The organism is Chloroflexaceae bacterium (assembly GCA_025057155.1).
Classification (GTDB): domain Bacteria; phylum Chloroflexota; class Chloroflexia; order Chloroflexales; family Chloroflexaceae; genus JACAEO01.
Genome location: JANWYD010000018.1, coordinates 1 through 107,958, shown reverse-complemented (window position 1 = coordinate 107,958; position 107,958 = coordinate 1). Strand labels below are relative to the sequence as shown.

Here is a 107,958-nt window from a genome sequence, read left to right as displayed (position 1 = left end):
ACGCAGAGTTTGATCCTGGCTCAGGACGAACGCTGGCGGCGTGCCTAATGCATGCAAGTCGAACGCAGGGCGCTTGCGCCGCTGCGTGGCGCACGGCTGAGGAACACGTGGGCATCTGCCCCGGAGTGGGGGATATCGCCGCGAAAGCGGTGGCAATCCCGCATACGCTCGGCGACGAGGAAAGACTGCGGTCGCTCCGGGATGAGCCTGCGGCCCATCAGGTAGTTGGGGGGGTAACGGCCTCCCAAGCCTTTGACGGGTCCCTGGTCTGAGAGGACGACCAGGCAGACTGGGACTGAGAGACGGCCCAGACTCCTACGGGAGGCAGCAGCAAGGAATTTTCCCCAATGGGCGCAAGCCTGAGGGAGCAACGCCGCGTGGAGGACGACGGCCTTCGGGTTGTAAACTCCTTTTGGGGGGGAAGAGGCTGACGGTACCCCCCGAATCAGCCCCGGCTAACTCCGTGCCAGCAGCCGCGGTAAGACGGAGGGGGCGAGCGTTGTCCGGAATCACTGGGCGTAAAGCGCGTGTAGGCGGTTGCGTGCGTCGGCGCTGAAAGCGCCCGGCTTAACCGGGCGAGGCGCGCCGATACGATGCGACTGGAGGCGGGCAGAGGGCGGCGGAATTCCGGGTGTAGCGGTGAAATGCGTAGAGATCCGGAGGAACGCCGGTGGGGCAGCCGGCCGCCTGGGCCCGGCCTGACGCTGAGACGCGACAGCGTGGGGAGCAAACCGGATTAGATACCCGGGTAGTCCACGCCGTAAACGCTGCCGGCTCGGTGACCGGGCGCCGCTCAACGGCGCCTGGGCGCCTTAGCTCACGCGGTAAGCCGGCCGCCTGGGGAGTACGAGCGCAAGCTTAAAACTCAAAGGAATTGACGGGGGCCCGCACAAGCAGCGGAGCGTGTGGTTTAATTCGACGCAACGCGAAGCACCTTACCCAGGCTGGACATGCCGCTGCAGGCGCGGGAAACCGCGCCGCCTGCGAGGGTGCGGCACAGGTGCTGCATGGCTGTCGTCAGCTCGTGTCGTGAGATGTTGGGTTAAGTCCCGCAACGAGCGCAACCCGCGTCGGCAGTTACCCGTGTCTGCCGAGACAGCCGCCTTGATGGGCGGAGGAAGGCGCGGATGACGTCAAGTCAGCATGGCCCTGACGCCTGGGGCCACACACACGCTACAATGGCCACGGACAGTGCGTCGCGAGCCGGCAACGGTCAGCAAATCGCCAAACCTGGCCCCAGTGCAGATCGGGGGCTGCAACTCGCCCCCGTGAAGGCGGAGTTGCTAGTAACCGCGTATCAGCCACGGCGCGGTGAATACGTTCCCGGGCCTTGTACACACCGCCCGTCACGTCATGGGAGTGGCCAATGCGTGAAGTCCGTGCGCTAACCCGTAAGGGAGGCAGCGGCCGAGCGCAGGGGCCGCGACTGGGACGAAGTCGTAACAAGGTATCCGTAGCGGAAGCTGCGGATGGATCACCTCCTTTCTAGGGAGCCAGCCCCGCCAGGGGCGGCTATTGCGGGCACGAGCCCCGCGTGACCACACTCGTCTGTGAAGGTGCGATCATTAAAAGCCGGGGCGCGGGGAAAGCCATTTTCCCCACGCCCCGGCTTTTCACATCTTCGGGGGAGGTGCGGAGGATTGCGCCTCCCTGCGTCTCGTTTTGCGCACAGAGAGCGTCGTCCCCGCTTTCCTGGCGACGCTGCCAGGCTACGACCGCATCTGCTGCTGCAGCATGCGATTGGCAGCCGAAACCAGCGCCTCCACGCGCTCAACCTCAACGCCCTCGAGTTTGAGCATGCGATTGTACAACTGGATCGCCTGGGCGTACTCCTGCCGGCGCATCAGCATGTCGCCGAGCATATAGTAGGCATCCAGGTCTTTCTGGTCAAGGCCGATGATCTGGTGCAGTTCGGCGATAGCGTTCTCGTAGTCGCGCTGCTGGGCGAAGATACGGGCGATCTGTTTCTTCTCGCGGATGGCCTCATCGCGGCGCGAGGCCAGGGTGTACATCAGGGCAAGCCACTGGCGCGCATCCACATCGTTAGGGGCGATCTGCACGATGCGGTCGTACATCTGGCGGGCCTTCTCGTGGTCGCTGAGCATCCAGTAGACATGGGCGGCCTCCTGGAGCGAGGCGACCGCGTCTTTGAGTTGCCCGGCTTTGCGTTGCAGTTCAGCGGTGCGGACCAATCCCTCGAGGCCCTTCTCAACGTAGCCGCGGCGCAACTGCATGCGGGCCAGGCGGCTGCTCACCGGAATGTGATTGGGGGCCAGCTTCAGGGCGTATTCGAGCATCTCGATGGCCCGGTCGAGTTGCTGGCGCTGCTCGTAGTGGGTCGCCAGGTCGTCGAGCTGGGCCAGAGCCTCGGCGAGCTTGCCCTGGCGGAAGTAGATGTCGGCGAGCTTGGTGTAGATCGCCCGATCGTAGGGCAACAGTTGTTTCGCCTCCAGCAAGGCGCGCTCGGCGCCCGCCAGATCATCGCTGGCGGCATAGGCTTCAGCCATGCGCCGCACCAGGTCGCCCCGGCTCAATGGCGTAGCGAAGGGGTGCTTCGAGGTGACGGCGGGCGCGCCAGGGCCTGCCGCGGCCTGGGCCCGGCGCAAATGCTCCAGAGCCTCTTCGGCCCGGCCCAGGGCGATACAGCTATCCGCAGCGGCCTGATACGCCAGCACCGGCGAGAGCAGCGGATCGACGGCATTGGCGAGCAGGGCCTGGGCCTGTTCCAGCTCCAGCAGGGCCGAGGTGTGCTGCCCGGCATGCTGCTGGATAATCGCCAGCAGGTAGTGCAAGATGGGCGCATCGGCCAGGAGCAACGCGCTGCGATACTCTGCCTGAACGGGGTTAAACTCCTGCGGCTGCTGCTTGAGCAAGTCCAGCACCGTGGCGAGGGAGTCCCACACGGCGTCGGGCTGGTCGCCCATCAGCGCCAGGGTGAGGTTCAGGCGCGCCACGGCTACGGGGTCGTTCGGCCGGCCATATTCGAGGGCCTTGCGAAACTCCGTCAGCGCGGCCTCGTAGCGTTCGAGTTTGAGCAGGGTCAGGCCGTACTGGGTATGCACGTGGGCATTGCGCGGGGCGAGCTGGATGAGGCGGCGGTATTCCTCCAGGGCCTTATTGGTCTGCCCCAGGCGCACGTAGGTATTGGCCAGAAGGATCGACTGCGTCACCGCCTCGTCGGTTCGCCCCGCGCTGCGCAGCAACTCGGCGAGACGGGCGCGGGCGTTGATAGTGTCGGGCGAGAGTTCGATAAAGCGGAAGTAGACGTCAATGGCCTTCTCAGGCTCTCCACGCACGCGGAAGGTGTCAATCAACAACTGGTACTTGGCCAGGGCCTCTTCGGGTCGCCCTTCGCGCTCGTAGATCTCGCCCATACGCAGGTGAATGGGCAGATAGTCAATGTCGAGGCGGATCACCTCCATGCAGGCGTCGAGAGCGGCATCGAGCAGGCCCTGATCGAGGTACTTGCCGCTGAGTTCGACCCAGCCTTTCACGTCCTCAGGCAGGCCAGTGGTGTCGAGGGGCGTGGCGGGGGCAAATCGCGGCGCAACCTCGGGCAGGCTCTCCAGCAACAAGAGCGGTTCGGGACGCGGCTCGGGGACAGGCGCGTCCTGTTCGTCGGCGTCAGCAGGGCGGTGCTCGCGGAGGAAATCGGTGATCGGGCGGATCTTGCCCCAGCTCTCGGCCAGGGGCGGCCCCTCAACGGGGGGCGCCTCGGGTTCCGCGGGCCGGGTCAGCACGCCGGTGCCCATTTCGCGGAGCTTGGCGAACATATTGCGATCGGCGAGATCCTTGGAGCGCTGCTTGAACTCCACGGCCCGCTCACGCCCCCAGCGCCTAGTCTCCAGGAAGCCGGCCAGGGCGCCATAGAGGGCCGCGGCGCGGGCGATGTCGCCGATCTCCTCGCAGGTTGTCGCCGCGTACTCATACATCTGGATGAGATCCTCAGACTCGGCCTTGCCGATCGATTCCAGATCCACCAGGGCGATGGTCTGCTCGAACTCCTGGGCGGCCTGCGGCAACTGGCCAAGTTCGCGGTAGCTCAGGCCCAGAGCGAAGTGGGCCGACAGCGCATATTCGGGATCGGCGACGGCCCGGACGAGCACATCCACGGCGGCGCGATGGTCGCCGCGTTCCTGGTAGATGAGGCCCAGCGAGTAGAGTACGTCGGCGCGTTGCAACCCGGCTGCCAGGGCCTGTTCGTAGAGCGCGGCGGCGGCGTCAATGTCGCCGGCCTCCTGGGCCTTCTGCCCCTGCTCAACCAGCTTTTCCACCTGGAACTGCTGCGAGCGCAACGCGCCGGTGACAACAGCGCGACCGGAACGGACCTCGGGAGCCGCCGCGACCGCGGGACCGCGGGCGCTTTCGAGGCCGGCCGCGCGGGCCATGGCGTCGCGGAGACTGACGATCAGATCCTTGGCCTCCCGGCTGGCAGGGTCGAGGCGCAGAGCAGCCTCGGCGGACTCGGCGGCCTGGTCGAGGTGATGGTCGGCGAAGCTCTGCTGGGCCAGGACGAGATGCTCGCGCGCCGCCTCCTGGCGGGCCTGCATCTCTTCGTAGAGCCGGGCGAGGCGCAGGCGCTGGTCGCGATCCTCTGGTCGCAGTTTGAGCAATTCGCGCAGAGCCTCTACCGCCTGGGCGGGCCGGCGCTGGGCCAGGTGCAGATCGGCAAGACCGCGGAAGCTCTCAACGGCGGCCGCAACGTTGCCCTGACGCTGGTGCACCTGGGCGATATAGCTCAGAAAGAAGGGGTTCTGCTGATCCGCGGCGCGCAATTCCTCGAACAGTTGCAGCGCGCGCTCGAGCTTGCCGGTATGAAAGAGAGCTACGGCCGCCGCCGTGCGCGCATCGGCGTCCTGAGGGAACTCCTGAAGAGCGCGAACTGCGGCGCGCAGCGCCTCGTCCCATTGACCCTGGCGCGCCGCCTCACGGCTCTGCTCCATCGCTCGGTCGAAGATTGCGCGGTTACCTGCCATGGCTCTGTTCTTTGCGCGTGGAAGACGATTCTCGAAAGCGGGAAACCAGGCTTCCCCCTTCTATCAGGGTGTCAGGCTCACTGACGCCAGTTGGACGGCGAGGGAACCAGATTGCTCCACACCTAACACCACTATGCTCCCAGCAACGTAAGGAGCAACGCTTTCTGTACATGCAGGCGATTCTCAGCCTGGTCAAAGACCACCGACTGCGGGCCATCAATGACCTCGGCAGTCACCTCTTCGCCGCGATGGGCGGGGAGGCAGTGCATAAACACCGCTCGCGGCGCGGCTCGGGCCATCAACTCCGAGTTCACCTGGTAAGGAGCGAAGACCGGACGGCGGCGGGCGGTTTCGTGCTCCTGGCCCATCGAGGTCCAGACATCGGTATAGACCGCATCAGCGCCGCCGACAACCTCTTCAGGGGCGGCGCTGATGTTGATGCGGGCGCCGCTGGCGCTGGCAAGGCGCTCGGCGCGTTCGAGTATCTCCACGTCGGGACGGTAATCGGGAGGACAGGCCACGGCCAGATCCAGACCGAGGGTGGCGCCCAGCAGCAACAACGAATGGCACACATTGTTGCCATCGCCCACATAGGCCAGCCGCAGGCCCTGGAGTGCGCCAAACCGTTCGCGAAGGGTGAGCATATCGGCGAGGGCCTGGCAGGGATGCTCGCGATCCGAGAGGGCATTGATGACAGGCACGGAAGCGTAGCGCGCCAGGGTCTCGACCGTGGCATGCCTGAAGACGCGGGCGGCGATAGCCTGCACCCAGCGGCTGAGGTTGCGCGCCACATCGGGCACGCTCTCGCGCCCGCCCATGTCAATATCGTTGGCCGAGAGGTACGATCCATGGCCGCCAAGCTGGGTCATGCCCGCCTCGAAGGCCACGCGGGTACGCAGGGACGGCTTTTCAAAGACGAGGGCGAGGGTCTTCCCCCGGAGGGGCAACCCGGGATGGGCCCCGCAGCCATTGGCGCGAAACTCGGCCTTGAGGCCGGCAGCGCGATCCAGCAGGGCCTCGGCCTCGGACCGGCTCAGATCCCCTGCGGACAGATAGTGCTGTAGCATCGCTCTCGCTCCCCGTCACAGCAGTGCACACGCTGCAGCGTGCATGCAAGAACCCATGATACCAGACGACTATTACGAGCATTTACGGGCCAATGCAACGCCAGCCTTGATCTGGAGCGGCCGGGCGGCCCCGCAGAGCAACGTTGCACTGGCTCTGGCGGCTACGCTGCCAGAACCAGCGCCAAAACCTGGAATTAGAGGTTTGCCCTGAAGACGAACGACGCTGCCGCGGCCCCGGACCGCCGGACGGAAGGGTTCGGGAAGCGTAAGCCCCGCTTCACCCCCCCTCCCTGGTCACACGCGCCAGCCAGGACGCCATGGGCGGCGATCAGGCGCTGCCATCGCGGCGGCCCATGCGCTGCAGATGGTGGGCTTTTTTCTGTTCAAAGCGCTGTGTGACGGGCGTGCGTCGGTAGTCATCGGCGTCAATAATGATAATCTCGTCACACAGGTCCCGATCAGTCATACGCGAGAGAATGCGCGGCTCGATATCTCTGGGTTCACGATTGCTGGTAATCACCGTGGGCAGGCGGTAGTTGTAGCGATGATTGAAGATCTGGAACAGCTTCTCACGAGCCCAGGGGGTGGCATTTTCGGTGCCCAGGTCATCGAGGATCAGCACCCCGGCGCTGCGCACCTGCTCAAAGCGCTCATCGTAGCCCACTTCGCTATGGGGGCCGAAGGTGGAGCGCAGGTGATCGAGCAGGTCAGGCACGACCGTGAAGAGCACCTCGTTGTGGTTGGCGAGGAGCCGGTTGGCGATAGCAGCGGCGAGATGGGTCTTACCGCAGCCGTAGCCGCCAAAGAGGATGAGCCACCCGACGGGATGTTCGGCGAACTTGAGCGCCCGGGCGTAGGCCCGGGCCACCCCGCGCACGCCAGCGTCAAAGTTCTCGAAGGTCTTATTGAGGAACGGTCCAAGGTTGCTCATGGCCCGCAGCATCTCGCCGCGCTGCCGGAGGCGTTCGGCTGTGCGGCAGCTACAGGGCCAGAGGCGGCCAAAATCGGGATGGCCAAAGGGCGCATCGGCCACCAGATACCCGGCGCCCTTGCAGCGGGGACAGGGGGCATCAGAGGTCGGTGTCGTCGCTGCCGCGCCGGAAGAGATCTCCGAAGGCGCCGCCGGTGTACTTTTCCACGTCAATAGGTCGTTCGGCGCGATGCGTCGCATCCTGTCTTCCATGGACTGCCCACCTCTCAAGGACCTTGCGAATATAGCGCCAGGAACGAGCATTAGCGCGGACGGCCTCGCGCATGGCTTCTTCGATCCATTCGCGGGGATAGCGTTCTTCAGCCTCGCGCAGTTCATCGACCAGCATCGGGGTGATCAGGCCGATGTTCTGCTCGTACAGGCTCATGAGCGACAGCCGCTGCGGAGCCGGTTCGGCGGCTGGCGCCAGGGCGACCTGAGCCCGGGCCAGGCGCTCGACCCAGGCCCGGTTGGCGGCCGTATGCACCAGGTACCAGTTGCCAACGCGGCCATCGGCGGGCAGGGCCACGTGCAGCAGCGTTCCTCGTCGAACGGCCGCCTCCAATCCTTCAGCCAGCAGATCTTCAAACGGGCGCAACTTCGAGACCGCACGCAACGAGCGCCGCAACGTGCGATCCGCCAGAAGCTCCTCCCAGCTCAGGCGACGAGGGGTGGCCCGCTGCCGGCTCAGGCGGTAGAAGACATGCAAGGTCACCTTAAGTTCGCTGGGGAGGGTGATCGCGGGAATGATCTCGCTGAACAACTCTGGCGGCAGGCCCACAAGCGTATCGGTTGAGAAGCCGGCAAACACCATGGGCCACCACCTCCGCGCCCGTCCACTCCTGCCCGCTATGTTACCACATCCTTGCCGCAAATGCAGCCAGGGAACCCTGACCTCCCAGGGCTGGATGCAATGTCCGCCTCCTACGGAGGCGTCCGGGCGGCTACGCCGCCGGATAGGGTCAGTTTCTCGTTAGTTTTGATGAGGAATAAGAATATAAACCGGTATTCGGCCAATAGCCCGGCGGCTGAAGCCGCGGGCTACCGATGCGAAGCCCGCCTGCGCGGGCTATACCGGATTTAATTCTTAATCTTCGAAAACCCGGGGTTTGGGGCAAGCCCCGGAGACTTCGCAACGGCCCTGCCCGGACCCGGAGAGGTCCGGGCAACATCCATCGGCCAGACCCCGGACTCCATCGCCGGAGACAGACCCGATCCTGACCTGGACGCTGGCGGGGTCAGGCGCTCAAAATCTGTGCAAAGGGTTGACAAAGTTGATTCATCGTGGTATTCTTCACAGGGAAATATTCATGAGGGCGAAGTACTGAGAGAGGCAACCTTGAAATCCAATCGCGCATCGCTGGCGTTTATTTTTCTCACCATTTTCATCGATCTGCTGGGCGTAGGCATCGTCCTGCCGCTGCTTCCTTTTTATGTCAAGCTCATTGAAGAGACGGGAACACCGTGGCTGGCGGCGAACCACGCGCTGATCGTGGGGGCGCTGACGGCCTCCTATTCGTTGTTTCAGTTTCTCTTCGCGCCGATCCTGGGCGGTCTGTCGGATCGCTTCGGGCGCCGTCCGGTGCTTTTGTTGAGCCTGCTCGGCGCAGCGTTCTCGTACCTGCTCTTCGGTCTGGCCGACGGCCTGCGCGGCTTTGGCGCTGAGGCCGTGCTGGCCGTACTGTTTGTTTCGCGGATCATCGCCGGTATTACCGGCGGCAGCATCAGCGCCGCGCAGGCCTACATCGCCGACGTGACGCCCCCGGAGGAGCGCGCCCGCGGCATGGGACTGATCGGCGCGGCCTTCGGACTGGGCTTTATGCTTGGTCCGGCCCTGGGCGGGCTGCTCAGCCTGGTCAGCCTGAGCGCGCCGGCCTTCTTCGCTGCGGCGCTGGTATTTGCCAGCGTGATCCTCGGCTACTTCCGCCTGCCCGAGTCGCTGCCCGTTGAGCGACGCGCGCAGCAGATGAGCAGCGTTAATCCGTTCAAGCGTCTGTGGGCGGTGGTTGGCCTGGAAGCGATCCGTCCGCTGTTGCTGGGCGTAGTGATGCTTAACTTCGCCTTCGCCGGGCTGCAAAGCAATTTCGCCGTGTTTGCCAATACCCGATTCGGGTTCGGGCCGACTGATATTGCTTTTGTCTTTGCCTTTATTGGTCTGATCGCGGTACTGATGCAGGGCTTGCTGCTCCGCCGGCTGGTGCAGCGCTTTGGGGAGGCGCGCCTGGCCATCAGCGGTCTGACGCTTATGGCTCTGGCCTTCGGCATGATCGCCATCATCCCCCTCGGCTGGATGCTCTATCCGGTCACCGCAGCGCTGGCGATTGGCAGTGGCATAGCCACACCTAGCCTGACCAGCCTGATCTCGCGGCGCGTCTCGCCGCAGACGCAGGGGTCGGTCCTGGGTGGTGTGCAGGCGCTCAACAGCTTGATGATGGTGGTTGGTCCGCTGTTCGCCGGCGCGGTATTCGACGCCTTCGGGCCGATGGCGCCGTATCTGTCGGGACTAGTAATGGTTGCCGGCGCCGTGGGGGTGCTGGCGCTGGCTCTGCGCCCGGACCTGGGACAGGGCGTGCCGGTGGAGCAGGGCGCGCCGGTCGAGAGCAAGCGCGTGGCTGCGGGGTGAACCGGCGGTTAACAGCAGCGCAGGGCTAACAAGATTTGTTTCGCATCGTGACGCGCTTCCGAACCCTAAGTCGGCCGGCAACGCTCGTCCAGATGCGGTAGATGGCAGCAGGGGCGGGTTTAGAACCCGCCCCTGCGTGTGTCGCATCTATCGGGAAGGGTAATTGAGACGGATCAGGTCAGGATCGGGGCGTATCGCGCAGCGGGCGACGGCGGTACACCAGAGGAGAACGGCATGTCCAGAGAGCGCCGATGCCGCACGATCTTCCGTTTCTCCGGCCCGGCCAGCGGATCGATGAGTTTGTAATCCTCCGGCCTATCGCCAGCAGCGGGGCGAGCGAGCTGTACCTGGCGCGACCGGCGGGGCGCGGGAACCGGCGAAAACACGTCGCCAGTCTGCTGGAGCGCCTGTGCGCCCTGCCCGGTCGCAGGGGCAGGGGCTTGGCCGCGCTCAAACTGGCCTATCCGGACTGCCAGGCCAACCTGCACGACGAACACGCTTACCTTTCGCGCAGCGAATTGCGGCATCCCCACCTGGTAGATCTGTACAGCCACCGCTATGGGCGTCCAGGGAGGCGGGGACCGCGTGACCTGGGCCTGGCACGACTGTCTGGCGACGGCCGCAGCGATGGGAGCACGATTCTCTACCTTGCGCTGGCCTTTGAGCCAGGGCCGACCGTGGCGCACCTGTTGCGCCAGCGGCGGGGCCGATCCCTGCACCCGACCCTGGCGGCGCACATCGCTTATCAGACCGCCCAGGTCCTGCGCCACCTGCACAGCCATGACCTTATCCATCACGATGTTAAACCCGCGAACATCATCCTGCGCCCCACGCGTGGCATCGCCGACGTCGCCCTGATCGATCTGGGATCGGCGGAGTCGCTGCGCGCTCCACGTCAGCGCAGCATCTACGGCACCCGGCGCTACCTGCCCCCGGAACGGTTAACCGGCAGCGGACCGGAGACGCTCACCCCGCACATTGACGTATACGGCCTGGGGCGCACGCTGGAGGAAATGCTCACCGGGGCGCCGGAGGACCGAGGCGGCGATCCACCACACGGGATCGCCGTCGGGCAGGTGGGACATCAAGGCATTTCCGCCGAACTCGCCCGCCTGGTGCGCGACGCGACCGCGCCCTGCCTCGCGCAACGTCAGCGCCTTGTGCCCACGATGCAGACATTTATCGAGCGGCTGGAAGCCACCCCGGAGTTTCGCTGGCGACGGGCGCGCGCGCGAGCGTGAGCCTGCCGGTGACAGGCGCGCGCCTCGATCACCCGCGAGGCTGTTCGGGCCGAGGAGCGTTCACTATCGCTTGCGCCATGCGGGCGGATAGTATACAATCATGACCATGCCAGTCATGATCAACCTTACCAGCGCCGAGCATGGCGGCGTCACCCCGTCGTGCGGCACCGGCGAACATAGCAGTTGTGGCCCTGACTGCGGTTGCGGCTGCCCGTATACGGGCATGGTGGAGCGAGGCCGCGTGGAGTTGATTGCCGAGGTGGAGTCGCGCTACCCCGGCGAGTGGCTCGCCTTTGTCATTCCCCCTGGCGAGGATGAGTACGCCCCGGAACGGGGCATGCTCGTCGTCCACAGCCACAACGACCAGGAGGTGTGGGAGGCGGTTAGCCGCGTCACCTTCAACCAGGTTGTCCACGTTTACTTCAACGGCCCGCTGGAGACGTATCTGGCGTGGATAGATACGGAGGCGCCTCAGACCTCATAGCGAGGCCTTGCCCTTCCCGCTCCTCGACGCTGCTGCCCGCAGGGTTTTCGGGGGAGTTGCACCCCTCCGAAAACTCCTGCTATGCAAAGCGTCGTCGCAGGCGCAGCGAGTTGCTCACCACAAACACCGAACTAAAGGCCATGGCGCCCGCGGCGAGGATCGGGCTGAGTTGCCAGCCGGTGAAAGGGTAGAGCGCGCCCGCAGCCACCGGTATCAGCAGCACGTTGTAGATAAAGGCCCAGAAGAGGTTCCAGCGAATGGTACGCATGGTCGCCCGGCTCAGGGCGATAGCCTGTGGAACTCCGCGCAGGTCGCCGCGCATGAGGGTGATATCGGCGGTCTCTATGGCCACATCGGCGCCGGCGCCGATGGCGATGCCCACGTTGGCGCTGGCCAGAGCCGGCGCATCATTGACGCCATCGCCGACCATGGCCACGACGCGGCCCTCTTCCTGCAAGCGATGCACTTCAGCAGCTTTGTCCTCAGGGCGCACCTCGGCCAGTACGCGGCTCACCCCGACCTGAGCGGCGATTGCGGCGGCGGTACGGGCGTTATCGCCGGTGAGCATCACAACTTCGATGCCCTGGTCGCGCAGCTCGGCGATGGCCGCCGCGGAGGTGGGCCGCACCGTATCGGCTACGGCAATCACTCCCAGGGCCACGCCGTCGGCGGCCACGACCATCGCTGTCTTGCCCATGGCCTGCAAGCGCTCTACCTCGGCGGCCAGGGCGTCCAGCGCGACGCCGCGCTCGGTCATCAGCCGGGGGGCGCCTACCAGCACTGTCTGGCCGGCCACTTTAGCCTCGATGCCTGCCCCGGCGATGGCGGTGAAACGCTCCGGGGTCGCCAGGGCCAGCCCGCGCTCACGAGCAGTCCGTGCGATCGCCTCTCCGAGCGGGTGCTCGGAACGGCTCTCCGCCGAGGCCGCCAGCCAGAGCAGGCGCTCTTCCGCACCGCCCTCGACCGCCACGTCCTCGGACTGTCCTCTGGCTGCGAACGCGGCGCCATTGCCGGCCACCGGCGACGGGAGGGCGTCCGCGACCACTTGCTGCGCCTCCAATTGCTCAGCGGATCCCGCACCGTGCGCCGCCGCCAGCGATGGGTGCAGCGGGAACTGGCGCAGGACCACCACGTCGGTCACGGCGGGACGGCCTTCGGTAATGGTGCCGGTCTTATCGAGAGCCACGGTCTGGATGTGGGCAGCCCGCTCGAGACTCTCGGCGTTCTTGATCAGGATGCCCCGTTCGGCGCCGACGCCCGTGCCAACCATGATCGCCGTGGGGGTCGCCAGGCCGAGAGCGCAGGGGCAGGCAATGACCAGCACGGCCACAGCGAAGAGCAGCGCGCGGGTAAAGCCCGCGTCGCCGATGAAGAACCAGGCGGCAAAGGTCAGCAGGGCGATGAGGATCACCACGGGCACGAACACGCTCGCCACCCGATCTACCAGCCGCTGCACCGGCGCCCGGCTGCCCTGGGCCTCCTGCACCAGGCGGATGATCTGGGCCAGGGCCGTCTCCTTGCCTACACGGGTGGCGCGCATCTGGAAACTGCCGCTGCGGTTGAGCGTGGCGCCGATCAGCGTATCGCCCGGCTGTTTCTCGACCGGCAGACTCTCGCCGGTAACCAGGCTCTCATCCACGCTGGAGGCCCCGCTCACCAGCACTCCGTCTACCGGGATCTTCTCGCCGGGGCGGACGATGAGGATCTCGCCGACCCGCACGTCGGCGACCGGCACATCAACCTCCTGGCCGCCACGCACCACCCGCGCCGTTCTGGGCTGGAGGCTCATCAGCGTTTTGATCGCCGCGCTGGTGCGGCTCTTTGCCCGGGACTCCAGATACTTGCCTACGAGAATAAGGGTGATGATCAGCGCGGCGGTCTCGAAGTAGACGTGGCCAGAGGCCCCGCGCAGCATCAGGCCGACACTGTAGAAGTACGCCGCCGAGGAACCCATAGCGACGAGGGTATCCATATTGGCGGCGCGGGCCTTGAGGGCCTTCCAGGCATTGATGTAAAAGTCGCGCCCGCTGAAGAACTGCACCGGCGTGGCGAGGATGAGGAAGATCCAGTTCCACAGGTCATAGAAGGCGGGATAGGCGTGGCCCATCTCTGTATCCGGCCCCATGACCCGTTCCATCAGTTGGCGGGCCTCAAGGGCGCGGCCAAAGAGCCACGGCTCGATCAGGCCAACATCGCGAGCCATGGACAGGACGAAGAGCGGCAACCCCAGGGCCACGCCGACAAGCAACTGTCGCTGCTTGCGGCGCACCTCGGCGGCGCGGGCAGCGGCCTCCACGTCCTCAGGGGGGACGCCGATCTCAGAGGGCGCAATCACCCCATAGCCGGCCTGTTCGACCGCGGCGCGCAACTCGGCGTAGCTCACCGAGGCTGGCGAGAAGACCACGCTGGCCCGCTCGGCGGCCAGATTGACGCTGGCGTCGAGTACGCCGGGGATGCGCTTGAGAGCCTTTTCCACCCGGGCCGAGCAGGAAGCGCAGGTCATGCCGGTGATCGGCAGCTCGATGCGTTCGGTGACCACCCCGTAGCCGGCCTGCTCCACAGCGGCCTGCAACTGTTGGGGCGCCACGCTGTCCGGGTCGAAGCGCACGCTGGCCTGCTCGGCGGCCAGGTTCACCTGCACCTCGTGCACGCCGGGCAGCTTCGCCAGGGCCTTCTCGACCCGGCGCACGCAGGAGGCGCAGGTCATGCCGGTAACGGGGAGATGGATCTGTTGTTCGGCCATAGGTTCGTTTCCGGGGTTAGCCGGAGGGGCCATGGCCCTCCCGGCCCCCTCTCAGGTGCAGGGTTTTTCAAGCGAGAAGGGGTTTTCGGCATTCCAATGCGCTTACGATCCTCACGCCCCCGCCCCCTCTCCCGCGAGCGGGAGAGGGGAGAGTCGGGCGTCCCAATGCCCCGGATAGCGCATGCGACGCAAGGATGTGCTGGAAAACCCTACCCCTGAGAGCCCGACCCCTCCTGTCTGATCCGCCGTGGCCCTAGGCAACCGGGCGAACGTCGTCGTAGCCGGCCTCTTTGATCGCGGCGATGATAGCCGCGGCGCTCACCTGGGGATCGTGCTCGACGGTCACCAGCTTGCTGCCCAGATCCACCACCACGGACGACACGCCGCTGAGCTTGCGCACCCCGGAGGTGACGGCGGCGACGCAGTGCTGGCACGACACGCCGGGAACGAGGTATTTGTCAACTTGCTGCATGGCTCCACTCCTTACACGATGCCTACAGTTATACCGCGATTGCCGCCTATCGCGCAATAACTCCGCAGAGCGGCGCAGAACCGCGCCGCGCAAACCGACAGGGGACTTCCATCTACCGAAGACGTTCTCGCTGCAAAGAGCGCGGAGAGGCGCAGAGGATTGCAACAAGCCCCTTCGCGCCCTCTGCGGTAAGCCCTGACCATTGACGTATCCCCCGCCCGGCATTAGAATAGCGCCAATTTCCGCCAATGATTGCCGGACTGCCTATGACAACGCAGGACTGGATCGGGCTGGGGGTCTCATACGCTTACGCGACCGGGTTGCTCGTTCTGGCTGAGGTGATCCGTCGCTGGCGCGGCTATCCGCAGGATTTCACCCGCAAGATCGTCCATATCGGCGCGGGCATGTGGGTCTTTGGCGTTCTGGCCCTGTTCGACACCTGGTACATCGGGATCATCCCCTTCGCCTCGTTCATTGTAATCAACTATTTCTTGTGGCGCTACAAGGTGCTGCAGGCGATGGACGCTCCCGATAGTTCGCCCGGAACGGTCTACTTCGCACTCTCGATCACCCTGCTGTTTCTGGCACTCTGGCGCACAAATTCGCCGGACGACAAGGGCTACATCGCCGCTGCCGGCACGATGGCCATGACCTGGGGCGACTCGATGGCAGCAATCATTGGCAAGCGCTTTGGCCGCCATCGCTACAACGTCGCTGGCGGCACACGCTCGTGGGAGGGATCGGCGGCGATGTTCGTCGCCGCGGCGATCTCGATGTTCCTGACGCTTGTCCTCGTGCCCGGCTCGGCCCTGGGTCCCCTGACGCCGCCGCTCACATCCGGCGCCGCCATCGCCGCCACGCTCACAGGTGCGCTGGTGGCGGCGGTCGCCGAGGCCTTCTCCCCCGCGGGCACCGATAATCTCAGCGTCCCCCTCCTCGCGGGGGCAGTGGTGTTCGGAGTCGTAACCTTGTTCGGGTAGAGCGGGAGGCTTCCCCCGCTGGCGCCGGCACGCTGAGCAGGTTTTCTGATAATTGCCGCAGAGCACGTGGAGAGCCGTAACATTCGGTTCGGGCGGCGCACCACTGCGTCTCGGCTGCGGCTGAAGGACATCACCAACGGTAACAGACGACTGACGCGCCCTCTCCTCCTCGCCAGCCCTGCTGTTTCGCTGTCGTAATGGTCCTCGAGTAGAATAGCCCTGCTGTCGGTCCGGACAATCCGACCGACCCGGCCAGGCAGCTATCACCCAGCGCAGAGATATGGCCCCCGCAGCCCGGGCCAGAGAGGATCGCGTGGAAAGTCTTCGCATTCCCATCCTGAAAATTGGCGACATCTTGATCGCTTCGATTCAGGTCAACCTGCACGACGCCTCGGCTGTCCAGTTTAAAGATGATCTGCTCCAGAAGATTCATGCTACACGCGCCAAAGGGGTGATTATTGACCTTACGGCGCTGGATCTTGTGGACAGCTTCATCGGGCGCCTGATTGCCGACATTGCCGCCATGGCCGGCTTAATGGGCAGTCGCGTCGTTATCACGGGTCTGCAGCCCGCGGTCGCCATTACGCTCGTCGAACTCGGACTCGAACTGCCACGCGTGATTACCGCCCTGAACCTCGAAAAGGGGCTGAGCGTGCTGCAGCGGCTTACCGCGGAGAGCGGCGATGGGGCAGCCTAAATCAGCGGTCATTCGCAGCGACCTCGACATCGTTATCGCCCGCACAATGGCCCGCGATATGGCCAAAGCCCTGGGCTTCAGCGCGATTGACCAGGCGCGCATCGCCACTGCGGTGAGCGAACTGGCGCGCAACATCTACCTCTACGCCGGCACCGGCAGCGTGACGGTGTACCCGGTTGAGAAGCATGGCCGCAAAGGGATCGAGATTATCTGCGAAGATCAGGGGCCCGGCATCCCTGATATTGACCTGGTAATGCAGGACGGCTACACGACCTCGCGCGGGATGGGCATGGGGCTTCCGGGCGCCAAGCGCCTGATGGACGATTTTTCCATCCACTCTCAGGTTGGCGTTGGAACGAAAATCGTCCTGCGCAAGTGGCGGAGTTGACGCCTTGCGGCGCTTCGTCCATCGGGGAGGGGGAAGGCTCTCAGGTGTAGGGTTTTTCGAGCGAGAAGCGGTTTTCGGCATTCCAATGCGCTTACGGTCCTCACCCTCCCCTGCCTCCCTCTCCCGCGCGCGGGAGAGAGGGGAGCTGGGCGTCCCAATGCCCCGGATGGCGCAAGCTCGCGTCGCAAGCGCCGGAAAACCCTACACCTGAGAAGAGGGGGAAGGGTGGCCGAGGGGTGATGGGAACAGGACGGGTGCACAATGCTATGCAGAACACGGATCGCCCTGGTTTTCACTTCCAAAGACGCGTCGGAGGCGCCATCAAAAGCGCGCACCGCCGCGTTTATTCACAAGGGGGTGTGCTCCCCGCCCTGGCCGCGAAAGGAAGCGTATGCTCAACCTGGACGATCACCCGCACCGGCGCTATAATCCGTTGATTGACGAATGGGTTGTTGTCTCGCCCCACCGCACGAAACGCCCCTGGTTAGGCCAGGTGGACCCTCCTCCCTCCGATGACCGGCCACCTTATGACCCGACATGCTACCTCTGCCCTGGCAATGCCCGCGCGGGCGGGGTCATCAACCCGGCCTACACCGGGACATTTGTTTTCAATAACGATTTCGCCGCACTAACTGTTGATGAGTTTTCTGGCGAAATCGCCACAGGTTATGCGGATGGAAGCCCCCTGCTACGGGCAGGGCCTGCGCGCGGCATCTGCCGGGTCGTATGTTATTCGCCCCGGCACGACCTGTCGCTGCCCCAACTCTCGCTTGCTGAACTGCGGGCCGTGGTTGATACGTGGACGGCCCAGTATGAGGAGCTTGGGGCGGTCCCCTGGGTGCGCCACGTGTTGATTTTCGAGAATCGCGGCGCGATGATGGGGGCCTCGAACCCGCATCCTCACGGCCAGATCTGGGGCACCGAGTTCCTGCCGGTGCAGTTCGCCCGCGAGCATGCCTCCCAGCAACGCTACTTCACCGCCCACGGGCGCGATCTGCTGGGCGATTACCTGGCGCTGGAACTCGAGCGTGAAGAACGGCTCGTCTGCCGGAATGCGCACTTTGTCGCCCTGGTGCCTTTCTGGGCAGCCTGGCCCTTCGAGACGATTGTGATTGCCCGCGATCCGTTGCCTTCCCTCGCCGCCCTCGACTCCGCCGGGCGCGACGGGCTGGCGAGCATCTTGAAGGAACTGATTACGCGCTACGACGCTCTCTTCCAGACCGCCTTCCCCTACTCGATGGGTTTCCACCAGGCGCCCACCGATGGAGAGCCGCACCCCGCCTGGCGCCTCCACGCCCACTTTCTGCCGCCGTTGCTCCGCTCGGCTACTATCCGCAAGTTTATGGTCGGCTTTGAGATGCTCGGCGAACCCCAGCGGGATCTGACCCCCGAACAGGCCGCGGCGCGCCTCCGTGCCGTGTTCTGATTTTGGATTTTGGATTTTGGATTGGGTGCGGGACGGCTGGACGTGGTCAAGTGCACCACGAAATCCAAACTCTCAAATCCAAAATCCAAAATTCACCAACACGGGGGCGCGTTGATCGCCGGGCGCGTGGGCGGGATGTCCAGGGGGGCCGCAGCGGCCCAGGCCGCGCTGACGGGCAGCGCAGTGAGACGCAGGTCGCTTAGCGAGAGGCTGAGACGCCGGCCATCGGCCACGTTCTCCGCCAGGCTCTCCAGGGTCAGCGTCGTCTGGCCGGGGGGGAGGATCAATCGCAGGGCGATGCTCCGATCATAAGGCGCTGCGGGCACAGTTAATTCGATCAGGCGCTGGTCACCCAGCCGGACCCGCACGGGACGCGGCGCGCCGTAGGCGGTTGCGCGCCAGCTCAGCATCACGACCGATCGCTCCCGCGCCAGCAGCAGCAATTCAGCGCGCTCGCCTATCCAGCGCCAGCGCCGCGCCCCTTCGCGCTCGGCTTCGTACCAGCCCGTGCCCGGCACCACTACGGGCCGGGCCGCCGCCGGGTCCACTGCGTAGATCTCGCGCATATCGCTCAGGCTGAAGCGGCTGATGCCGGGAACAGCGAGTTGCTCGCGCAGCCGCCGCTGATCCACACGCGGCAGTTGAGTGAGATCCAACACGACGAAGCGCGTGCCCAGGCTGGCCAGTTCGGCGGCGGGGTCGAGGGGCATAATGTCGGCGAGCGGCTCGGAGGCCAGCCACAAGTTGCGGGTCGCCGAGGAAGCGGCGACAATCGGGTAGAAAGGTATGCGGGCCAGGTAACCGCCCATGATCGGTCGGCCGTGGCAGATCTGGTTGAGCAGGCCTGCGCTGTCATTGAGACGGGGGGGCAGATCGAGCACCGCGCCCGGAGCGGGATCGGCGTTGAGGACCAGGCTCTCCGGGGCGGCGCGCAGGCGCATCAGCGGCCAGGGCGCCACCAGGCTCTCAATGACCACCAGCGCCGCCAGGACAGGCGCCCAGCGAACGGCGCCCCTACGCTCAGAGGTAGGGTTCTTCGAGGGAGAAGAGGTTTTAATGCGCTGATGACCCTCACCCCCCTGCTCCCCTCTCCCGTGCGCGGGAGAGGGGGGAACCGGGTTTTCTGAGGCCCCGGATGGGGAATGCAAGACAAGGATGCGCCAGAAAACCCCGGACCTGAGAGCGGCGCCCATCCTCCCGCGTTCGGTCGCCGGCGCGCGCAGGGCGGCAATGCCCAGGGCGACCAGGACCGCGACGGGGATGAGCATGAGGGCGACGAAGATCGCCGGGCGGCTGCTGTTGCGGAAGGGGCCAAAGAGGTCGAGGAGCAGAAAAGGCCCTGGCACGGCGCTTTCGGCGGCCGTGAGGCGCAGTTGCGGCCCCATCGCCAGCAGCAGCATCAGCAAGGCCAGCAGCGCCCAGGGCCAGGCCTGGCGCCAGCGTTGCCAGAGGGCCACTCCGATAAGGATCGCCACCCCCAGCCCCAACCCCGCGCCGCCCTCCGGGCCAAAGGGGTGGCGCCGGCTCAGCCACGCCTCGGCGGCGCCGCCCCAGAGGGGGTGGCGCACATTGGGGGCCAGCAGATCCACCAGCGCCACCGAGTGGTAGACCTGGCGCATGTACCAGTCCTCCAGCACCGCCGCGCCCAGCCCGCCAGCCCAGATCACCAGCGGGAGCAGCAGGGCCGCCCACAGCCCGCCAATGGCGACTCCGCCGAGGAACGTGGGCCAGCGCGCCCCGCGCGGCGCGAGCAGGGCGGCAAGAGTCACGTAGAAGACCGTGTAGACGGCCGCATAGAGGCCGTAGTACTGGCTGGCCAGGGTGGTGACGACAAGCGCCAGGGACGCGCCGGCCACGCTGGCGGGCGCGGGGCGGGCCAGGGCGCGGGCCAGCAGCAGGGCGTAGAGGGCCAGCCAGTGGGTGGCGATCAGTTCCAGCGGCCCGCTCCACACCCGCTGCACATGGTAGGGGGTGAAGACGAAGATGAAGCCCGCCGCCAGGGCCGCGAAGCGGTCGAGGGCGAAGGCGCGGGCCAGGCGATAGGTCCAGTAGCCCCCCAGGCCAAACGAGAGCAGCACGACAGTGTTGAACGCCGCCACCGGACCGGCCAGGAGCAACACCGGCAGCGCCAGAAGCGCGTTCGGCAGGCTCAGGGTCTGGTAGAGCAGGTTGAGGGTCGCCGGATGGAACAGCATCCGGGTGACGAAGGGGTTCTCGCCGGCCAGCAGCGCGCTGCGGGTCCACCAGAGGTTCCACACGCCCTGGGCGGCATCCACCGGCAGGTCGCCCTTCTGGATGACGCTATCGCCCAGGTGCAGGGCCAGGGGCCAGGTGAAGAGCACCCCCAGCAGCAGGTAGCCCAGCAGTACGCCGAGGCGCCAGCGCCACCCTTCCGGGGGCGCCACGGCGGCGAGGGAGGAGAGCCTCTCAGGTGTAGGGTTTTTCAAGCGAGAAGGGGTTTTCAGCATTCCAATGCGCTTACGGTCCTCACCCCCCCGCCCCCCTCTCTCTGAGCGGGAGAGGGGGGAGTTGGGCGTCCCAGATGGCGAATGCGACGCGAGGATGGGCCGGAAAACCCTACACCTGAGAAGGGGGGAGAGAGGGGATGAAATGGCACGTCTCAAGTTTCAGGATGCGCCTGGGCAGGAAGACGATCAAGAATGGCCTGATACACACGCCGGGCACAGTCACGAATCAGGAGTATCGGATCGTCTTGCATAGATCAATTTTCCTTCGCGCACAATTGTTGCAGGAAGCGACGCGGGCAGATGGAGACGTTCATCAAGCATCTTCCGCGTCCAAACCAGGACATCTACGGCTGTTCCGGCGCCGCGAAGGGCTTGATATGCCAGGCGGCTGCTACGGCGCTCAGGCGGCGCATTATCGTTTACAATCACCATCACATCATAATCACCGTCCGGTTTCACATCACCACGCGCCCGTGATCCAAAGAGAAAGATCTGCTCTGGCTGATAGGCATCTCCAAGGCGTCGCACTACCTCCGCAAGCACGATCATCTGGCAGAGCAAGGGGGATGTCGCGGGTCATTGCAGCACCTTGGAATGAGCGTCTAGTCCATTATAGACCTTTGTAGGGCTTTGCCGCACATTGCCGTAATGACAAAGGGTTTGCCTTTCCGCAATCCGGAGGGGTTGCGCTACCACTCTTCGGCCACCTGCCGCAACTCCCGCCGAGCAATCAGTCGATCATAGAGGGCTTCGAGATGGACGGCCAGGGTCTCGGCGCTGTAACGGGCGAAGGCTTCGGGGCGCCCGGCGGCGGCCAGGCACGCGCCGAGGGTCCGGTCGCTCAGCAGGCGGATGATCGCCGCCGCCAGCCCCTCCACGTCGCCATAGGGTACGAGCAAACCGGTGCGTTCGTGGGCGATGATCTCGTTGCCGGCGACCACATCGGTGGTGACGACCGGCGCGCCGGCGGCCAGGGCCTCGATCAGGGGGATGCCGAAGCCTTCGTAGCGACTCGGCGCGGCCATCACTGCGGCCTCGTGCAGCAGGCCAATCTTCTCCGCCTCGCTCACCGGCCCCATGATCGCCAGCCGATCGGCCACGCCACCCTCGGCGGCGATGCGGCGCAACTCGAGCTCGCCGTCACGATTGTGGCTTACGAAGACGAAGCGCGCCTCCGGCACAGCGCGGACCACCAGGGGCATGGCCCGCGCCAGCAGGTCGAAGCCCTTGCGTGGCACCAGTTGCCCGATGAACAGCACCAGCGGCGGGCGCGCGCCCACCGGCGGCGGCTCGTCCTCGTAGACGCGCAGATCCACGGCGTTGGGCAGCACGCTGACGCGCAGCGGGTCAAGCCCCAGGCGCGCCAGCAGATTCCGTTCGGCGCGCGATAGGGCCACGACGTGGTCCACCCACAGCAGCGGCGCGTGAATCAGGTAGTTCCGCGCGGCGCGGCGCGGGTGCGCGCCACGGGCGAGGCGCGCCGCCAGGCGGCCCGGCGTGGTGAGCACGTTGCGGTAGCGCAACGGCGCTTCCAGGGGCCGCTCGCGGTCGGCCACCAGGTCGCCATCGTGCAACAGGCCGTGGACGGTGAGCACAGTGGGGATGCCCAGCCGCCGCGCGGCCAGCACCGTCTGGAAGCCGAGCAGGTTGCGCAGGTGATGCAGGTGGATCACCTCGGGTCGATCCGCCCCCAGCAGGCGCAGCAGCGCCTCGGGGGCGAAAAAGCCCAGCGTCGCTGCCCGGTGCACCGGCACGTTGCCTGGCAGCCACTCGTGCCGGTGGGACTGGCCGGGGTAGCGTGGGTCGAGGTACTCGTGGGCGACAACGGCGTGCCCGCGGGCCGCCAGCGCCCGGGCCTGGAGTTGTTCGGGCCGGCTCGGGAAGGCGGGGTCGAAGCCGTAGGTGGTAACGATGAGAATACGCATGTGTTTTCTTACGTTCCCCTTCCTGGTGCGGCGCGGCGAAGTCGCGCCGCACCAGGAAGGGAAGATCTGGGCCTGCGGCCCCCGCAACCCCGCCAGCGGCAAAGTGACAAAGCAGAGCTCTGGCCCGGCGACTGAAGCCGCGGGCTACCGATGCGAAGCCCGCCTGCGCGGGCTATACCGGATTTTATTCTTAATCTACATTAGAAAAGAGGTTTTCGGAGGGGCCGCGCCCCTCCGAGCCTCCCCCGCGGCAGGGGTTCGGGGAAACCCGGTTTCCCCGCCTGTCATGGAACGGATGTTCTTGGAAGGGCCGAGCCCTCCCAGAGTCTCCTCCGCGGCAGGGGCGTAGCATCGTTGCTAAAATCCGGACACAGCCCAGGCCACTTCGGCAAGGCGGGCCTGCCCGCGCGCCGAGAGGTGGAAGTAGTCGTAGGGAGAGATGTCCGCGGCCTCCAGCGGTATATTAAACACCGCGCCGCCGTCGTGGCGACACCGGGGGTAGCGGGTGCATACCTCGGCGATCTGCTGGTTGTACTCGGCCACCCGCTGACGCACCCGTTCGCGCCGCGCCACGTCCTCTGGCGCGTCGGAGCGGGGCCGCGCCAGGGCGGTGGGGCAAACGTCGAAGAGAGTCCAGATCGCCACCGCGGAGCGATTATCGCGGAACAGCGGTACGAGCCGGGTCGGATCGGGAATGCTCAACACGAGGACGCGAGCGTCCGGAGAGCCTTCGGCCAGGCGGGCCAGGGCGGCGTCGAACTGCTGGCGGAAGGTTTGCACTGGCGTCATCGCCGCCTCGGTCGGCGCGCAGACATCGTTGCCCCCCACCAGGACAGCCACGTACTCAGCTTTGATGGCGTTGACTATGCTCATCTGCCCTGGCAGATCGCCCATGCGCGCGCCGATGCGCGCCAGGTTGTAGACCCTGCCGCTCAGGGCCGGGTTGCGCGTGGCCAGGCGCAGGGCCAGGCTGTTGACCTCCGGGCTGACGCCGGTGGCCCATGAGTAGGCGGTATTGTCGGCAAAATAGCGCGGCCCGCTGCCCACCGCGCTGGTCAGCGAGTCGCCCGCGGCGGCCATGGAAGCGGGCAGCCGCGCCTGGGCCCGCATCGGCGCGGAGCGAGTCCAGAATGTCAGGATCAGCAGGAGGATCAGGGTTCCCGCGACGATGACCCGACCGAGCGTTCGGGTGTGTGATGGCGCCATAGAACATTTCCTTGCCAGAGGCTGTCAGAGGGGTTTCGTCCTCCGACAGCCTCGCGGAGTACGTGTTCGCACTTCTCCTGGGAGCGAGGGCCTCATTAAGTATATAAACCGGTATTCGCCCTATGGTCCGGCGGCTGATTACTCTGTGAACGAAGTTTTTCGGCAACTCCGCCCCCTCCCTAACCCTCCCCCGCCGGGGGAGGAAGTCCGGCTCGTCCCCCCAACGGGGGGAGGTTGGGAGGGGGGCGGAAATGCAAGGAAACTTCGTTCACAGACTACTGATTAGTCTGTGCATTCAGTTTTCCGGTATTTCGCTCGCCCTGTCATGCTTCGCTCAGCATCTTCCGCCTCCTGGTGCGGTAGACCCCTGGCTCCACTCGGGGTGACAAACACCGGGAAACTTAGTGCACAGACTGCTGATGAAGATGACGAATAGAAACCGGTATTCGCCCTGCAGCTCGGCGGCTGAAGCCGCGGGCTATCGATGCGAAGCCCGCCTGCGCGGGCTATACTGGATTTATTTCTTAATGATCATCTTGCCCTCGAATCCCGACGAGGGCGGGACGCTCGCGCTTCCGGGTCCGGCGGGACGCCCGCGCTCCCAGGTCTGCGGGGTTATCCCAACTCTGAACACGTACCCTGCGGAGGGGCAGGGAGGTGAGGAAACTGGATTTCGCCACATCCCTCCAGACCATTCAGCAGCGCGTCCACAGTTCGCCATGGCGGCTCGCTCCGCGCGCCACTTCATCGTACACCGACTCGATGCGATCCGCCACCGCAGACCAGGCGAATTGCGCCGCCCAGGCGGGCGCGGCGGCAGCCATGGCGGCGCGGCGCTCCGGGTCGGCGAGCAGAGCGTTCAGCGCTTCGGCCAGGGCCAGTGGATCACGGGGGGGGACGAGCAGGCCGGTGCGGCTCTCGTCAACCACCTCGGGGAAACCGCCGAAGCGCGAGGCCACCACGGGCAGGCCGCACGCCTGGGCCTCAACCAGCCCGATGCCGAAGGTCTCGCTGGCGTGGCTGGTGGCCACCAGCAGATCAGCGCTGCGGTAGAGGCGCGGCAACACCTGGCGCTCCACCATTCCCAGAAAGCGCACCCGCTCTGCCAGACCCATATCGGCAGCAAGGCGCTCCAGGCGCGGGCGGGCCTCGCCGTCGCCGGCAATGGCGAACCGCGCCCCGGGCACGTGAGCCAGGGCGCGGATGGCCGTCTCGACGCCCTTCCAGGGTTGCAGGCGCCCGACGAAGAGCAGGAGCGGCGTCCGCGGGTCAGCGCCAGCGGCCGCGCGCCAGGCCGGATCGGCCGGGCCAGGGCTGAAGAGATCGGTGTCAATGCCGTTGAAAACGACCCGGGGCGCGAAGCCGTAGCGCCGGGCGACAGTCGCGGCATTAAAGCGCGAGCACGACACGGCGGCATCCACGCGGGAGGCGAGGAGGGTGTCGCCGGGGTAGAAATCTTCGCCGTGGCAGCCAAGGATCACCCTGGCCCCGCCGAGGCGCCGGGCCAGGAGCGCCGGCCCCAGGTCGTAGGGCTTCTGAATATGAATAACGTCGTAGCCCCCGCGGGCCAGTTCGGGCAGCGCGGCGACGGCCAGGCTGAGCCGTTCGAGCAGCTTGGCCTCGGCGTAGGCCCGCTGCAGCGGCGGCAGCGCCTGCCAGAAGCGTCGCGAGACGAAGGGAAAGGTCAGCACGCGCACGCCGGGGGCATGCTCGCGCCGCGGCCCCACCCCGCCGATGATTGTCACCTGGCGGCCCCGGGCGGCCAGCTCGCGCGCCAGATCCCACACGAAGCTCTCGACGCCGCCGTAGCGGGTGGTGGTGGTGAGATTGTAGAGGCAAATGTGCATACGCGGGAAAAATCAGGGTTTCCCTGGGAGGGCGAAGCCCTCCCGGAGCCTCCTATTGAGCGAGGGCATTGATCCTCACCCTCCCCCGCCTCGCTCCGCTCGGCGCCCCCTCCCTCTCCACCTACAGTGGAGAGGGAGGGGGCCTGGGAGGTGGGTGAGGACCAACTCACAACACCCTCAGCCACCAGCGTTTCAGCGGCAGGCGCAGGCGGGCGAGCTGGGCGCGGTCCTGCTCCTCGAGGCCGCCGAACAGGCGCAGGGCGACGAAAAAGGTCACCGCGCCCGCCAGAGCCAGGCCCAGCAGCCAGACCGCCTCCCGCAACCGGTCGGCCAGGGCAACCGTCTCAGGCAGCGGCGGCAGCAGTCCCCGCATGCCCAGCAGCGCCAGGGCCAGGAGCGCCGAGGCCGCCAGCACCCGCCCGGTGAAGCGCCAGGGCCAGCGCAGGCCCAGCAGGCGCACGCCGTTCCCCGTCACCCACAGCCCGGCGGCCACCCGCGCCAGGCCGAAGGCCAGGGCCACTCCCGCCAGGCCGAGGCGCGGCGGCAGCAGCCAGGCCAGCGGCGCCACCACCAGCAGGATTAGCAGCCGTGAGACGATGATAACACCCAGACGCTCGTAGACGATCAGGGCATTGTGGGCGGTGGTGAGCAGCGATTCGAGGAACAGGCATGGAACCAGCACCCACACAATCGTCGCGGCGGCCAGGTACTGCGGCCCCACCACCACCAGGGCCGGTTCGGCCAGCAGCATCAGCCCGACCCCGCCGGGGACGAACAGCAGCAGTTGCAGCCGCACCAGCGACTGGTAGGCTCCGTTGAGCGTGCCGCCCTCCCCCTGCCGCACCCGCGTGAACAGGGGCACCTGCACCCCCACCATCGGCGTGTAGAGGTAGCCCAGGGCCATGCGCGCCAGGGCCGCGCCCGCCGTCAGCACCGCCGCGTCGCTCACCCCGCCTGCCAGGTAAATGGCGAACGACGCGCTGGCCAGGAAGTCGGTCAGCGTCATCAGGAACGACACCCCGGTGTAGGGCGCGAAGCCCGGCGGCAGCCACGGCGCGCCCGGCGGCAGCGCGGGCGTTTCCGACGCCCAGGTGCGCTGTTCCAGCCACAGGCGCGCCACCTGCCACCCCGCCAGGGCCACGGCGATGGCCGGGGCCAGCACCGAGGCCACAAGCACGCCCAGGATGTCCCACACCTCGGGCAGGAGCAGAATGGCGGCCACGCTGAGCAGTTGCGGCAGCAGCCCGGCAGCCAGGGCAATGCTGTTCCAGGCCCGTTGTTTGAAGAAGCTGTTCAGGTAGGCCATGAACATGTCGTAGCACACGCCCAGGAAGAGCAGGGCCACAATCGCCCCGATCACCAGCCAGCCGAAGTCGCCCAGCAGCCCTAGCAGCCCGGCCCGGTCGGCGGGGCCGAGTTGCGGATCCTCCAGCACCCGGCGGCGCAGCGCGTCCAGGTAGGGTTCGCGGTACAGCGTCGCCAGACCGGCGGCGAGCGCGGCGAGCACGACCATCTGCAGGGCGAAGACGGCGGTGAGCAGACGCAGCACCGCCCGCGGGCCGCCAAGGCGACTGACCTCGGGGATGTACTTCGGCAGCGCCCGCGCCGTGCCCAGGTCTACCACCGTTCCCAGGCCATTGTTGGCCCCGCTAATGAGCGCCAGCAGCCCGTAGCCGGCCTGGGTGAGAAAGTTGAGCTTGACGATGGTTGCCAGCACCTCGGCAGCCAGGCGCAGGGGCACAAAGACCGTGTTCCAGACCACGGCCTTCGAGACCTGGGCGGCGAGCGAGGGCTTCCTGGCCCCGGTCGAAGACATGGCCGCTTACACCGATTCCTGTTGCATAGACTGCGTGCGCATCATCGCCAGGTCTTACTCGTCTGTGAACTACGTTTTTCGGTAACTCCGCCCCCTCCCCAACCCTCCCCCGCTGGAGGAGGCAGTCCGGCTCCTCCCCCAACGGGGGGAGGTTGGGAGGGGGGTGGAAAGGCAAGGAAACTCCGTTCACAGACTACTTACTCGGACGCCATATACGGCAACCCAAAACCCAAAATCCAAAATCGTATTACTGTTCCCAACGCACATCAAGGGCGCTGAAGACGACGCTGATCGGCCGGGCCGAGGAAGCGGCCTCCGGCTCGGCGGGAGCCCGGGCGGTCAGCCGGCGGACGCCGGGCGGCGCCAGCAGGCGCAGCGCCATCCGCATCTCGGCGGGCCGAACCGTCAGACGGGCGAGGGGCGCTCCGTCCAGGTCCAGCGCCAGTTCCCGCGGACGCAGGTAGCTCGCCACGCTGAAGTCGAGCGTCACCGGCAGGGGCGCGGCGGTAGGGTTCACCACGATGATCTCTCCCGTGTCCGCCATCCAGCTCCACACGCGGTCGCCCTCGCGCTCCGGCGGGTACCAGCCGGAGCGGATGAAGGCGAACGGCAGGACCGGCCCCTCGGGGGTCGCGTACACCCGGAGCGTCTCGTCAGCATACTCCGGGCTGGCGCCGGGGAACAGTTCGGCGATCACGCCCTCCAGGGCGCGTTCCGCCCCGGCCTCCAGGCGCGAGCGCTCCACCACGATATGGCTGATGCCATAGTAACGCAGGGCCGCCCGTCCCTCCTCCGGCGTGGCGGTAAGGAGCGGTTGCTCCGCCCGCGGCGCCCACAGCTCGCGCACGCCGGGGGCATAGGGCGGATCGTAGGGCGGCGTCCGGGCGAGGAACCCGCCCAGGATGGGGCGCTGGTGGCGCATCTGGGCCAGGAGGGCCTGACTGTCTTCCATGGGCGGCGGAAGCGCCAGCAGGGCGCCGGGGGCGCCGGCCAGCGTCGCGTAGTAGGGATGCGTCGCCGGGGTCCACAGCGGCCAGCGCGGGGGCAAGAACTCCAGTCCGATGGCCAGCAGGACCAGGAGGGGCAGCCAGGCGCGCCAGGCAGGGCCGGCGCGGGCCAGGAGCGCCCGTAGCCCCAGGCCGGAGAGCACCGCCAGGGCGACCACGCTGATCACTACGAAGTGGCTGGGACGGTGGGCCAGGTTGCCGCCGGGCAGCGCCGCCAGCGCGGCGTAGGGAAGGGGGAAGCCAGTGCGCCAGGGGCCGACTTGCAACGTGGGGCCGAGGGCCAGCACGCCCGCCGCGACCCCCAGCGCCGCCCAGCGCCAGGCCGCGCCGGGGTTGAGGCGCAGGGCCGCCAGGGCCAGCAGCAGCGGGGTGAGGCCCAGGGCCACGTTCCAGGCGGCGATGTAGGGGTGCCAGCCCTCGCCCAGGGCCCGCGCAGCTCCACCCCACAGGGGGTGCAGGTTGCTGGGCAGCCAGAAGTCCAGCAGGTTCGCCGAGCGGTCGGCAAGCAGGGCCATCCCCGGCGCCGGACCGCTCTGACCCAGCGCTCCGCGCAGCAGGGGCGGCAGGAGGGGCGCCAGCAGCAGCGCCGCCAGGCCGGCCGTCGCCGCCAGGCGCAGCGCCGCGCCGCCCAGCGCCCGCGAACCGGCGCGGTAGGGCAGCCAGAGCGCGGCCATGAACAGGCTGGCGATCGCGGCGAAGAAGAAGTAGTACCAGCTCGTGTAGCCGATCAGCGCGAGCAGGGCCCCGGCCAGCGCCGCGTCGCGCCAGCCGCCCTCCGGCGCTGCGGCGCGGAGCAGGAAGAGCGCGTACAGCGGCAGCCACTGCACCGCCGCCAGTTCTAGTTGCCCGTCCCAGACCTTGGTCATGTGGAAGGGCGCGAAGGCGAACACGCACCCGGCCACGAAGGCGGCCATCGGCTGCCGGGTCACGTGGAGGGCCAGAGCGAAGCCCCCCAGGCCGGCCAGCGCGAAGGAGAGCAGCACGGCGGCATTGTAACCGGCGATGGGGCCGAAGAGGGCTGTGATGGGCAGCGCCAGCAGGCCGTTGCTGCTGTTAAAGGTCTGCGTCGCCAGCGTGACGCCGGTGGGATGGAAGAGCAGATCGGTGAAGAAGGGATTCTGGCCCGCGGTCACGGCCCGGTGGAACCACCACAGGTTCCAGACGTTCTGCCAGCCGTCCACATTGGCGACAGGGCCGCCGGGGATGGCCGTCGCGAAGACCGGCAGCACCGGCGCCTGGACGAACAGGCTGAGGCCCAGGTAGCCCAGGGTCGCCGCCAGCCAGACCGACCCCGGCGCTCGCAGCGGCAGCGCCAGCCGTCCGGCGTGGTTCATGCGCCCACCCTGGTCAGCACCAGTTCGAACATTCCCACGTACCAGCGGCGCTGGGCGCGGTAGGCCGCCGCCTCCAGGCCCATGCGCCGCAGAACGGCGCGCACGGCCCGCCGGCTGGCCCTGCGGCTCACCAGACGCCCGGCGCGCAACTGCTCCTCACGCAGATCGCGCACGCGGAAGCCGAATGTCGCGCAGAGCCGCACCAGTTCGGGGTAGTGAAAGTAGTGCATCTCGCTGAGACGCTGCATATCGCGGAAGGCCGCCCCGGCCTTGCTGCGCCCCCGCGCGGCGATGATCGCCTCGGCCAGTGGGCGGGGCAGCCAGTTGACGCCCCGGAGGTGGTAGTGGGGGTCCACCCAGGCCCGCCGGTTGATCGCGGTGATCAGGGCGTGGCCGCCGGGCCGCAACACCCGCCACATCTCCCCCAGCACCGCCCGCGGGTCGCGCACATGCTCCAGCACGTCCCAGGCCGTCAGCGCGTCAAACGCGGCATCGGGCAGGGGCAGGGCCTCGCCCGCGGCATTGACCACCGGCAGGTGCAGCCCGTGGCGCGCCGCGCGCAGCTCGATGATGCGGCAGTAGGCCGGGTTGTACTCGCAGGCCGTCACTTCCGCGCCCCGCAGCGCCGCCGCCACCGCGAAGCCGCCCATGCCCGCCCCCAGGTCGAGCAGGCGCAGCCCCTCGAGCGGCCCGGCGACCTGGACGAGCATGGTCAGGCGCTCCTCCTGGTAACGCTCCTGGTTGATGCGCCGCTCGCGCCAGCGGTCGAAATCGCGCCGCCAGGCCATGTGGCGCAGCCAGGGGTCAATCGCCCGTTCAAGGGAGGCCAGGTCGGTTGTAGGGGTTGGTTCGATCACACCGGGTTATGCTGCTTGAGAAAGGCGGGGAAACCAGGTTTCCCCATACCCCTGCCTGCTGGAAGGCTATTGTACCACGGGGCGGACGCCTTGCCCCCAAGCCCTGCGCCCTCACCTCCCACCCCCAATCCAAAATCCAAAATCAAAGACCCATCACCTCCACCGCCCGCGCGGCGAAACCCACCTCGCGGTTACTGGCCGGGTCGCGGGCCGCCGGGGTCAGCAACTCCCAGCGGCTCTGGCCCGGCGGGGCCAGGAGCGCGACGCGGTAGCGCCGGAGGGGCCGGGCGAGGCGCAGCTCGGCCACCGCGCGACCGGCGTGCCGGATCGTCAGGGGCTGGCCCTCTTCGCGGCCCTCGGCCAGCAGGTCCAGCGTCACCGCTCGCGGTTCGGCCCCGGGATTGACCAGGTACAACTCGCTGCGCCCGGTGCTCCAGCGCCAGACCGTCTCGCCCTGGCCCTCGCGGCTGTTCCAGCCGGCGCCGAGGAAGACGAAGGGCGCGCAGCGGTCGGCGTACAGGGGCAGGCGGTAGGCGCGGAAGCGCGCGTCGTCGTGCCAGGGTTCGAGCGGCGCGCCGTTCAGCCGGGCTGCTACGTCGAGGACCGCCGCCTCCTGCTCAGGCGTCAGTTCCGCCGGCTCAAGCACCAGGTAGCGCAACCGGTAGTAGCACTGCATCACCGCCAGGGCCTCCGGGTCGAGGGCAACGATGTCATCGTCCGGCCAGACGCGCGTCTGGCCAAACTGGGCGGGCAACGGGCTGTAGACCAGGGTCGGATACACCGGCGGGCGCGCCACGTAGCCCCGCAGAATGGGCTGCCCGTGGACCATCTGGTGGATCAGGGTGCGGCTGTCGGTGCCCCGCTCCAGCGGCAGGTCCACCACAACGCCCGGCTCGGCGGCGATGCGGGCGAACACCTCAGGGCGCGGCAGGACGTTGGGCACGCGCGCCGGAGGCCAGAGTTCCAGCGCCCCCAGCGCGGCGACCGCCACGAGGAGCAGTGCAAAGCCTCGCGGCGCAAGGCGCTCGCGTAGCCGCGCCAGGGCCAGCGCGGCGAACACCGCCGCGACCGCGATGGTGATCACCCCGAAGAGATTGGGCCGCCGCGCCGTGCCGAGCAACGGCAGGGCCTGGAACAGACGGTAGGGCATAGGTAGCCCGGTGTCGTGGCCCAGCACGTGCAGGGTCGGGCCAAGCGCCAGCAGCCAGGCCAGCAGAGCCACCACCAGCAGGCGCCAGTGCCTGCGGCCATACCAGACCGCGCCGGGGATCGCCAGGGCCAGCAGGGTCCAGCCGGCAGCGGTGTAGGAGCCCTCGGTGATCGAGAGGGGGGCGATGCTGACCAGGAAGCGTTCGGCGGGCGCGGCCCAGAGGGGATGGCGCGCGGCAGGGAAGAACAACCCCAGCGCGTCGGCGGAGTAGCCCAGGGTATAGGCCAGCCACATCTTATTTGGCTCGCGCGGGAGGCTCTCGCCCGCTGCGCCCGCCGCCACGAACAGCGGCAGCGCCAGGGCGAGGCTCAGCGCGCCGAAGGCCAGGCAGCGCGCTAGCAGCGCCCGCGGGCGCCCCGCGCCGATCAGGCTCAGCCCGGCCCACGCGGCGGCGAAGGCGGCCCCCACCAGCGCCCAGTACCAGTCGGTGTAGAGCACCGCCCCGTAGGCCAGCGCCGCCAGCGGCAGCCCCCAGCGGTTCTGCCCGCGGCACATGTGCACGAAGGCCAGCATGAACAGCACCAGCCACTGCATGGTAACGAAGTTCAACTGGCCAGAGTCGAGCTTGGCGATATGAAAGGGCGCGGCGGTGAGCAGCGCCCCGGCCAGGAATGGCCCGGCCACCCCCGGCGCGAACGCGCGCGCCAGCCAGAAGCCGGCGTAGCCGGTCAGGGCCACGGCCAGGATCGCCGTCAGGTTATAGGCCGCCGTGGGACCGAGGACCAGCGTCACCGGCAGGGCCAGCGTCACCGCGAGGGGGTTGAGGGTCTGCAGGGCCATCTGCACCCCCTCGGGGTAGTAGAGCAGATCGGCGAACCACAGGCTGCGGCCCGCGCCCAGGGCGCGGGCGGCCCACCAGAAGTTCCAGATATTCTGCGGCGCGTCGGGCGTGTCGGGGAAGAAGAAGATCCTCTCGCCGCCGGTGAAGTACTGGCTGCCGATCGCGGTCGCTGCCGGCCAAGTGAGCCAGAGAGCCAGGAGCAGGTAGGCCAGGAGGAGCGGGATGTGGGGATTTTGGATTTTGGATTTTGGATTTTGGATTGGGGGGTGGGGCATGGTGTGGGATCCTTTGTTCTGCCATTTGCGCCATGCGGATGGCCCGCCAGTTGGGCCGTCGAGACGATGGGCTTGCCACCATCCACCTCCCCGGACCCACCACACCTATCACCAACCAAAAATCCAAAATCTATAGCGTTTCTCGAAAAGATTGACCTGCAATGACGGTGGCGCGAGTGCAGCGAGCCACACCGCTCAGTGTCCTCAGTGGCTCAAGCATTCCGGTCAGTGCTCTAAAATCGCCCTCACTTCTTCCTCAACAACAGCAGATCATCCTCCTCATGCACCACCGTCCACGCCGGATCGGCGCGCAGGCGCGCTACGATGTCGTTGCCCCGCGCGGCTTCGGCGCGCAGGCCGCTGGCCCGCAGGTCAATGAAGGCGTACTCGGCCTCGTCCACCTGGTGGTGCATCTTGCCGCCGGGGATGAAGTAGATCGCCTCGCGCGGCAGCAGATGGGGGGCCAGGAACGACGTTGCCGCCACAACTGCATCGGGAGGGATCATAGCCTTCATCCGCTCCATCAGCGCCACCCGCTCCGGGCGCTCCGGGTTGCGCAGGGCCGAAATGACCGGGTTCTTCAGCGGCAGGTTCACCAGCGCCACCAGCGCGACCAGAGCCGCCAGGGCGACCGCCCCCGCCCAGAACGGATTGGCCAGGCGCCCACGGGTGCGCTCCCACAGCCACGCCGCCCCGTAGATCGCCGCGATCACCATGCCCGGAATGGCCAGAATCTGGTACTGCTCGGTGATCACGTACTGATAGACCCGGTTGGAGAGCAGGTTGATCGCCAGGATCGGCGCGGCCAGCAGCAGTTCGCGCGGGGCGAACAGCGGCAGGAAGAGCAGCCCGGCACACATTAGCGCCAGGTAGACCAGCTTCGGCGGCTGGATCATGAACAGGAAGACCTCGACCGGGTGGGTCAGGATGTTCTTCACAATCGCCGGCAGGCTGCCGCCCAGGTGCAGGTAGTAACAGGCCTGCGGGCTGACCCCGCAGGGCCACATCTCGTTGTAATCGCGGTTCAGGTCAAAGGGAACCTCGACCCGTACCGGCTGGAACTCCGGGCTGTAGAAGCGCGGCGTGATGTAGGTGATCGCCACGTAGAAGTAGACCAGGCTGACAATCACCGGCACGACGCTGTAGGCCCAGGGCAGGCGTCGCAAGGCGGCGTAGATCCCGAAGGCGGTCACTACGAGCGCCGCGTCAGTGCGCGAGAGCATGGCCAGGCCCAGCAGCGCCAGGCAGGGCCAGAGCCGCCGCTGCTCCAGGAACCAGAAGGCCCAGAACAAGGCGGCCAGCCCGGGGATGCGCGGCTGGAACGGCGCGGCCATGGCCATGAACTGCGTCGTGGGGTAGAGCAGGTAGAGCGCCGCGAAACCCACCCCGGCCCAGGGATGCCCCAGCCGGTCACGGGCGATCAGGTAGACCGGGATGGCCGCCGAGGCCAGCAGCAGCGTCTGCACCACCACCAGGGTGTAGGCCGAGGGGACCAGGGCGTAAAACGGGATGGCCGGGAGAAAGCCCAGGGCCACATCCAGCCCCATGAACGTATCGGTAAAATTGTAGCGCGAGACTAGCAGAAAACGCCCCTGGAGCGTGCCCCAGATCGGCATGTGAAAGTCCACCATGTCGAAGCCGTGACCCCAGTAAGCGTACTTGTAGGACCCCGCGCCAATGATTAGCGCGCTGAACGCCAGCAGCAGCGCTGCCAGCGCCCGCCGGGGGCCGAGCCACGCCGGTAGAACCGAGGTGCGCGCTGCGACGGGAAGAGTCTGGTCGCGTAGCATCAGCAACTATCTCAACACGATTGCAAGCGGGTCTGGGAAACCCGCTTTCCCCCCGTCCCTGTTCCTCCACCGATAACGAAATCAGACCCTTCACTCATGGCCTCACCCCATACAAAATCCAAAATCCAAAATCTCAAATCCAAATCAGCCTACCACCGGCGACGTGGCGATCCGCAGCACCCACTGGTCCAGCGCGGCGTAGAGGGTGTAGAGCAGCACGGCGATCACCACCCAGCGCCCCCATGCCCACCGTTCCCAGATCCGGTCAGCATAGATCGCCCAGCAGACGCACATCACCGGGAGCATATAGAACAGTTGCTTGTCCACCATCGAGATGCGGTAGCCGGCGAACATGAACAGGGTCGCCACGCTCAGCCAGGCGGCGAAGAGCAGCCAGGGCAACGGCGCGCGGCGCAGGGCGAAGAACCCCGGAATGGTGAACAGCATGGGGACGGCAATGCCGTAGTAGAGGTAATCGCCCGGCCAGATGCGGTAATCGAGGTGGGGCACGTAGCTCCACATGTATTGCCCGAAGGGCGGCCGCACCACCCCCACGCTCTCCGGCCCCTGGGTAAAGACGGTCTTCATATACGGCACGGTCTGGGCGATGATCAGCGGGATGTACTGACCGTAGTAAATTACCACCGCCAGGGCCATCGCCACCCCCGCGGCGATCCAGAGGGGTATAAGTTGCGTGCGGAGGGCGGCCCAGGCCCCGCCCCGCAGCCCGTTCAACCACACCAGCAGCGTCAGGATGACCAGGAACAGGCCCATAAACACCCCGGTGACCGTGTACATCAGAAAGGTGATTAACAGCAGCACCGAGAGCGTCACCATGACCCGCCGCTCGCCCAGTCGCTCCCACCAGACAAAGATGATCGTGTTGCACACCAGGGTCAGCCACAGGCCGAAGGTGGTGGGGATGTTGCCCCAGGAGTGCAGCAGGAAGGCCACAGGCAGCGCCGCATAGGTCGCCCCGGCGATCAGCGCGCCGCGGCGGGTCAGACCTGCCTTGAGGGCGATGAGGGCGATCAGGACGATGCGCGTGCTGTCAATCAGGATGCTGAACATGTTCGCCGCCATGTCCATTGACATCGGGGTAAAGGCGAAGACGGTGGCGAACATGTGGAACCACGGCGAGTAGGGAATGACCGGACGGTTCTCGCCCCACTCGGCGGTGGGCATGGTGGTCTCGTTGAGCGGGCTGCTGGTGCCGTAGAGTAGCGGCAGGCGCCCCTCGAGGATCCACTGGGCGCGGGTCATGTGCCAGTTGACATCAATGGCCACAAAGAAGGGGTGCAGCGCGCCAATGGCCTTGAGCCAGTAGCTGACCATCACGAACAGCAGCAGCAGGCTGAGGAAGCTCCGCCCGGAGACGGCGTCGGCGGCGGGCGTATTGAGCGGGAACCCTGCCGCGCGGAAGAGCCAGGCCGTCAGCGGGCGCAGGGCCAGCGCGAGGGCCACGCTCCACAGGGCCAGCCACGCCAGCCGCGGCAGCATGAAGCTGCTCGGGAAGCGGTGGGCCATCAGCGCCCAGGCTCCCAGCAACGCGGCCAGGCCCACGCCCAGGGCCGCCCAGAGGTACGGAGGCGCGCGCCGCCGGCCTTCGGGCCTCCCGCCGACAATGAGGTGCAGGGTCGCGAAGGCCCCCAGCACCGTGACCAGGGCCAGTCCCAGGCCCCCAAGGGGCGGCACGACCGTGGCAAGCCCGGCGTTGCCCGCCGGGGCCACCGTGACCTGCGACACCAGCACCCCCAGCGGGCGCGGGTCGGCATAGGTATTGGAGCGCAGTGTGATTTCCAGTGTACCGTCGCGGACCAGGCTCGCCGGCGCCAGCAGGTGCACCCGGCGCGGCGCGGGGCTATCGGGCAAGCGCGCCAGGAGCGTGTCGTTGACGAACACCTCCGCGTTCACCGGCTGCCCGTCGGGGTGGGCCGTCACCATCGCCAGATCCAGCGTCCAGGCCCCCCGGCCCAGGTTGGGCAGCGTAATGCTGGCCTCCTCGCCGGACCAGCGGTAGGTCCGCGCGGGCGCCAGTTCCACCTCGCCGACGAGACCGGGCGGCGGGTCGGGGTCGCCTACCAGCGGCCCCACCAGGCTGAAGTTCAGCGTTTCGGCGACGCCCAGTGGCGCCGGTACTTTGGCGATAATGAAATCCGGGCCGCGGCGGGGCATATCCACGCGTTCGCCGTTCACCGCCACCGCCGCCTGGCGCAGCGCCTCGAGCGGCTGGCCCGGCGCGGCCCGCAGGGTGGCGATCCAGACCCCCTCGCGATGCCCCGGCACGCTCAACACGCGCGCGTCGGGCGGCCAGGCCACCTGCTCTGGCGTGCCAATAGCGTCAATCTCGCGCCCGTGGAAGCCGCGCAGAAACACCGCGTCGTGATCGCCGCCGAGATCAATGCGCACCACTGGACGAGCGGCGTAGGCCACGGTCAGCGCCAGCGAGGTCAGCAACGCCAGCCACAGATAGGGCCGCAGATCGCCGATGCGCGGTATGGTCAGGGCGGAGCCATGCTCCCGCGAGAGGGCCTCACCCGGAGCGGAACTGGTCATGGGTCTCCTCTACGTGATGTGGAGGTGTGGAGGGGTGGAGGTGTAGAGATGGAGAAACGCCGTCCAAATGCCCGCCACATTCAGGATGGAAAGGAGAATCGCCTCCACGCCTTCTCACCTCTCGCCTGCTGCTTTGTTCGCCGGATTGTACCAGAAGGACCGCGAATACGCACACGTGCGACGGAGCAACATCGCCTTTCTCCGAGCTTATTATTCTGTGAACAAAGGTTTTCGCTCAACCTCCACCCCCTCACCAACCCTTCTCAGGTGTAGGGTTTTCTGGCGCATGCTCGCGTCGCATGCGCCATTCGAGGCATTGGGACGCCCAACTCCCCCGCTCCCGCGAGCGGGAGCGGGGGGCGGGGGGTGAGGATCGCAAGCGCATTGGAATGCCGAAAACCCCTGCTCGCTCGACAAACCCTACACCTGAGAACCCCCCAAACCTCCCGCGCCGGAGGAGAGCATCCGGCTCCTCCCCCAGTTGGGGGAAGGCTGGGAGTCGGGCGGAAATGCCAGGAAACTCACTTTACAGACTGCTAACCAGCGCAGCGCATCATCACCATATCGCATTCTGACACCCACGTTGGCAATCCAAAAATCCGAAATCCAAAATCCCAAAATCCGAAATCGCGCTACGCCAGCCGCGCGGCAAACCACGCCCCAGTGCGCCGGAGGGTCTCCAGTTCAATCGCCAGCGAGACGTGACTGGCTCCGCGTACCACATGGAACTCGCCCCATCCCGCCGTGGCCGCGCGCATCGCTTCGGCGGCGCCCGCCGGGAGCACCGCATCGCGCCCGGCGTAGATCAGCAGCAGCGGCGGGCGCTCTGCTCGCGCCGCGATGCGACGCAGACTTCCCTGCGCGTCGAGAGCGTCGAAGAGGTCCCAGGTGCCGATGCGCGCGCGGATGCCGCTGGTTTGCCAGGCGCGCGCGACGTGGTAGGGCGAGCCGTCGCGGAAGAGGTGCAACAGTTGCGGTCGCGCCAGGCGCAGGGCCTCAACGATCTGCGCGCGCCGATATTCCTGCATGCTCATCCGCAAACGCGGCGGCGTCGCCCAGAGGGCCAGTGCGTCGCACGGCGCGCCCTCGGCCACCGCGCGCGCCGTCACCGCCCCGCCGAGGCTCATGCCCAGCAACCCCACGCGCGGGTACCGCTCCCGCAGCCAGCGCGCCGGTCCCGCCACGCTCTCGATGATCTCCGGGAAGGACTGCGGGCGCGGACTTTCACCGTGGCCGTCCAGGTCAATCAGCAACGTCGCCAGCCCCTGCCCGGTCAACTCCTCGACCAGCCGCCACGCATAGAAAGTCTTGTCACAGCCCGAGCCATGGGCGACGCACACCGCCCCCCTGGCGCCCGCCGAAGGCACGATGTGCAACGCTGGCACCGGCCCGTGAGCCGCCGGCACATCCAGGCGCGTTACGTTGTAGCCGGGATGCGCTCCGGGCAGCAGGGCGCGTTTCGGATCGAGCCGCCGCCGCCGCAGTGTCGCCAGGCCCGCCTGGAGGGCCAATCCTGGCAGGAGGGTGAGCGCGAGCGCCCGAGGTCCCGGTCGCCCGGCAAGCCCCGACAGCGCCAGGAATGGCGCCCCGACGCCGCCGCTCCAGCTCAGTCCCCGCAGGCCGGCTACGCTTGCCAGCCCTTCGAAGACTCCCAACCATACTCCCAGCGCATTCAGGCAGGATAAGCGCATTGCGGTGTCTTGCGGCGCAGATTGCAAGTGTGACGTATGTTCCTTCAACCACCGGCACATTGCCATCGCAACGTCCGCGTCCGACACCCCGAACAGGCGGCGACCGTGGCGGCCCCGCCCGACCCCGGCAGCAGGGTCAGGGTCGCGCGGGTATCGTGCAGGACGTTGCGTGGCACTCGCGGATCGCGGCAGGCATGGAACAGACGCCTCATTATGTTATACTACGGCAGTAAACCCTGATGTGAACACAGGCCGTGCATGGAGGATTTCAGACGGCTGCGCCCTCCCGAGAAAACACTCTACCATCCCGCCGTTGCGCGGCGAAGCCGTATCGACTGAGCGGTCCATGAACAAAGTTTCTCGGCAACCGCTTGCCCACCTTCCGAAGCCTCCCCCGCCGGGAGAGGGAGTGCGGCTCCTTCCCCCGGTGGTTTAGGGGCGGACAGAACACCCGAGCGAACACCGCCGCTACCGCATTGGGACGGCTCCGAGCACGGCTCTGGCCTCCCCTCTCCCGCATGCGGGAGAGGGGCAGGGGGTAAGGGTGAAACAGCGCATCCCAACGCCATGAATCACAGCTACGCTCATGCGTTCTGTCCGCCCTTAAACCCCGGCGGAGGGAGGCTGGGATGGGGGTGGAAGGGCAAAGAAACTTTGTTCACCGACTACTGAGCCTCCTCTCAGACGCTGTTTGACAGCCCGGAACGAACCTATGTCTCTTCGCACCCGCCGGCGCGCGACGCCGCGACATACGTTGCAACGCCTGCGCCATACCAGCCGGCTTTACGCCGTGTTGAGCCACGTTGGCGAGGCGGTGTTCCACGCCTCTGGACGGGACGAGTTGTTTGGGATGGTCTGCCGGATTGCCGTTGAGCAGGGCGCCTTTCCGCTGGTCTGGGTTGGGATAGCCGACCCGGTCACGGGAGAGGTCAGACCGGTAGCCGCCGCCGGTCCAGCCGCGGCCTACCTCACCGAGGTCAGGATTACCGTTCGCCCCGAACCGGAAGGACAGGGACCGACGGGAACGGCGATTCGCGAGGGGCGTCCGGTCATCAACAATGATTTTACTGCCACGCCTTACACCCGGCCCTGGCACGGCGCGGCCCGCCGCTTCGAGTTGCGGGCCTCGGCGGCTTTTCCTCTGGTGGTCCACGGTGAGGCGCTGGGCGCCCTCAATCTCTACGCCAGCCGGCCCGGATTCTTCGATGTTCACGAGGTGGCCCTGCTGGAGCGGGTCGCCGGCGCGATCGCCTTTGCTCTGGAAAAACTTGCCGACGAGGAGCAGCGTCGGCTGGCCGAGCAGGCCCTGCGCGAGAGTGAGGCTCGCTATCGCCGGCTAACCGAGCAAGCCACCGATCTGATCTATCGCATTCGTCTGCGCCCCTCCTCCGCCTTCGAGTACGTCAACTCCGCCGCCGCCACCCTCACCGGCTACACGCCCGAGGATCACTACGCCGACCCCGAGCTGGGCCTGAAGCTGGTGCATCCCGATGATCGGCCGCTCCTCCTGCGTCTCACACAGGATCTGGCGCTGCTGGCCGAGCCGATCGAGTTGCGCTGGATCCGCCGTGATGGCAGCCTGCTCTGGGTTGAACAGCGCAATGTACCGATCCTCGATGATGCGGGCAATCTGGTGGCGATCGAAGGCATCGCGCGTGACATTACCGACCGCAAACTGGCCGAACAGGCGCTGCGCGAAGAACGCGCCCTGCTCGAAGCCCGGGTTGCCGAACGCACCCGCGAGTTGCAACTGGAGCGCGACCGCACCCGCGCTATCCTCGAGTCGCTGGGCGAGGCGGTGATGGTCTTTGATACCGATGGCAACCTGACCTACCTCAATCCAGCCGCCGCGCGTCTGACCGGCGCGAACCCCGAGGCCCCCGGACGCTGGTGGGACCAGCAGCCGGGTGAGGGCAAGCTACTGCTCGCCGAGTTGCGCGCCGCCGCCCGTAACCGACGCGCCTGGCAGGGCGAGCTGCCCTTCCGGCGCGCCGATGGCGCCCTGTACGACGCCGCGGTCACGGTGACGCCCCTGTTCGCACCCGATGACTTCGAGCAAGTGATCGGCTTCGTTAGCGTGCACCGCGACATCACGGCGCTGAAGAACGCCGAGCGGATGAAGGACCAGTTTGTATCGAATGTCTCACACGAACTGCGTTCGCCCACCTCGCTGATCACCATGCTCGCCGGCAATCTGGAGATGCTCTACCACCGGCTCGACGACGCGCGCCGCCTGGAGGTGATCGGCGAGATCCGCAAACATGCCCGCCACCTGAGCGACCTGATCGGCGGCGTGCTCGAAATCTCGCGGATCGACAGCGATCAGATCGCCACCGACCGCCAGGCGCTCAATATCGCGGAACTGGTCCTGCAGGAAGTGTCGCACCTGGCGCCGATCGCCGGGCGCAAGACGCTGCGCCTGGACGCCGACGTGCCCGAGAGGCTGCCGGTTACTGGCCATGCTGGCCAGATCCGGCAGGTGCTGCGGAACCTGCTCACCAACGCCATCAAGTATACGCCTGATGGCGGGCGCATCACCGTCACGGGACGCGCCTTCAGCGGTCCAGCCTCAGGCAATGAAACCTGCTGGCCGGGCGCCGCCAGGCTGCCGGAGGGCCGCTGGGCGGCTATCGCCGTGACCGACACCGGGATCGGCATCGGCGCTGAGGACCTTCCGCACATCTTCGAGCGTTTCTACCGCGTCCGCTCGCAGAGTGAGATCCCCGGCACCGGCCTCGGCCTGCCCATCGCCGCCGAACTGGTCAGGCGCCACGGGGGCATCCTGGAGGTTAGCTCCACCCTCGGCCAGGGGAGCACCTTCGCCGTCTACCTGCCGATGACGGAGGCAGCATGATGAACGCGCCAGCCCGCGTCCTCGTGGTTGACGACCAGATTGATCATCTCAATGCGGTCGAGATGCTCCTGACCGGCTTCGGCTACCAGGTCGTGCTGTGCGCCAGCGGCACGGAAGCCCTGGCCCGTCTCGAAAGCGAGCCGGTTGACCTGATCCTGGCCGACGTAGCAATGCCGCAACTGAACGGCTACCAGTTGCTCGAAGCCGTGCGCCGTCAACCTCGCTGGGCCCACATTCCCTTTGTCTTTCTCACCGCCCGGGCCCTCGACAGTGATGTGCGCTACGGCAAGGCGCTCGGCGCCGACGACTATTTGACCAAGCCGGTGCAGCCCGAGGATCTGCTGGCGGTAGTGGAGGGCAAACTGCGGCGCCACAATCAACTGGCGGAGGCCGTGGCCATAGCCAGGCCCGCTGTGCCTTATGAAGAGATCCGCGTGGGCCGAATCCGCATTGATGCCGGCCATCACCGAGCCTGGCTCGATGGCGAGCCATTGACCCTCTCGGTTAAGGAATTCGCCCTGCTGGCGGAACTGGCCCGCCGGGTCGGCGAAGTCCTGCCTGCTACAGCCCTGGTGCTGGTCACCCATGGCCTGCGCACCGACGACGCCGACGAGGCCCGCGAGCTGATCCGCCCCCTTATTCGCTCTCTCCGCCGCAAGCTCGGCGATGCGACTGATGAACCGGGAGCGATTGAGACCGTGCGCGGTCTCGGTTACCGTATGCGCGAAGCCTGAAGGCGCACGAAACTTCCCGCCATTTCCCCGCAACTTTTCATTGAGTCCCCGCCAGCGCCGGGTAGCATAATCGTGGGGGCGTTTGCCAGCGCGTTCGTCTGGCAGCGTCGCGCGATCAATTCTGTGCGTGCGAAAAGTGACGGAACCCTGTGCAAGCTCCAGATCTCGGAGTAACACCCCTGCTGCGCGCGATCCTGGCGATTGACGGCAGCTTTGTCCCCTCTGGCGAGGGGTGGAACCATCTCCTCGGCTGGCGACCGGGCGAACTGGCAAACAGCACCTTCATCGAGCGCGTACATCCTGATGACCAGGAGGCGGTGATCGCCGTCATTCACGCCGTCTACGCCGCCGGTGCAGCAGCTGAATTGTCTTGCCGCTATGCCCGCAAAGACGGCAGCTACCTCCGGATCTCCTGGCAGGCGGCGCCGCGTCCGGGCGGCATCGAACTTGAGTTGACCGGAAGTCCCGTTACGTAGGGTTTTCGCCCCGCCAATTCCCCGCCAGCCTCCCGCCAATGTTCACTGACATCCGCTCGCCTTCCTGCTACGATTGCATCATCAAGATCAACGCTGATCTTCACCTGGCCGGAACAGCGACTTTCCGGCCTTACAGGAGCACACAGGTCGCGCGGAGAACAAAGCTATGGTGACCCAGGAAGATGTGCCGACCCAGCCTGGCAAGGTCCGCGTTACCTTTTCGCTGCCCGCCTCGATCTGGGCGGATAGCGTGAAACTTGCCGGTGATTTTAACGATTGGGACGCCGCCCCGATGCTTCTGCGCCGCGATGAGAGCGGCTGGAGTATTACCCTGCTCCTGGAGCAGAATCGCCCCTATGCCTACTGGTACCTGGTAGACCAGGAGCGCGTGAGTGACTGGAACGCCGATGGGTACGTCATCGGCAGCGATGGCGCCTGTCGTTCAGTGGTGATCCCGCGCCCCGCCTCCCGGCGCGGAGGTTTGGAGGGCCCGCGGCTCTCCACGAACCCGCTGCTTCCCACCTATGGCGTCCAGGAGGCCCGCAGGCCCCTGTGAGATTTCCCTTCTGGCACGGCGCGGCAAAACCGTGCCGTGCCGGAAAGGGGCTGTCGAATGAGCCGCGCCCCTCCAGGCCTCCCCGATACAGAAAAGCACTGCCAGAAACTGCTACAATAGAGGCAGGCGCCCGATAGGGCGCGTGGATTCGGGTCGAGAGCCTGCCAGCGGTGTACGACGACACCATCGCCGCCATTGCAACTCCGCCCGGCGAAGGCGGGGTAGGGATCGTGCGCATCAGCGGGCGCGAGGCCTGCGCCATCGCCGGGCGGATCTTTCGCCCGATCCGGCCGGGTCCCCTCCGCCCGTATCGTCTGCGCTACGGCCACGTGGTCGATCCCGCTACCGGCGCCATCGTTGACGAGGTGCTGGTGGCCTTTATGCGCGCGCCGCACAGCTTCACCCGCGAGGACGTGGTGGAGATCTCCTGCCACGGGGGGCCGCAGCCGCTCCAGAGCACCCTGGCGCTGGTTCTGGCCGCGGGGGCGCGCCTGGCCCGCCCTGGCGAGTTCACTCTGCGCGCTTTTCTCAACGGGCGGATCGATCTCTCGCAGGCCGAGGCCACCCTCGACGTGATCCGCGCCCGCACCGCCGCCGGGCTGGCTCTGGCCCAGGCCCAGTTAGGGGGCTGGCTCGCCCGCGAGGTGCGCGGCGTCCGCGCGGCCCTGCTGGAGTGTCTGGCCTACGTTACCGTGGTGGTGGATTTTCCCGAAGACGAGGTTGAACCGCAGGACCTCGGCCCATCCCTGCGCGCCAGTCTGGCCACCGTGGAGCGTCTGCTGGCCGGAGCCGAGCAGGGCATCATCTACCGCCAGGGGGCGCGGGTGGCCATCGTAGGCCGGCCCAATGTCGGCAAGTCCAGCCTGCTCAACGCCCTGCTGCGCGCCGACCGGGCCATCGTCACGCCCGTTCCCGGCACCACCCGCGACACGCTGGAAGAGACGGCCAACCTGGAAGGCATTCCGGTGACCTTGGTGGACACCGCAGGCATCCATGAGAGCGCCGACCCGGTCGAGCGACTGGGCATCGAGCGGGCGCGAGCGGCCCTTGACAGCGCCGACCTGGCGCTGCTGGTGCTCGACGCGGCGCAGCCCCTCACTTCGGGCGACGCCGAGATCGCCGGACTTACCGTGGAGAAACCGACCATCCTGGTGTGGAACAAGATTGACGCTCGCTCCGCGGCGGATGGTTCACCCGAGACGCCATTCGCCCATCCGCGGCTGCTAGGCAGCGTTGCCACCTCGGCGCGCACCGGCGCAGGCATTGCGGACCTGGCCCGGGCCGTGGCCGCCGCGCTCCTGGGCAGCGTGCCGCCCGCCGCCGCCGAGGCCCGCCTGGTCAGCAACCCGCGTCACCGCGACGCCCTGCGTCGCGCCGAAGAGCACCTCCGCGCCGCCCTGGAGGGGTGGGAAGCCGGGCATCCCACCGATCTCATCGGCGGCGACCTGACCGCGGCCCTCAACGCCCTCGGCGAGATTACCGGCGAGACCGTGGGCGATGACCTGCTCGATGTGATTTTTTCGCGGTTCTGTATTGGGAAGTGATCTTTGATGTGAATACGGGGCAACCGGGTTGCCCCGCGCCCCTGCCGGTTGGGGCGCCAGGCGGCCCCAGCGCCGCTTGGAGGAGGGCGGGGCAATCCGGTTTCCGCGCGTCCCCGCCGCTGGCGCGCCAGCGGCCCCTACAGGCGTTCCAGCCACGTGAGGAGCGCCGCGGCGGTGGCCGCGGGGGCCTCGAGCATTGGCATGTGCCCGACGCCCGGCAGCATGACCAGGTCGGCGTCGAGCAGGGACTGCAACTCGCGGGCCAGCTTCGGGGGCGTCATCCGGTCGGCCTCGCCGCAGATCACCAGCGCGGGGAGGCGCAGCGTCCCCAGGCGCGGGCGCGCGTCCCAGCCATCGCAGGCGGCGAAATCGCCCTGCAGCACCGCCGGGTCGCACTGCCGGAACTCGGCGGCCGCCGGGGCGCGCAGGTGCGCCGCTGCTCCGGGGTAGATCAACTGGACCAGCAATTCAATGGCCGCGTCGGGATAAGTGGCAAGCCCCTGGAGCAACTCCGGGGCCACCCGCAGGCGGGCGCTGGCGCCGATCAGCGCCAGGCCGCGCACCCGATCCGGCGCGGCCAGGGCCGCCTCGAGGGCCGCCGCGGCGCCCATCGAGTGACCGGCGAGCACGGCCCGGTCAAGGCCCAGCGCATCAAGCAGGCGCAGGGCGACCCCGGCATACCCGGCGATGGTGGTATACCCCGGCGGCGCCGAGCGCCCGTGGCCGGGCAGATCCGGGGCGATCAGCCGCGCCGTGGCGCCCAGGGGGGCGAACAATTCGCCCCAGTGGCGGTGCGTGCCCCCGGCCCCGTGGAGCAAGATGACCGGCGTTCCTTGCCCGCGTTGGGCGTAAAAGATCCCGTCAATTTCGGCCATTGCGCGTAATCCTGCGGCGCGTCCCGGCGTGAAGGAGATGGGGAAACCAGGGTTCCCCACGCCCCTGCCGCCGGGGGCGTCTGGCGGCCTCGTCGTTGCCTGCAGGAGGGTGGGTGACCCAGGGTTCCCCATGTTCTCAGGTGTAGGGTTTTCCGGCGCATGCTCGCGTCGCATGCGCCATCCGGGGCATTGGGACGCCCAACTCCCCCTCTCCCGCGCGCGGGAGCGGGGGGCGGAGGGGTGAGGATCGTAAGCGCATTGGAACGCCGAAAACCCCTTCTCCCTCGAAAAACCCTACACCTGAGAAGGCTCCCCATGCCCCTACCGTCAGGGATGCCTGGCGGCCCCAGCGTCGCCTGGAGGAGGGTAGGGAACCCGGTGTTCCCCACGCCTCTGCCTGATGGGAAGGTCCCGAAGGGCGAAGCCCGCCCACGCCACCTCCTGCTGCGACGGCGCTCTACTTCCTACCCCATCGCCTCATCGGCGGCAGCGGCCAGTTGGAAATCCTTCTCCGTCAACCCGCCGGCATCGTGGGTGGTCAACGCCAGCGTCACTTTGTTGTAGCGGATATCCACATCGGGATGATGGCCGGCGGCCTCGGCCAGAAAGCCAACCTCAACCACGAAGGCAATCGCTGCCGGGAAGGTCGGCAGTTTGTAGGTCTTCACGATCTTCTCGCCACGGCGCGTCCAGCCACTCAGCCCCTCCAGTCGCGCCGTAATCTCCTCCTCACTGAGCCGGGCCATGCCTCACTCCTTCTAGATGCCAGCCACTCGCGCGGCCGCGCCGCGCATCACCAACGTGAACGCGGGGAAAGGGGGCTTCCCGGCGCCCTGGCCCACCACGGTGCCAGGAAGCCCCGCCACCGGTTGGAAGGCGAGGAAACCAGGTTTCCCCATACCCCCGCCTGACGGTTGGGAGGGCTTCGCTCGCTGCGGCCCTCCCACCAACTGAACTTGCCGGTATGTAGAGAGTATACACGACCTGGCGAAAGATGATGCGACCAATCTGGCGGGTGTGCGGCGGAACATGGCATCGCCGCTGGCATACGGGCGTGGTGAAATCCGCCCCGCACATCGGGAAACGTCGCCCGGCGGGTGGTCGTAGAGACCACCCGCCGGGCCGTCTCTACCTACCGTTGCAACCTTGGCAGGTAGACCTCGAGGGAAGGCGGCGGCGCTGTGTTGCTCGGATCGCCCAGCCAGAGACGCCCGTGACCAAAGCGCGTATCCCGGCCAGGCGGCCCCATATCAATCGCCCGGCTGGTCAGAAAGTAGGCGACCTGCGCGGGAGTATAGCCAGACAGGGCGCCGCGCACCAGCGCGGCGGCCCCGGCGACGTGCGGCGTGGCCGACGACGTGCCATTGAACTGCTGGCCCGGGGTTGTGCCGTAGGCGCGAGTGTCAACATTGGCAAACGCCGCCAGATCCGGCTTGAGCAGGCCGCCATTCAGCGTGCCGCCCGGGCCGTTGGTCGGCCCTTCCGAGCTGTACGGCTCCTGGGGGAAGGGATTGCGCGCATCCAGCGCGGCCACGGTGATCGCCCCGGGCGAGTCGGCGAGATCGCTCAGGCTCCGCGCGGGAACGTTCAGGCGCAGGGCGGGAACGTTAGCTACAAACAGGTTGAAGTTCACATCCGCGCGGGTGGCCCGGTAACGTTGAATGACCACGCCGTAGGCGGTTGCGGCGCCCGAGGTTTGCGCAACCGCGAACTCGGTTGGCCGCTGGTTCGCGCCGCCATTTTGAAAGCTGTCGCCTCCAGTGCTGACGCGCTGCCAGGCGCTACCGTTCCAGCGCACGATCGCCAGGTCATAATCCTGGTTCACTGGCGGGGCCCAGTTATCCCAGCGGAGAAAGGCCCTCAAAGCGTAGCCGGAAGGGATCGCCGCACACTCGCCACCTGGTTGAGGGGCAATGCAGTTGATCTCGACGCCGGAGGCAAATTCGTGCGCGCCATCGGAGTCCGCATCAGCAAAGGTTCCACCCCAGTGCTCCAGGCGCTGATTGCCGGCGGCGGTCACCCAGACGATGCCGGCACTGCGCGCCCGCGCCACCTCGCTGGCCAGAAAGCCCGTGCCATCGCCTGGCCCCAGGTTGTAGAAGCCGATCGAGGAAGAGATCACCTGGATGCCGTTCTGAATGGCATAAGTCACCGCGCGTTGCAAATCCAGAGCCGTGGCAATGCGCAGCAGGTACAGGCTCGACTGCGGGGCCATGTCGTAGATGATCTCGGCGCAGGCGGTGCCGTGGGGGGTGCCGCCGCCGATATCGCCGGTCGAGGCGAAGTTCTGCGCCACTACGCTGGCGGGCAGATCGGTGCCAAGCAGGGTGGTATAGCCTTGAAAGCCGCCATCAATCACCGCAATGCGCACCCCGGCGCCGCGAAAGCCAGCGTTGTGCCAGGCAGCGGCATTCGTGTGAGTCACGCCCACGGTCGTCCGCGCCCCGGCCTGCAGTTCACCAAAGGTCGTCAGGTAATCGGGGCGACGCACGTAGGCGATAGCCGGATCGGCGGCCAGGGCGCGCAGGGCGCCGACCGGCGCCAGGGCCTGGATCTGGGTGTTATCCATGCTGGTATAGACCACCCGCCCGCCAACGGCCTGGATCGCCTGCTGAGCGGCGGCGACGTTCGCCGCGTCTACTTCGGCTACGACTTCGACCAGGTCGCCGTCAACCTTCAGCCCGGCGGCCTCGGCCATGCTCGCCAGAGCCGCGCCGGTGGCGCCCGCGTCGGCGAGCGTCGCCAGCGCCGAGTCAAGGTTCGGATCGCGAGCCGACCTGGCATCCGGTTCCTCAGCCGGGTCGAAGCTGAAATGATCGGGGATAATAGTCGCCAGCGTGGTGGTATCAAGCGAAACGGGCGGCTGGCTCCCCTGGGCCAGAAGCTGGCTCGCCAGCGTCAGCACAGGCACAAAGACCGCCAGCAGCCTGACTGCTCTTCTTCCGGTCCCCCCCAGCAAGCGTGCCATTACCGTTCCTCCTTTTCCAGGACATACTTGCTCAGGAATAGCGTAAAGCCCGCAGCAGACCGCAGCGGGAAACCCGGGTTATCCAGGACCCGCCACCAGGGGCGTGTCGCAGCACAACCCGCAGGTGGACGCAAAGAGAATCAGATATTCCTCGTTTTTCTGCCAGATGGGATGAGATGAAGCAGCTTACGGACGTGTTGGAGCAGCCATATCGGGAGGACGCACAGCAGCAACGTTCGGATCATTCGCCAGACGGCAAAGTTCGCTCAGGGGTACAAGCGCCTGCGCCAACTGATCGGTCTGGGCGGTAAGGGTTGCGTCATACTGGTCAAAATCCACCGAGGCGGTAACAGTAACAAAGACGAGCACCCGGCCCTGATCATAGGGGATATTCGATGCAGCGGCGACGGCTGCGGGATCGTTTGCCGTGGTGAGGGCGTAGAGGACCGGATCTAGCCGCGGACAGGCCGACGGCCCGCCTTTGTCCGTATCGCCTGTGGCGCCGCCCGGCGGTATCGTCGGCGTGACCGGCGAAGCTGTCGGCGCTGGCGCGCCACCTTGCGGGACCCTGCCACACCCGGTGAACGCAAAGACGCTCATCAAGATTAAAGCGGCCAGTAATAACAGGCGCATGATTAAGGTAGTTTTAAATCCAGGTAAATATCGTAATTATTCATCGAATGCTAGGCCATTATATTGCGAATGAAGATGGGTGTCAATAGCATCATAAGGAGTGTGTGTTCAGACTTACCGCAGAGCAGGCAGGGGCGCTCGGAGAATTGGCTTTTTACAACCCTCGGCGCTCTCTGCAGCGAGTACATATGCGGTAAACGTGCACCCACTTTCCAGGCAATTGCTTTGACGCCGCAGCGTCCCTGAGCTATAATGCCAGTGGGCCGGTAGCTCAGGGGTAGAGCACCTGACTTTTAATCAGAGGGTCGTGGGTTCGATTCCCACCCGGCTCACCAGCTTTTCAGGCTTTCTGATGCGGCGCGGAGATCGTCAAGGTCACCGCGCCGCATTGCCATGGAGCCATCTTTGTAGCCAGGCTCGCTGGACGGTCAGGGGCGAGCGTGGACGACAATGAAGAGGGGGGATTAGTCAGCTCTCAGGCGTAGGGTTTTTTGGCCCATCCTCGCGTCGCATTCGCCATCCGGGGCATTGGGACGCCCAACTCCCTCTCTCTCCCTGAGCGTTTAGGGGCAGACAGAACGCATGAGCGCAGATGTGATTCATGGCGTTGGGATGAGCCGTTTCACTCTAACCCCCTGCCCCCCTCTCCCGCGCGCGGGAGAGGGGCGGCCAGCGCCGTGCTCGGGGCCGTCCCAATGTGGTAGCGGCGATGTTCGCTCGGGTGTTCTGTCCGCCCTTAAACCGCTGGAGGAGGGAGTCCGGCGCCTCCCCCAACGGGTTCTCATGTGTAGAGTTTTCCGGCGCATCCTCGCGTCGCATCCCCCATTTGGGGCACAGAGACGCCAAATTCCCCCTCTCTCTGAGCGGGAGAAGGGGGCGAGGGGTGAGGATCGTAAGCGCATTGGAATGCCAAAAACCCCTTCTCACTTTAAGAGCGGCGCCTCTCCCCGTTGGTGGGAGGTTGGGGGGAGGAGCCGGACTCCCTCCCCCAGCGGGGGAGGGTTGGGGAGGGGGCGGAGTTACCGAAAAACTTAGTTCACAGAGCACTGATGAACGTTAAGAACATATTCCGGTATCGCCGAACGCTGCGGGCTAAAGCCCTGCCTGAGGTCACGAAAGCCCCTGCGGGGCTTCCAGGTCCTGAGCGAGGGCTTTAGCCCGCAGCGCGTGATGCTGCCAGAGGGATGATGGTGATATATCGGATTCCTTTCTTAATCTTCATAAGCCCTCGCTGAGCGCGTGAAAACTCCGCAGGGGTTTGTGCCTGATCTGCGCAAGGGCGGTACGTGCGCAGATGGACGGTGGAGCGCGCCGGGGAACGGCAAGGATGAGCCGTATACGTCAATTCAAAATCCAAAATCCAAAATCCAAAATGGATATCACTCCCAGCACCGCCCCGTCTTCACGATCGCCGGCGCCAGCGCCGCCACCGCCGGTTGCCCGCGGCGCTCGCCGAGCGCCACGATCCGCGGCGCCGGCGCGGTGAGATCGCGCAGCAGCGCCGGGCGACCGCGGCGGGCGAGGCGGCGCGGCGTCTCGGCGAAGCGATTCGGTGGCTTCGCCAGATGCTGCGGCGAGGCGCGGGGCGAGGGCGGCGAGCTCATTGGCGCGGTTCCTTGGACCCGCGCATACCCTCGGACCACGGCGAGGAAGGTGAAGCCAGCGAGCATGGCCGATAGCCGCCTACCCCGAGCAAAGAAGAAAGACTCAACGATGCCGCGCGGCGTCTGGGCGCCTGACCCCGACAGAGGGGCGTGAAGGTTCCGGAGGCGGTCAAGCGGCGCACCGAAGCTCGGCTGCGCGACGTCGCCGCGGCGGAGTTCGCCGGGCGCTATACGCGCCTGGACGTTCGCTTCCGCGGCGTGTTCTGCTACGTGGACGCCTATACCGAACCTGAGCCGCCAATCGTGGTCCTCAATCCGCCGGATTCGGCGATCGTCCCGAACAGCATCAGTCGTGGGCCTCGGGGTTCTCCTCTGGCTGGCCGCTGGTGCGACGGGGCGCCAGTTGCACCGAGGTCATCATCAGCACCGGCTCACCGCCCTGATTGATCGTGGTCGTCCGCAGCTTGACGACGCCTCGCTCCGGTCGGCTCGCCGAGAACTGCACCGTAAGCACCTCGACGACAGCGGAGAGCGTATCGCCGGGGAACACGGCCCGCGGCCAGCGCAAATCAGTAATGCCGAGCCGACCAGGCCGCCAGCGAGTTGCAGCTCGCTTGTGACCAGCAGGCGCATTGTGAGTGCAGCCGTATGCCAGCCGCTGGCCACGAGGCCGCCGAACACGCTTGTTTTTGCGGCAACGGGATCGAGATGAAAGGGCTGGGGGTCGAATTGCGCCGCGAATGCCGTAATCGCTGCGGTGTCGACGGTGAGCGTTCCCGTGCGAAAGATGGCGCCGGGAACCAGATCTTCAAGGAAAAAGGGTGGGGGTGTCATTGAACCTCCATTGCTCATTAGCGCGTTGGTAATGGATAAGCGCTGATAAGACCACGCAACAGCGCGCGCAGGCGGGCGCTCTCTGCCGCGCCAAGGATTGCGTCGAGCTCGGCGTTAAATGCAGCAATGGCCTCCTGCAAAGGCGCCTGAAGCTCAGCGCCACGGATGGTGAGGGCAACCAGGCTCTCTCGGCGATCCGTGGGGTCGGGGCTGCGTTCCACGAGACCGAGGTGGGCGAGGCGGTCGATCAACCCGGTGATGCTGGCGCTGTCCAGGCGCAGGCGGGCGCCCAGGGCCGCACCGCTTTGCGGGCCGTGTTCCCACAGCACGTGCAGCAGGGCGTACTGGGTGGGGGTCACCCCAAAGGACTCCAGGCGCGTCCGGGCCACGCTGTTGACGTGCTGATAGGCCTTGGCCAGCAAGAAGATCAGGCACTCCTCAAGCGCAATCACAGCGGCTCCTTCTGCACAGGCGACAACGGCGAGAATGATAGAATATAAGTATCTTGTATACAAGCTATTTCAAGCGGACGCATATATTCGCCTGACTCTTCCGTATCCCTTTGAGACCCTGACGGACAAGCTGCTGCGCCTTCGGGGTCGTGCGTTTCTTGCTCGTTGTCGCCGATCGGCTACGTCGCTCCGTGACGCGGTCCTGCCGCCGTACCCACTGGAACCGCTGCGGGCGAGTCGTCGTTCCCTGCCTTACGGTCCCCCAACAGCGCGCCAGGCTCGGCGCGTGGCGCATGCCAACGGCGCGACGAGCACGGCTCGGGTCTGCGGCCAGGGCGTCAGTGAGCGCACGATCCGCCGCGACCGGCCGTTCCGCTGCGGGACGGCCCACCGTGAGGCGCTCAAGCTTAACGCGGCGCTGATCACGCGCGCAACCACCCGTCCGGCTCGGTCGACGCCTCCCCCGAGGACATCCTCGTGACCTGGCATATCGTCGCGGCCGGCAAGCTGCTGGATGGGGAGATCCTGGATAATCTGATCCTGTTAAAAGGGCGCCGGGTCAGCCTGCGCGAGAAGGATTTGGGTTTCAGCAACGCCTGAACACGTACACCGCTGCGGCGGCCTGCGGGCTGCTGCGGCGGGGTTGTTTTGCATTACCCGGATCGTTACACAGGCATGTTATCATCCTCGCAGAACCTCGCGCTCATGCTCTATTTTGCTACAATGACCACTTTCCGTTACGCTCGACAATCAGCGTGTGGGCATTCGTGAATGGAAGGCCGGACCAAACTGGTCGCAGGACTTCCACAACAGCGTCTATGCGAAGGGAGAAGCTTCACTCGTATCTGGTCACACTTGGGGTAACAAGTAGAGCCTGAGAGCGAGAGTCTCCCGCCCTCATCAGGATTCGAGGGCAAGATGCCCTCGCTCCCAGGAGGGTGCGCGCGCTGGCGATCAGCACGCGCACCCTCCTGCCCGACTACTGCCCGCCCGCCCTTGCCCCGCTCGTCCGCCAACTAGGGGAGACACCCTATCCGGCACTGATCTTCGACGACTTCTGGTTCGACCACGCGATCAACGGGACGCTCTGCAATGTGTTCGATATCCAGCGTACACCCATCGCGGGCACGACCCGGCTGCGCCTGCCCGATCTCTTCTACCAGCGCTGGGAGATGTGGCACAGCATCGGCATCAAGATCCCGCGCGACTCACCGCTGCGCCAGGGCTACGCGCTCAGTCACGCCTTCTTCCTGCCGCTGACGCTGCAGGCCTTCTTCGAGGACCCGCGCATCGCTCCCCACCTCTTCGGCGCGCCGATGCGCGCGCTGCTCGCCCGCCTGGGCGACTCCGCCGACCGCGAGCGCTACCACGCCTTTGGCCGCGCCTGGTACCAGGTGACGGCGCTGATCACGCCGGACGCCTCGGCCGATCTGCTGTGCATCATCACCTACCGCGGGCAGTCGCTCCCCTTCAAGCTGACCATCCCGAGCCAGGTGCAGTTGCGCCAGCCCGGCGGCTACACCACCACTTACGCCCTGGCCGTCTGGCTACCCGACAGCGACCATACGGCGCGCGTAGTCGGCGATCTGCGCGACCCGGCGATCTACTATTCCGCCGACCACGACGCGGCGCGCCAGTTCTACCTCAGCGACTGGCTGTCCACTGCGGCGGCACCTTGATAATAGCTCGCCGGCGGTCAACGCGGCCGTGAGCTTGCTCCCGCTAGAGGCACCGGAGTAGCAGCGATACCCGTTTCAGCGCATGACGAAGGGCCAGTGCCGAATGGCGCTGGCCCTTCGCGTTGCTCCTTCTGAGATAACAGGCGACGGTCTGACTATCCCTTATTTACTCTAACATACGCCGTTTCCTCACAGTAACCACCCGAGGCTGACCATACGACCTCCGGATGTTTTCTGTAGGCAGAGGATGCGGCAGTTTACCCGCTCCGTAGCGAGCGGACGGAAGGGTTCGTCAAGCGAGCCGGCTTTGTCCTGATGGCGCAGGTGGCCGGCAAGGACAAAAGCGCCCCCGCTGAACTGCTCCGCCGCTACCTCGCCCGCGGTGAACAGAAGGCGCACGATGAGCGCAATTTCGTGAAGAAGGCCGTGAACTGGGCCATCCGCAAGATTGGCCGGCGCCGCGCCGCGCTGAATGCGGCGGCCATCGCCGTCGCCAAGCGCCTCCCGACGTCCGACTCCCACACGGCTTGCTGGGTCGGGAGCGGTACCGTGCGCGAGTTAACGAGCGCGAAGATCGCCCAGTACTAGTTTTCGGTGCAAAAATCGCTTCACACTAGGCTTTTTGCGCGGTGTTCCGCGCCCAGGGGCAGTACGCCCAGGCGCTGGATTATCTCCAGCAGGCGCTGGCGATAGTGCGAGAGGTCGGCGACCGCGCGGGCGAGGGCGCCACCCTCAACAACCTCGGCGGGGTGTTCGAAGCCCAGGGGCAGTACGCCTAGGCGCTGGATTATCTCCAGCAGGCGCTGGAGATAGTGCGGGAGGTCGGCGACCGCGCGGGCGAGGGCGCCACCCTCAACAACCTCGGCGTGATTTTCGAAGCCCAGGGGCGGGACGCCCAGGCGCTCGACCACTACCAGCAAGCGATTACGGCGCTCGAAACCCTTCGCACCAATGCCCGCCTCGAGGAGTTCAAAACCAGTCTCGCATCTCAGAATGCTCCCGTCTACCAGCGCGCGATTGACCTCAGCGTCCGGCTTGGCAAGCAGGAGGAGGCCTTTGCGCTGAGCGAACGGGCCCGGGCGCGCACCTTTCTCGACCAGCTCGGCAACGCTCCCCTGGCCGTTCCGACCGGAAGCGCCCCGCAGCTCATCGCCCAGGAACAACGCCTGCGCCAGCAGCTCGCCGCCCTCGAACAGAGCCTGCGCGAGGCGGCCGCGCATCGGGTTGCGCCAGGCGCCCCCGACCCGCTCCCCGACCTCATTGCTCAGCGTGATGCCTTGCAACAGGAGTACACCGCCCTGCTCACGCAACTGCGGCTCAGCAATCCCGAGTACGCCTCTCTGGTCAGCATCGAGCCGCTGAGCCTCCCCCAGGTGCAGGCCTTGCTCGATGCCGATACCACCCTGCTCGCCTACTTCGTCACCGAGCAGGTAACGCTGGCTTTTGTCATCACCCGCGCCACCTTCAGCACCGTCAAACTGCCGGTCAGCGCGGAGGAACTGCGTAACGCCATCGTGGCCTTTCGCAGCTTCGACACCCTGGACGACCCGCGGCCGGCGGAGCTCGACCGGCTGGCTGACTGGTTGCTTGACCCTCTCGCGGATCAGCTCACCACCCCCGTCGTCGGCATCGTTCCGCACGAGGCGTTGCACTACCTGCCCTTCGCCGCGCTGCCGCTGGGTGAACGGCTCTTCGGCGAGGCGCACACCCTCTTCCATGTGCCCAGCGCCAGCGTGTTGCCCTTCATTCTGGCCAAACGCAAGGGCGAAGCGAGCAGGCTGCTCGCCCTTGCCCAGGGCCAACTCCCCGGCCTACCCCCCCTGCCATATGTTGACGCCGAGGTGACAGCGATCAAGCGACTGTATCCGACCGACGCCTTCACCGGCCCCGCGGCTACCGAGCAGGCGCTCCGCGACCACGCCGCCGGGGCAGGCATGGTGCACCTGGCCGCCCACGGTGAACTGAACACTGTCGCACCACTCTTCTCGCGCATTCTGCTGGCCCCGGGCGGCGAGGCCGACGGGGCGCTGGAGGTGCACGAGGTGTATGGCCTGGCCCTGGAGAAGGCTAACCTGGTGGTGCTCAGCGCCTGCCAGACCCAGCTCGGCGCGCATAGCCGGGGGGACGACCTGGTAGGGCTGAACCGGGCCTTCATCTATGCCGGCGCCCCGACGGTGGTGGCCAGCCTGTGGAACGTCAACGACGAGGCGACCAGCAAACTGATGACCGCCTTTTACCAGGAGTTGCGAGCGGGCAAAGGCAAAGCAGAGGCGCTCCAGGCAGCCCAGGCGACCCTGCGGGCGGATGCGCGCTATGCCCACCCTTACTACTGGGCCGGCTTTGTGCTGACCGGCGACCCCGGTCCGGTGACGGCTCCGGCAATGACCACGCCTATACGCCCCAACTGGAGGGGATGGCCATGGTGGCTCATACTGCCGGTCATACTGCTGGTACTCATAATAGTTGCGCTATGGTGGGGGCTCAAACCGAGGCAGACGGTTAGCGGCAAACCCGCCTCGGAGGGCGACCAGTAGCCAGCGGGCCATAGCAGGGTAGCTCGCCCGGCGCCAGGATCGCGGGGGCTTCCCCCTTCGACTCCTACCTGCAACCGTCACTACGATGAGGCCATTCACGGCGACACCCGCGCCGGGAACAAGGGAAAAAGGTGCGTGTCCACACTTCTCCTGGGAGCGAGGGCAAGATGCCCTCGAATCCTGACGAGGGCGGGACGCCCTCGCTCCCAGGTCCGCGGGGTTGCCCCGACTCTGAACACGTACGGAAAACGAAGGAAGTGCTGCCATCGCGAAAACCGTCGCGCCGGCGGGGCGAACACACCCGGCGCCTGCCAGTTGCCGGGGCCCAACGCCAGCGAGGTGGAGCGAGCCGCATACCGCCCGTGTAGCCAGACTGCAGCCAGGCGCGTGGAAACAGACGGATGGCGCGGAAGCGGTGGTGCAATCGCCGAGCGGCGCCGGGCGACCGATTGCCCGCTGCGCCCGCTGAGCCGCGTCGCTCCGCGCTGGCGGCGTCTGCCGTTATACGCCAGGACATCAGTAAGACTGAATCATTTAAGTGTTAATTTAGCAACTTTACCTGTATGAAATACTTGGCATATAAAGAAAAGAAAAAAGTGTCGTTTTCTTACCTATTTAGTATGGCTATGGGCTTGTCCAGAAGTTGCCTTACGGGATGATCAGGACATCCTGTTGGCACATAGACTTCTCAGAGAAGTATACTCAAGCAGGGACGTAAAAAAACAGTTGCTGAATTTCTCTATCAGGCGATCGGTGGCGGATCCACCATCCGGGCGCGCCAAGATCTGACCTCAGCGCGTTTATTGAATCAAAACGCCCATCCTGTTTGCAGGCTTTCAACGACGAACGCTCATCAAGGAGGGAGCCATGCGTCTAAGCAGATTGAGCCTGGTCAGTTTGATCTTCCTGATCCTCGGCGCGCTCCTCATTCCGGGCAACGGCGCCGTGAGCGCCCAGGACTCCGAGCGCTGCTTTCCGGAAACCGGGCACTGCATCAGCGGGCCCATCCGGCAATTCTGGGAGCGCAACGGCGGGCTGGCCGTCTTCGGCTTCCCGCTCGGGCCGCAACAAGAAGAGTTCATCGAGGGCAAACGCATTCAGGCGCAATGGTTCGAACGCAACCGGATCGAGCTACACCCGGAGAATCAGCCGCCATACAATGTTCTCCTGGACGGCTGAGCGAAGATCGTCTCGGGATGGATCAGCGCGACTGGCGTAGCTTTCCTGCCAGCAGTCCCCAGCCAGGCTGCCGATTCTTCCCTGAAACCAACCATAACGTGTGTGGCCGGATCCTGGAGGCCTGGCGCGCCAACGGGCTCGAGTTAGATGGCATACCCGGCTTCAGCGAGGCCGAAAACCTGGCCCTCTTCGGCTTGCCCCTGAGCGACGCGCAGACCGAGACCCTTGAAGACGGCCGGCAGTATACGGTGCAGTGGTTCGAGCGGGCGCGCTTCGAACTACATCCCGAAAACGCCCGGCCCTTCGATGTGCTTCTCGGGCTGCTCGGCTCGGCGCTCTATCCCAGGCAACCGCCGTCATACGTGCCGCCGCCGCCGGAGCAACCCGGCGGTGCTCCGCCACCCCCGCCTTTTCCGGCAGGTCCACGCATCGATGCCTACGACGGCGCCGCGCCGGCCCCCATCCCCGCACAGGCGGCGTTGAAGATCATGAACAATACGGGCCAACCCGTCCGTGTAAGCCTGGCCGGGCCCACCGCCACGGCGTGGTCCGTGGTCCGCGACGTTTTCGATGCCGTCATTGCGCCCGGAGGCTACCAGGCGGTTGTAACCGCATGGTGCGGAACTTCCACGACCAACTTCAGCGTCGGGGCCGGTAAGACCGTGGAGTTGTCGATCACCTGCGCCCAGGAGGACACCGCCGAGGTGCGGCTGGTGAACCAGACGGGCGGTACTGCTCGCCTGGCGCTGACCGGCCCGACGGCGCTCAATCTCGTGGTGGGCAGCGGCGGACGGCAGACGGGCAGGGTGCGACCCGGCGACTATCGCGGCACCGCCACGGCGCCCTGCGGTAGCGTAGCTGTCAGTTTTTCGCTGGCCGCGAATGAAGTGCGCGAGCTTACGCTCCAATGCCCGGGACGAACCTCGACCGTCAGCATCTCTAATACCAGCAACGAACCGATCCGGGTCAACCTGGTGGGGCCAACATCCGAGAGCTTTACCGTCCCCGGCGGGCAGACTGTCAGCCGGCAAGTGATGCCCGGAGAGTACGAGGTGACCGTTGACAGCGCCTGTGGCCGCGAGTCGCGACGCTTTGCCGTCGCAGACGGGGAGACCTACACGTTGACCTATACCTGCGTGCGCCAGACGGCGGTAATCGAGGTAACGAACAAAACTGGCGGCGTCCTGACCATCACCCTGCGCGGGCCGACCGGTGGCCGCTATGACGTTCCCAATGGTCAGTCTCGATCCATCGAGGTACTGCCGGGAAGCTATAGCATCACCGTGAGCGCCCGTTGCGGCAGCAAGACCGTTACGGTTACCGTCGAAAACGGCGAAGTGCACGACCTGGGCGAATACTACTGTGTCCCGCGATAAATACATGTTGGAAAAAGATTGCGTATGATCAGGCCCTATTGCAACCTGGGGGCGCTCCTGGTGGTGGTCACGCTGGGATGCGCGGCCATCCTTGCTTTCACCTCAGGAGCGCCCGCCCAGGCTCGGGCGGCGCAACCAACCCCTGGCGCGCTGGTTACGGCGACCCCGCCGCGGCTGGACGGTTTGTGGGAGGGCGCGCAGGGCGATGTGACGATCAGGTTTCGGGTCTACGAAACTCAGATTGAACACCTGGAGATCACCTATCGTTACGGCGAGAGTCCGGCTTGCGGGACCGACCTGGCCTATAAAGATATTCTGATCCGCTCGAGCGCCCAGGGTATCGTACTGCCACTGGAAAATGGCATGGTGCGAGGGATCCTGCCTGCAAATTACCAGGTCAGCGGCATTCCCATTGGTTGTACACTGCGTATTGAGGGCTTCCTTGATGCCCAGGGCCGAGCCTCTGGAACGCTCTCCTTCACTCCCCCCGCCGGTCCCGCTCTGGAAACCGGTGTAAATTGCCTGGAAGAGCGTAAAGCCATCCCCTGGAGCGCAGCATTGATGGCCCCGATCACCCCGACCAGTCCTGTGCCAGATCCTGCTGTCACGGCAGCGGCAGCACCGGTTGTCCCCGCCCCGACACCACCCTCAACGCCGGCTGGAGGTGGCGATTCAGGGGTAGGGTGGATAATAGGTGCGGGCCTCGTAGTAATTGTGCCGCTCCTGCTTCTTCTGGTCGTCGGCATCAAGAACAACGGCCTCCCTAACCCGCCTCAGATTAACATTGAGCACATCGGCGGCGACAAGATAGTAGTCGGAGATGTGAACAATTCCAAAGGAGTTTCTATAGGACGAAATGCACAGTCGAAAATAGGTAAAAAAATTAAAAACTTCCGAATCCGAAAAAGCCAAAAAACCGTTGCCCCTGACCCCGAAGACGAGCGCCGTAATCAACGATAAAACCCCCTGGGAAGATCTGGTAGCGACCAAGCTCTCCCAGCAACTCTCTTTCCCCGATCGTTTAGAGCATAGAGAAACCAGGTTTCCCCACGCCCCCGCGAGCCCCTCGCATCATTCCCCGACACGTGTGATATAATCCTCCAAACACCGCTTCGGGCCACGGCGAGGGAGCGCTATGGATGCGGCGTCGGTCGCCCATATGGTTCCGCCGCAGATCAGCGGGAGGCACAGGGGGCTCATGGAGCGCGCTTCGCGCGCCTTGATCCTCCTGCCCGGCAGGGGCGCGACGGTTCGTGCATTGCCTGCCTTCACCCCGGGGCGATGCTCTGGCGGCATCTACGCCCGCGTCGCGGCGGCGCTCCTGTGCTGGAGCATTGTGACCATCGCGCTCGTGAATCCTCTGCTGTGCCTGGTGCACTGCGCTATGTCCGAACGGCACGCGGCGCTCTCTGCGGAACAGCGGCACTTCCTCTGCGACCTCGGCGACACCGACGCCGGGCGCGTGTCCGGTCCCTTCGCCGCCGTCTGGAGCGGCCCGCGGGCGGTTTACGAGGCCCTCCCCCTGCCCGCTACCGCTCTGGTTATCGTCGTGGCCCTTGTCGGCATCCTCGTCGCTGCACCCCTCACCGCGCGCCAGCACGCTCCTCTGCGTGATCGGCCTCCACCTAAAGCTCCGTTCCGTTCCGCCTCCGCCATGGCCGAGAGCCTATCCAGATAACCCCTTCAGGAAGGTCTGAGAGCCAGACCCTCGCAGGAATGCTCGTTCTGCGGCCGGTTGTGAGCGGGCGGAGCAACCCGGTATTCCCCCGTCCCTGCTCGCTCGGGAACGGAGGGAGGCATCGCGCGCCCGGGCGCAGCTGGTCGGGGTGTATCCAACTTCTGCTCACGCTGCAAGATTGCAATGGAGGATGATCATGTCAAGGCACATGGGGCCTGCCACGTTCCATCGTTCGGGAGAAAGTCGCTGGATCGGAGACAGGCGGCGCCGGCGCGTGGCAATCGCGCTGGCGTTCGCACTGGCGAGCCTGGGCCTGCTGACGGCCTGCGGCGGTCAGACCGGCTCGGGCGCTACCGGTCAGCCCACGGTAGCGCCTACCAGGGCGCCTACGGCCACAAAGGCGCCAACCACCCCGCCGCCGACCAGGGCGCGGCCCGGAGCGCAGGTTCCCACCCCTGAGCCGCTGACCGCCGAGGAGATCGGCCCGCCCGAAACCACCGGCGACGCGCAGGCCGGGGCCGCGCTCTTCGCCAGCCTGCCCCCCGAAGCGCTCGCCGCCGGGGCAGTGACCTGCGCCTCGTGCCACCACGTCGAACCGGGCAGTGGCACGCTGGTCGGCCCGAGCCTTAGCGGCGTGGCGGCAAGAGCGGCGACCCGTGACCCGAACCTCACCGCGGCCCAGTACCTGCGGGTCTCGATCACCCATCCCAACAACTACATTGTCGAGGGCTTCACCGCGGGGGCCATGCCGTCAGCCTTCAAAGACGCCCTTACACCCGAGCAGATTGAGGATCTGGTAGCGTACATGCTGTCGCTGCCATAAACGACGGGGCGCAATCAGGTTGCCCCTGCGGAAAAAAAAGGTAGCGCAACCGTCAGGGTTGCGCTACCGTCATTAAGTTGAATTCTTTCCATGCCCATCATGCCAGGTCTGATTGAAACACCAGATACGGCAACCCAAAATCCAAAATCCAAAATCCAAAATCGCATTGATCATCCCGCTGCGCTGCGCGTCCGCAGTACGTGGATCAGCCAGGCCGCGCCGAAGAACGCCGTGCAGGTCAGCACAATCGCCGCCCCCGAGGCTACATCGGCATAGTACGAGGCGTAGAGGCCGATCAGCGCGGAGGCCACGGCGATGAGGGAAGCCAGCCCCATCATCCGCGGCAGGCGGTTGGTGAGCAACGCCGCCGCCGCCGCCGGGGTTACCAGCATCGCCGAGGTGAGAATGACGCCGACGATCTGGATGCAGGCCACGACGGTGAAGGCCAGCAGCACCAGCAGCACCATACGCACCCGGTCGGCGCTCAGGCCGATCACTTCGGCGTAGGTCGGGTCGTAGCTGGTCAACTCCAGTTCCTTGTGCAAGAGAAAGAGCGTTAGCAACACGCCGGCGGCGATGGCCGCCATCTGCGCGAGATCCGCCCTTTGCACGCCCAGGACGTTCCCGAAGAGGATGTGGCTCAGGTCGCGGAAGGAGCGCACCCGGCTCATCAGCAGGATGCCCAGGGCGAACATGGCCGTGAAGAACACGCCAATGGCGGTATCTTCGCGCACCGCCCCCCGCCGCGAGACCCAGCCGATGCCCAGGGCAGTAAGCAGCCCGGCGGCCAGCGCGCCGCCGAACAGGCTCCAGCCGCCCAGATAGGCCGCCACCAGCCCCGGCAGCACGGTGTGCGCCAGCGCGTCGCCGATGAAGGCCATGCGGCGCAGCACCACGTAGGCCCCCAGGGCCGCGCAGGTGACGCCCGCCAGGATCGCGGCGGCGAGACCGGTTTGCATGAAGGTAAAACGGAACGGTTCAAGCAGCCACTCAATCATACGCCCTCCAGGGTAGGCAATTGCCGGGCGACCGGGCGGAGGACGCCGTCGTCCAGGGCGAAGGCCAGATCAAACTCCTCGTCAATCCGCTCCAGATGGTGGGTGGCCATCAGAATGGTCTTGCCCTGGTTCCGTAATTCATCAAGCGCCTCGTCAATGATGCGCCGGCTGGCGGCGTCAACCGCGCTCAGCGGCTCATCGAGCAGCAGCAGGTCGGCCTCCTGCACCAGGGCGCGGGCCAGCAGCGCCCGTTGCTGTTGCCCGCCCGAGAGCTGGCTGATCTGGCGCCGGGCGCATTGCTCCAGGCCCAGCTTGAGCAGCACGGCCTGCACCCGCTCCCGGTCCTCGGCGCCGGGGCGCCGCAGCCAGCCCAGGTGCACGTACCGCCCCGCCAGCACCATGCGCTCCACCGTCACGGGAAAGCGCCAGTCCACATCGCCGCGCTGGGGCAGGTAGGCCACTCGGTGGTGGCAGGCGGACGGAGGCCGCCCGTAGATCAGGATTGTCCCTGAGCGCGGCGGCAACAGCCCCGCCACGGCTTTCAGCAGGGTTGACTTGCCAGAGCCGTTCGGCCCGATCAGGGCGGCGCGCACACCCGGCGGCAATATCAGGCTCGCCTCGCGCAGCGCCGGCTGCGACGATCCCGGGTAGCCCACCGTCAATCGGTCAATCGCCAGCGCCGGGGCGTTGGGGACCATTTCCGCGTAACGGCGATGACCGTAGAAAAGGTTCATGGCTTTTCGTAGGTGGATCACATAGTCTGTGAACGAAGTTTCCTTACATTTCCGCCCCCCTCCCGACCTCCCCCCGTTGGGGGGAGGAGCCGGACTCCCTCCCCCAGCGGGGGAGGGTTGGGGAGGGGGCAGAGTTATCGAAAAACTTCGTTCACAGAGTATGAAGCCTTGTTATGTGTAGAGATGTGGAGGTGTAGAGCAGAGAGCGTCACCCGACCCCTCCACACCTCCACACCTCCACACAACCAGCACGGAGAGGGGTGCAACATTAACGGGAGAAAGGAGCGAGGATGGCGATATCCTGGCCTTCACACCGCCAGCGCTTCGACAATGGTTGTAACATTGTAGCGCATCATCTTCAAATAGGTCTCACCTTCGCTGCCCGGCTTCCCGAGAGCGTCGGTGTAGAGCGGCGGGGCCACGTTCACCCCCGCCTCGCGGGCGATGTTCTCCATCAGCGCCGGATTGCTGACGTTCTCGACGAAGATCGCCGGCACGCCTGAGGCGCGAATGTCTTCGACCAGGCGGGCGATCTCGCCGGCCGAGGGATCGGCCTGCTCGGTCGTCGTGCCCAGTGCGGCGCCGATAACTGTGAAACCGTAGCGATAGGCGAAGTAGCCGAAGGTGTCATGGTTGGTAACGAGCTTGCGCCGCTCTTCGGGCAGTCGCTGCACTGCCTGCTGGATGAAGGCGTCCAGTTCTTTGAGTTTGGCCAGATAGCTGGCGGCGTTGGCCGCATAGGTCGCGGCGTTGGCCGGATCGGCAGCCGCCAGCGCATCGCGGATGGCCTCCACCATGAGCATGGCGTTGTTCGGGTCCTGCCAGACGTGAGGATCATACTCCCCATGGCTGTGGCCGTGGGCGTCCTTCTCTTCCCCGCCGTGCGTATGTTCGCCGGCAAGCTCCCACACCAGCGCCACCCCCTCGCCTGCGCCGGGACCAAAGCGGACCGTATAGTCGCCAGGCGCAAGGTCGTAGATATAGGCGATGGCGATCGCGGCGCATGCATCGCCAACCTTTTTTGTCCTTTCAGGCGTGAGGGGCGTGGCGCCGGACAGGACAGCAAAGGGCACATCCGCCCCGAGGTAGAATGTCACCTCACCCTCTTCAGCCCGCGCCAGGGCGACATCACCCGCGCCCCCGCTCAACGCGATCTGATAGTGGGTGTGGTCGTCCGGAATGGCGGCGCCGGCGCCCGCCGTCACTGCCCTGGGCGGATCGCCGAAGTGCTCGCAGGCGTGCTCCAGGGCATGGTCGTGCTCGTGAGCCATCTCCGAGGCGGGGAGCGGGGTGATGCGTTCGCTCACCACTACCCGTTGCGCTCTGGATCCCGAGGCGGCGTAAAGCCTGTCGAGCCACCCCTCGAACTCCAGGCCATTCTCGAAGAGGATGTCGGCCTGGGCCAGCGCAGCGCTGTCGCGAGGGGTTGGTTCGTAGGTGTGAGCGTCACTGCCGGGGCCGACCAGGGTGGTCAGCGCTACGCGATCGCCGGCGACTTGCTGCACAAAGTCGCCAAGGATGCTGAAGGTTGCCACTACCTTCAAGGGCTGAGCATCTGGAGCGGGAGCTGTGGTTGGCTGCGCAGCGGCGGTTGCCTCGGTAGGCTGCGGAGCCGGAGCGGCGGTAGGAGCCGCCGGCGGGGCCGTGGGCGGCGTGGCCGCCCCGCCGCCGCAGGCTGCCAGGAGCAGGCTGAGAACGGTCATCAGCAGGGGCGCCGCGAGGCGCTCCAGTCGTCGCTGGTTCATACAGAAACCTCCTTCGCGCAGTCATTCGGTGGACGTACAGCCGATTGGAGGGGCGGGGAGAAATCAGGTTTCCCCACGCCCCCGCCCGATGCGAGGATATGGACAGTGCAACCCGCCTGACACCTTGCGGTGCGGAGCGAGGCTCAAGTCATTACCTGGACCCCTGGCAACGAGCGCACAGACCAAACAGTTCCAGAATGTGCCCCTGCACACGAAAGCCCTGACGCGCCAGCAGCGCCGTCAGGGCTTCAATGGCCTGACAGCCCTCGACCAGCAGCGTGGCGCCGCAGCGGAGGCAAACGGCGTGGTGATGGTGTCCGGGCAGAGTGCGAACATAGGTGTAGTCGCCCCGCTCGGTCTGCACGCGCGCCAGCCACCCCCGCTGCCGGAGCCAGTCTACGGCCCGGTACACGGTGGCTCGCCCGACGGCGGGCGCCAGGGTCGCGGCGAGGGCCTCGGCGCTGAATGGCCGCTCCTGGGAGGCGACCTGGTGGATAATCGCCAGACGCGGCCCGGTCAGACGATGCCCCTCGCTGCGCAGCGCGGCCAGCACGCGCTCGCCCCAGTCGCCGACGCGAACTTCGACCGCGACCTCGTTCACGCCGTCGCGCCCCGGTACCAGGTGTGCTGCGCGGCAACCTCGGCCTCGGCAGACACGTCGGCCAGACATGCGTCGAAGGCTGCCTGGAGCGCAGCCGTATCCAGATCACCCGGCGTGCTTAGAAAGACAAGCTGGGTCCGCGGCGTCGCCTCGCCCCAGGGCTCGGTCAGCGCAACCGTAACGCGGTGGCCTACAGCCTGGAGAACGGCGCGGCGTTGGGGAACTTCGGCGAGGTAAATCAGACCCTTGGCGCGAAAAATACCCAGAGGAAGGTTCAGCACCACGTCGCGCAACGGTTTGAGGGCAAACGGCCGGTCGCTGATATAGGCCCAGGTGTCGAAGTCCTTGCTGTGATCGTGGTGGTGGTCGTGGTCGCAGCGCTCGCCATGCTCGTGATGATCGTGGTGCTCGTGGGACCGGGCGAGCGGTATATCCAGCGTATAACGCCCCACGTTGAGCAGCAGGTTCAAGGGCACATCGCCATACACCGCAGGAAGAATGCGCGCCCGGGGGACGATCCGCCGCACCCACGCCTCCACCTCGGCGCGCTGCTCCGCGGTGACCAGGTCTACCTTGCTGAGCACCACGATATCCGCGGCGCTGACCTGGTCAACGATCAGGTCCTCATAATGTCGTTGCTGGAGGGCATACTCGGCGTCAACTACGGTAATCACGCTGTCAAGGTTGAAGTACGGGCGCAACTCCGGCATCTCAAAGGTCTCGACCACCGCCCAGGGATCGCTCACCCCGCTGGTCTCGATGAGCAGGTACTCCGGGGGGTCGGGCCGTTTAAGCAACTCGACCGCGGTATTTAACAGATCGCCGCGAATGGTGCAGCAGATGCACCCGTTGGCCAGGGAGATCGCCTCGCCCTCTACGCCGACGACCAGTTGCGTATCAATATTGACCGTCCCGAAGTCATTGACCAGAACGGCCACACGCAGGCCATGGTCGGCGTGCAGAATGCGGTTGAGCAGGGTGGTCTTCCCGGCGCCGAGAAAGCCGGTCAGGATGGTCAGGGGAACCGGTTGAGGGGGAGTTTCCAGCACTTTGCGTTCCTCTCCAGGCTTGAGGCGCAACCTGGCGGATTGCGCCGGATGATCTCACAGGCCCTCAGCGACGGCGCGGACGACAACAGGGGCAGCCAGAGCCATGCATTACCCGCGCCACGTGCTGAGGCGACGCATAGATCGGCGCCGCGGCGGCGCGCGATCGTACCGTAAACGAAGGCAGCTCGCGCACGCACAGCCCGTGACACACCGGACACTCCACCGGATCGTCGGCGCGCCAGGCCGGGCGCAATTCTTCCAGCTCAATCTCGCACTCGGGGCAGGAATATACGTACAGGGGCATCAATGATCCTTGCCATTCATCTTTTGCAGATGATACCATATCTCTAATGGAACAGTCTATCATTAGGAAGGGTTGATGTCAAGAATGATATGCACTATCATTAATGTTTATTACGAAGTCCCCAGACCAGGCTCCAGATCCCGGTTGGTTCAGAGGTGTTGGCGGCGCAGGCGTCCACACTGCTGAACTAACCGCCTTCGGGAGAGCTGCAGCAGCGGTCCCAACGGGCGCCAGCGGGCCATGGTACAATCAGAAAGCTGACGGCGAAGGCCGTCGCCAGAGGGGAGAGCAGTCTATGAGCCGTTACCTGGATGCGCGCCGTGATATCCTGCCCCCGGCCGTTACCGATCTGGCCGAGCAGCTTGCCGAGGCGGGCTACAAGGTCACGGGGCCGCGACTGGCGGTGCTCAAGGCGATCGTGGCCCACCGCGGCGCCTTTAGCGTGCACGAGCTTGAGCAGTGGCTGATTGCCCGGGGCGAGTCACCGGGCATTGCCAGCATCTTCCGCACCGTGCGTCTGCTGGTGGAACTGGGGTTGATTCAGCGCATCCACGGGCTGGATGAGTGCCACCGCTACACGCTGGGGTCCGGTCACAGTCACCATCTGCTCTGCACCCATTGCGGCGACATGGTGCGCTTCGACGATTGCGGGATGCAGGCCCTCGTCCAGAATCTGGAACAACAGACCGGTTACCGCATCATCGCGCACCTGGTGGAACTTTTCGGCCTTTGCCCGCGCTGCCAGGTCGTTACGGCAATCTGATGCCCGCTGCCCTTGCAGCAGCGTCGTCCGCGCCTCAGCTCATTCGTCCAGCAGGCGCGTCAGTTCCCGATTGAGCGCGGCGTACCCTTCCGCGTTCAGGTGCAGATAGTCGCGGCTGTAACGCCCTGACGTGCTGGTGGCGCCGTGCGAGAGGATCTGCGCGGCATCGAACACCACGACCCGATCGCCTGCCAGGGATTGAATATAGGCGTTGACCTCGCTTACCGCGACCGTCACCTCGTTTCCCCATAAGAGCCGGCGTTCCAGTGGCAGAGGGCCAGGGAGGAAGACTGTAGTAAGGATGACCTCTCGCACCCCTGCCTCCAACGCCAGACCCACGATCGTCCGCAGGTTGGCTTTGCAATTGCGAATGATCGTTTCGCGGTATTCAGGAAACATCGGAATGGTGCGCAGATCGTTGATGCCAACCTGCACGATCACCGTATCCGGCCCTAATGGTGCGACATGGCGCGTAAAACGCCCGGCGACCTGGGCGGTTGTCTGCCCGGCGATGCCGCGGTTGACAAAGATAACGTCTCCCGTCACATCGGGTGCGGGCCATTCGGCGGCGCGCGAATCGCCGAAGAACACCACTACGCGCCGCCCCGGCTGCTGCGGCGGCAGAGCCTCATCGGCGAACGCGCCGAGACCATGCGGGTCCAGGCGGGTGCTATTGAGCAGGAGGTAATACATGCGCGCTTGCTGGAACAGATAGACATTGAGCGCGATTGAAGCGACCAGGAGCGCCAGGAGGACGGCAGGCAAGAGTTTAGGCATCTCGGCTTTATCTCCACGCCTCCACACCTCCACGGCTCTACAGACCGCTTATGTGGAGGTGCGAAGAAACTCTAACCTTCGAATGTCTGAATCTGTCTGAGGGAGGCTCGAAGGGCAATCGTCCCTGCGCAGCCTCGCCGAGACCACGTATTGCTGTAGCATTACTCGCCAGGAGGATACCATACCTATGGACACGCAAACCAGACCATCCGCCGGGCGCGGCTGGTTGATCGCCCTCTCGATCATTATCGGTGTGGTTCTGGCCTGCGCCATTCTACCGCTGGGCGGGCTGTGGCTGGTGCTGCGCGGCGGAGGCGGAATAGCCGGCGCGGCGGGGCCGCTCCCCGTCAGCCGCTGGGAGGAGCAGATCGTCGAAGGATCGGGGCAGGACCGGATCGTCATCATCGAAGTGAGTGGCGTGATCGGCGCCCCCGCCGACGCCTTCGGCGTGCAACTCTCCCACGAACAACTGCTCAGCCAGATCCGCCAGGCCGAGCGCGACGAGCGCGTCAAGGCCGTGGTGCTGCGGGTGAACAGCGGCGGCGGCGGCGTGGTGGCGAGCAGCGAACTCCACGCCGCCCTGAGCCGTCTGCGCGAGGCGGGCAAGACCCTGGTCGTCTCGATGGGGCCTGCCGCCGCCAGCGGCGGCTACTACATCAGCACCCCGGCCCAGCGCATCTACGCCAATCCCGATACGCTGACCGGCAGCATTGGCGTCATCCTTTCGCTGGTCAACTATGAAGAAGCCTTCGAAAGGCTTGGGCTGGCCACCTATGTCTACAAATCGGGTGAACTAAAGGACATCGGTTCGCCGACCCGCCCACCGACCGACGAAGAGCGGCGCGTGCTCCAGTCCATCGTGGACGAGGCCTTTGACGGCTTCGTGAAGGTGATTGTCGAGGGCCGGGGGCTGCCGGAGGCGCGCGTGCGCGAGCTTGCCGACGGGCGGATCTACACTGGCGCTCAGGCGCGGGAGCTGGGGCTGATTGACGAACTCGGCAATCTGGAGGAGGCGATCGCCGGAGCAAAGGAACTGGCCGGCCTGGAGACGGCGCTGGTGGTGCGCTACACGCGGAGCAGTTCGCTGCGCGCCCTGCTGGCGGCGCGCCTGGCCGCGCCCTCTACTCAGGCCGATCCGCTGGGCCTGCGAGCGATTACCAATCCACCCACACCATATCTGGAGTACCGCTGGCTGCCGTGATCCCATCCAGGGGGCAACCTTCCAGGTTGCCCCCCGAAACCGGATTTTCCCAATCCCGCTTAGAAGTCCATCCCGCCGCCCATGCCACCGGGTGCGCCGCCAGCGGGAGCCTTCTCTTCGGGCATGTCGGTGATCAGCGCCTCGGTGGTGAGGATCATCCCCGCAATCGAGACGGCGTTCTGCACGGCGCTGCGGGTCACCTTCACCGGGTCAATAATGCCCTGCTCGATCATGCTGCCGTACTCGCCGGTTAGCACGTTGTAGCCGATGGTCTTGTCGCCCTTCTCCTCCTGCAGACGGCGGACATTGGCGATGATCACCGAGCCGTCCTCGCCGGCGTTGCGGGCCAGCACGCGCAGCGGCTCTTCCAGCGCGCGGCGGAGGATCTGCAGGCCGACCTTCTCGTCGTCGTGCTCGACCTTCACGCTGTCGAGCGCGGGAATAGCGTTGATCAGCGCGACGCCGCCGCCGGGGACGATGCCCTCTTCAACCGCCGCGCGGGTCGCCGAGAGGGCGTCTTCAACGCGGTGCTTCTTCTCCTTCAGCTCCGGCTCGGTGGCGGCGCCGACCTTGATCACCGCCACGCCGCCGGCCAGCTTGGCCAGGCGCTCCTGCAGCTTCTCGCGGTCGAAGTCGCTGGTGGTCGTCTCGATCTGGGCGCGGATCTGCTCGATGCGGGCGCGAATAGCCGCCTCATCGCCCTTGCCCTCGACGATCGTCGTATCGTCCTTGGTGGCCACCACCTTGCGAGCGCGGCCCAGGTCCTCAATGGTGGCGCTATCGAGCTTGCGGCCGATCTCCTCGCTGATCACCGTACCGCCGGTGAGGATGGCGATATCCTGGAGCATGGCCTTGCGGCGATCGCCAAACCCGGGCGCCTTGACCGCCAGCGCATTGATCGTGCCCCGCAGCTTGTTGACCACCAGCGTGGCCAGGGCCTCGCCGTCCACGTCTTCGGCGATGATCACAAAGTTCTTGGTGACCTGCAGGACCTTCTCAAGTACGGGGAGAATGTCCTGGATGCTGCTGATCTTCTTATCGGTAATGAGGATGTAGGGGTCGTCGAGCTCGGCTTCCTGGCGCTCGACATTGGTGACCATGTAGCCCGAGATGTAGCCCCGGTCAAACTGCATGCCTTCGGTGTATTCCTTCTCGAAGGCCACGCCTTTGGACTCCTCAACGGTGATCACCCCGTCCTTGCCGACCTTCTCCATCACCTCGGCGATCAGGTCGCCGATCTCGCTATCGGCGGCCGAGTTGGTTGCAACGTGGGCAATGTCGGCGCGGTCGCGCACCGGGGTGGCGCTGGCCTTGATCGCCGCCACCAGGGCCTCGGCGCCGCGGTCGAGGCCGCGCTTGAGGAGCATCGCATTCGCGCCCGCGGCGACGACTTTCAGACCCTCGTTGACAATCGCCTGGGCCAGCACCGTCGCGGTAGTGGTGCCGTCGCCGGCCACGTCGTTGGTCTTGGTCGCCGCCTCCTTGAGGAGCTGGGCGCCCATGTTCTCGAAGGGGTCCTTAAGCTCAACCTCTTTGGCTACGGTCACCCCATCATGGGTAACGGTAGGAGCGCCGAACTTCTTGTCAATTGCCACGTTGCGGCCCCGGGGACCGAGGGTGGTCTTGACCGCTTCGGCAATCGTATCAACGCCCCGCTTAAGGGCGCGCCGCGCCTCTTCATTGAAGGAAAGCTGCTTCGGCATAGACCGGTTTTCTCCTTACGGTAACAAAGCGGTGGAAACGTCGGATCGGCGCTCAGTCCTGGATGATGCCCAGAACGTCCTTCTCCGAAAGGATGAGGTACTCGACATCGTCAATCTTGAACTCGGTGCCGCTGTATTTAGCGAAGAGCACCTTGTCGCCAACCTTGACGTTCATCGGGATCAGCTTCCCGCTATCATCGCGACGGCCCTCACCAACGGCAAGGACCGTGCCCTCCATGGGGCGTTCCTTGCTGGCGGTGTCAGGCAGGAAGATACCGCCCTTGGTCTTCTCCTCACGCTCCACCGGCTTGACCACCACGCGGTCGCCGAGAGGCCGGATGCGGAAGTCACCCATAGCTGCAATCCCTCCTACACACTCAGCAGTGCGATACGACATTCAAACTATTAGCACTCGCGATGTGAGAGTGCTAACCGCGGAGTATAGTACCCAAGGGCGCGCGATTTGTCAAGGCGGGGAGTGCTAGCAGAATGTTGGAATCTGCGGGGAGTTAAATGGCAAGGGGAATGCCAGCGCGTGTCTACAGGCGCACCAGGCCGGTGGCGATCAAGGTCTGCAACTCCTCGTGATCCTCGCGGTCGTAGGGGCCGATGACCGCCAGGTGCAGCGCCTCGTTGCGCAGCAGGCGCCGGGCCACCCGCTGCACGTCGGCAGCGGTCACTGCCTCGACTTCGGCGATCACCTGTTCGACCGGCGCAATATGGCCATAGCGCAGCAGGTGGGCCCCATTGCGCGAGGCGACCGACCAGGTATCCTCGAGCGAGAGCAACAAGCCTCCCTTGACCTGTTCTTTGACCATCTCCAGTTCATCGGCGGTCACGCCGTTGCGCGCCAGATCGCGGAGGATCTCCAGGCAGAGAGCCACCGCGTCGCGCAGGGCTTCGGGTTCGACGCTGCCGTAGATCACCCACATCCCGGCATCGGAGAGTTCGTTGTGGTAGGAGCCGACGCTGTAGGCGAGACCGTGCTCCTCGCGGAGCATCTGGAACAGGCGCGAAGCCATCCCCCCGCCGAGGATCGAGTCGAGCACCTGCAACGGGCGCCGATCAGGATCGCCGTAGGGGAGACCGGGCAGGCCGAGGCAGAAGTTGCCCTGCTCGATATCCCGGCTGAGCAGGGTCAGGCGAGGGCCGGGTCGGGGCGCGGGGCGGGGCTGCGGGGGCGTCGGCGCGCCGGCAGGCAACCCGTCGAAGGCCGCGCGCACGGCATCATACGCTTCCGCTGCGCTGATCTTGCCCGCCACCGAGACGACCAGGTTGGCGCGGTGGTAGTGGCGCTGCCAGAACGCGGCCAGATCCTCGCGCCCGAGGGCGCTGACCGTCTCGACGTTGCCGGCGATATCGCGCCCCAGCGGGCTGCCGGCCCACATGGCCTGCTGCAGCAACTCGTGCACCCAGTCGCCGGGCGTATCCTGGAGACCGCGGATCTCCTCGATGATCACTCGGCGCTCCTTCTCCAGTTCTTGCAGATCGAAGAGCGGGCGGCGGATCATCTCGCTGAGCACATCCAGCGCCCGATCCACGTGCGGGGTGGCGACCTTGGCGTAGTAAACCGTAGATTCGTAGGCCGTGGAGGCATTCAGCACGCCGCCTACCCCCTCGACCGCATGCGAGATATGGCGCGCCGAGGGGTAACGTTCAGTGCCCTTGAAGAGCATGTGCTCGATAAAGTGCGCCACGCCGCCCTGCGGATCGGGCTCGTGGCGCGCGCCTGCGGCTACGAAACAGCCTACCGACACCGAGTAGGCGTGTGGCAGTTCCTCTACCAGGATGCGCAGACCGTCGGGAGTGGCGATCAATTCTGGCATATCTGGTAGCATACCATAAGTCTAACACTCCTGCGCTGCGCGCCATAAACAATTTTAAGGAGGGCAAAGCCCTCCTGTTCCCTCCCGTCCGGCGCCGCGGGGCGCGCTACTTGATCGTCGCCTTCAGGTGTTCCACCAGGGCGATGTAATCCTGCATGGCCTGCTCCGCGCTCAGACCCTTCAGTTTGGCCCAGGCATCGTACTTTAGACGGCCCTGCATATCCAGAATGCCTGGACGCGTCCCGGTTACGTCGCCGCTGGTGGCCTGCTTGTACAACCCGTAGAGTTTGAGCAGGGCGTCGTTGTCAGGGCGCCGGGGAAGCTGCTGCACCTCCTGCGCCGCCTGCTCGAACCGGGCCTTCAGATCGCTCATAGCTGCTCTCCTTGTGCTTATAAACCGATGCGGCGGTGCGCATCCTAGCATCTGCCGCTGCGACGCGCAAGCGAGGGCTGTTTCCCGGGAGGAATGCGCCCTTCCGACCCCGCCCCGGGACGGGGGCGTAGGCAAACCCGGTTTCCCCATTTCTTCAACCGGCCAGGAGCACGTCAGACACCCGTCCGCCGGACGTTTAATCAGAGGAACCGTGTCTGATGGGAGCATCTGCATGACCTTCCGACGCATCCTGGCGATCATGAGCGCCGCGCTGCTCTTCCTGGCGACGCCGACGTTTGTCGCGTTGCCGTCTGCGGGAGCGCAACCGCCCGTCACCACCGCCGTGCCGCGTGAGATGATCGGCATGGTGGCCCGCGATCCGTGGTACGAGTTTGGCACCCATCCCGCCTACCCCAACCAGCCCAACTACATCGCTCAGGAGCGCATGGGACAGATCCTGGCTGAGGCGGGGGTGCGCCGGGTGCGCGTGGAGTTTCTGGTGCGCGACCAGGGCGCAGGCACGTTTGTCGAGCAGATCGCCCGCTACGACTACTTCATCAACGAGGTGGCCCCGCGCCACGGCCTGGCAGTGATGGGCTTGCTTGGCTTTGGCCTGGTGGATATTGACCCGCGCGATCGCGCCTACGGGCTGATTGCCAAGACCGACACCGACCCGGTCTATGGCGGAGGCGTGAACCCCTACATGCGCCTGTGGCTGGACCGGGCGCTACAGATTATGAACCGCTATCAGGGGCGCATCGCGGCCTACGAGATCCTCAACGAGCAGAATCGTCTGCCGGCCGAACAGGGCTTCGCCGGAGGCGAGGGGATCGACCCGGTCGTGACCGGTCGGCTGCACACCAAGCTGTACCGCTGCTTCAAGCGCAACGAGTGCGATCACCGCTCCAACGATCCTGCCTGGCGCGCAGGGATCACCCTGGTGATTGGCGGCCTGCATCCCAGGGGGAGCGATGTTCTTCTGCCGAGCGGGCGCCGCCTGATGAACGACCGCGACTACCTGGCGGAACTGTACACCTCCGAGCCGTTCAGCAGTTACTTCAGCACTTACGGAGCCTATCCCGCCGACGCCCTCGGCTACCATCCCTACCCTGCCGAGATCCGGCTCGCCGCACCGGTGGAAGAAGAAGTCGGGCGTATTGAACAACGCCTGGAACTGCTGCGGCTGCGGCTGCGCCAGGTCCTCCAGGCCACCAGCCCCGCAGCCGCCGAGATCCCCCTCTGGATCACCGAGATCGGCTACAACGCCGCGTATCAGCAGCAGAACAGCGCCGGGCAGGCCGCCTTTCTCCGCGCCGTCTATCGCCAGATGGCCGCTCGCGGCGATGTCGCGGTGGTGTTCTGGTTCAAGTACGAGGACTTTCCGCCGCTCAGCGGCCCAAACGCGCAACACTGGGGCATTGTGCGCATCCCCTTCGTCGAGGACCCGCGCTGCCCGGGCGGCGCCTGCTATGACCCCCGCGGCGAGCCGGCCTTTCGCCGCGGGGCCTACTTCGCCCTGCGCGAACTGGCTGGCCTTCCCGTCGAGCGACGCTTCCTGCCCCTGGCGGGACGCTGATGCAGCGCAACTCTCCGGGTTGTACACAGCGTGCGAAGAGGCCGCGTCCTCCCTCAGCATCCAATGCCCAACTTCTGCACACCATATTTCAAAGATATGCAACAAACAAATGTAATAAGGGGATGCTATACTCTGGGCAGGTCGCAGGCGCCACGTGAAAGGGGAAGGCCCATGAACACCCTCGCCGCCACCCGGCTGGTCAATCAACTTACGGCGCAACAGAAACAGATCTGCCAGAATGTCGCGGGACGCCTGCTGCGCGCTTATCCTGAACTGTCGCGCATGCTGCGTCTGGAGGAGAACTACAGCCCTTCAGAGCGACTGGCGGCGGTCTCGGTGGAGCGGTTGAGCGAACTGGTGCGCTCGGTGCTGCTGTTTGAGGAGCCTACGATCGCCGACAAGGAGATCACCTGGGCCCATGGCGTGCTGCCACGCCACGGGGTGACGTACCAGCACCAGTCAGCGATGGTGCGCTGGTTCTTCGAGGAGGTTCGCAGGCTGCCCCTTACCCCTGAAGAACTGGCTCTCACGACAGAGATTGAGCAGCACTTCCTTAACCTGGTGAGCAGCGTCTACCGGGTGAACTGATGGAAAGGCGGGGAAACCGGGTTTCCCCACACCCCTGCCCAGGGGGAAGGATCGGAGGGGGAAGGGGAAACCAGGTTTCCCCTTCCCCTTCCGTGTATTCTCAGGAGACTCGAAACATCCGCCGGAGACGCTGCCACCAGCGCGCGGGGTTGATCCGCACCGGAATGGTTATCGTCAGGGGAAGCGCCCCGGCCGCCAGGCGCAGGGCGACTTCCTGCGGGCCGTGCAGGTCAGCCGGGGGCAGCAGCCGCAGCGCGATGCGGCTGGTGGACCAGGCTTCGAGGGTGGCGGGCGCGGCGGCCACTTCAACCCAGGAAGTATGGCTCCGGCAAACGAGAGGCACCTCAGGCGCGGCCAGGTTGTCAATCTCGATCAGGGCATAGGTCGGCTCGCCAGCGATGAGCGGACGCGCCGCGGTCTCATTCAGACCGCGTATCTGCAGCATAGGGAAGCGATCGGGTGCAAGGGTGTGCAGGATGCGCCCCACCAGCAGGCGTCGCTGGAGCGCGTCCAGCGTGTGCGGAAGGGCGCTTCCGATCTCGCGGGCCAGATCGCGCCGCTGGATGGCCCCCAGCCAGCGTGTGAGCACGCCCTGCTCCAGCAGCGCCTCTAGCGCTGGCGCAAGGTCAGGATGACGGAGGTCGAGATCCTCCAGCCGCTCCACGTGACGGCCGGCCAGCGGCACCCCCGGTCGAACCTGAGCTTCCCACGGAATACTCCAGTAATGCTTGCCGCAGCGGAGGCGCAGCGCGCTGGAACGTGCGCCTGTCTTGCCCATAGCCACAATTTCCAGGCGCGTCTGCTCCCCTGCGGCAAGCACCCCGGCGGTCCGGCGCTGCGCTTTGCCGGCGACGAGCACCCGCACGTCGGCATCCGGTTGAGCCGGGCACTCCAGCTCCCAGGACAGCGGCGTCAGCGCGGCATTGGTTAACGTCAGCACCCGCGGCTGGCTCCAGACGCGCCAGGAGCGCAGGGGGATGGCCCCCAGGTCCAGATGTGTCGGGGTGACCTGAAGCAACCCGCTGCCTTCAGGCGGGGCCAGCGCCGCGAGCAGCAGGTCGAGCGGATCGGTGTGCGGCGGAGCCGCGAGCCGCGCCAGGCGCAGGCGATAGCGCAGCGCGCCCAGGCCATCATCGGGATGGGCCGCGAGCCAGCGCTCCAGACTGCCGTCCGCCACTGCCCCGGCAAGGGCCTGGGGGGCGCGCTGCAATGCCATCTCCAGATCGCGCCGGTCGCTGAGTTCCGATCCCCCTCCGAGAAAGAGGCGTCGTGGAGGCGCAGGGGTGCCCAGCCGTGAGCGTAGGACGGCCGCGGTGGGGCAGCGTTCGGCCAGATCGAAGGCCAGGGCCGAGCGCAGCCCGTCGGCGAGGAGCGGCGCGACCCGTTCGAGATCCTCAAAGTTGAATTGCAGCGGGGCCGCGGCTGGATCGTGGCCGGTGAGCAATTCATAACAGGTGACGGCAAGGGCAAAGACATCGGCGCGCTCGTCGAAACTGCGACCGCCGAGTTGTTCGGGAGGCGCGTAGCCGGGCGTGCCATGGCGCGGGCGCGACGCCCGCGGCGGGCGTCGGGTGAGGGTGTGCGCCGCCCCCAGGTCAATCAACGCCAGACTGCCATCGGGACGCCACACCAGATTGGCCGGCTTGAGGTCGCCGACCACCACCGGCGGCTCGCAGGTGTGGAGAAAGGTGAGCAGATCGCACAGATGGGCCGCCCAGAGCTGCACCTGGCGCCAGGGCCAGGGCCCCTGGCGGGCCAGAACGTTGAGCGGCTGGCCGGGAACCAGCTCGCGGGCAAGCCAGACGCGCTGCGGCCCGCGCTCCAGGCCGTACAGGCGCGGCAGCGCGGGATGCCGCAGCCGCCGCAGCAACCCGGCCTCCCGGCGCAGCACCTCCTCGGCCTCGCGCCGGGCATCGGCCCCCAGATCCTGGCGAGCGATCTTCACTGCCACCGGCGCGCCGCCGCGGCGTAGATCGACGGCCTGAAAGACCAATGCCTGGCCGCCCTGGCCGATCTGCGCCTCCAGGCGAAAGCGCGCCCCCAGCACCGCGCCGGCGGCCAGTTCGCTTTGATCGAGGCGTATGGTTTGATGGACATGGGCCATCGCCGCCTCCTCCGCCCGTTCTAGCCCTCGCGCGAACGATTGTGCCACAGAGCGCCTTCCGGCGCAAGCGCCCGACGCCCCCGCGGCTGCGCCCATGCTCCGGGCTGGCCAGGAGTTAGGGGGAAACCAGGTTTCCCCATTCCCCGGCCCTCAGTAGTCTGTAAAGCAGGTTTCGTGGCCTTCCCGCTCCCCCTCCCAGCCTCACCCTCGTTGGGGGGAGGCGCCGGCCTCCCTCCCCCGGCGGGGGAGGGTTGGGGAGGGGGCGGGGAGGTAGCGAAAGACTTTGTTTACCGACTACTCAAAAGCTGCCGGCGCGATCCTTCCGATCACGCCCGGGCAACCTGGTCGTCCTACACCTCCACGCCTCCCAGGGCCGCTCCTGCTTCACTGTACCTCGTGCCGATATAATAACGGCGTATGCTGCACCTCTCACCTGTGCGAGCGCGCGGCAGAGTCGCCCGCGCCGCCCCTCTCAACTTCCCCGGAGCATGAGAGGCAGACGAGGAGACCCATGCTTACTCCTGGCGACGTTAAGCGCGCCTTACAACATTATGACCTCGGAACGGTCCGTTCGGTGCGTCCGGCATCACATGGGGCAGTCAACGAAACCGCGTTCGTGGAAACGAGCAGCGGGCGCTATGTGGTGCGCCGCAACCAGCGGGCCACGGGATGGGGCAAGATCGAACTGCGGCATCGGTTGCTCAACTGGCTGCGTATTCGCGGCTTTCCCAGCCCGCGCCTGATCCCCGCGCGCAATGGCGACAACGCCGTCGAAGTGGACGGCCGCGTCTTCGAGGTCTTCACATTCATTGACGGCGACGAGTTCAACATCGACCGGCCAGCGCACATCAGCGGCACGGGGAGCATTCTCGCCCGCTACCATCGCACCGTGGCCGATTTTCCCCACCTGCCGCCGCCCGAAGCGCCGCGCTATAATCCCGGCTCGCTCCTCGGCCTGATCGAGCGCCTGATGCAGCGAGACATTATGGGGGAGCTCGCCGAACCGCTCAACTGGTACGATCGCCGCGCCGCCTATCTGCGGAGCGTGCTTCCCGACGAGGCCTACGCCGACCTGCCACACGTGCTGATCCACGGGGACATGCACCGTGATAATGTCATCTTCCGCGGCGATGCCGTGGCCGCGCTGATTGACTTTGACCAGGTAACGGTGGACGCGCGGATCGTGGACCTGGCCGACGCGCTGGTGGATTTTACCGTCGGCGCCACCCCGCCTGACTGGTTTCCCTGGGGCGTGTACGCCGGCCCCCTCGACCCGCAACGGGCCAGGCTGCTCCTGGAAGGGTACCATACTATCGCGCCGCTGACCGACGCCGAGCGCAAGGCCCTTCCCGTACTGGTCGAGGTGATCTGGCTCCAGGGCAACCTGCGCCGCGTGCTGGGCACCTCCGACGCGGAACCCGATTATCATCTCGAAGTGCTGCACCAGGGTCGCCGGCTTTCCCGGTGGCTCCAGGAGCACCCCGATGTCCTCAACGTCGAGGCAAGCGAAGAGGAGAACACGGTTACGTTATCATTGCGCTAGAAGGAGCGGGGCATGTCCGAACGCCACGAGTACACCGATGAGGAATGGGCGACCCTGATCGGCGCGCCCATCGCCGTAATCGCCGCGGTGATCGGCGCGAGCCCCAGCGGGCCGATCGGGATCTCACAGGAGGTGCTTGCCGCCGTGCGCGCCTTTGAAGACGCCGCCAAAACGCGCCGCTCCAATCCCCTCATCGCTGCCATGCTGCTCACCCTCCGCGACCGTTTTTACGCCTATACCGGCAAGAGCGCCGACGATCCCGCCGTGGAACAGCTTGACATCTTCGCCCTCGGGCGCGACCCGGCCCGCGCTGTAGCCGTTTGCCGCGACGCCGCCGCCCTCCTGGCGCGCAAAGCGCCCCCCGACATCACCGCCGAGGTGCGCGCATGGCTGATGGACCTCGGCAATCAGGTGGCTAACGCCGCCATCGAGGGCGGTTTCATGGGCCTGGACGGCGAACGGGTCAATGAACGCGAACGCGCCATCCTCGCGGAGATTGCCGCCGCCCTGCAAGCGGAGGGGTGAGGATCGGCGCGGGCGCAGCCCCGCCAGACACATCCTGCCCCCGCAGTGGGTATACCGGGTTTCCCCGTCCCCCTCCCCGAAGGAGCGCTCGCAGGAACGCCCTGTCTCTGGGGCTTGCCCAGACCTCGGGTTTTTCGCTGGTTTTGGCGGCTACACCGCCAAAACCAACGAAAAATGATCGTCTCGGGCAGCCTAGCCGCCCCGATCCCCCCGCTGGAGGCGGACTCTGCGCCAGCGCCGGGTGCCGTGGCTGCCCCTCCTACACGGATACCTGGTACAATACTGTGGATAGACCTTATTCGTCGCGCGCGCAAGTGAAACCGCCAATCGCGCGCTCCACGACGATGTGATACCATTCCTGCCCAGCGAAAGCGAGCACGCCCATGACCCTGACCCACGGCTTTGAATTGCTGCGCGATGAGCATATCGCCGAATTGAACACTCGCGCGCGACTGTACCGCCACGCCAAGACCGGCGCCCAGCTCCTCTCACTTGAAAATGACGATGAGAATAAGAGTTTCGGTATTACCTTCCGCACCCCGCCCGCCGATAATACCGGCATTGCCCACATCCTCGAACACTGCGTGCTCTGCGGCTCGCGCAAGTACCCGGTCAAAAAGCCTTTCTTTGAACTGGTTAAGAGTTCGGTCAAGACCTTCCTGAATGCCATGACCTATCCGGACAAGACCGTCTACCCGGTCGCGTCCACCAATCTGACCGATTTCTACAACCTGGTTGATGTGTACCTCGACGCGGTCTTCTTTCCGCGCCTGACGCCTGAAGTGCTGAAACAGGAGGGCTGGCGCTACGAACTGCCCCGGAAAGACGCGTCTCTGGTCTTTCAAGGGGTGGTGTATAACGAAATGAAGGGCGCCTACTCGTCGCCCGATAATCTGCTCTATCGCTACAGCCAGCAGGCCCTCTTCCCGAACACCACCTATGGCGTCTCCTCAGGCGGCGATCCGAGGTACATTCCTGACCTGACCTACGAGCAGTTCAAACGCTTCCACGAAACCCTGTACCATCCATCCAACGCGCGCATCTTCTTCTACGGCGACGATGACCCCGAACGGCGCCTGCGGGTGCTCGACGCTTACCTGAGCCAGTTCGAGCCGCTGGAGAGTCCCTCGCAGATCGCCCTGCAGCCGCGCTTCGAGGCCCCTCGCGTCGTTGAGGAGACCTATCCCGCCTCAAGCGAGGAGAGCGGCAAGAAGGGCATGGTCAGCATAAACTGGATGCTTGGCGAGGAAAGCGACATGACCCGTGTGCTGGCCCTCGATGTACTGAGCTACATCCTGGTCGGCACCGCCGCCGCCCCGCTCTACAAGGCGCTGATGGACTCGCGCCTGGGCGAGAGTCTCACCGGCAGCGGCTATTACGACGGGCTGCGCCAGCATACTTTCTCGGTGGGCCTCAAGGGGATTGACCCCGCCGACGCGGCGCGGGTCGAGGAACTGGTGCTCCAGACGCTTGAGCATCTGGCGACGGAAGGGATTGACCCCGAGCAGGTGGCCGCGGCCCTGAACACGGTCGAGTTCGCCCTGCGCGAGAACAACACCGGGTCTTTCCCCCGCGGCCTGAGCCTGATGCTGCGCGCCCTGCACACCTGGCTCTATGATGGCGATCCTCTGGCTGCGCTGCGCTTCGAGGGGCCCCTGGAAGCGATCAAGGCCGCTGTGGCTCGCGGCGAGCCAATCTTTGAACGCCTGATCCGCGAAATGTTGCTCGACAATCCCCACCGCGTGCGCGTGGTGCTGCGCCCCGATCCCGCCCGGGCCGAGCGCGACGCCGCTGCGGAACGCGCTCGCCTCGAAGCCGTCCGCGCTGCGATGAGCGAGGCCGATCTCGAACGTCTGGTGGTTGAGACCGCCGAGTTGCGCCGGTTGCAGGAGGAACCCGACCGGCCCGAGGATCTGGCTCGCATCCCTACGCTGACCATCGCCGACCTCGACCGCCACGGCAAGACCATTCCCACCGACGAACTAGAGGTCGGCGGCGCGCCGTTGCTCTTCCACGACCTCTTTACCAACGGCGTGGTATACCTCGATCTGGCCTTCGACCTGCGGGCGCTCCCGCCAGAGTTGCTGCCCTTCGTGCCCCTCTTCGCCCGGGGCCTTACCGAGATGGGCACCACAAAGGAAGATTTCGTGCGCCTGGTGCAGCGCATCGGTCGCGAGACCGGCGGTATCAGCGCCTCGGCTATCACTGCCACCCACGTGATGACCGGCGAGCCGGTGGGCCGGTTGCTGGTGCGCGGCAAGAGCACCCTGGCCCAGACCGGGGCTATGCTGGCGATTATCCGCGACATCCTGCTCGAAATGCGCCTGGACGAGCAGGAGCGTTTCCGCCAGATCGTCACCCGCGCCAAGGCCAGCCGCGAGTCGTCGCTAGTCCCTAGCGGCAACGCCTACGCCCGCAAGCGCCTGGCGGCGCGCTTCGACGCTGCCGAATGGGCCGACGAGCAGATGAGCGGCATCAGCGGACTGTTCTTCGTGCGCGAGCTGGAGCGTCGCGTCACCGATGACTGGCCCGGCGTCCTGGCCCAGCTCGAGGCGCTGCGCCGCCATCTCGTCAATCGCGCGGCGCTGGTGGCCAATGTAACCGTTGACCGGCGCGCCTTCAGCACGATCGCGGCGGCTCTCGACGATTTTCTCGCCGAACTGCCCGCCGCGCCGTACACGCCCGCTGCCTGGCGCGTTGCCGAGCCCGGCCCGAATGAGGGCCTGATCATCCCCGCTCAGGTCAACTACGTGGCCAAGGGCGCCAACCTTAAGGCCCTGGGCGTCAACGTCGGCGGAGCGGCCAGTGCGGTCACGCGCTTCCTCTATAACGCCTACCTGCTGGAAAAGATCCGCGTGCAGGGCGGCGCCTATGGCGCCAGCAGCAGTTACGACCGTAGCAGCGGGATTTTTGCCTGGACGTCGTACCGCGATCCTCACCTGCTGCGGACTCTGGATGTCTATGACGGCACCGCCGCTTTCCTGCGGAGCGTGGAACTGGATCGTCTGACGGTTGAACGCAGCATTATCGGCACGATTGGCGACCTGGACGCCTACCAGTTGCCCGACGCGCGGGGCTACACCGCCCTGGTGCGCCATCTGACCGGCGTCAGCGACGAGTACCGCCAGAGCATCCGCGAGCAGATCCTCGACGCTACCGCCGACGATTTCCGCGCCTTCGCCGACGCGGCGGAGGCCGCGAGCGTCTACGGCGCTATTGCCGTCCTGGGTTCGGCTGAATCCATCGAGGCGGCTAACCGCGAACGTCCGGGACTATTGCAGCCAGTGCAGGTGTTGTAATTGCCGCCCCAACAGGAGCGCCACAGCGTGGCTCGCGAACAGGACCAGCCGCATCCTACCGACGCCTTCGGGTTGCCCGAAGGGCTTCTCGCCGCCATCGTCGCCGCGCTGCTACTGGTCGGGGTATTCGCGCTGCACGTCTTCGCCACCCCCATGCCTCCCGCCGAGCGTTGGGGCAGCCTGACCGCATTTAGCCTTCTGGCCCTGGGGTTGACCCTGCCCGGCTGCGCGACGCTGTACGACGGGCTGGGCCGCGTAGTGCGGCGTGACTGGCGCGCCCTGGCCGCGCTGCTGGCCGTGGCGCCCGTGCTCTACGCGGCCTACGCCCTCGCGGTGCGCGAACTGACCGCCGTGGGACTGATCTCGGCAATCCTTTTCACTATCGTGCCAGCCCTGGCCTTCAGTCTGGCCCGCGACCGCCGGCAACCCGCCCTCGGCGACGCAGTGGCGCTGACCTACCTCGGACTGGCCCTGGGCCTGCACCTGGTTCCACGCCTCACCCTGCCGCAGCAGGGCGGGCTGGTAGGCTTCTTCTCATTGACCCTGGCGCCGCTGCTCTTGCTCCTCTTCGCGGCGCGCGGCTGGCCCGGCCTGGGCTTCACCTGGCGCCTCAGCGGGCGCGAACTCCGCGATGCCCTGGCTGCGGGTCTGCTTGCAACCATTCTGGCCCTGGGAGCCAGCGCGCTGCTGTATGGCGCCCGCCCGGCTAGCAGCCTGCCCACTGCCAGCGCTTTCATTATGTCAGTTATTACCAGCTACTTTTTCGTCGCCCTGCCCATGGAACTACTCCTGCGCGGCGGAGCGCAAAACGGCCTGGCCCGCGCCCTGGAGGGCCGCGCCGGCCCCCGCGCGCCGTGGCTGGCTCTTGCTGCGGCCACGGCCCTTTCGGCGCTGGCCGGCGCCGCGCCGGGCGGGTGGCTGCCGGGGCCGGTTGCCGGGGGCCTCGCCGGCCTCGCCGCCGGCTGGACCTATATCCGCACCGGCAAGCTCACCGCCGCGGCCCTCGCCAGCGGGCTGGCGGTCCTGGGAACGAGCCTGGTCTGAACCTGCGTCTGTGAGGAGAGAAGGAGATCGCGCATGATCGCCCCGACCGCAGCCGCGCTGCCGATTGACGATCGCCGTGAACTGGCCGGCTGGTACTTCTACGACTGGGCCAACTCCGCTTTTTCAACTACTGTCGTTACCGTCTTTCTCGGGCCGTATCTCACATCAATCACCGAGGCCGCCGCTGACGAGCGCGGCCTGGTCTATCCCCTCGGCATCCCCGTCGCCGCCGGCGCCTTCTTCCCCTACATGGTCTCGCTATCGGTGCTACTGCAAGTCTTCTTCCTGCCCATCCTGGGCGCCATCGCCGATTACTCCCACGCCAAGAAGGGCATGCTGGCAGCCTTCGCCTATATCGGCGCAGGCGCCACGATGTTGATGTATTTTCTGGACGGGAACCGCTACTTTCTCGGAGGGCTGCTGTTCCTGATCGCCAACCTCGCCTTCGGCGCGTCGATCGTCTTTTACAATGCCTTTCTGCCCGAAATCTCCAGCCCCGACCGGCGCGACGCGGTCTCGTCGCGCGGCTGGGCGATGGGCTACCTGGGCGGTGGTTTGCTCTTGCTGGCCAATCTGGTGTTGTTCAGCAACCGGGAGGCGCTGGGGTTGCCGACCGACCTGGCTGTACGTATCAGCATCACCTCGGCGGGGATGTGGTGGGCCATCTTCACCATCATTCCGCTGCTGACCCTGCGCCGCCGCGAGCCATTGAAGCGGCTCCCCCCAGGCGAGCATTATCTGACGGTTGGCTTCAAACAACTGGCGCACACCTTCCGGGAAATGCGCCACTATCCCCAGACGTTGCTGTTTCTGGGCGCCTACCTGCTCTATAACGACGGCATCCAGGCGGTGATTGCTCTGGCCTCGCAGTTCGGGGCGCAGGAACTTGGCCTGGACCAGGGGATTCTCATCCAGGCGATCCTGATGGTGCAGTTCGTAGCCTTCTTTGGCGCCCTGGCCTTTGGCTGGATAGCGCAGCGCATCGGCTCAAAGCGGGCCATTCTCCTCAGCCTGCTCATCTGGAGCGGCGCGGTGATCTACGGCTACTTCATGCCCGCGGGCGTGCCAGCGCAGTTTTTCCTGCTCGCGGCGATCATCGCCCTGGTGCTGGGAGGCAGTCAGGCCATCAGCCGTTCAGTCTTCTCGCTGATGATTCCGAAGGGGCAGGAAGCGGAGTACTTTGGCATCTACGAGGTGAGCGAACGGGGTACGAGCTGGCTGGCGCCCTTTCTCTTCGGACTGGCCTACCAGTTCACGACCAGCTACCGTATCGCGATCATCTCGCTGATCATCTTCTTCGTGGCGGGGTTCGCGCTGCTGCTCTTCGTGGACGTGCGGCGCGCGGCTGAAGCGGCGGGCAACGTGGCTCCGGCAACCGCGTAGCGCCGGCCCGCCGGGCCAGCGCTACGTAAGGCATTTACCGGCGCGGCGGGGACCGGCGGCGCTGGCGCTCGGCCCCGCGCTCAACCATTGTCTGCCAGGCGGCATCAGGGTCGAGGGGGCGAGCGAGGATCTGGTCGCTGACCCGATGGGCCTGAGCATCATTAAGCAGGGCCAGTTCCCGTTCGTGCTCGTCGGCTTCGGGGGTGAGCCGGGCATAGTCGCGCCAGAAGCGCCAGAGCAGAACGATCAGGCTCACCAGCGCCAGTGCGGCCAGCCCGAAGACCAGGTAGAGCGTCACCGCCGCCCCTCCTGGCGCTGTTTGAAGAAGATCCCCGCCGCTTCGGTGCGGTTGCTCACTCCGAGTTTCTGGTAGATATTTTGCAGATGGAACTTTATGGTGTTCTCACTGACATTCAGGCGCTGGGCGATCTGAGTATTGGTCAGGCCCTGGGCCACCAGCGAGAGCACCTCGGCCTCGCGCTCGGAGAGATCGGTGGCCGGACCGGTGCGGTGCCGTTGCTGACGCAGCCAGCGCCGGGCCGCCTGCGGAAAGACGAGTTGCCCCTGGTAGACCTGGCGGATGCATGCCACCGTCTGCTGCGGCGGTTCGGTCTTCAGGGCAAAGCCATCGGCTTCGGCTTCGAGGGCCGACTGGATGGTATCGCCATCGTAGAAGGCCGAGAGCACCAGCACCTTGGCCGGCAACCCCTCGGCGCGAATGCGCTGCAGGCACTCTAGCCCGCTGACCGTGGGCATCTGTAAATCGAGGACCACCACATCGGGCCGCAACGTGCGCACCGCGTCAACCACCTGGTCGCCGTCACTGGCGGTGCCAACCACCTCGATGTCGCCCTCGGCCTCGATGAGCGAGCGCAACCCTTCCAGCACCAGCGCATGATCATCGGCAAGAAAAACTCTAATCATTTCTGCCGTATGGTATCTCAACCCGCACCCGGGCGCCCTGACCGGGTGCGCTCTCGATGCTAAAGCTCCCGCCGAGTAGATGCACCCGCTCGCGCATCCCTTCCAGACCGAAATGCCCCGCCAGGGGTCGCTGCATTACTTCGGCGACATCGAACCCCTGGCCGTCATCGTACACCTCCATCGTGATCCTGCGCCCGTCACAACTCAAAGTAACACTGTGGCGCCGGGCCTGCCCATGGCGCGCGGCGTTTGAAAGCGCCTCTTGCAAAATCCGGTAGAGTGAGATCTTAACCGGCAATGGCACCGCCGGCAACTCGCCGAGGATCTCCAGGCTGACGGGATTGCCGGTCAATTCTTCGTGCTGGATTACCAGCCCTTCGAGGATGGAGACCAGGTCGCGACGCTGGAACTCGGGTGGACGGAAGGCGCCCATGAAATTGCGGATCTCGTTGAGCGCATGTTCCAGTAACCCGATGCTGCGCTTGATGCGCAACAACTCCTCCTCGAAGAGTGGTTGCTGCTGAGCCAGGCGCCGTTGCACCACATACAGTTGTGACAACGCGGCGAAAATATTCTGAACCGGACCATCGTGAATGTCAAGGATGATCCGGCCCACTTCGCGTTCAGCAATTTCGAGGAACCGCCCGGAGGCTTCGGTGTTCCCGTTGTCCGCTTGCATGCTTGTCATGGCCGCGCCGCCTTTCCAGACATGTGGACATATTATACACCGCGCCGGAATGAGACGACACAGGCCCCTGCGATCCCCCTGAGTAATGATTTCTTAACTTTGGAGCGTTCGCGCAACCCTCTGGTTGCGCGCGGGATATCCAGGGTTTTCCTACGCCCTGGCCAGGGGGGGACCAGGCCGGGAACGCTGGTTTTCCCATCTCCCTGCCCGTGGAGTAAAAGCGGGAACCCCGATTTCCCTGCATCTATGCCGGATATACAGTGTTGGCCGCAACCGCGCCAACTCCAAAATCAAAAATCCACAATCTAAAATCATATCAGCGTCCTTCCGCCCCCAGCCGCCCTAGCAACACCCGGTACGGATCGGGATTGTCAGGGTGCCATTCGAAGCGCGCGCGCTCGAACCACTGCACTGTCAGCGCGCGCCCCTCGATCGTCTCGGTCTGCGGCTCGCTGAGCGGCAGGCCGAAGAGGGCCAGGTTCTCGGCCAGACTGTAGCCGCGCCGCCCGTCGAACTCCAGCCCCCGCCCTCGGAAGTAGCTCAGGAACGGCTCGCAGAGGCTGTGACCGGTCTCGGCAAAATACAGACAGCCGGCAGGCGCGCCGCTTACCCGGGCAAACTGCTGCCAGTCGCGGCCCTGACGCGCCAGCGCCTCGGCGCCCAGTCGTCCGAGCAGCACGTCGTAGGGCCGCTGGTTCTGCGGATGCAGCTCTAGACGATTACGCTCAAACTCCTGGGCCTGCACCTCGCGCCCCTCAATGGTGACGCTCCGCTGGGGACTGATCGGCAAGCCGAAGACCGGCAAGCCGCCGTTCTCGCGCCAGTAGGCGAGCAGGCGCCCGCACACCTGGTGACCCGTCTCGGGGAAGGTCTGGCAATTCGCGGGGGCTGGTTCCGGCGGGAGCGCGACCTGACCGACCTCGCGCCGGAAGCGGTCGCTCAGTTCGCGGGTCAGGCGGAGGTAGAGGTCGCCATAGCGCTCACTCGGCTCGATGTGGCTGCCTTCGTAGAACTCGTTGAAGCTGGTGAGCACCACAGCCTGCGCGTTACGCTCGATGGCCGTCTGCCATGTGCTCCGGTAGTACTCGCCGTTCTGCCGGTCGCGGGCATGGCCGCCGCGGATGCGCAGATCGTCGTAGCCAGGCATCACCGTGGCGACGAAGGGCCGGTTCTGCCCGTTGGCGCGGTTCCACTGTTCGAGCCGGCTTGCATACGAGGCCATGGCCGCGCCGGGCCGGCGCTCCCAACTGATGTCAAAGTAGTAGAGCGCGTCGTAGATCTCCAGATAGCCGAAATTGTCCGTGCCGCCAAACCAGAACTGCTCGCGTCCCGGATCGGCCCGGTTGCGCAACTCGCGCCACGCGCCCACGTCGCCCAGGGCGGGCGGGTTGAACCAGAACACCACCGGGCGGCCCTGGTAGCGCAGGTAGTTCGGCTGGCTGAAAAAGTCGCGCTTCAGCACGTCCACAGCCCGCGCCAGACTTTCGATGCTCCGCAGAGCGCCCCAGGCTGAGTGATCGGGGATAATCGCCACCTGCAGGTCGCGGCCTCCTTCGCGGGCCAGTTCGATCAGCCGGCGGCAGCGCTTGTTCAACCGGTCTTCGTCGGGACCGTACCAGGTGCACACCAGGGCGTCAATGCCCGCGTCATCGGCCTGCTGCACGTGGCGGCGCATGGCCTCTTCATCGCCGCCGCTGTAGCGCGGCGCTGGCAGGTCGCTCATCCGGCTGTATGACCAGTCCGAAAGCTCCCACCAGGGATAGTAGAAGGCCATGATCGGTCGCTCCGGCGCAGCCCGCGCTGGCGCCGCCGGAGAAAGCGTCAGGCCGGCCAGGATCGCCGGGATCAGCATCAGCGCGATTCGGTGAAGATAGCGATGGTGAGGCATGCTGGCTCCGTATCCCCCCAGACCTCTCAGGTTTGATAAACCTGTGAGGTCTGAGACAAGTTAAGACGCACTTTCCGGTGTAGCCTGTTGCGCGCCGGTTGGGAGGAGAGCCGTGGAGGCGTGCGCCCGGTACGCTCGCCGGTTCCGCCCGCGGCGGCAGACTCGTCTTTGCTTCCCTGAGACATGCATCTGCCGCGGGCGGAACGGGGGTTGCAGGGAGGCCGCGCCTCCCCGCGCCTCTCCGCGTGCATAGCGTGAACCGCCGCAATCAAGGCTTGCACTAATTTTCCCGGCACATGCTACCCTCTTCCGCGCCCGCGGACAGTAGCTCTTCGGTCCTGTTCCACCGCCTGGACCTCCTCACCGTCCCGTGCCGATCTGCGGTATGATAGAGAGAACAAGCGCCAATCAGACCAGCAGGAGACCCCCGATGCTCACCGACCGCGCCCGTGAGACGCTCTACACCTGGGTCGCCGCCGATAGCCTGCGCAAACACTGCGAGGCGGTGTCAGCCTGCATGGTCCACTTCGCCCAGCGGAACGGCGCGGACGCCGACCTCTGGGGCGCTGTGGGCCTGCTCCACGATATGGACTTTGAGCGCTACCCCGATATGCCTGAAGACACGCCAGAGGTGCATGCGCTGGCACGCGCCCTGATCACTGGCGAACCGGTGCCTGAAACGCTGCCCGGACATCCTTTCTATGGCGTGAAGTATCTGCGCGACACCGGCTGGCCGCCCGAGGTGTTGCGCGCTATTCTCAGCCACGCCGACTATAGCGGCATCGCCCCCGAGTCGCCCCTGGAGCGGGCGCTTTACGCCGTGGATGAATTGAGCGGTTTTGTGACCGCCGTGGCCCTGGTGCGCCCGGACAGGTCTATCCACAGCGTCGAGGTGGCGTCGGTAAAGAAGAAGATGAAGGACAAGGCCTTCGCCGCCAAGGTGAGCCGCGAGGGTATGCGTCATGGCGCGGAGGTTATCGGCATGCCCCTCGATGACCTGATCGCCGAGGTGATCGCCGGGCTGCGCGCCGCCGCGCCGCGCCTGGGGCTGGAGGGCGCGGCGTGAGGCCCCCCGCCCGAATGACCGCTTGATGGTACGTGCTCGGATTTACCGCAGAGCACGCAGAGGTGAGCTTTTTGAAGTCCCTTGCGCCCCTCCGCGCCCTCTGCGGTGTGAGCGTGTTTGGTAGATGGTATCGCTTGACGATGCTTCCCCGCCACATCTGGCCGGATACGGCGACCATCAGCGCGGGCCGGCTCCACGTCGGCGGATGCGACGCGCAGGCCCTCGCCGCTGCCTACGGCACGCCCCTGTACGTGTTGGACGAGGCGACGCTGCGCAATGCGATGCGCGCCTACCTGGAGGCCTTCCGCAGCCAGGGGGCGCCCTTCGGGGTGCACTACGCCGCCAAGGCGCTGCTCAACATCGCGCTGGCCCAGATCGTCGCGCAGGAGGGCCTGGGTCTGGACGTCGTCTCCGGAGCGGAATTGCTGGTGGCGCGGTGCGCTGGCGTGCCGCTGGAGCGGGTCCACTTTCACGGCAACGCCCCCGGCGACGCGGAACTGGAGCGCGCCGTGGCCTGGGGCGTCGGCGCGGTGGTGGTTGACAACCTCGATGAACTGGACCGGCTCGCCACGCTGACGAACGGACGCGCAAGACCCCAGGGCGTTCTCCTGCGCGTGGCGCCGGGCATCGCCGCGCGCACCCACGCCTCCATCGCCACCGGCGGCGCGGACTCCAAGTTTGGCCTGCCCCCCGAAGCGCTTGACGCCGCCGCGACGCGGTTGCGCGCCAGCTCTGGCCTGCGCTTTCTCGGGCTGCACGCCCACATCGGTTCGCAACTCTTTGACCTGGAACCGCTCCGGGCCACCGTCGTCGTCCTGGTGAAGCTGGCGGCCCGCCTGCGCGCCCGCCACGGCCTGACGGCGGAGGAACTTAGCCCTGGCGGGGGCCTGGGCGCCCCCTATCTGGCCGAAGAAGCCGCACCCGACATCGGAGCCTACGCCACGGCCCTGAGCGCCACACTGCGCGAGCAGTGCGCCGCCGATGCCTTGCCACTGCCGCGCCTGACGGTCGAACCGGGGCGCTCGATCGTCGCGCGGGCGGGCGTAGCTCTCTACACGGTCGTCGGGCGCAAACTGGCCGCCGATGGAACGACGCGGTACATCCACGTTGACGGCGGCATGGCCGACAACCCGCGTCCGGCGCTCTACAACGCCCGCTACACCGCGCTGCTGGCCAATCGCGCCGGAGAGCCTCCCGGCCCGCCCGTCACCGTCGCCGGACGCTACTGCGAGTCGGGCGATGTGCTCCTGCACGATGCCCCGCTTCCCCCGGCTCGTCCCGGCGATCTGCTGGCCGTCGCCACCGCCGGGGCTTACACCCTCAGCATGGCCGGCACCTACAATCTGACGCCCCGGCCCGCCGCTATCCTCGTGGCCGAGGGGCGCGCCCGCCTCATCCAGCGCCGCGAGACCGAAGACGACCTGCTGGCGCGCGATGTGCCGTTATGAGGCGTGGGGAACCCTGATTGCTCCACATCCCCGCCCGCGGGGAGGGTTTGCGAGGACGACTCCCTTCCCAGGAAAACCCTCCTATAACAACAACAACGACACGGTATAGATCACCAGCCCCGCCAGACCACCCACGATGGTGCCGTTAATGCGAATAAACTGCAAATCGCGCCCGATGGCCAGTTCGATCTTGCGCGTTACCTCGGCGGTCTCCCAGGAACGCACCGTCTGGGTCACAAAATCGCCGGCCGCGCGCCCATAGCGCCGCACCGCGTACCGGACCAGTTCCTCGGTCCAGCCCTCGACCCGCAGGCGCCATTCCGGGTCGCGTTCGAGCACATCGCCAACGTGGCTGAGACCACGGGCAATGGAAAGGCGCAGCGAGGAACCCGGCGTGGCGCTCTGCATTAACAGATTCGCCTTCACGTCCTGCCACAGGTTCCCCGCCACCTCCCGCAGGCGAGGATGTTTCAGCAACTCCTGCTTCAACTCCTCGCCGCGGGCGCGAACATCGGGATCGTACTGCAAATTGACGATCCAGGCATCGAGCGTGTTGGTGAATTGCTCGTAGAGCGGGTGATCGGGGTCCTCGCTCAGTTCGCTCAGGATCTTGCGCGCGCCGTCGAGCAGCCGCTCATAGATCTTCTGGTCCACGATTCGCGGCACCCAGGCGGGCAACTCGCCAGCGATCCGTTTACGGATCATCTCCTGATTGTCCTCGATCCACTCCGTCAGCACGCGCACCAGTTGCAGCAACACATCGCGCTGGCGATGCTCGGCGACGACGATGCCCAGCAGTTGCGCGACGAGCGAGGTGGCGGGCACGGCGCCGAGGCGCTCGCTCAGCGTGCGCTGGAGCAGCGCTCCAACCTCCTCATCGTTCACGACGCGCAACAGGCCGGCCATACTCTCGGCGACCACATCGGCAGCCTGGGTGCTGCGCCGGGGGTCACGCAGCATCTGGGCGATGCGCCCGGCGATATCCTGCCTGCGTAGCCGTTCTGCAATACGATCAGGGTCGAGGAAGTTCCGCTCGATGAAGCGTCCCAGGCTCTCGGCGATGCGCTCGCGGCGCTGGGGGATGATCGCCGTGTGAGGAATAGGTAAGCCAAGCGGATGGCGGAAGAGCGCCGTCACGGCGAACCAGTCCGCCAGGGCGCCGATCATCGCCGCTTCGGAGAAGGCGCGCACAAAACCCACCCATGGCCCCAGATGGCGGTAAAGGGTCGCAACCACAAAGATGATCGTCACCAGGATCAGCAGGCCCGTCGCCAGGCGCTGCATCCGCCGCAACTCTGCGGCGCGTTGAGTATCGTCCATATGCGGGGGCATTCCCTATGAGAAACGGTCTACGCAGCGTTGCTCTGATGAGGTTCGCAGCCGGCGAGCCTTCGGAGATTATACCGCTTCTGGATTATCTCCTCGTGGAACCGCGGGGCGCCGGCGAAGCCGAAACGACCATGCCTTACGATATTGTTATCAGACGCGAACGTGAGGAGGAAAGGCAAGCGGGAGGCGACGTGGCATAGCCCTGCGCCTTATGCCTGCGAGGGCGCCGGCAGCAATGGATGACCATACTGTTATGCGGGCGACTTCGCATGTACAAAAGCTCTGGCTATAATGGCAATGGTTTTCCGTGCAGTGTGGTGCTGCTGTTTCGCTCTGGTTGAACCAGGAGGAACCCGGTGCTGCTCACTCCCTCGCTCCCGGCCTCTGTGCGTCCCCGTTCTGCCTTGTGGCGCCTGCTCCTCGCCCTGCTCTTTACCCTGCCGCTGCTGCGAGTGATGGCCCGGCCCACCGCCAGTCCGCTTCCCGTCTTTCGTCAGAGCTCCGGCGCCCGTGGCGCAGAGACGCGGCTGGCCTCCACGCGCCTCGACGCCGCGGATTGGGCCGCTGTGCGCCGCCTGCTGGCGCCCCCTGCCTACCACCTCCTCACCAGCGCCAATGGCTACCGCGCCGCCAACCCCCGCCAGGGCTGGCGCGTGAGCTTTGCCCCTGACGGCACGGTGAGCCTGCGTCCCGATCAGGAGGCCGCCTGGCAGTGGCGGCTGCGCTTCGCCGCCTATGGCTACCGCGAACCCCTGCCGCTCACCCGACCGATGCACGTGAGTGCCAGCGGCCTGCAGGCGCGCTACGTCTGGAGCCGGACCGTCACCGAGTGGTGGGTGAACCGTCCCGATGGCCTTAAACAGGGCTTTACCCTGGAGCGGCGGCCGGAGGGCTTCGATGGACGCGCGCCGCTGCGCCTCTGGCTGGCCCCCGAAGGCGACCTGCGCCCGGCGCTGGCTGGAGAGGCGGTGCGCTTCCTGGATCGCGCCGGGAATACGGTGCTCCACTATCATACCCTGCAGGCCTGGGACGCGACCGGGCGAGAGGTCGCCGGGCGCATCGAGGTGCGCGACGGGCATGTGACGCTGGCCCTCGACGATGCCGCGGCGATCTACCCGCTGACGATTGACCCCGTCGTGCAGACGACCTACCTCAAGGCCGCCAACGCCAGCGCGAACGATGAGTTTGCTTACACCGTCGCGGTTGACGGTGATACGATTGTTGTCGGCGCGCGCTTTGAAGACAGCGGCAACCCTGCCACTCCCGACGACAACAGCGCCCAGGATACCGGCGCAGTCTATGTATTTGCCCGCAGTGGCGCGACATGGACCCAGCAGGCCTACCTCAAGGCCGCTCTTCGCGATCCGGGCGATGACTTCGGGTTCGCCGTGGCCATTGACGGTGATACCCTCGTCGTAGGCGCATCGGGGGAGCAAAGCGGCATCCCCGGCAACCCTGGCGACAACAGCGCCGATGACTCCGGCGCGGCCTACGTCTTCGTCCGCAATGGAACCGCCTGGTCGCAACAGGCCTACCTTAAGGCCAGCAATCCTGGCGTGCAAGACTACTTTGGCCGCTCGGTGGCCATCTCCGGCAACACCATCGTTGTCGGCGCCTATAACGAAGACAGCGGCAATCCCGCCAACCCTAACGACAACAGCGCCTCTAACGCTGGCGCGGCCTACGTCTTCGTCCGCAACGGAACCACGTGGTCGCAACAGGCTTACCTCAAGGCCGACAACGCTGGCACGGAGGACCAGTTCGGGCGTTCGGTCGCGATTGCTGGCGATACGATCGTCGTTGGCGCGCCCTACGAGGATAGCAGCACCCCTGCCAACCCGAATGACAATGGCGCCAACAACTCGGGCGCGGCCTATGTCTTCACCCGCAGCGGCGCAACCTGGACGCAGCGCGCCTATCTCAAGGCCAGCAGCATCGCTGCGGGTGACCAGTTCGGCTACGCCGTCGCCCTTGACGGCAATACGCTGGTCATCGGCGCGCCGGGCGAGGGCGGCTCCGGCGCCGCCTACGTCTTTACCGGCAGTAGCGTGAACTGGACACAGCAAGCCTACCTCAAGGCCGCCAATGCCGGGAACGTGGACTACTTCGGCGCATTTGTCGCCATTGATGGCGACATTCTCGCCGTCGGCGCGCCCGGCGAAGACAGCCTCAGTGTGAATAATCCAGACGACAACAGCGCCACCGATGCTGGCGCGGCCTACGTCTTCACCCGCAGCGGCGCGACCTGGACGCAGCGGGCCTACCTTAAGGCCGCCAACGCCCAGGCCGGCGATCTCTTCGGCACGTCAACAGCCATCGCCGGCGCGACCGTGGTCGTCGGCGCGCCCTATGAGGATGGGAGCGGTCCTGCTTCAAATGAAAACGCCCCCGACGCTGGCGCCGCCTATGTCTTCCTGAGCGACGACGTGGCCCCCGGCGTCACGGTCGAACAGGCCGCCGGACAGCCCGACCCGGCCGCCAGCGGCCCGATCCTGTTCACCGCCACCTTCAGCGAGCCGATTGACTCCAGCACCTTCACCCCTGGCGACGTGACCCTCGGCGGCACGGCGGGCGGCCCGCTTAGCGCCGCCCTCACTCGCGTCAACGCCACCACCTTCACCATCGCCGTCAGCGGCATGCGCAGCGGCGGGACGGTAACGGCCAGCATCCCTGCCGGGGCCGTCACCGACCTGCTGGGCAACCCCAACACCGCCTCGACCAGCAGCGATAACACGGTGACATTCGAGTACCGGGCGCTGCTGCCGCTGGTCGTTAGATAGGCTTCGCGCGGCTGCGCGGCACACCGGCTTGACCCTCCTCACCCTCCCCCGACCCCCGCCCTCTCCACCTTTGGTGGAGAGGGCGGGGGAGGAAGAGCGGCGGCTGCGCGGCACACCGGCTTGACCCTCCTTACCCTCCCCCGACCCCTGCCCTCTCCTGGTGGAGAGGGCGGGGGCGCCGAGCGTAGCGAGGCGGAGGAGGATGAGGAAAAACGCCCCTGCCGCCGGCTGGAAGAAGAAGGGGCAACTCCGTTTCCCACCCCCTGCAAAGGAACGTGGTACAATACACAGGTATGACACCAATGTTCTCTATCCTGGCCCGCGACCCGGCCTCACGCGCCCGTGCCGGCGTGCTGCGAACGGCGCATGGCGAGGTTGCCACACCGGTGTTTATGCCAGTGGGCACGCGCGGCAGCGTCAAGGCCCTTACCCCCGACGAACTGCGCGCCCACGGCGCAGAGATCATCCTCGGCAATACCTACCACCTGTACCTGCAGCCCGGTCACGAACTGATCGCCCGGCGCGGCGGCCTGCACCGCTTCACGGGCTGGCACGGCCCCATCCTCACCGACAGCGGCGGCTTCCAGGTCTTCTCGCTGGTCCACGGCGGGATCGCCGACGAAATCAAGGGCCGCCGGCCCCAGCAGCCCGGGCGCCTCAATGATATGGTGAAGGTGACCGAAGACGCGGTGATTTTCAAAAGTTATCTGGACGGCTCGCGCCACGTCTTTACGCCTGAGCGCAGCATCGAGGTGCAGCACCACCTGGGCGCGGATATAATCCTGTGCTTCGATGAACTGCCGCCTTACCACGCCGGCTACGAGTACACGCGCGAAAGCATGCAGCGCTCGCACCGCTGGGCGGCGCGCTGTCTTGAGGCCCATCGGGCGCGCGATGCGGAGCGCCTGCCCAATCCCGACCAGCGGCTCTTCGGCATCGTCCACGGCGGCGTATTTCCCGACCTGCGACGGGAGAGCGCCGAAACCCTTGGCGATATGGGCTTTGATGGACTGTGCATCGGCGGATCACTGGGGGCCAGCAAGGAGCAGATGTACGAGGTGGTTGACATGACCGTGCCGCACCTGCCCGACGGGCTGGCGCGGCACCTGCTGGGCGTCGGCGATGTGGACGATCTCATCGAAGGCGTGGCCCGGGGTATTGACATGTTCGATTGCGTCAGCCCGACCCGCCTGGGCCGTCACGGCACGGCGCTGGTGCGCGACCCGGAGCGACGGTGGAAGCTCAATGTGCAGAACGCCGCGCTCCGCGAAGATGACGATCCTTTGCAGCCAGGCTGCGCATGCGCCGCCTGCCGCACCTTCTCACGGGCCTACATTCATCACCTCTACCGGGCCGGGGAACTGCTGGGCATTCGCCTGGTCAGCCTGCACAACGTGGCTTTCTTGCTCTCCCTCATGGCCGACATTCGCACCGCAATCATCGAGGGGCGCTTCGCGGCGCTCTACGAAGCGTGGCTCGGCAAACCGATTCTGGATTTTGGATTTTAGATTCTGGATCGGGCTCATCTATGGGCGGTTGATGCCCTGCCGATGCGCCCGACCCAATCCAAAATCCCAAATCCCAAATCCCAAATCCCCTACCGGGCCGCCCCTTCCACTATGTCGCGCTCCTCGACATAGCGGAAGATGTCCGTCTCGCTGATGATCCCTACCGGAACGCCATCGCGGACCACCACGACGCGGCGAATGTTCTTCTCCAGCATAAGCGCGGCGCACTCGGCGAGGGTCCTGTCGGGGGAGATGGTAATCAGCGGGCGCGTGGCGATCTCATCAACCGTCATGCCATTCATGGGCACATTGTTGCGAACGATCTTCTTGAGCACATCGCGCATCGTCATGATGCCCCAGTCCTTGCCATCGGTCGGCTCGACCACCACGGAAGTGATGCCCCGCGAGCGCATCAGGTGCGTCGTATCGCTGAGCGGCGCATTGGCCGCCACCGACACCACATTGCGGGTCATCAACGCCCCTACCGTGGCGCGGGGGAAGGTTTCGTGCTCGACCGGGCGCACCAGGTCGGGGCTGACAATATCATGGCCGATGCGGCGCTCATCGCCGATGACGCGGTCCATGTTGGCGATCATTGCATCGGCGAACTGTGAGGTGCGCACCTCGCGCGCGCCTTCCATCAGACGAGCGAAGTCATAGGTCACCACCTTTTGCTGGATGGTGCGCTCCAGGGCGGCGACGATCAGATCGGCGGCTTCGATCCAGCCCATGTAGCGCAGCATCATGTCGCCGGAAAGGATGACCGAGCCGGGGTTGACCTTGTCGAGATTGGCGTACTTGGGGGCGGTGCCGTGGGTGGCTTCGAAGATGGCATGGCCGGTGACATAGTTGATGTTCCCGCCGGGAGCGATGCCAATGCCGCCGACCTGGGCCGCCAGGGCGTCGGAGAGGTAATCGCCGTTGAGATTGGGAGTGGCGATCACATCAAACTCGTCGGGGCGCGTGAGCACCTGCTGGAGGGTAATATCGGCGATGGCGTCTTTAATGAGAATGCGCCCGGCCTTGAGGGCCTCGGCCTGCTCAGCATTGGCTGCGGCCTCGCCCTGCACCGCGCGGGTGCGCTCCCACTGCGACCAGGTGTAGACGTAGTCGCCGAAGGCTCGCTCGGCATACTCATAGCCCCAGTCGCGGAAGGCGCCTTCGCTGAACTTTTGAATGTTCCCTTTATGGACCAGGGTCACGCTTTTGCGCTTGAACTGAATGGCGTACTGAATAGCCGCGCCGACCAGCCGCTCGGTGCCCACGCGGCTGATCGGCTTGATGCCCACGCCGACCTCAACCTTGCCCTCGGGATTGGCGCCCAGCATGCGCAGGAAGGCGTCGGTCTTTTCCGCCGTGCCAAAGCGGATCTTCTCGAAATCGCCGGGAAAGGTGTCACGCAGAAAATCAAGGACTCTTTGCGCCTCGGGAGTGCCGGCGCGATATTCGATCCCGGCGTAGAGATCCTCCGTATTCTCGCGGAAGATCACCATATCCACCTTTTCGGGATGCTTTACCGGCGACGGCACGCCGCGGAAATGGCGCACCGGGCGCAGACAGACGTAGAGATCGAGGAGCTGGCGCAGCGCCACGTTGAGCGAACGGATGCCGCCCCCGACCGGCGTGGTCAACGGCCCCTTAATGCCCACCAGATACTTCTGGAAGGCCTCGACCGTCTCATCGGGGAGCCAGTTGCCGGTCTCGCGGAAGGCTTTTTCGCCGGCGAGCACCTCGTGCCAGACAATCTTCCGTTTGCCGCCGTAAGCTTTCTCGACTGCGGCGTCGAAGACGCGCACGCTTGCGCGCCAGATATCGGGACCGGTGCCGTCGCCCTCCACGAAGGGGATGATCGGACGGTCAGGAACGACCAGTTTGCCGTCCTTGATAGAGATGATCTCGCCTTCAGGAGCCGTGCGCGTAGCCATCCTCGTTTCTTCCTCCCGGGTAGACTCTTGCCAGGCCGCCCCTCAGGCCGTGCGTATCGCCAGAGGGCGACCAGCCGGCACAGAACGCTGCGTTGCGCATACAGGGGGGTGACCGGGCAACATTATAGCCTAGAATTGCCGGTCATGCATCAGCTTTTCCCCCCGCCTGGCCGGAGTGCGAGGCCGCACGGTTTCCCTGCATCGTCGCCGCCTGTCCAGCAAGGGGCGCATGCTTCGTTCGAGGACGCTGCGCCCCGGGCGCAATAATGCCATATAATTCCAGCATAGTGAAAAGTATTTGCACAGGGCGCGCACGATCTTTCCTGCATAGCCGGGTGTAACGGCAAGCGAATTGCCCCTGAAATGCTTGATCCATGCTTCACGATGATCGCACAGCAAAAGTAAACCTATTGCAATATGATTGCCCATCCATCGTGCACATTGACACAAGTTTAAAGATGCGTATAATTCCTGGTAGCGCCTGATCTGATCGCCCGCTCGCACACCGCCCGCCACGACCATCGGGTCATCGCTTCCACCCGGGGTTCGAGCACTTGCGCGCCGCCGCACTGCCGCCGCAGCGTCACGGCGCCCGCCTGATGGAGGGAGCCATGCTCGGTTCGTTCCTTCCCATCCTCATCCTCTTCCTGATCGCCGTCTTTATCGCCGTGTTCGTGATTACCCTCTCGTCGCTGCTGGGGCCCAGACGCGGCAGCCCGCGCAAGCTGGCGCCCTACGAGTCGGGCATGGAGCCAATCGGCCCCGCCATCCGGCGCATCCCGGTGAAGTTCTACGTCGTGGCGATGCTGTTTATCGTCTTCGATATCGAAGTGGTGTTCTTCTACCCGTACGCCCTGGTCTTCCGGCAACTTGGCCTGCCGGGCCTGATCGCCATCGGCGTCTTCTTCCTGGTGCTCGTGATTGGGTTCGTCTATGAGTGGAAGAAAGGGGCTCTGACATGGGAATAGAAGAAAAGGCCGGTGATCTGGGAGTGATCACCACCTCGCTGGAATATGTCGTCAACTGGGGCCGCACCAATGCGATGTGGCCGCTGCTCTTCGGCCTGGCTTGCTGCGCCATCGAGATGATGGGCGCCCAGAGCGCCAACTACGACCTGTCTCGCTTCGGCATGGAGATCAACCGGGCTTCGCCCCGCCAGGCCGACCTGATGATCGTCGCCGGGCGCGTCAGCCGGAAGATGGCTCCGGTGGTGCGCCGGCTCTACGACCAGATGAGCGACCCCAAGTGGGTGATCGCCATGGGTGATTGCGCCGCCTGCGGCGGCATTTTCAACAACTATGCTATCGTGCAGGGCGTGGATGAAGTCGTGCCGGTGGATGTCTATGTCGCCGGCTGCCCGCCGCGCCCCGAAGCGTTGATCCACGGGATCATGCTCCTGCACGAGAAGGTAAAGCGTGAAAAGATCAGCGGCAAGAAGGAGGAGCCCATCCGCCTCAGCCAGCCGCCGCTCCAGGTTGATGCGGCCAGAAAGTAGCGCTAACCTATGGATAACCAGATCCTGCTCCATCGCATCACCGCTCAGTTCCCCGATGCCGTGCTTGAGTCGGTGGAGTTCCGCGGCGATCTGAGCCTCACTGTGCGCCCCGACCGCTACCTGGAGGTGGCTCGCTTCCTGCGCGATGATCCCGGCCTGCGCTACACGTTCCTTGAGAATCTGTGCGGCGTCGATTATCTGGGACGTGTCCCGCGCTTCGAGGTGGTGGCCCACCTGGTGAGCATGCTGCACCTGCACCGCGTCTGTCTGAAAGTTGGCGCGCCGGAGGAGCATCCGCACGTGCCCTCCCTCACGCCCCTCTTCCCGACCGCCAACTATCAGGAGCGTGAAGCCTTCGACCTGCTCGGCATCGTGTTCGACGGGCATCCCGCCCTTGCCCGCATCCTGATGCCCGATGACTGGATCGGTCATCCGCAACGCAAGGATCATCCCCTGGTGGAGGAGGAGGTCGCCTTTACCTTCAACCAGGAGCGGATCTACGCCCATAAGCCCTTCGCGAAGGAATAATGCGTTGCGCCCCCCTCCGGGTCGCGCGCCGAGAATACGCCCATGACCAATACGCTTCACGTGCCCACCCCCCAGGAGATCACCGGACCGGCCATCGCCGGCAAGACCGAGACGATGGTGCTCAACATGGGGCCGCACCACCCCAGCACCCACGGCGTGCTCCGGCTGGTGCTGGAACTCGATGGCGAGGTGGTGGTGAACGTCGCGCCCGATGTCGGCTATCTCCATACCGGTATCGAGAAGACCATGGAGAGCAAGACCTACCAGAAGGCGGTGGTGCTCACCGACCGCATGGATTACCTGGCGCCGCTCTCCAATAACCTCTGCTATGCGCTCGCCGTCGAGAAACTGCTGGGGGTCGAGATCCCCGAACGGGTGCAGGTGATCCGGGTGCTGCTGGTCGAATTGCAACGCATCGCCTCGCACCTGGTCTGGCTCGGCACCCATGCCCTCGACCTGGCGGCGATGAGCGTGTTCCTCTACGCCTTCCGCGAGCGCGAGCAGATCCTGGATATTTTTGAACTGGTCTCCGGCGCGCGGATGATGACCAGTTACATCCGCATCGGCGGCCTGGCCTACGATGTGCCGGCGGATTTCTTGCCCACGGTTGACGCCCTGCTGCGGATCATGCCTGAGCGCATTGACGAGTACGAGGCCCTGCTTACCGGCAATCCCCTCTGGCTCGAGCGCACCGTCGGCGTCGGCGTGATTGACGCCGAGGCGGCCATCGCCTATGGCCTCACCGGGGCCAACCTGCGCGCTTCCGGCGTGCCCTACGATGTGCGCAAGGCGATGCCCTACAGCGGTTACGAGACCTATGATTTCGAGATCCCCGTGGGCAAGAACGGCGACATCTACGATCGCTACCGCGTGCGCATGGCCGAGATGCGCCAGAGCGTCAAGATCGCCCGGCAGGCCTGGGAACGCCTGCGCGCCCTTGGTCCTGGCCCGCATATGACCCTCGACCGCAAGGTGGCCCCGCCTCCCAAGAGCGAGATCACCCACAGCATGGAGGCGCTGATCCACCACTTCAAGCTGTGGACGGAGGGCTTCAAGCCGCCGCGCGGCGACGCCTATGTTAGCATCGAAAGCCCCCGCGGCATCCTCGGTTGCTACGTGGTCAGCGACGGCAGCCCCAGGCCCTGGCGCGTCCACTTCCGCGCTCCCTCGTTCATCAACCTCCAGGCCCTCCCCCATATGGCGAAGGGCCGCCTGGTCGCCGATCTCGTGGCGTTGATCGCCAGTCTCGATCCGGTGCTGGGTGAAGTTGATCGGTAACATCGCACATCACGAGGAGGCGCGGAGGGCTGCGCTCCTTCGCAAGATCCTTCCGACGCGGCATAGTGAAGCCAGGGCGCTGCGGAGATAAAGTTATGAAATCTCTTAATACTCTGTGAATGAAGTTTTTCGGCAACTCCGCCCTCTCCCCAACCCTCCCCCGCCGGGGAAGGGGGTCTGGCTCCTCCCCCCAACGAGGATAGGCCGGGAGGGGGGCGGAAAGGCAAGGAAACTTCGTTCACAGACTATCTGGCAGGGTGCGAGGAAACCGGGTTTCCCACGCCCTGCTGCATACTCCCGGATAGCCCTTCAAAACTGCGCCACAGGTGAACGCTTATGTTGCTGGAGACCCACAGGGACGAAATTGAGGCCATTCTCTCGCGTTACCACTCGCCGCGCAGCGCCGTGCTGCCGCTGCTCTACCTCGCGCAGGACACCTACGGCTACCTGACCGAGACGGCCATTCGCGAGGTTGCCGCCATTCTCAATATGCCGCCCACCGATGTCTTCGAGGTGGTTGGCTTCTATACGCTGTTTTATAAGCGTCCCGTGGGAACCTGGGTGCTCCAGGTGTGCGATGATGTGCCCTGCTGTTACCTCGGCGCCGAAGAACTGATCGCCGCTCTGAAACAGCGCCTGGGGATCGTCGAGGAGCAGACCACCGGCGATGGGATGTTCACCCTCCAGCGCGTCAAGTGCCTGGCCGCTTGCGACCGAGCGCCGGTGTTGCAGGCCAATCTTGATTATGTCTACGACGTGACGCCCGAGCGGGTCAACGCGCTCCTGGCCAATCTGCGCGCCCGCGCCGCCGAGGCCCGGCAGCGCGGCGTCAGCGGGCGCTTCGCCGAGGATTTCGAGTGGGGACCTGACGGCGCGCTCATCCGGATCGACCGCGCGGCGCCGTACCGGCCGCGCCAGTTTCCCGCGGCGCCACCGTCCGCCCCGCCGGAACCCGAGCCGGTGCCCGAAGCCGATGCCGGCCACGACCAGCTTGCCGATCGTAAGGGGTCGCCGCTGTGAGGCGCAAACAGGAAAACGCTTCTTCATCCCGCCGCGGCGCGCGGCGCTGGAAATGCGAGTAGTGCAATGGACCTGAGCGAGCATATTATCATGCGGGAACTGGACGTTCCCGATATTAACGACTTTGAGGTGTACCGTCGCCATGGGGGCTGGGAAGCCTATCGCATGGCGCTGAAGGAGAAGACCCCCGCCGAGATCGTGGCGATGGTCAAGGAGTCGGGATTGCGAGGCCGCGGCGGGGCCGGGTTCCCTACTGGCATCAAGTGGGGTTTTCTGCCTAAAGGCGTCTATCCACGTTATTTGCTGTGTAATTGTGATGAATCCGAGCCGGGCACGTTCAATAATCACCAAATTATTGATCGCAATCCCCATCAATTGATTGAGGGCGTGGCTCTTTCGGCCTATGCGATTGAGTGTCACACGGCCTATATCTACATGCGCGGTGAGTTCGCCGCAGCGGCAATCACCCTCGAACGGGCCATCGCCGCGGCCTACCGCGCCGGGTTTCTGGGCCGGAACATCCTCGGCACAGGTTTTGATCTCGACATCTACGTGCATCGCGGCGCCGGCGCTTATATCTGCGGCGAAGAGACGGCGCTGATGGAGTCGCTGGAGGGCAAGATCGGGCAGCCGCGCCTTAAGCCGCCCTTTCCCGCTGTGGCCGGGCTGTATGGCAAGCCGACGATCATTAATAATGTCGAGACCCTTGCCAATGTGCCCCGCATCGTCGAGAAGGGCGTCGCCTGGTACCGCAGTCACGGGACCGAGAAGAGTCCCGGCACCAAGTGCTTTTCCCTCTCCGGCCACGTTAACCGCCCCGGCAACTACGAACTGCCCTTTGGCGTGCCGCTGCGCGAGTTGATCGAAAGCCCGGAGTACGGCGGCGGGATGCGCGGCGGCCGCCCGGTGAAGATCATCATCCCCGGCGGGGCCTCGGCCCCGTGGCTGACCCACGAGCACCTTGATGTGCCCCTCGACTACGAGAGCGTCGCCGCTGCCGGCTCGATGCTCGGCTCCGGAGCGGTGATCGTGCTCAACGATACGGTGAAGGCCCCCCACGTGGCCTACAAGATGGACGAGTTCTTCAAGCACGAGTCCTGCGGCAAATGCACCCCCTGCCGCGAAGGCACCCACTGGCTGGTCAGGGTGCTGCATCGCATCGCTGAAGAGGGCCGCGCCGCGCCCGAGGATATTCCGACCCTGCACAGCATCTACAACCAGATGGCCGGGAACTGTTTCTGCCTGCTGGGGGAAAGCGCCGTGATGCCGATCAAGAGCGCCCTGACGCTGTTCCCCGAGGAGTTCGAGGCCGTTGTGGCCGCCAGCCGCCACCATCCCCACGGGAATGGGCATGGCGATGGCCGTCACGGGCCGGTGATCCCCCTGACGGCGAAACGCTAGAGGAGGGTTTCTGGGAGGGCGAAGCCTGCCCAGACCCTCCCGCCTCAAAGACACGGTCGAAGATTATGTACTGACGCCCTGGGAAGCGAGCAGATATGGCGGATGTAACCATTACGGTTGACGGGGTGACCATCAAGGTCCCCGCCGGAACGAACGTGGTTGACGCGGCGCGGATGGCGCAGGTCGCCATTCCGGTCTTTTGCTACCATCCGCGAATGAAGCCGGTCGGGATGTGCCGGATGTGCCTGGTGCAGATCGGGACCCCGAAGCTCGACCCCGCCACCCGCGAACCCCTCCTCGATGCCAACGGCAAGCCGGTCATCGCCATGCAGCCGAAGTTGCAAACCGCCTGCACCACGGTGGTCAGCGAGGGCATGGTGGTCAACACGCAGAGCCCCGAGGTCAAGTTCGCCCAGCGCGGGGTGCTGGAGTTCCTGCTCACCTCGCATCCGCTCGATTGCCCGGTGTGCGACAAGGGTGGCGAGTGCCCTTTGCAGAACCTGACCATGGAGTGGGGACCCGCCACCAGCCGTTTCGACTACACCGATAAGGTCCATTTCGAGAAGCCGGTGCCTCTCGGCGACCTGATCCTGCTCGACCGCGAGCGCTGCATCCTCTGCTCGCGCTGTGTGCGCTTCCAGGATGAACTGGCCGATGATCCAGTGCTCGGCTTCGACCACCGCGGGCGCAACTGGATGATCATCTCCAAAAGCGACCCGCCCTTCGATAGCAAGTTCTCCGGCAATACTACCGACATCTGCCCGGTGGGGGCGCTGACCAGCAGCGATTTCCGCTTCCGCGCCCGCGTCTGGGAGCTGACCCCCATCCCCGCGGTCTGCACGCTCTGCCCGGTGGGCTGCAACATGACCCTGGATATGCGCCACGAGCGCCTGATGCGGGTGATGCCCCGCGAAAACGCGGCGGTCAACGACATCTGGCTCTGCGACAAGGGCCGCTTCGGCCACCGCTTCTTCGAGCACGAGAGCCGCCTGACCACCCCGCTGATCCGCCGGGGCGAGAAGCTGGTCGAGGCGAGCTGGGAGGAGGCCCTGAGCCTGGTGGCCGAGAAGCTCGAGGCGACGCGACGCTCCCGCGGCGGCGCGGCCATCGCCGGGCTGGCTTCGCCGCGTATGAGCAACGAGGATCTCTACCTGTTCCAGAAGCTCTTCCGCGAGCAACTGGAGAGCAACAATCTCGATCACCTGACCGGCGCGCCTGCCGAGCCGGCCCACGACGATCTGGGCGCGTTGCTCGGCGTGGGGAAGGATGCCAATCTGATGGATTTCGGCGCGGGTGACGTGGTGCTGGTGCTGGGCGCCGATCCCGAAGAAGAGGCGCCGCTCTACGTACTGCGACTGCGCAGCGCGGCGCAGCGCGGCGCCGGGTTGATCGTCGCCAACCTGCGCCCCACCAAGCTGGAACGCTCGGCCACCCTCGCCGCCCGCTACCTGCCCGGCGGAGAACTGGCCTTCATCCACGGACTGCTGCGCGAATTGCTGGCCGCGGGCAACCGTCCGACAGTCAAAAGCAGCGGGTTCGATGACCTGAAGCGCGTACTCAACGACATGACCGTCGAGCGGATCACCGAACGCGCGGGGGTGGCGGCGGAGACGATTGCTGCTGCTGCCCGCGCTCTCGGCGAAGCCCGGCGTCTGGTGATCATCTACGGGGCCGAAGCGCGCAGCGCCGGGCCGGCGGTGGTCGAGGCCCTGGGCGCGCTGCTGGCGCTAAGCGGCAAGGCCGGACAGGCTCACAGCGGGCTGATCGCTCTGCTGTCCGGCGGCAACAGTCGCGGCGCCCTGGACATGGGCGTGCGCCCCGACGCGCGCCCCGGCTACGCGCCCCTCATCCGCCCCGGTCTGGGCGCCCGCGACCTCTGGCCGGCGCTTCGCGACGGGCGGGTGCGGGCGGTCTGGATCGCCGGCCTTGACCCCGCCGCCAGCCTGCCTGCCGCCCGCGCAGCCCTGGCCGAAGCCGAGTTCGTGGTGGTGCAGGATCTCTTCCTCACCCCAACTGCACACCTGGCCCACGTCGTGCTGCCCGCCGCCAGCGTGGCCGAGCGCGAGGGAACGTACACCAATGCCGAACGGCGCGTGCAGCGCTCGCGGCAGGCCCGCGGCCCCGTGGGCCAGAGCCGGCCCGACTGGCAGATCTTCGCCGAGGTGGGCCGCGCCCTGAGCGCCCGCGCTGGCGAGCAGGCGCCCCGTGACGCGGCTGATGCCTGGGACTACCTGACCGCCGCCGAGGTCGCCGCCGAGATCGCCGAGCGCGTGCCTGGCTACGCTGGCGTGACCTACACCGCCCTGGCCGCCACCGGCAAACCGGGGACCTGGGGCCGCCAGGCGAATGAGGCCATTTACTACGATGGCACCAACTACGAGAATACCGAGGGCGTGGGGATCAAACTGCCCGCGCCGGTCGAAAGCGGCGCCGTCAGCATCAACCTGGCGCCCCGGCCCGCGCCCCCGCAGACCGACGAACGGCCGCTGCTGCTGCTGAGCCAGCCCCTGGCCTATGGCGGCGACCCGCTCCTGCGCGGCTCGAAACTGGAGAGGCATATTCCGGCCCCGTATGTCGCATTGAACCCGGCTGACGCCGAGCGGCGCAACATTCATTCCGGCGACCAGGTGCGGCTTGACTCCGCCGCCGGCTCGCTGACCCTGCCGGCCCGCGTGGTTGCTGACGTACCGCCTGGCGTGGCGCTCGTTCCCGCCGACCTGCCCGGCGTGGAACTGGCCGCCGTGCAGACCGGCCCGCGCACCCGTGTGCATCTGGTGAAGCTGGTGGTGTAGGGTAGGGCCGAAGCAGCGGCGGTGCCGCCCGGGAGGGCCCCCAAAGGGGGGGGATAGAAAGGGGAAAAAAAAAAAGAAAGGGAAAAAAACCAAAGTAAATAAGACAGCCGCAAAAAAAACAAA

Annotated in this window: 83 protein-coding genes, 1 tRNA gene, 1 rRNA gene and 2 pseudogenes; 44 read left to right on the top strand and 43 right to left on the bottom strand. The window is 66.0% G+C overall.

Annotated elements, in window-relative coordinates; translation table 11 throughout:
* Positions 1–1,485 (top strand): 16S ribosomal RNA (locus tag NZU74_16105).
* Between the two features lie 224 nt (positions 1,486–1,709).
* Here NZU74_16105 and NZU74_16100 read toward each other — a convergent pair.
* The 4 genes from NZU74_16100 to NZU74_16085 all read right to left on the bottom strand — a co-directional run bounded on the left by NZU74_16100 (position 1,710) and on the right by NZU74_16085 (position 7,827).
* A complete protein-coding gene (locus NZU74_16100) occupies positions 1,710–4,976 on the bottom strand; it encodes a tetratricopeptide repeat protein (protein MCS6882857.1) in 3,267 nt (1,088 codons plus the stop codon).
* Positions 4,977–5,107: 131 nt separating this feature from the next.
* The gene (gene argF, locus NZU74_16095) at positions 5,108–6,043 is read right to left on the bottom strand and encodes an ornithine carbamoyltransferase (GenBank protein MCS6882856.1); all 936 of its coding nucleotides are present in this window, start codon (positions 6,041–6,043) and stop codon (positions 5,108–5,110) included.
* Positions 6,044–6,371: 328 nt separating this feature from the next.
* Positions 6,372–7,214 (bottom strand): ATP-binding protein, encoded by an 843-nt coding sequence (locus tag NZU74_16090; GenBank protein MCS6882855.1) that lies wholly within the window; start codon positions 7,212–7,214, stop codon positions 6,372–6,374.
* Positions 7,114–7,827 (bottom strand): DnaD domain protein, encoded by a 714-nt coding sequence (locus NZU74_16085; GenBank protein ID MCS6882854.1) that lies wholly within the window; start codon positions 7,825–7,827, stop codon positions 7,114–7,116. Before NZU74_16085 ends, NZU74_16090 begins: the two co-directional genes overlap by 101 nt.
* A gap of 525 nt (positions 7,828–8,352) precedes the next feature.
* On the opposite strand from NZU74_16085, the gene NZU74_16080 reads away from it, so the two are divergent.
* The 3 genes from NZU74_16080 (at position 8,353) to NZU74_16070 (ending at position 11,361) form a co-directional block, all read left to right on the top strand.
* Positions 8,353–9,636 carry an MFS transporter gene (locus NZU74_16080; protein MCS6882853.1) on the top strand — a complete coding sequence of 428 codons (1,284 nt, stop codon included), beginning with the start codon at positions 8,353–8,355 and terminating at the stop codon, positions 9,634–9,636.
* A 251-nt stretch (positions 9,637–9,887) separates the two neighbouring features.
* Entirely contained in the window at positions 9,888–10,877 is a 990-nt protein-coding gene (locus NZU74_16075) for a protein kinase (protein ID MCS6882852.1), read from the top strand.
* A gap of 100 nt (positions 10,878–10,977) precedes the next feature.
* Positions 10,978–11,361 carry a hypothetical protein gene (locus tag NZU74_16070; GenBank protein MCS6882851.1) on the top strand — a complete coding sequence of 128 codons (384 nt, stop codon included), beginning with the start codon at positions 10,978–10,980 and terminating at the stop codon, positions 11,359–11,361.
* 79 nt (positions 11,362–11,440) lie between these two features.
* On the opposite strand, the gene NZU74_16065 is transcribed toward NZU74_16070, so the two are convergent.
* Both NZU74_16065 and NZU74_16060 read right to left on the bottom strand, forming a co-directional pair.
* Positions 11,441–14,104: a heavy metal translocating P-type ATPase gene (locus NZU74_16065; protein ID MCS6882850.1), complete on the bottom strand. Its 2,664-nt coding sequence runs from the start codon at positions 14,102–14,104 to the stop codon at positions 11,441–11,443.
* 253 nt (positions 14,105–14,357) lie between these two features.
* Complete coding sequence (locus tag NZU74_16060; GenBank protein ID MCS6882849.1) at positions 14,358–14,576, bottom strand: copper ion binding protein; 219 nt, start codon at positions 14,574–14,576, stop codon at positions 14,358–14,360.
* Positions 14,577–14,842: 266 nt separating this feature from the next.
* On the opposite strand from NZU74_16060, the gene NZU74_16055 reads away from it, so the two are divergent.
* The 4 genes from NZU74_16055 (at position 14,843) to NZU74_16040 (ending at position 18,067) form a co-directional block, all read left to right on the top strand.
* Positions 14,843–15,556, top strand: coding sequence for a phosphatidate cytidylyltransferase (locus tag NZU74_16055; protein MCS6882848.1), 714 nt, complete (start codon positions 14,843–14,845; stop codon positions 15,554–15,556).
* A gap of 313 nt (positions 15,557–15,869) precedes the next feature.
* On the top strand, positions 15,870–16,253 hold the full coding sequence (locus NZU74_16050; GenBank protein MCS6882847.1) for an STAS domain-containing protein: 384 nt from the start codon (positions 15,870–15,872) through the stop codon (positions 16,251–16,253).
* On the top strand, positions 16,240–16,641 hold the full coding sequence (locus NZU74_16045; protein MCS6882846.1) for an anti-sigma regulatory factor: 402 nt from the start codon (positions 16,240–16,242) through the stop codon (positions 16,639–16,641). The genes NZU74_16050 and NZU74_16045 overlap by 14 nt, the downstream gene beginning before the upstream one ends.
* 391 nt (positions 16,642–17,032) lie before the next feature.
* Entirely contained in the window at positions 17,033–18,067 is a 1,035-nt protein-coding gene (locus NZU74_16040) for a UDP-glucose--hexose-1-phosphate uridylyltransferase (GenBank protein ID MCS6882845.1), read from the top strand.
* A gap of 92 nt (positions 18,068–18,159) precedes the next feature.
* Here the strand turns inward: NZU74_16040 and NZU74_16035 are convergent, their stop codons facing one another.
* From NZU74_16035 to NZU74_15980, 12 genes are all read right to left on the bottom strand, one after another.
* Entirely contained in the window at positions 18,160–20,514 is a 2,355-nt protein-coding gene (locus tag NZU74_16035; GenBank protein ID MCS6882844.1) for a hypothetical protein, read from the bottom strand.
* 240 nt (positions 20,515–20,754) lie between these two features.
* Positions 20,755–21,084, bottom strand: a complete 330-nt coding sequence (locus tag NZU74_16030) for a nucleotidyltransferase domain-containing protein (protein MCS6882843.1) — start codon at positions 21,082–21,084, stop codon at positions 20,755–20,757.
* 140 nt (positions 21,085–21,224) lie between these two features.
* Positions 21,225–22,460 (bottom strand): glycosyltransferase family 4 protein, encoded by a 1,236-nt coding sequence (locus NZU74_16025; GenBank protein ID MCS6882842.1) that lies wholly within the window; start codon positions 22,458–22,460, stop codon positions 21,225–21,227.
* A gap of 357 nt (positions 22,461–22,817) precedes the next feature.
* Positions 22,818–23,666, bottom strand: a complete 849-nt coding sequence (locus NZU74_16020) for a GDSL-type esterase/lipase family protein (GenBank protein ID MCS6882841.1) — start codon at positions 23,664–23,666, stop codon at positions 22,818–22,820.
* Between the two features lie 695 nt (positions 23,667–24,361).
* A complete protein-coding gene (locus NZU74_16015; protein ID MCS6882840.1) occupies positions 24,362–25,513 on the bottom strand; it encodes a glycosyltransferase family 4 protein in 1,152 nt (383 codons plus the stop codon).
* A 166-nt stretch (positions 25,514–25,679) separates the two neighbouring features.
* Positions 25,680–26,264 carry a polysaccharide biosynthesis C-terminal domain-containing protein gene (locus NZU74_16010; protein MCS6882839.1) on the bottom strand — a complete coding sequence of 195 codons (585 nt, stop codon included), beginning with the start codon at positions 26,262–26,264 and terminating at the stop codon, positions 25,680–25,682.
* 1,312 nt (positions 26,265–27,576) lie between these two features.
* Positions 27,577–29,670, bottom strand: coding sequence for a hypothetical protein (locus NZU74_16005; GenBank protein MCS6882838.1), 2,094 nt, complete (start codon positions 29,668–29,670; stop codon positions 27,577–27,579).
* Positions 29,667–30,527 (bottom strand): class I SAM-dependent methyltransferase, encoded by an 861-nt coding sequence (locus NZU74_16000; GenBank protein ID MCS6882837.1) that lies wholly within the window; start codon positions 30,525–30,527, stop codon positions 29,667–29,669. The genes NZU74_16005 and NZU74_16000 overlap by 4 nt, the downstream gene beginning before the upstream one ends.
* Positions 30,528–30,669: 142 nt before the next feature.
* Positions 30,670–32,793: a hypothetical protein gene (locus NZU74_15995; GenBank protein ID MCS6882836.1), complete on the bottom strand. Its 2,124-nt coding sequence runs from the start codon at positions 32,791–32,793 to the stop codon at positions 30,670–30,672.
* Positions 32,794–33,038: 245 nt separating this feature from the next.
* Positions 33,039–34,583, bottom strand: a complete 1,545-nt coding sequence (locus tag NZU74_15990; protein MCS6882835.1) for a DUF2079 domain-containing protein — start codon at positions 34,581–34,583, stop codon at positions 33,039–33,041.
* A gap of 144 nt (positions 34,584–34,727) precedes the next feature.
* Entirely contained in the window at positions 34,728–37,139 is a 2,412-nt protein-coding gene (locus NZU74_15985) for a hypothetical protein (protein ID MCS6882834.1), read from the bottom strand.
* Between the two features lie 632 nt (positions 37,140–37,771).
* The gene (locus NZU74_15980) at positions 37,772–38,830 is read right to left on the bottom strand and encodes a lysophospholipase (GenBank protein MCS6882833.1); all 1,059 of its coding nucleotides are present in this window, start codon (positions 38,828–38,830) and stop codon (positions 37,772–37,774) included.
* Between the two features lie 712 nt (positions 38,831–39,542).
* Between NZU74_15980 and NZU74_15975 the strand changes: the two genes are divergently transcribed.
* The 5 genes from NZU74_15975 to mnmE all read left to right on the top strand — a co-directional run bounded on the left by NZU74_15975 (position 39,543) and on the right by mnmE (position 44,994).
* Positions 39,543–41,684: a PAS domain S-box protein gene (locus tag NZU74_15975; protein MCS6882832.1), complete on the top strand. Its 2,142-nt coding sequence runs from the start codon at positions 39,543–39,545 to the stop codon at positions 41,682–41,684.
* Positions 41,681–42,418 (top strand): response regulator transcription factor, encoded by a 738-nt coding sequence (locus NZU74_15970; protein ID MCS6882831.1) that lies wholly within the window; start codon positions 41,681–41,683, stop codon positions 42,416–42,418. The genes NZU74_15975 and NZU74_15970 overlap by 4 nt, the downstream gene beginning before the upstream one ends.
* Before the next feature lie 149 nt (positions 42,419–42,567).
* On the top strand, positions 42,568–42,894 hold the full coding sequence (locus NZU74_15965; protein ID MCS6882830.1) for a PAS domain-containing protein: 327 nt from the start codon (positions 42,568–42,570) through the stop codon (positions 42,892–42,894).
* A gap of 166 nt (positions 42,895–43,060) precedes the next feature.
* Positions 43,061–43,450, top strand: a complete 390-nt coding sequence (locus NZU74_15960; protein MCS6882829.1) for an isoamylase early set domain-containing protein — start codon at positions 43,061–43,063, stop codon at positions 43,448–43,450.
* Positions 43,451–43,620: 170 nt separating this feature from the next.
* Positions 43,621–44,994: a tRNA uridine-5-carboxymethylaminomethyl(34) synthesis GTPase MnmE gene (mnmE, locus tag NZU74_15955; GenBank protein MCS6882828.1), complete on the top strand. Its 1,374-nt coding sequence runs from the start codon at positions 43,621–43,623 to the stop codon at positions 44,992–44,994.
* A 137-nt stretch (positions 44,995–45,131) separates the two neighbouring features.
* Here mnmE and NZU74_15950 read toward each other — a convergent pair whose 3' ends face one another.
* The 4 genes from NZU74_15950 to NZU74_15935 form a co-directional block, all read right to left on the bottom strand.
* On the bottom strand, positions 45,132–45,869 hold the full coding sequence (locus NZU74_15950; GenBank protein MCS6882827.1) for an alpha/beta fold hydrolase: 738 nt from the start codon (positions 45,867–45,869) through the stop codon (positions 45,132–45,134).
* A gap of 464 nt (positions 45,870–46,333) precedes the next feature.
* Positions 46,334–46,615, bottom strand: a complete 282-nt coding sequence (locus tag NZU74_15945; GenBank protein MCS6882826.1) for a 4a-hydroxytetrahydrobiopterin dehydratase — start codon at positions 46,613–46,615, stop codon at positions 46,334–46,336.
* A 386-nt stretch (positions 46,616–47,001) separates the two neighbouring features.
* A complete protein-coding gene (locus NZU74_15940) occupies positions 47,002–48,837 on the bottom strand; it encodes a S8 family serine peptidase (protein MCS6882825.1) in 1,836 nt (611 codons plus the stop codon).
* Positions 48,838–49,023: 186 nt separating this feature from the next.
* Positions 49,024–49,470 carry a hypothetical protein gene (locus NZU74_15935; GenBank protein ID MCS6882824.1) on the bottom strand — a complete coding sequence of 149 codons (447 nt, stop codon included), beginning with the start codon at positions 49,468–49,470 and terminating at the stop codon, positions 49,024–49,026.
* A gap of 260 nt (positions 49,471–49,730) precedes the next feature.
* Between NZU74_15935 and NZU74_15930 the strand changes: the two genes are divergently transcribed.
* Positions 49,731–49,805: transfer RNA gene (locus tag NZU74_15930), tRNA-Lys, on the top strand.
* A gap of 1,044 nt (positions 49,806–50,849) precedes the next feature.
* Here NZU74_15930 and NZU74_15925 read toward each other — a convergent pair.
* The 3 genes from NZU74_15925 to NZU74_15915 all read right to left on the bottom strand — a co-directional run bounded on the left by NZU74_15925 (position 50,850) and on the right by NZU74_15915 (position 52,360).
* Positions 50,850–51,074 carry a hypothetical protein gene (locus tag NZU74_15925; protein MCS6882823.1) on the bottom strand — a complete coding sequence of 75 codons (225 nt, stop codon included), beginning with the start codon at positions 51,072–51,074 and terminating at the stop codon, positions 50,850–50,852.
* 346 nt (positions 51,075–51,420) lie between these two features.
* Entirely contained in the window at positions 51,421–51,642 is a 222-nt protein-coding gene (locus NZU74_15920; protein ID MCS6882822.1) for a hypothetical protein, read from the bottom strand.
* Between the two features lie 283 nt (positions 51,643–51,925).
* Positions 51,926–52,360, bottom strand: a complete 435-nt coding sequence (locus tag NZU74_15915) for a MarR family transcriptional regulator (GenBank protein ID MCS6882821.1) — start codon at positions 52,358–52,360, stop codon at positions 51,926–51,928.
* Between the two features lie 438 nt (positions 52,361–52,798).
* On the opposite strand from NZU74_15915, the pseudogene NZU74_15910 reads away from it, so the two are divergent.
* The 10 genes and pseudogenes from NZU74_15910 (at position 52,799) to NZU74_15865 (ending at position 61,629) form a co-directional block, all read left to right on the top strand.
* A pseudogene (locus NZU74_15910) lies at positions 52,799–52,960 on the top strand (hypothetical protein).
* A gap of 338 nt (positions 52,961–53,298) precedes the next feature.
* Positions 53,299–54,039, top strand: a complete 741-nt coding sequence (locus tag NZU74_15905) for a hypothetical protein (protein MCS6882820.1) — start codon at positions 53,299–53,301, stop codon at positions 54,037–54,039.
* Between the two features lie 300 nt (positions 54,040–54,339).
* Positions 54,340–54,627: pseudogene (locus NZU74_15900) on the top strand (DNA alkylation repair protein).
* Positions 54,628–54,668: 41 nt separating this feature from the next.
* A complete protein-coding gene (locus NZU74_15895) occupies positions 54,669–54,818 on the top strand; it encodes a tetratricopeptide repeat protein (protein MCS6882819.1) in 150 nt (49 codons plus the stop codon).
* Positions 54,819–54,821: 3 nt separating this feature from the next.
* A complete protein-coding gene (locus tag NZU74_15890) occupies positions 54,822–56,573 on the top strand; it encodes a CHAT domain-containing protein (protein ID MCS6882818.1) in 1,752 nt (583 codons plus the stop codon).
* Positions 56,574–57,440: 867 nt separating this feature from the next.
* On the top strand, positions 57,441–57,752 hold the full coding sequence (locus NZU74_15885; protein MCS6882817.1) for a hypothetical protein: 312 nt from the start codon (positions 57,441–57,443) through the stop codon (positions 57,750–57,752).
* A gap of 98 nt (positions 57,753–57,850) precedes the next feature.
* Entirely contained in the window at positions 57,851–59,128 is a 1,278-nt protein-coding gene (locus tag NZU74_15880; protein ID MCS6882816.1) for a hypothetical protein, read from the top strand.
* A 24-nt stretch (positions 59,129–59,152) separates the two neighbouring features.
* A complete protein-coding gene (locus NZU74_15875) occupies positions 59,153–60,088 on the top strand; it encodes a hypothetical protein (GenBank protein ID MCS6882815.1) in 936 nt (311 codons plus the stop codon).
* 238 nt (positions 60,089–60,326) lie between these two features.
* Positions 60,327–60,806 carry a hypothetical protein gene (locus tag NZU74_15870; protein ID MCS6882814.1) on the top strand — a complete coding sequence of 160 codons (480 nt, stop codon included), beginning with the start codon at positions 60,327–60,329 and terminating at the stop codon, positions 60,804–60,806.
* 196 nt (positions 60,807–61,002) lie between these two features.
* Positions 61,003–61,629, top strand: coding sequence for a cytochrome c (locus NZU74_15865; protein ID MCS6882813.1), 627 nt, complete (start codon positions 61,003–61,005; stop codon positions 61,627–61,629).
* Between the two features lie 170 nt (positions 61,630–61,799).
* Here the strand turns inward: NZU74_15865 and NZU74_15860 are convergent, their stop codons facing one another.
* The 6 genes from NZU74_15860 to NZU74_15835 all read right to left on the bottom strand — a co-directional run bounded on the left by NZU74_15860 (position 61,800) and on the right by NZU74_15835 (position 67,060).
* The gene (locus tag NZU74_15860) at positions 61,800–62,627 is read right to left on the bottom strand and encodes a metal ABC transporter permease (protein MCS6882812.1); all 828 of its coding nucleotides are present in this window, start codon (positions 62,625–62,627) and stop codon (positions 61,800–61,802) included.
* Positions 62,624–63,361: an ABC transporter ATP-binding protein gene (locus NZU74_15855; protein MCS6882811.1), complete on the bottom strand. Its 738-nt coding sequence runs from the start codon at positions 63,359–63,361 to the stop codon at positions 62,624–62,626. Before NZU74_15855 ends, NZU74_15860 begins: the two co-directional genes overlap by 4 nt.
* A gap of 308 nt (positions 63,362–63,669) precedes the next feature.
* Entirely contained in the window at positions 63,670–65,106 is a 1,437-nt protein-coding gene (locus NZU74_15850) for a zinc ABC transporter substrate-binding protein (GenBank protein ID MCS6882810.1), read from the bottom strand.
* 151 nt (positions 65,107–65,257) lie between these two features.
* Positions 65,258–65,707 carry a transcriptional repressor gene (locus NZU74_15845; GenBank protein ID MCS6882809.1) on the bottom strand — a complete coding sequence of 150 codons (450 nt, stop codon included), beginning with the start codon at positions 65,705–65,707 and terminating at the stop codon, positions 65,258–65,260.
* A complete protein-coding gene (locus NZU74_15840) occupies positions 65,704–66,756 on the bottom strand; it encodes a GTP-binding protein (GenBank protein ID MCS6882808.1) in 1,053 nt (350 codons plus the stop codon). The genes NZU74_15845 and NZU74_15840 overlap by 4 nt, the downstream gene beginning before the upstream one ends.
* A 64-nt stretch (positions 66,757–66,820) precedes the next feature.
* Positions 66,821–67,060, bottom strand: coding sequence for a zinc ribbon domain-containing protein (locus tag NZU74_15835; GenBank protein MCS6882807.1), 240 nt, complete (start codon positions 67,058–67,060; stop codon positions 66,821–66,823).
* A gap of 295 nt (positions 67,061–67,355) precedes the next feature.
* Here NZU74_15835 and NZU74_15830 point away from each other — a divergent pair, with 295 nt between their 5' ends.
* The gene (locus NZU74_15830; protein MCS6882806.1) at positions 67,356–67,823 is read left to right on the top strand and encodes a transcriptional repressor; all 468 of its coding nucleotides are present in this window, start codon (positions 67,356–67,358) and stop codon (positions 67,821–67,823) included.
* Positions 67,824–67,862: 39 nt separating this feature from the next.
* On the opposite strand, the gene NZU74_15825 is transcribed toward NZU74_15830, so the two are convergent.
* Entirely contained in the window at positions 67,863–68,600 is a 738-nt protein-coding gene (locus NZU74_15825) for an SGNH/GDSL hydrolase family protein (GenBank protein ID MCS6882805.1), read from the bottom strand.
* 187 nt (positions 68,601–68,787) lie between these two features.
* Between NZU74_15825 and sppA the strand changes: the two genes are divergently transcribed.
* Positions 68,788–69,801 carry a signal peptide peptidase SppA gene (gene sppA, locus NZU74_15820; GenBank protein MCS6882804.1) on the top strand — a complete coding sequence of 338 codons (1,014 nt, stop codon included), beginning with the start codon at positions 68,788–68,790 and terminating at the stop codon, positions 69,799–69,801.
* A 59-nt stretch (positions 69,802–69,860) separates the two neighbouring features.
* Here the strand turns inward: sppA and groL are convergent, their stop codons facing one another.
* From groL to NZU74_15800, 4 genes are all read right to left on the bottom strand, one after another.
* Positions 69,861–71,504, bottom strand: a complete 1,644-nt coding sequence (gene groL / locus NZU74_15815; GenBank protein MCS6882803.1) for a chaperonin GroEL — start codon at positions 71,502–71,504, stop codon at positions 69,861–69,863.
* Between the two features lie 52 nt (positions 71,505–71,556).
* A complete protein-coding gene (groES, locus tag NZU74_15810) occupies positions 71,557–71,859 on the bottom strand; it encodes a co-chaperone GroES (GenBank protein MCS6882802.1) in 303 nt (100 codons plus the stop codon).
* A 184-nt stretch (positions 71,860–72,043) separates the two neighbouring features.
* Positions 72,044–73,330 (bottom strand): insulinase family protein, encoded by a 1,287-nt coding sequence (locus tag NZU74_15805; protein ID MCS6882801.1) that lies wholly within the window; start codon positions 73,328–73,330, stop codon positions 72,044–72,046.
* Positions 73,331–73,436: 106 nt separating this feature from the next.
* Positions 73,437–73,703, bottom strand: a complete 267-nt coding sequence (locus NZU74_15800) for an acyl-CoA-binding protein (GenBank protein MCS6882800.1) — start codon at positions 73,701–73,703, stop codon at positions 73,437–73,439.
* 232 nt (positions 73,704–73,935) lie between these two features.
* Here NZU74_15800 and NZU74_15795 point away from each other — a divergent pair, with 232 nt between their 5' ends.
* Positions 73,936–75,279, top strand: coding sequence for a glycosyl hydrolase (locus NZU74_15795; GenBank protein MCS6882799.1), 1,344 nt, complete (start codon positions 73,936–73,938; stop codon positions 75,277–75,279).
* A 171-nt stretch (positions 75,280–75,450) separates the two neighbouring features.
* Positions 75,451–75,867, top strand: a complete 417-nt coding sequence (locus tag NZU74_15790; GenBank protein MCS6882798.1) for a hypothetical protein — start codon at positions 75,451–75,453, stop codon at positions 75,865–75,867.
* A gap of 100 nt (positions 75,868–75,967) precedes the next feature.
* Here the strand turns inward: NZU74_15790 and NZU74_15785 are convergent, their stop codons facing one another.
* Complete coding sequence (locus tag NZU74_15785; GenBank protein MCS6882797.1) at positions 75,968–77,971, bottom strand: serine/threonine protein kinase; 2,004 nt, start codon at positions 77,969–77,971, stop codon at positions 75,968–75,970.
* A 511-nt stretch (positions 77,972–78,482) separates the two neighbouring features.
* On the opposite strand from NZU74_15785, the gene NZU74_15780 reads away from it, so the two are divergent.
* The 5 genes from NZU74_15780 to NZU74_15760 all read left to right on the top strand — a co-directional run bounded on the left by NZU74_15780 (position 78,483) and on the right by NZU74_15760 (position 85,765).
* Positions 78,483–79,514 (top strand): homoserine kinase, encoded by a 1,032-nt coding sequence (locus NZU74_15780; protein MCS6882796.1) that lies wholly within the window; start codon positions 78,483–78,485, stop codon positions 79,512–79,514.
* A 12-nt stretch (positions 79,515–79,526) separates the two neighbouring features.
* Complete coding sequence (locus tag NZU74_15775; GenBank protein MCS6882795.1) at positions 79,527–80,039, top strand: hypothetical protein; 513 nt, start codon at positions 79,527–79,529, stop codon at positions 80,037–80,039.
* A 383-nt stretch (positions 80,040–80,422) separates the two neighbouring features.
* Positions 80,423–83,338 carry an insulinase family protein gene (locus tag NZU74_15770; GenBank protein MCS6882794.1) on the top strand — a complete coding sequence of 972 codons (2,916 nt, stop codon included), beginning with the start codon at positions 80,423–80,425 and terminating at the stop codon, positions 83,336–83,338.
* Between the two features lie 27 nt (positions 83,339–83,365).
* Positions 83,366–84,382, top strand: a complete 1,017-nt coding sequence (locus NZU74_15765; protein ID MCS6882793.1) for a CPBP family glutamic-type intramembrane protease — start codon at positions 83,366–83,368, stop codon at positions 84,380–84,382.
* 33 nt (positions 84,383–84,415) lie between these two features.
* Entirely contained in the window at positions 84,416–85,765 is a 1,350-nt protein-coding gene (locus tag NZU74_15760) for an MFS transporter (GenBank protein ID MCS6882792.1), read from the top strand.
* Between the two features lie 34 nt (positions 85,766–85,799).
* Here NZU74_15760 and NZU74_15755 read toward each other — a convergent pair whose 3' ends face one another.
* The 4 genes from NZU74_15755 to NZU74_15740 all read right to left on the bottom strand — a co-directional run bounded on the left by NZU74_15755 (position 85,800) and on the right by NZU74_15740 (position 89,265).
* The gene (locus NZU74_15755; GenBank protein MCS6882791.1) at positions 85,800–86,063 is read right to left on the bottom strand and encodes a hypothetical protein; all 264 of its coding nucleotides are present in this window, start codon (positions 86,061–86,063) and stop codon (positions 85,800–85,802) included.
* Complete coding sequence (locus NZU74_15750) at positions 86,060–86,689, bottom strand: response regulator transcription factor (protein MCS6882790.1); 630 nt, start codon at positions 86,687–86,689, stop codon at positions 86,060–86,062. The genes NZU74_15755 and NZU74_15750 overlap by 4 nt, the downstream gene beginning before the upstream one ends.
* On the bottom strand, positions 86,682–87,377 hold the full coding sequence (locus tag NZU74_15745) for a sensor histidine kinase (GenBank protein MCS6882789.1): 696 nt from the start codon (positions 87,375–87,377) through the stop codon (positions 86,682–86,684). Before NZU74_15745 ends, NZU74_15750 begins: the two co-directional genes overlap by 8 nt.
* Before the next feature lie 316 nt (positions 87,378–87,693).
* Positions 87,694–89,265 carry a glycoside hydrolase family 99-like domain-containing protein gene (locus NZU74_15740; protein MCS6882788.1) on the bottom strand — a complete coding sequence of 524 codons (1,572 nt, stop codon included), beginning with the start codon at positions 89,263–89,265 and terminating at the stop codon, positions 87,694–87,696.
* Between the two features lie 430 nt (positions 89,266–89,695).
* On the opposite strand from NZU74_15740, the gene NZU74_15735 reads away from it, so the two are divergent.
* Both NZU74_15735 and lysA read left to right on the top strand, forming a co-directional pair.
* Positions 89,696–90,331, top strand: a complete 636-nt coding sequence (locus NZU74_15735; protein ID MCS6882787.1) for an HD domain-containing protein — start codon at positions 89,696–89,698, stop codon at positions 90,329–90,331.
* 140 nt (positions 90,332–90,471) lie between these two features.
* On the top strand, positions 90,472–91,779 hold the full coding sequence (gene lysA / locus NZU74_15730; GenBank protein MCS6882786.1) for a diaminopimelate decarboxylase: 1,308 nt from the start codon (positions 90,472–90,474) through the stop codon (positions 91,777–91,779).
* An 81-nt stretch (positions 91,780–91,860) separates the two neighbouring features.
* Here lysA and NZU74_15725 read toward each other — a convergent pair whose 3' ends face one another.
* Positions 91,861–93,099, bottom strand: a complete 1,239-nt coding sequence (locus NZU74_15725; GenBank protein MCS6882785.1) for a DUF445 domain-containing protein — start codon at positions 93,097–93,099, stop codon at positions 91,861–91,863.
* A gap of 365 nt (positions 93,100–93,464) precedes the next feature.
* Between NZU74_15725 and NZU74_15720 the strand changes: the two genes are divergently transcribed.
* Positions 93,465–95,888 carry an Ig-like domain-containing protein gene (locus NZU74_15720; GenBank protein MCS6882784.1) on the top strand — a complete coding sequence of 808 codons (2,424 nt, stop codon included), beginning with the start codon at positions 93,465–93,467 and terminating at the stop codon, positions 95,886–95,888.
* 302 nt (positions 95,889–96,190) lie between these two features.
* Positions 96,191–97,396, top strand: coding sequence for a tRNA guanosine(34) transglycosylase Tgt (gene tgt / locus NZU74_15715; GenBank protein MCS6882783.1), 1,206 nt, complete (start codon positions 96,191–96,193; stop codon positions 97,394–97,396).
* A gap of 89 nt (positions 97,397–97,485) precedes the next feature.
* On the opposite strand, the gene icd is transcribed toward tgt, so the two are convergent.
* A complete protein-coding gene (gene icd, locus NZU74_15710) occupies positions 97,486–99,321 on the bottom strand; it encodes an NADP-dependent isocitrate dehydrogenase (GenBank protein MCS6882782.1) in 1,836 nt (611 codons plus the stop codon).
* Between the two features lie 611 nt (positions 99,322–99,932).
* Between icd and ndhC the strand changes: the two genes are divergently transcribed.
* From ndhC to nuoG, 7 genes are all read left to right on the top strand, one after another.
* Complete coding sequence (ndhC, locus tag NZU74_15705; GenBank protein ID MCS6882781.1) at positions 99,933–100,289, top strand: NADH-quinone oxidoreductase subunit A; 357 nt, start codon at positions 99,933–99,935, stop codon at positions 100,287–100,289.
* Complete coding sequence (locus tag NZU74_15700) at positions 100,280–100,816, top strand: NADH-quinone oxidoreductase subunit B (GenBank protein MCS6882780.1); 537 nt, start codon at positions 100,280–100,282, stop codon at positions 100,814–100,816. The genes ndhC and NZU74_15700 overlap by 10 nt, the downstream gene beginning before the upstream one ends.
* Before the next feature lie 9 nt (positions 100,817–100,825).
* Entirely contained in the window at positions 100,826–101,344 is a 519-nt protein-coding gene (locus tag NZU74_15695; protein MCS6882779.1) for an NADH-quinone oxidoreductase subunit C, read from the top strand.
* 42 nt (positions 101,345–101,386) lie between these two features.
* Positions 101,387–102,622, top strand: a complete 1,236-nt coding sequence (gene nuoD / locus NZU74_15690; GenBank protein ID MCS6882778.1) for an NADH dehydrogenase (quinone) subunit D — start codon at positions 101,387–101,389, stop codon at positions 102,620–102,622.
* A 336-nt stretch (positions 102,623–102,958) separates the two neighbouring features.
* Positions 102,959–103,642, top strand: a complete 684-nt coding sequence (locus NZU74_15685) for an NAD(P)H-dependent oxidoreductase subunit E (protein MCS6882777.1) — start codon at positions 102,959–102,961, stop codon at positions 103,640–103,642.
* A gap of 66 nt (positions 103,643–103,708) precedes the next feature.
* Positions 103,709–105,043 carry an NADH-quinone oxidoreductase subunit NuoF gene (gene nuoF / locus NZU74_15680; GenBank protein MCS6882776.1) on the top strand — a complete coding sequence of 445 codons (1,335 nt, stop codon included), beginning with the start codon at positions 103,709–103,711 and terminating at the stop codon, positions 105,041–105,043.
* A 95-nt stretch (positions 105,044–105,138) separates the two neighbouring features.
* A complete protein-coding gene (nuoG, locus tag NZU74_15675) occupies positions 105,139–107,835 on the top strand; it encodes an NADH-quinone oxidoreductase subunit NuoG (GenBank protein ID MCS6882775.1) in 2,697 nt (898 codons plus the stop codon).
* Positions 107,836–107,958 lie beyond the last annotated feature (123 nt).

Bases quoted from the DNA above. Each gene is read 5' to 3' on its own strand.
- NZU74_16100 (MCS6882857.1), bottom strand. From the start codon at position 4,976: ATGGCAGGTAACCGCGCAATCTTCGACCGAGCGATGGAGCAGAGCCGT.
- argF (MCS6882856.1), bottom strand. From the start codon at position 6,043: ATGCTACAGCACTATCTGTCCGCAGGGGATCTGAGCCGGTCCGAGGCC.
- NZU74_16090 (MCS6882855.1), bottom strand. From the start codon at position 7,214: ATGCGACGCATCGCGCCGAACGACCTATTGACGTGGAAAAGTACACCG.
- NZU74_16085 (MCS6882854.1), bottom strand. From the start codon at position 7,827: ATGGTGTTTGCCGGCTTCTCAACCGATACGCTTGTGGGCCTGCCGCCA.
- NZU74_16075 (MCS6882852.1), top strand. From the start codon at position 9,888: ATGCCGCACGATCTTCCGTTTCTCCGGCCCGGCCAGCGGATCGATGAG.
- NZU74_16070 (MCS6882851.1), top strand. From the start codon at position 10,978: ATGACCATGCCAGTCATGATCAACCTTACCAGCGCCGAGCATGGCGGC.
- NZU74_16065 (MCS6882850.1), bottom strand. From the start codon at position 14,104: ATGGCCGAACAACAGATCCATCTCCCCGTTACCGGCATGACCTGCGCC.
- NZU74_16060 (MCS6882849.1), bottom strand. From the start codon at position 14,576: ATGCAGCAAGTTGACAAATACCTCGTTCCCGGCGTGTCGTGCCAGCAC.
- NZU74_16055 (MCS6882848.1), top strand. From the start codon at position 14,843: ATGACAACGCAGGACTGGATCGGGCTGGGGGTCTCATACGCTTACGCG.
- NZU74_16045 (MCS6882846.1), top strand. From the start codon at position 16,240: ATGGGGCAGCCTAAATCAGCGGTCATTCGCAGCGACCTCGACATCGTT.
- NZU74_16040 (MCS6882845.1), top strand. From the start codon at position 17,033: ATGCTCAACCTGGACGATCACCCGCACCGGCGCTATAATCCGTTGATT.
- NZU74_16030 (MCS6882843.1), bottom strand. From the start codon at position 21,084: ATGATCGTGCTTGCGGAGGTAGTGCGACGCCTTGGAGATGCCTATCAG.
- NZU74_16025 (MCS6882842.1), bottom strand. From the start codon at position 22,460: ATGCGTATTCTCATCGTTACCACCTACGGCTTCGACCCCGCCTTCCCG.
- NZU74_16020 (MCS6882841.1), bottom strand. From the start codon at position 23,666: ATGGCGCCATCACACACCCGAACGCTCGGTCGGGTCATCGTCGCGGGA.
- NZU74_16015 (MCS6882840.1), bottom strand. From the start codon at position 25,513: ATGCACATTTGCCTCTACAATCTCACCACCACCACCCGCTACGGCGGC.
- NZU74_16010 (MCS6882839.1), bottom strand. From the start codon at position 26,264: ATGCTGCTGGCCGAACCGGCCCTGGTGGTGGTGGGGCCGCAGTACCTG.
- NZU74_16005 (MCS6882838.1), bottom strand. From the start codon at position 29,670: ATGAACCACGCCGGACGGCTGGCGCTGCCGCTGCGAGCGCCGGGGTCG.
- NZU74_15995 (MCS6882836.1), bottom strand. From the start codon at position 32,793: ATGCCCCACCCCCCAATCCAAAATCCAAAATCCAAAATCCAAAATCCC.
- NZU74_15990 (MCS6882835.1), bottom strand. From the start codon at position 34,583: ATGCTACGCGACCAGACTCTTCCCGTCGCAGCGCGCACCTCGGTTCTA.
- NZU74_15985 (MCS6882834.1), bottom strand. From the start codon at position 37,139: ATGACCAGTTCCGCTCCGGGTGAGGCCCTCTCGCGGGAGCATGGCTCC.
- NZU74_15980 (MCS6882833.1), bottom strand. From the start codon at position 38,830: ATGCGCTTATCCTGCCTGAATGCGCTGGGAGTATGGTTGGGAGTCTTC.
- NZU74_15975 (MCS6882832.1), top strand. From the start codon at position 39,543: ATGTCTCTTCGCACCCGCCGGCGCGCGACGCCGCGACATACGTTGCAA.
- NZU74_15970 (MCS6882831.1), top strand. From the start codon at position 41,681: ATGATGAACGCGCCAGCCCGCGTCCTCGTGGTTGACGACCAGATTGAT.
- NZU74_15960 (MCS6882829.1), top strand. From the start codon at position 43,061: ATGGTGACCCAGGAAGATGTGCCGACCCAGCCTGGCAAGGTCCGCGTT.
- NZU74_15950 (MCS6882827.1), bottom strand. From the start codon at position 45,869: ATGGCCGAAATTGACGGGATCTTTTACGCCCAACGCGGGCAAGGAACG.
- NZU74_15945 (MCS6882826.1), bottom strand. From the start codon at position 46,615: ATGGCCCGGCTCAGTGAGGAGGAGATTACGGCGCGACTGGAGGGGCTG.
- NZU74_15940 (MCS6882825.1), bottom strand. From the start codon at position 48,837: ATGGCACGCTTGCTGGGGGGGACCGGAAGAAGAGCAGTCAGGCTGCTG.
- NZU74_15935 (MCS6882824.1), bottom strand. From the start codon at position 49,470: ATGCGCCTGTTATTACTGGCCGCTTTAATCTTGATGAGCGTCTTTGCG.
- NZU74_15925 (MCS6882823.1), bottom strand. From the start codon at position 51,074: ATGAGCTCGCCGCCCTCGCCCCGCGCCTCGCCGCAGCATCTGGCGAAG.
- NZU74_15885 (MCS6882817.1), top strand. From the start codon at position 57,441: ATGCGTCTAAGCAGATTGAGCCTGGTCAGTTTGATCTTCCTGATCCTC.
- NZU74_15875 (MCS6882815.1), top strand. From the start codon at position 59,153: ATGATCAGGCCCTATTGCAACCTGGGGGCGCTCCTGGTGGTGGTCACG.
- NZU74_15870 (MCS6882814.1), top strand. From the start codon at position 60,327: ATGGAGCGCGCTTCGCGCGCCTTGATCCTCCTGCCCGGCAGGGGCGCG.
- NZU74_15865 (MCS6882813.1), top strand. From the start codon at position 61,003: ATGTCAAGGCACATGGGGCCTGCCACGTTCCATCGTTCGGGAGAAAGT.
- NZU74_15860 (MCS6882812.1), bottom strand. From the start codon at position 62,627: ATGATTGAGTGGCTGCTTGAACCGTTCCGTTTTACCTTCATGCAAACC.
- NZU74_15855 (MCS6882811.1), bottom strand. From the start codon at position 63,361: ATGAACCTTTTCTACGGTCATCGCCGTTACGCGGAAATGGTCCCCAAC.
- NZU74_15850 (MCS6882810.1), bottom strand. From the start codon at position 65,106: ATGAACCAGCGACGACTGGAGCGCCTCGCGGCGCCCCTGCTGATGACC.
- NZU74_15835 (MCS6882807.1), bottom strand. From the start codon at position 67,060: ATGCCCCTGTACGTATATTCCTGCCCCGAGTGCGAGATTGAGCTGGAA.
- NZU74_15830 (MCS6882806.1), top strand. From the start codon at position 67,356: ATGAGCCGTTACCTGGATGCGCGCCGTGATATCCTGCCCCCGGCCGTT.
- NZU74_15825 (MCS6882805.1), bottom strand. From the start codon at position 68,600: ATGCCTAAACTCTTGCCTGCCGTCCTCCTGGCGCTCCTGGTCGCTTCA.
- sppA (MCS6882804.1), top strand. From the start codon at position 68,788: ATGGACACGCAAACCAGACCATCCGCCGGGCGCGGCTGGTTGATCGCC.
- groL (MCS6882803.1), bottom strand. From the start codon at position 71,504: ATGCCGAAGCAGCTTTCCTTCAATGAAGAGGCGCGGCGCGCCCTTAAG.
- groES (MCS6882802.1), bottom strand. From the start codon at position 71,859: ATGGGTGACTTCCGCATCCGGCCTCTCGGCGACCGCGTGGTGGTCAAG.
- NZU74_15805 (MCS6882801.1), bottom strand. From the start codon at position 73,330: ATGCCAGAATTGATCGCCACTCCCGACGGTCTGCGCATCCTGGTAGAG.
- NZU74_15800 (MCS6882800.1), bottom strand. From the start codon at position 73,703: ATGAGCGATCTGAAGGCCCGGTTCGAGCAGGCGGCGCAGGAGGTGCAG.
- NZU74_15795 (MCS6882799.1), top strand. From the start codon at position 73,936: ATGACCTTCCGACGCATCCTGGCGATCATGAGCGCCGCGCTGCTCTTC.
- NZU74_15790 (MCS6882798.1), top strand. From the start codon at position 75,451: ATGAACACCCTCGCCGCCACCCGGCTGGTCAATCAACTTACGGCGCAA.
- NZU74_15785 (MCS6882797.1), bottom strand. From the start codon at position 77,971: ATGGCCCATGTCCATCAAACCATACGCCTCGATCAAAGCGAACTGGCC.
- NZU74_15780 (MCS6882796.1), top strand. From the start codon at position 78,483: ATGCTTACTCCTGGCGACGTTAAGCGCGCCTTACAACATTATGACCTC.
- NZU74_15775 (MCS6882795.1), top strand. From the start codon at position 79,527: ATGTCCGAACGCCACGAGTACACCGATGAGGAATGGGCGACCCTGATC.
- NZU74_15770 (MCS6882794.1), top strand. From the start codon at position 80,423: ATGACCCTGACCCACGGCTTTGAATTGCTGCGCGATGAGCATATCGCC.
- NZU74_15760 (MCS6882792.1), top strand. From the start codon at position 84,416: ATGATCGCCCCGACCGCAGCCGCGCTGCCGATTGACGATCGCCGTGAA.
- NZU74_15750 (MCS6882790.1), bottom strand. From the start codon at position 86,689: ATGATTAGAGTTTTTCTTGCCGATGATCATGCGCTGGTGCTGGAAGGG.
- NZU74_15745 (MCS6882789.1), bottom strand. From the start codon at position 87,377: ATGACAAGCATGCAAGCGGACAACGGGAACACCGAAGCCTCCGGGCGG.
- NZU74_15740 (MCS6882788.1), bottom strand. From the start codon at position 89,265: ATGCCTCACCATCGCTATCTTCACCGAATCGCGCTGATGCTGATCCCG.
- NZU74_15735 (MCS6882787.1), top strand. From the start codon at position 89,696: ATGCTCACCGACCGCGCCCGTGAGACGCTCTACACCTGGGTCGCCGCC.
- lysA (MCS6882786.1), top strand. From the start codon at position 90,472: ATGCTTCCCCGCCACATCTGGCCGGATACGGCGACCATCAGCGCGGGC.
- NZU74_15725 (MCS6882785.1), bottom strand. From the start codon at position 93,099: ATGGACGATACTCAACGCGCCGCAGAGTTGCGGCGGATGCAGCGCCTG.
- tgt (MCS6882783.1), top strand. From the start codon at position 96,191: ATGTTCTCTATCCTGGCCCGCGACCCGGCCTCACGCGCCCGTGCCGGC.
- icd (MCS6882782.1), bottom strand. From the start codon at position 99,321: ATGGCTACGCGCACGGCTCCTGAAGGCGAGATCATCTCTATCAAGGAC.
- ndhC (MCS6882781.1), top strand. From the start codon at position 99,933: ATGCTCGGTTCGTTCCTTCCCATCCTCATCCTCTTCCTGATCGCCGTC.
- NZU74_15700 (MCS6882780.1), top strand. From the start codon at position 100,280: ATGGGAATAGAAGAAAAGGCCGGTGATCTGGGAGTGATCACCACCTCG.
- NZU74_15695 (MCS6882779.1), top strand. From the start codon at position 100,826: ATGGATAACCAGATCCTGCTCCATCGCATCACCGCTCAGTTCCCCGAT.
- nuoD (MCS6882778.1), top strand. From the start codon at position 101,387: ATGACCAATACGCTTCACGTGCCCACCCCCCAGGAGATCACCGGACCG.
- NZU74_15685 (MCS6882777.1), top strand. From the start codon at position 102,959: ATGTTGCTGGAGACCCACAGGGACGAAATTGAGGCCATTCTCTCGCGT.
- nuoF (MCS6882776.1), top strand. From the start codon at position 103,709: ATGGACCTGAGCGAGCATATTATCATGCGGGAACTGGACGTTCCCGAT.
- nuoG (MCS6882775.1), top strand. From the start codon at position 105,139: ATGGCGGATGTAACCATTACGGTTGACGGGGTGACCATCAAGGTCCCC.